This window comes from Bradyrhizobium sp. BTAi1 (assembly GCF_000015165.1).
Lineage (GTDB): Bacteria > Pseudomonadota > Alphaproteobacteria > Rhizobiales > Xanthobacteraceae > Bradyrhizobium > Bradyrhizobium denitrificans.
In genome coordinates this window covers 1,450,480-1,565,822 of record NC_009485.1, presented here as the reverse complement: position 1 = coordinate 1,565,822, position 115,343 = coordinate 1,450,480, and the positions used below count along the sequence as shown (strand labels likewise).

85 protein-coding genes, 1 tRNA gene and 8 pseudogenes (2 of these 94 only partly in view) are annotated in these 115,343 nt (G+C 62.9%); 42 read left to right on the top strand and 52 right to left on the bottom strand.

What is annotated here, in order from left to right; translation table 11 throughout:
• From BBTA_RS06900 to BBTA_RS06860, 9 genes and pseudogenes are all read right to left on the bottom strand, one after another.
• Positions 1–1,454, bottom strand: the 5' portion of a protein-coding gene (locus BBTA_RS06900; protein WP_012041735.1) for a strawberry notch-like NTP hydrolase domain-containing protein. 2,854 nt of this gene lie to the left of the window's left edge; 1,454 of the gene's 4,308 nt are visible here — the first part of the coding sequence; its start codon is at positions 1,452–1,454; its stop codon lies beyond the left edge, outside the window.
• Between the two features lie 193 nt (positions 1,455–1,647).
• The gene (locus BBTA_RS06895) at positions 1,648–3,381 is read right to left on the bottom strand and encodes a hypothetical protein (protein ID WP_012041734.1); all 1,734 of its coding nucleotides are present in this window, start codon (positions 3,379–3,381) and stop codon (positions 1,648–1,650) included.
• A gap of 151 nt (positions 3,382–3,532) precedes the next feature.
• Complete coding sequence (locus tag BBTA_RS06890; protein WP_041751295.1) at positions 3,533–4,183, bottom strand: plasmid pRiA4b ORF-3 family protein; 651 nt, start codon at positions 4,181–4,183, stop codon at positions 3,533–3,535.
• A gap of 87 nt (positions 4,184–4,270) precedes the next feature.
• The gene (locus BBTA_RS06885; protein ID WP_244424522.1) at positions 4,271–4,783 is read right to left on the bottom strand and encodes a hypothetical protein; all 513 of its coding nucleotides are present in this window, start codon (positions 4,781–4,783) and stop codon (positions 4,271–4,273) included.
• Positions 4,743–6,617, bottom strand: coding sequence for an integrase (locus tag BBTA_RS06880; protein ID WP_011931089.1), 1,875 nt, complete (start codon positions 6,615–6,617; stop codon positions 4,743–4,745). The genes BBTA_RS06885 and BBTA_RS06880 overlap by 41 nt, the downstream gene beginning before the upstream one ends.
• A 3-nt stretch (positions 6,618–6,620) precedes the next feature.
• Positions 6,621–8,432, bottom strand: coding sequence for a hypothetical protein (locus tag BBTA_RS06875; RefSeq protein WP_011931088.1), 1,812 nt, complete (start codon positions 8,430–8,432; stop codon positions 6,621–6,623).
• Positions 8,422–9,579 carry a tyrosine-type recombinase/integrase gene (locus BBTA_RS06870; protein ID WP_011931087.1) on the bottom strand — a complete coding sequence of 386 codons (1,158 nt, stop codon included), beginning with the start codon at positions 9,577–9,579 and terminating at the stop codon, positions 8,422–8,424. The genes BBTA_RS06875 and BBTA_RS06870 overlap by 11 nt, the downstream gene beginning before the upstream one ends.
• Positions 9,580–9,954: 375 nt before the next feature.
• A pseudogene (locus BBTA_RS06865) lies at positions 9,955–10,314 on the bottom strand (ParB/Srx family N-terminal domain-containing protein); the annotation flags it as partial.
• 166 nt (positions 10,315–10,480) lie between these two features.
• On the bottom strand, positions 10,481–11,674 hold the full coding sequence (locus BBTA_RS06860; RefSeq protein WP_041750413.1) for a hypothetical protein: 1,194 nt from the start codon (positions 11,672–11,674) through the stop codon (positions 10,481–10,483).
• Between the two features lie 349 nt (positions 11,675–12,023).
• Here BBTA_RS06860 and BBTA_RS06855 point away from each other — a divergent pair, with 349 nt between their 5' ends.
• Positions 12,024–13,634 carry a recombinase family protein gene (locus tag BBTA_RS06855; protein WP_049795318.1) on the top strand — a complete coding sequence of 537 codons (1,611 nt, stop codon included), beginning with the start codon at positions 12,024–12,026 and terminating at the stop codon, positions 13,632–13,634.
• An 897-nt stretch (positions 13,635–14,531) separates the two neighbouring features.
• On the opposite strand, the pseudogene tnpA reads toward BBTA_RS06855, so the two are convergent.
• Positions 14,532–15,000: pseudogene (gene tnpA / locus BBTA_RS06850) on the bottom strand (IS200/IS605 family transposase).
• Positions 15,001–15,617: 617 nt separating this feature from the next.
• Between tnpA and istA the strand changes: the two are divergent.
• Both istA and istB read left to right on the top strand, forming a co-directional pair.
• Positions 15,618–17,150 carry an IS21 family transposase gene (gene istA / locus BBTA_RS06845; RefSeq protein ID WP_083780767.1) on the top strand — a complete coding sequence of 511 codons (1,533 nt, stop codon included), beginning with the start codon at positions 15,618–15,620 and terminating at the stop codon, positions 17,148–17,150.
• A gap of 11 nt (positions 17,151–17,161) precedes the next feature.
• Positions 17,162–17,905, top strand: coding sequence for an IS21-like element helper ATPase IstB (gene istB / locus BBTA_RS06840; RefSeq protein WP_012041725.1), 744 nt, complete (start codon positions 17,162–17,164; stop codon positions 17,903–17,905).
• Between the two features lie 166 nt (positions 17,906–18,071).
• Here the strand turns inward: istB and BBTA_RS06835 are convergent, their stop codons facing one another.
• The 6 genes and pseudogenes from BBTA_RS06835 to BBTA_RS06805 form a co-directional block, all read right to left on the bottom strand.
• Complete coding sequence (locus tag BBTA_RS06835) at positions 18,072–19,952, bottom strand: IS1634 family transposase (protein WP_371260184.1); 1,881 nt, start codon at positions 19,950–19,952, stop codon at positions 18,072–18,074.
• Between the two features lie 214 nt (positions 19,953–20,166).
• Positions 20,167–20,973 (bottom strand): annotated as a pseudogene (locus BBTA_RS06830) (AAA-associated domain-containing protein); the annotation flags it as partial.
• A 61-nt stretch (positions 20,974–21,034) separates the two neighbouring features.
• Positions 21,035–22,164 (bottom strand): IS3 family transposase gene (locus BBTA_RS06825; RefSeq protein WP_085972584.1). Its coding sequence is split into 2 segments (ribosomal slippage): positions 21,035–21,912 and positions 21,912–22,164, totalling 1,131 coding nucleotides; the frame shifts between segments, so codons are not numbered across the junction.
• 84 nt (positions 22,165–22,248) lie between these two features.
• Positions 22,249–22,758 (bottom strand): annotated as a pseudogene (locus BBTA_RS06815) (ABC transporter ATP-binding protein); the annotation flags it as partial.
• A gap of 29 nt (positions 22,759–22,787) precedes the next feature.
• Positions 22,788–24,524, bottom strand: coding sequence for an ABC transporter permease subunit (locus tag BBTA_RS06810; protein ID WP_041750410.1), 1,737 nt, complete (start codon positions 24,522–24,524; stop codon positions 22,788–22,790).
• 24 nt (positions 24,525–24,548) lie between these two features.
• A complete protein-coding gene (locus BBTA_RS06805; RefSeq protein WP_012041717.1) occupies positions 24,549–26,546 on the bottom strand; it encodes a carbohydrate porin in 1,998 nt (665 codons plus the stop codon).
• A 2,088-nt stretch (positions 26,547–28,634) separates the two neighbouring features.
• Here BBTA_RS06805 and BBTA_RS06800 point away from each other — a divergent pair.
• The gene (locus BBTA_RS06800) at positions 28,635–28,901 is read left to right on the top strand and encodes a metal-sensing transcriptional repressor (RefSeq protein WP_041750409.1); all 267 of its coding nucleotides are present in this window, start codon (positions 28,635–28,637) and stop codon (positions 28,899–28,901) included.
• A gap of 486 nt (positions 28,902–29,387) precedes the next feature.
• On the opposite strand, the gene mgtA is transcribed toward BBTA_RS06800, so the two are convergent.
• Positions 29,388–32,018 carry a magnesium-translocating P-type ATPase gene (gene mgtA, locus BBTA_RS06790; protein WP_041750407.1) on the bottom strand — a complete coding sequence of 877 codons (2,631 nt, stop codon included), beginning with the start codon at positions 32,016–32,018 and terminating at the stop codon, positions 29,388–29,390.
• Positions 32,019–32,780: 762 nt separating this feature from the next.
• Between mgtA and BBTA_RS06785 the strand changes: the two genes are divergently transcribed.
• The 3 genes and pseudogenes from BBTA_RS06785 to BBTA_RS06775 form a co-directional block, all read left to right on the top strand.
• Positions 32,781–33,098: a hypothetical protein gene (locus BBTA_RS06785; RefSeq protein ID WP_012041713.1), complete on the top strand. Its 318-nt coding sequence runs from the start codon at positions 32,781–32,783 to the stop codon at positions 33,096–33,098.
• Positions 33,099–33,133: 35 nt separating this feature from the next.
• Entirely contained in the window at positions 33,134–34,798 is a 1,665-nt protein-coding gene (locus tag BBTA_RS06780; protein ID WP_012041712.1) for an NRAMP family divalent metal transporter, read from the top strand.
• Positions 34,799–35,416: 618 nt separating this feature from the next.
• A pseudogene (locus tag BBTA_RS06775) lies at positions 35,417–36,457 on the top strand (IS5 family transposase); the annotation flags it as partial.
• An 899-nt stretch (positions 36,458–37,356) separates the two neighbouring features.
• Here BBTA_RS06775 and BBTA_RS06770 read toward each other — a convergent pair.
• From BBTA_RS06770 to BBTA_RS41620, 3 genes are all read right to left on the bottom strand, one after another.
• Positions 37,357–38,721 (bottom strand): type II toxin-antitoxin system HipA family toxin, encoded by a 1,365-nt coding sequence (locus tag BBTA_RS06770; protein ID WP_012041709.1) that lies wholly within the window; start codon positions 38,719–38,721, stop codon positions 37,357–37,359.
• Positions 38,718–38,996, bottom strand: coding sequence for a helix-turn-helix transcriptional regulator (locus BBTA_RS06765; RefSeq protein WP_063719753.1), 279 nt, complete (start codon positions 38,994–38,996; stop codon positions 38,718–38,720). The genes BBTA_RS06770 and BBTA_RS06765 overlap by 4 nt, the downstream gene beginning before the upstream one ends.
• Positions 38,997–39,571: 575 nt before the next feature.
• A complete protein-coding gene (locus BBTA_RS41620) occupies positions 39,572–39,706 on the bottom strand; it encodes a hypothetical protein (RefSeq protein ID WP_256374692.1) in 135 nt (44 codons plus the stop codon).
• 155 nt (positions 39,707–39,861) lie between these two features.
• On the opposite strand from BBTA_RS41620, the gene BBTA_RS06760 reads away from it, so the two are divergent.
• The 10 genes and pseudogenes from BBTA_RS06760 to BBTA_RS06715 all read left to right on the top strand — a co-directional run bounded on the left by BBTA_RS06760 (position 39,862) and on the right by BBTA_RS06715 (position 48,154).
• The gene (locus BBTA_RS06760) at positions 39,862–40,824 is read left to right on the top strand and encodes a DNA polymerase IV (RefSeq protein ID WP_041750406.1); all 963 of its coding nucleotides are present in this window, start codon (positions 39,862–39,864) and stop codon (positions 40,822–40,824) included.
• 805 nt (positions 40,825–41,629) lie between these two features.
• Entirely contained in the window at positions 41,630–43,060 is a 1,431-nt protein-coding gene (gene atpD / locus BBTA_RS06750; RefSeq protein ID WP_012041706.1) for a F0F1 ATP synthase subunit beta, read from the top strand.
• Positions 43,057–43,509, top strand: a complete 453-nt coding sequence (locus tag BBTA_RS06745; protein WP_012041705.1) for a F0F1 ATP synthase subunit epsilon — start codon at positions 43,057–43,059, stop codon at positions 43,507–43,509. The genes atpD and BBTA_RS06745 overlap by 4 nt, the downstream gene beginning before the upstream one ends.
• A pseudogene (locus tag BBTA_RS41250) lies at positions 43,506–43,715 on the top strand (AtpZ/AtpI family protein); the annotation flags it as partial. The gene BBTA_RS06745 and the pseudogene BBTA_RS41250, both read left to right, overlap by 4 nt.
• Before the next feature lie 46 nt (positions 43,716–43,761).
• On the top strand, positions 43,762–44,091 hold the full coding sequence (locus BBTA_RS06740; protein WP_041750404.1) for an ATP synthase subunit I: 330 nt from the start codon (positions 43,762–43,764) through the stop codon (positions 44,089–44,091).
• Entirely contained in the window at positions 44,069–44,740 is a 672-nt protein-coding gene (locus tag BBTA_RS06735) for a F0F1 ATP synthase subunit A (RefSeq protein WP_041750403.1), read from the top strand. Before BBTA_RS06740 ends, BBTA_RS06735 begins: the two co-directional genes overlap by 23 nt.
• Before the next feature lie 9 nt (positions 44,741–44,749).
• Positions 44,750–44,992, top strand: coding sequence for a F0F1 ATP synthase subunit C (locus BBTA_RS06730; RefSeq protein WP_012041702.1), 243 nt, complete (start codon positions 44,750–44,752; stop codon positions 44,990–44,992).
• 3 nt (positions 44,993–44,995) lie between these two features.
• The gene (locus BBTA_RS06725) at positions 44,996–45,751 is read left to right on the top strand and encodes a hypothetical protein (RefSeq protein ID WP_041750402.1); all 756 of its coding nucleotides are present in this window, start codon (positions 44,996–44,998) and stop codon (positions 45,749–45,751) included.
• Positions 45,735–47,252, top strand: coding sequence for a F0F1 ATP synthase subunit alpha (locus BBTA_RS06720; protein ID WP_041750401.1), 1,518 nt, complete (start codon positions 45,735–45,737; stop codon positions 47,250–47,252). The genes BBTA_RS06725 and BBTA_RS06720 overlap by 17 nt, the downstream gene beginning before the upstream one ends.
• Before the next feature lie 20 nt (positions 47,253–47,272).
• On the top strand, positions 47,273–48,154 hold the full coding sequence (locus BBTA_RS06715; RefSeq protein WP_049795317.1) for a F0F1 ATP synthase subunit gamma: 882 nt from the start codon (positions 47,273–47,275) through the stop codon (positions 48,152–48,154).
• Positions 48,155–49,755: 1,601 nt separating this feature from the next.
• On the opposite strand, the gene BBTA_RS06710 is transcribed toward BBTA_RS06715, so the two are convergent.
• From BBTA_RS06710 to BBTA_RS06685, 6 genes are all read right to left on the bottom strand, one after another.
• Positions 49,756–50,028, bottom strand: a complete 273-nt coding sequence (locus tag BBTA_RS06710; RefSeq protein ID WP_041750400.1) for a DUF3551 domain-containing protein — start codon at positions 50,026–50,028, stop codon at positions 49,756–49,758.
• Between the two features lie 168 nt (positions 50,029–50,196).
• The gene (locus BBTA_RS06705) at positions 50,197–51,120 is read right to left on the bottom strand and encodes a LysR family transcriptional regulator (protein ID WP_012041696.1); all 924 of its coding nucleotides are present in this window, start codon (positions 51,118–51,120) and stop codon (positions 50,197–50,199) included.
• Positions 51,121–51,149: 29 nt separating this feature from the next.
• On the bottom strand, positions 51,150–54,308 hold the full coding sequence (locus tag BBTA_RS06700; protein ID WP_041750399.1) for an efflux RND transporter permease subunit: 3,159 nt from the start codon (positions 54,306–54,308) through the stop codon (positions 51,150–51,152).
• Positions 54,305–55,381 (bottom strand): efflux RND transporter periplasmic adaptor subunit, encoded by a 1,077-nt coding sequence (locus BBTA_RS06695; RefSeq protein WP_012041694.1) that lies wholly within the window; start codon positions 55,379–55,381, stop codon positions 54,305–54,307. Before BBTA_RS06695 ends, BBTA_RS06700 begins: the two co-directional genes overlap by 4 nt.
• Entirely contained in the window at positions 55,378–56,493 is a 1,116-nt protein-coding gene (locus BBTA_RS06690; protein ID WP_012041693.1) for an efflux RND transporter periplasmic adaptor subunit, read from the bottom strand. Before BBTA_RS06690 ends, BBTA_RS06695 begins: the two co-directional genes overlap by 4 nt.
• A complete protein-coding gene (locus BBTA_RS06685) occupies positions 56,490–57,536 on the bottom strand; it encodes a sensor histidine kinase (protein WP_244424375.1) in 1,047 nt (348 codons plus the stop codon). The genes BBTA_RS06690 and BBTA_RS06685 overlap by 4 nt, the downstream gene beginning before the upstream one ends.
• A gap of 23 nt (positions 57,537–57,559) precedes the next feature.
• Here BBTA_RS06685 and BBTA_RS06680 point away from each other — a divergent pair, with 23 nt between their 5' ends.
• Positions 57,560–58,222, top strand: a complete 663-nt coding sequence (locus BBTA_RS06680) for a TetR/AcrR family transcriptional regulator (protein ID WP_041750398.1) — start codon at positions 57,560–57,562, stop codon at positions 58,220–58,222.
• Positions 58,223–58,532: 310 nt separating this feature from the next.
• Here the strand turns inward: BBTA_RS06680 and BBTA_RS06675 are convergent, their stop codons facing one another.
• From BBTA_RS06675 to BBTA_RS06665, 3 genes are all read right to left on the bottom strand, one after another.
• Entirely contained in the window at positions 58,533–58,838 is a 306-nt protein-coding gene (locus tag BBTA_RS06675; RefSeq protein ID WP_012041690.1) for a TetR/AcrR family transcriptional regulator, read from the bottom strand.
• Positions 58,839–58,846: 8 nt separating this feature from the next.
• On the bottom strand, positions 58,847–59,284 hold the full coding sequence (locus BBTA_RS06670; protein ID WP_041750397.1) for a hypothetical protein: 438 nt from the start codon (positions 59,282–59,284) through the stop codon (positions 58,847–58,849).
• Between the two features lie 97 nt (positions 59,285–59,381).
• Entirely contained in the window at positions 59,382–59,636 is a 255-nt protein-coding gene (locus BBTA_RS06665; RefSeq protein WP_041751286.1) for a hypothetical protein, read from the bottom strand.
• Between the two features lie 162 nt (positions 59,637–59,798).
• On the opposite strand from BBTA_RS06665, the gene BBTA_RS06660 reads away from it, so the two are divergent.
• The 7 genes from BBTA_RS06660 to BBTA_RS06630 all read left to right on the top strand — a co-directional run bounded on the left by BBTA_RS06660 (position 59,799) and on the right by BBTA_RS06630 (position 65,271).
• Positions 59,799–60,005: a hypothetical protein gene (locus BBTA_RS06660; RefSeq protein ID WP_041750396.1), complete on the top strand. Its 207-nt coding sequence runs from the start codon at positions 59,799–59,801 to the stop codon at positions 60,003–60,005.
• Positions 60,002–60,160, top strand: a complete 159-nt coding sequence (locus BBTA_RS40660; protein WP_168167874.1) for a hypothetical protein — start codon at positions 60,002–60,004, stop codon at positions 60,158–60,160. The genes BBTA_RS06660 and BBTA_RS40660 overlap by 4 nt, the downstream gene beginning before the upstream one ends.
• Before the next feature lie 220 nt (positions 60,161–60,380).
• The gene (locus BBTA_RS38055; protein WP_049795316.1) at positions 60,381–60,929 is read left to right on the top strand and encodes a hypothetical protein; all 549 of its coding nucleotides are present in this window, start codon (positions 60,381–60,383) and stop codon (positions 60,927–60,929) included.
• A 14-nt stretch (positions 60,930–60,943) separates the two neighbouring features.
• Positions 60,944–61,552: a PepSY domain-containing protein gene (locus BBTA_RS06645; RefSeq protein WP_244424374.1), complete on the top strand. Its 609-nt coding sequence runs from the start codon at positions 60,944–60,946 to the stop codon at positions 61,550–61,552.
• 404 nt (positions 61,553–61,956) lie between these two features.
• On the top strand, positions 61,957–63,129 hold the full coding sequence (locus tag BBTA_RS06640; RefSeq protein WP_012041683.1) for a DUF3734 domain-containing protein: 1,173 nt from the start codon (positions 61,957–61,959) through the stop codon (positions 63,127–63,129).
• 36 nt (positions 63,130–63,165) lie between these two features.
• Positions 63,166–63,957: an acetoacetate decarboxylase gene (locus BBTA_RS06635; protein ID WP_012041682.1), complete on the top strand. Its 792-nt coding sequence runs from the start codon at positions 63,166–63,168 to the stop codon at positions 63,955–63,957.
• A 705-nt stretch (positions 63,958–64,662) separates the two neighbouring features.
• On the top strand, positions 64,663–65,271 hold the full coding sequence (locus BBTA_RS06630) for a hypothetical protein (protein WP_041750394.1): 609 nt from the start codon (positions 64,663–64,665) through the stop codon (positions 65,269–65,271).
• An 846-nt stretch (positions 65,272–66,117) separates the two neighbouring features.
• On the opposite strand, the gene BBTA_RS39925 is transcribed toward BBTA_RS06630, so the two are convergent.
• From BBTA_RS39925 to BBTA_RS06610, 4 genes are all read right to left on the bottom strand, one after another.
• A complete protein-coding gene (locus BBTA_RS39925; protein ID WP_148221407.1) occupies positions 66,118–66,669 on the bottom strand; it encodes a hypothetical protein in 552 nt (183 codons plus the stop codon).
• 30 nt (positions 66,670–66,699) lie between these two features.
• A complete protein-coding gene (locus tag BBTA_RS06620) occupies positions 66,700–67,206 on the bottom strand; it encodes a TlpA disulfide reductase family protein (protein WP_012041678.1) in 507 nt (168 codons plus the stop codon).
• A gap of 23 nt (positions 67,207–67,229) precedes the next feature.
• Positions 67,230–68,294, bottom strand: coding sequence for a hypothetical protein (locus BBTA_RS06615; RefSeq protein ID WP_041750393.1), 1,065 nt, complete (start codon positions 68,292–68,294; stop codon positions 67,230–67,232).
• Positions 68,295–68,917: 623 nt separating this feature from the next.
• Positions 68,918–69,217, bottom strand: coding sequence for a LexA family transcriptional regulator (locus BBTA_RS06610; protein WP_041751282.1), 300 nt, complete (start codon positions 69,215–69,217; stop codon positions 68,918–68,920).
• 37 nt (positions 69,218–69,254) lie between these two features.
• On the opposite strand from BBTA_RS06610, the gene BBTA_RS06605 reads away from it, so the two are divergent.
• The gene (locus tag BBTA_RS06605; RefSeq protein WP_049795475.1) at positions 69,255–70,415 is read left to right on the top strand and encodes an IS630 family transposase; all 1,161 of its coding nucleotides are present in this window, start codon (positions 69,255–69,257) and stop codon (positions 70,413–70,415) included.
• 343 nt (positions 70,416–70,758) lie between these two features.
• Here the strand turns inward: BBTA_RS06605 and BBTA_RS41615 are convergent, their stop codons facing one another.
• Positions 70,759–70,944 carry a DNA-binding transcriptional regulator gene (locus BBTA_RS41615; protein ID WP_012041673.1) on the bottom strand — a complete coding sequence of 62 codons (186 nt, stop codon included), beginning with the start codon at positions 70,942–70,944 and terminating at the stop codon, positions 70,759–70,761.
• A gap of 154 nt (positions 70,945–71,098) precedes the next feature.
• Positions 71,099–71,644 carry a hypothetical protein gene (locus BBTA_RS06595; RefSeq protein WP_244424372.1) on the bottom strand — a complete coding sequence of 182 codons (546 nt, stop codon included), beginning with the start codon at positions 71,642–71,644 and terminating at the stop codon, positions 71,099–71,101.
• 355 nt (positions 71,645–71,999) lie between these two features.
• Here BBTA_RS06595 and BBTA_RS38645 point away from each other — a divergent pair, with 355 nt between their 5' ends.
• Complete coding sequence (locus tag BBTA_RS38645; RefSeq protein WP_012041670.1) at positions 72,000–72,188, top strand: transposase domain-containing protein; 189 nt, start codon at positions 72,000–72,002, stop codon at positions 72,186–72,188.
• On the opposite strand, the pseudogene BBTA_RS06590 reads toward BBTA_RS38645, so the two are convergent.
• Positions 72,124–72,752, bottom strand: a pseudogene (locus BBTA_RS06590) (IS66 family transposase); the annotation flags it as partial. The gene BBTA_RS38645 and the pseudogene BBTA_RS06590 overlap by 65 nt on opposite strands.
• Before the next feature lie 70 nt (positions 72,753–72,822).
• Between BBTA_RS06590 and BBTA_RS41235 the strand changes: the two are divergent.
• Positions 72,823–72,933, top strand: a pseudogene (locus BBTA_RS41235) (transposase); the annotation flags it as partial.
• 806 nt (positions 72,934–73,739) lie between these two features.
• Entirely contained in the window at positions 73,740–74,192 is a 453-nt protein-coding gene (locus BBTA_RS06580) for a hypothetical protein (RefSeq protein ID WP_148221406.1), read from the top strand.
• Positions 74,193–74,269: 77 nt separating this feature from the next.
• Here BBTA_RS06580 and BBTA_RS39920 read toward each other — a convergent pair whose 3' ends face one another.
• From BBTA_RS39920 to cpdR, 3 genes are all read right to left on the bottom strand, one after another.
• The gene (locus BBTA_RS39920; protein ID WP_148221405.1) at positions 74,270–74,530 is read right to left on the bottom strand and encodes a hypothetical protein; all 261 of its coding nucleotides are present in this window, start codon (positions 74,528–74,530) and stop codon (positions 74,270–74,272) included.
• 779 nt (positions 74,531–75,309) lie between these two features.
• A tRNA-Val gene (locus BBTA_RS06570) sits at positions 75,310–75,384 on the bottom strand.
• A gap of 117 nt (positions 75,385–75,501) precedes the next feature.
• Complete coding sequence (gene cpdR, locus BBTA_RS06565) at positions 75,502–75,861, bottom strand: cell cycle two-component system response regulator CpdR (protein WP_006610087.1); 360 nt, start codon at positions 75,859–75,861, stop codon at positions 75,502–75,504.
• Positions 75,862–76,190: 329 nt separating this feature from the next.
• On the opposite strand from cpdR, the gene BBTA_RS06560 reads away from it, so the two are divergent.
• The 3 genes from BBTA_RS06560 (at position 76,191) to BBTA_RS06550 (ending at position 80,506) form a co-directional block, all read left to right on the top strand.
• Positions 76,191–77,075 (top strand): N-formylglutamate amidohydrolase, encoded by an 885-nt coding sequence (locus BBTA_RS06560; RefSeq protein WP_012041665.1) that lies wholly within the window; start codon positions 76,191–76,193, stop codon positions 77,073–77,075.
• Between the two features lie 477 nt (positions 77,076–77,552).
• Positions 77,553–78,338 (top strand): histidinol-phosphatase, encoded by a 786-nt coding sequence (gene hisN, locus BBTA_RS06555; RefSeq protein ID WP_012041664.1) that lies wholly within the window; start codon positions 77,553–77,555, stop codon positions 78,336–78,338.
• Between the two features lie 197 nt (positions 78,339–78,535).
• Entirely contained in the window at positions 78,536–80,506 is a 1,971-nt protein-coding gene (locus BBTA_RS06550; RefSeq protein WP_012041663.1) for a methyl-accepting chemotaxis protein, read from the top strand.
• A 5-nt stretch (positions 80,507–80,511) separates the two neighbouring features.
• Here BBTA_RS06550 and BBTA_RS06545 read toward each other — a convergent pair whose 3' ends face one another.
• A complete protein-coding gene (locus tag BBTA_RS06545) occupies positions 80,512–81,402 on the bottom strand; it encodes a LysR substrate-binding domain-containing protein (RefSeq protein WP_012041662.1) in 891 nt (296 codons plus the stop codon).
• Positions 81,403–81,487: 85 nt separating this feature from the next.
• Here BBTA_RS06545 and BBTA_RS06540 point away from each other — a divergent pair, with 85 nt between their 5' ends.
• Positions 81,488–82,240, top strand: a complete 753-nt coding sequence (locus BBTA_RS06540; protein WP_012041661.1) for a sulfite exporter TauE/SafE family protein — start codon at positions 81,488–81,490, stop codon at positions 82,238–82,240.
• On the opposite strand, the gene BBTA_RS06535 is transcribed toward BBTA_RS06540, so the two are convergent.
• Positions 82,241–82,882, bottom strand: coding sequence for a LysE family translocator (locus BBTA_RS06535; RefSeq protein ID WP_012041660.1), 642 nt, complete (start codon positions 82,880–82,882; stop codon positions 82,241–82,243).
• Positions 82,883–83,032: 150 nt separating this feature from the next.
• Here BBTA_RS06535 and BBTA_RS06530 point away from each other — a divergent pair, with 150 nt between their 5' ends.
• The 3 genes from BBTA_RS06530 to BBTA_RS06520 all read left to right on the top strand — a co-directional run bounded on the left by BBTA_RS06530 (position 83,033) and on the right by BBTA_RS06520 (position 89,675).
• Positions 83,033–84,778, top strand: a complete 1,746-nt coding sequence (locus BBTA_RS06530; protein WP_012041659.1) for an adenylate/guanylate cyclase domain-containing protein — start codon at positions 83,033–83,035, stop codon at positions 84,776–84,778.
• Positions 84,779–84,892: 114 nt separating this feature from the next.
• Positions 84,893–86,704 (top strand): adenylate/guanylate cyclase domain-containing protein, encoded by a 1,812-nt coding sequence (locus tag BBTA_RS06525; RefSeq protein WP_012041658.1) that lies wholly within the window; start codon positions 84,893–84,895, stop codon positions 86,702–86,704.
• 163 nt (positions 86,705–86,867) lie between these two features.
• A complete protein-coding gene (locus BBTA_RS06520; RefSeq protein WP_012041657.1) occupies positions 86,868–89,675 on the top strand; it encodes a di-heme-cytochrome C peroxidase in 2,808 nt (935 codons plus the stop codon).
• Positions 89,676–89,724: 49 nt separating this feature from the next.
• Here BBTA_RS06520 and BBTA_RS06515 read toward each other — a convergent pair whose 3' ends face one another.
• Both BBTA_RS06515 and BBTA_RS06510 read right to left on the bottom strand, forming a co-directional pair.
• Positions 89,725–92,259, bottom strand: a complete 2,535-nt coding sequence (locus tag BBTA_RS06515) for a YbcC family protein (RefSeq protein ID WP_012041656.1) — start codon at positions 92,257–92,259, stop codon at positions 89,725–89,727.
• A 33-nt stretch (positions 92,260–92,292) separates the two neighbouring features.
• Positions 92,293–93,867 (bottom strand): NADH-quinone oxidoreductase subunit L, encoded by a 1,575-nt coding sequence (locus tag BBTA_RS06510; protein WP_012041655.1) that lies wholly within the window; start codon positions 93,865–93,867, stop codon positions 92,293–92,295.
• 116 nt (positions 93,868–93,983) lie between these two features.
• On the opposite strand from BBTA_RS06510, the gene BBTA_RS06505 reads away from it, so the two are divergent.
• Positions 93,984–94,871, top strand: coding sequence for a LysR family transcriptional regulator (locus tag BBTA_RS06505; protein ID WP_012041654.1), 888 nt, complete (start codon positions 93,984–93,986; stop codon positions 94,869–94,871).
• A gap of 761 nt (positions 94,872–95,632) precedes the next feature.
• Here the strand turns inward: BBTA_RS06505 and BBTA_RS40655 are convergent.
• The gene (locus tag BBTA_RS40655; RefSeq protein WP_012041653.1) at positions 95,633–95,782 is read right to left on the bottom strand and encodes a hypothetical protein; all 150 of its coding nucleotides are present in this window, start codon (positions 95,780–95,782) and stop codon (positions 95,633–95,635) included.
• Between the two features lie 887 nt (positions 95,783–96,669).
• Between BBTA_RS40655 and BBTA_RS06495 the strand changes: the two genes are divergently transcribed.
• Both BBTA_RS06495 and BBTA_RS06490 read left to right on the top strand, forming a co-directional pair.
• The gene (locus BBTA_RS06495) at positions 96,670–98,355 is read left to right on the top strand and encodes a sensor histidine kinase (protein WP_012041652.1); all 1,686 of its coding nucleotides are present in this window, start codon (positions 96,670–96,672) and stop codon (positions 98,353–98,355) included.
• Between the two features lie 114 nt (positions 98,356–98,469).
• Positions 98,470–99,180, top strand: a complete 711-nt coding sequence (locus BBTA_RS06490; RefSeq protein WP_012041651.1) for a hypothetical protein — start codon at positions 98,470–98,472, stop codon at positions 99,178–99,180.
• Here BBTA_RS06490 and BBTA_RS06485 read toward each other — a convergent pair.
• Together BBTA_RS06485 and BBTA_RS06480 are read right to left on the bottom strand one after the other, a co-directional pair.
• Positions 99,170–100,018, bottom strand: coding sequence for a tetratricopeptide repeat protein (locus BBTA_RS06485; RefSeq protein ID WP_012041650.1), 849 nt, complete (start codon positions 100,016–100,018; stop codon positions 99,170–99,172). The two genes, BBTA_RS06490 and BBTA_RS06485, sit on opposite strands and share 11 nt — an antisense overlap.
• A gap of 81 nt (positions 100,019–100,099) precedes the next feature.
• Positions 100,100–101,047: an alpha/beta fold hydrolase gene (locus BBTA_RS06480; protein WP_012041649.1), complete on the bottom strand. Its 948-nt coding sequence runs from the start codon at positions 101,045–101,047 to the stop codon at positions 100,100–100,102.
• Positions 101,048–101,237: 190 nt separating this feature from the next.
• Between BBTA_RS06480 and BBTA_RS06475 the strand changes: the two genes are divergently transcribed.
• On the top strand, positions 101,238–101,717 hold the full coding sequence (locus BBTA_RS06475; RefSeq protein ID WP_012041648.1) for an Hsp20 family protein: 480 nt from the start codon (positions 101,238–101,240) through the stop codon (positions 101,715–101,717).
• Between the two features lie 309 nt (positions 101,718–102,026).
• Here the strand turns inward: BBTA_RS06475 and BBTA_RS06470 are convergent, their stop codons facing one another.
• Positions 102,027–103,061, bottom strand: coding sequence for a hypothetical protein (locus BBTA_RS06470; RefSeq protein ID WP_012041647.1), 1,035 nt, complete (start codon positions 103,059–103,061; stop codon positions 102,027–102,029).
• A 575-nt stretch (positions 103,062–103,636) separates the two neighbouring features.
• Here BBTA_RS06470 and gltB point away from each other — a divergent pair.
• Both gltB and BBTA_RS06460 read left to right on the top strand, forming a co-directional pair.
• Complete coding sequence (gene gltB / locus BBTA_RS06465) at positions 103,637–108,373, top strand: glutamate synthase large subunit (RefSeq protein WP_012041646.1); 4,737 nt, start codon at positions 103,637–103,639, stop codon at positions 108,371–108,373.
• 374 nt (positions 108,374–108,747) lie between these two features.
• Positions 108,748–110,196 carry a glutamate synthase subunit beta gene (locus BBTA_RS06460; protein ID WP_012041645.1) on the top strand — a complete coding sequence of 483 codons (1,449 nt, stop codon included), beginning with the start codon at positions 108,748–108,750 and terminating at the stop codon, positions 110,194–110,196.
• Positions 110,197–110,424: 228 nt separating this feature from the next.
• On the opposite strand, the gene BBTA_RS06455 is transcribed toward BBTA_RS06460, so the two are convergent.
• The 5 genes from BBTA_RS06455 to BBTA_RS06435 all read right to left on the bottom strand — a co-directional run.
• On the bottom strand, positions 110,425–111,243 hold the full coding sequence (locus BBTA_RS06455) for an ABC transporter permease (protein WP_012041644.1): 819 nt from the start codon (positions 111,241–111,243) through the stop codon (positions 110,425–110,427).
• On the bottom strand, positions 111,240–112,076 hold the full coding sequence (locus BBTA_RS06450) for an ABC transporter ATP-binding protein (RefSeq protein WP_012041643.1): 837 nt from the start codon (positions 112,074–112,076) through the stop codon (positions 111,240–111,242). The genes BBTA_RS06455 and BBTA_RS06450 overlap by 4 nt, the downstream gene beginning before the upstream one ends.
• Positions 112,077–112,143: 67 nt before the next feature.
• A complete protein-coding gene (locus BBTA_RS06445) occupies positions 112,144–113,250 on the bottom strand; it encodes an ABC transporter substrate-binding protein (RefSeq protein ID WP_012041642.1) in 1,107 nt (368 codons plus the stop codon).
• 54 nt (positions 113,251–113,304) lie between these two features.
• Positions 113,305–114,231, bottom strand: a complete 927-nt coding sequence (locus BBTA_RS06440) for a TauD/TfdA family dioxygenase (protein WP_012041641.1) — start codon at positions 114,229–114,231, stop codon at positions 113,305–113,307.
• Positions 114,232–115,077: 846 nt separating this feature from the next.
• Positions 115,078–115,343, bottom strand: partial view of an arylamine N-acetyltransferase gene (locus tag BBTA_RS06435; RefSeq protein WP_012041640.1) — the final stretch only. 550 nt of this gene lie beyond the right edge of the window; only the last 266 of its 816 coding nucleotides appear in the window; its start codon lies beyond the right edge, outside the window; it ends in the stop codon at positions 115,078–115,080.

The window sequence follows — 115,343 nt, the reverse complement described above, 5'->3', positions numbered from 1 at the left end:
GCGGCCGCCACGACATCAAAGGTGGCATCGACCGTCCAGGAACCGCTAAGAAACTCCGAGTGCGCCTCGCCAGCGTAGATGATGCTTTCGAGTTGAGCATCCGACAGGATCCCGTTCGCGACGACGCTCGCTGGCAGGTGCGGCCGGTAGGATGGTTTCGGCGGGGCGACCGAAGCCATCGCCGCTGACTGCACAAGCTTGGTCGGATGCGCCTGTGCGCCGGGTATGCGGATCGACTGCAGCGCATAGGCCTCATAAAGCGCATCGCTGATCTGGCGGGCATCCGTGGGCGCCCAATCGACTGGCTCGTAGGCGACTTCCGTCGCCACGGGCTCGATTGCCGGCACCGCCGCTGGCTGACGTTGGCCGGCGTAGGCGCGCACGGTTCGAGAGGGGCTGGCAATTGCCGGCACCATCGATGCCGCTTTGCCGACAAGTGGGTGCCGTGCTGGCACGTGCTGTGTGACCCAGGCGAGCAGCGTCGGCAGGTCAGGTGCAACGCCGGGGAATGGCGGTAATGACGCAACATCGTCGGCCGGCACTCTATCGATGACGGTCAGGCGGGTGTCGACGGTGGTGCCGTGCTTGGCGTAGACTGCGCCGTCGATTGCCGCCGAGAACACGACCCGGCCCTGTTCCTGCAGCCGCTTGAAAGACTCAGACCACACTGGGTCGTCAGGTGCCAAGTTGGCGCCTGTGATGGCGACCAGCCGCCCGCCTTCGGGAAGACGTGCAAGTGCCGAGGCGACGTGCCGTAACGCTGCATCCGCCATCTTTCGATCGACATGAACCGCGGCCGAGAATGGCGGGTTCATCAGCACAACACTCGGCACTATGCCGGGGTCGAGATGGTCGTTGATGTACGCAGCATCAAACCGGGTCGTGGCAACGCCGGGGAAGAGCTGGCCGAGAATACCTGCGCGGCCGTCGGCAAACTCGTTGAGAACGAGGGATGCCCCGGCCAGTTCAGCTGGGATGGCAAGAAGGCCCGTGCCAGCCGATGGTTCCAGCACGACGTCCGCCGGAGTGATTGCGGCAGCAACGCTGGTGACGAATGCCAGCCCGATGGGTGTCGAGAACTGCTGAAGCGATTCACTCTCTTCGGACCTGCGCGTGTGGGTCGGAAGGAGCTTCGTGATCCGCGCCAGCATCGGCAGCATCGCGGCGGGCGACCTCGCCTTGGCCAACATGGCGACGCCATACCGGCGCAAGAACAGGACGGTCGCTGCCTCGCAGGCGTCATAGGCGGTCTTCCAATTCCAGGCACCACTCTTATCGGAGGCGCCAAACGCTGCCTCCATGGCGGAGCGTAGAGCGGTGGCGTCGATGCGGCGGCTGCGCTCGAGGTCGGTGCAGAGCTGTCGTGCAGCCCTGACTACCGCGGAAGCGACGACTGCGGTGGCACGCATGGAGGCCGGCGCGGCGCTGGCGCCGCCGAGGAGAGATTCGGTCATGGGAGGATTTCTTTCGGAGAGCGGGAATGGGCTGAACCGCCCGGCGCTCTCTCAAGACCGCGGCGACTCAAACCCTTCCCGGCCCGGCTCTTCCTCTTGGGTCCTCGCCAAAAAAATAGGGACCGGCGCCGTACGCCGATCCCCATGTCACTGTCATCAACGCGGGCGGCTGGAGCCGTCACGCGGCACGATGCTATTCGGCGGCGTCAAGTTGTTCCGGCCGATCTTCGTCGGCTGCGGGCTCGCGCTCCTCGTCATCGGAGAGGAATTCGGGCAACGGTCCTGCTTCCCCCTCCTGCTCGGCCGGCTCCGAGGCGATTTCAACCGGGCGCAGCGGCTCCGGCAGCCAGCCGGAGCCATCGAGAAGACGCTCGGCCTCCTTGGCCATATCGCCCTTCTTCAGATGGTCGATGAGTTGAGCCGACGTCTCGCCCTTCGCCTCCCGAACCGCTTCCAGAATGCGCGGCTTGGTGACACGACCGAGATAGTTGTCGACCGTGGGCTTCCAGCCGGCCCGAACCATGTCGAGCCCGACGGCGCGTGCCAGCACGTCGGCCTGGTCAATACGCGAGCGGACGCCGTGGGCTGAGACCCGTCCCGTGTTGTAGCGGTTCGTGGGCTCATAGACGGCGTTGACGGCAAACGACGCACAGTGGGCGAACAGGGACGCTTGAGCCGTGCCGTCGAGGGCAGTGAGCGCATCCCAGAGGTCCTTCTCGTCCTTGGGCAACCGTGCTTTCCAGGACTCATGCCGCACCTCGACGGCTTTCGCCGATGCGCTTTCCCTTAACCCTGGAGCTTGAGCGGGAAATGTGGGTGTACGAAGTCCGATCTCAAGACAGCTGCCGGAGCTAGCGAACCGATAAAAGGCCGTCAGCACGAAGTTGTGCAACACGGCCTGGAACGCGATCGCGGGATTTTCTGCCAGCGCGTCGCGCAATGCCAGCGTCCGGTGCGCCGTCAGCTCGATGATGAGGCGGTCCGGAAGCGGACGCGCGGCATCCTCGTCATCATCCTCGGTATCAGTGGCACTCCCTGCAACCGAGATCGCGGTCAGTTGCACACAGCGGGGACCATCAGACCCTCGGCTGTCGCTGGACGACGTATCGTCGCCCTGCTCGACGGCCGAATCTTCCTGCCGCGCTTCATCCTCGGGGCGAACATAACCCCGGTCCACCGACAGGCGCCCTTCGGAATCAATGCTGACGAAGACGCCGGCGCGGGAGATGTCGGCGGGATCATAGATGATTGAACGCTCTTCGAACGCTATCAGGGCTGCTTCGATTTCGCCAAGACGCTGATCGACGTCGTCAGGCAGCTCGTCCGCGTCCTGATAGTCGAGCTCCAGCTTGGCCTGCTCAGCATTGAGCGCATGGATGGTCGCCTGCTCCTCGGTCGTGAGATCGGCAGGTTTGCCATCGAGCTCACGTAGGCCCGTGGCGTGGCCGTAGGGAAACTCCACGGCGGCCGAGATCCATTTCCAGCCTTCCCTGGCGATCGTCTCGGCCTCGCTCGTGAGCTTTTCAGTTGCGAGACGATCGAGCAAGGCGACGTCCCGCAGCCAACCGCCATCATCATGCTGAAAGAGGTCACGCTCGATCGCACCGCCCGCCTGCTCGTAGGCATCAACGCCAACGAAGCGGGCACGCCGATCCGAGGCTCGGACAGTATTTTCGGTGAGCATTCGGCGGATTTGATAGGGCTCGTCGTGACCGGAACGGCTCACGTTGTCCCAGACCTGCTCCTGTCTGGCGTGGTCCGCAGTCACGGAAAATGCCATGAGCTGTTCGAGGGCCATTCCGTCTTCGGCATAGACCTCGTGCAGCTTCGGCGACACTGATGCCAACCGCAGCCGTTGCTTGACAATCGCTGGCGTCACGAAGTGACGCGCGGCGATGTCCTCCTCGCTCAGCCCGGCGTCGCTCAAGGCCTTGAATGCTCGGAACTGGTCGAGCGGATGAAGCGCTTAGGTTATGCGTCAAGTGTCCTGTTAGCTGGATGACGTTGATTCTTTAGTCTTCTTGGCTGCGCCTTGCGTTTTGGGTGTCTCTTTGGCACTGAAGCGCAGCCGGTTGGTGTCAATCACGATGGCTTTCTCGACGGAAGCGATAGTCGTCCTTTGATGCGTGTAGTGCTTTGGCGATAGCCTTGTTGATGTCGTCGAGATTGCAGGACTCCGGGTGGAACTTGCGGCCAGCCCATCGTTGCATCGCTTTATGTTCTTCATGGTCGGGGTCGAGCCAGGCCTCGAGGAAGTCGGCATAGCCTGAAGGCCCACCAGCGTCTTCGGGGGGTCCTGAGCGTGCGGCGGCGATACAGCGAGGATATTGGGCACTCTCCTCGCGCGCGACGCGCTCCAAGCGCAGCAGATGACGCCAATTGTCGCCGAAGTCGTATTCGTAGAGGATCGCGAGAGGGTTTTCGCTGGGATCGTCGGGAAAGTGAAGGTCGATCATCCTGACCTCGGTCGCCTCGAAGATCCTGCTGTCGGACAGACCGTCGTCATCGAACTCTGGAGCTCCGTAGATGAGACCGCCAATATTGAACTGATGCAGATGGCTGTCGGTCCAGCCAAAGGCGGCCTGCAGCACCTCGTGGAGTTGGGCTAGGTTGAGAGTGATTGGCAGTTCGAGGATGCGGCTGATCTTGGGCTCGATGCCGAGGATATGAACCTCGGCGCGCACAATGAAGCTGTCTGGATCGAAGGGGTCAAGCATGCCGCAGATCATGCCGCGCATGATTGTCGCAGGCAATAGATGGGGCGACGATTGTCCTTCGGCGACCGCACCGACACAAACCGGCAGTCGTAGACGACGTCAGGATTTTGGCCCGCGAGTGAGCGGCACTGGTTTCACGGCGCGATCGCGTTCGGCGATCAGGCGGGCATTATGACGCTTCTGCCGCTCAACCTCCGTTTCGGCGTCGAGGATGCGCTTCAGCAGGACGGCATTTTCCGTCACCATACGCCGCTCCTCGATCTGCAAGACCTGGATCAGAGCGCGCTGCTGGGCGAGTTTGTCTTCCCAGGCTGCGAGCTTCTCGGGAACGACCTTGCGATCACTGGCGCGGCGTAATTCGTCGATGATCGATCGATGATTGGCGTAGATCGCATTGCGGCCGACGCGCGCTTCGCGTGCGAGCGTCGCGACGGTCAGGCGGTAGGATCGCTTTTGCAGGTCCGGGTGTGTGGGCAGCCCCTTCACCAGCCGCTCCAGAGCATCCCGCAGCTTGCAGTGGGTGTTGCGCAGGCGCTTTTCGGCAGGCGTGAGGGCCGGCATTTTGCTGGTCTTACGCGCCATGGCGAACATCCTTTGCATGGTCGAGTTCACCAAGGATGCGATCGCATTCGGCAATCCGGGTTTCGGCGAGTTGCCGGCTGACCGGGTCCAGGCCGGGATGGCCGAGAAGATCCGTATTGCGATCGCGGCGGGCCTGCCAGACAGGCCTGTGCCTGGCGGTGACGGCGAAGTTGGCGCAGGCGAGACACGTACTTTCGGTCCTCAGAACGGGGTTGGGGCCTTTCTCATCGCCGAAGCAGGCAGCCGTTTCGACGCGGTAGACGCAATAGCCCCAATCGCAGACGCCGAGCCGCAGATCAGTCTCCTCCATCAGGAAGGAGACATAGGCCTGGACATCGCCGTCGCGCGTGCGCCCGCGGAACTGGGAGCGGGCGGCGATCATCCGTCCGCCCTTGCCCGCGAGGGCGGTTGCCGTCAGCACTTCTTCGAGAGCGGCGCGGGTTTCTTCCCGGGCATGCCGGTCGATCAGGTCGTCGAGCGCGAAGTCGGTCCCGACGTAGCCGCGATCAGTCATGGCCCGGGTCACATGACCGAAGTGGGCCTGAAGCGCATACAGGCCGGTCCGGTCGCGTTTGCCGACGAAGCGGGCAAACGTCTTGCGGCCCTGATGCGTGTTCAGATGCCAGGGCTCGCCCTCGTGGTCCGGCAGGCCGATGAACAGCGCAAACAGATCATTCAGCCGCCTTATGATCGTGGAGCCGACGGGGAGGTTGATGCGGGCCGCAGGACCAATAAGGCCGTTGCTAGCCATCGCCAGAAAGAGATCGTCTCGTCCGCTTTGGGCCCGAAGACGGGCGGTCAGCCGCTCCATGACTACGACAGCCCGCTCGACGGGTGCCGGCGCAACCCAGCGATGGGCTTCGCCATCGATGCCACGCGCCGTCTTGTAAATCCGCCCGACGAGATAGGCGAAGCTCTCGCTGCCGTCGTCGGCAGGATGCTGCTCGATGCAGCCGACCTGAAGGCCGAGGATCTCCGAGATCCGGGCGCCGACCAGATAGCTGACCACCACAAAGCAGGCGTCGTAAATGCGATCGGCGAGATTGCGCACCTGCTTGGTGCTGGTGACGGGCGCTTCATGCCAGGCAGTTTCCTCACCAGGCAGTGTCGCGAAGGTGAACGGCGCGATCGCGTCAGTCACGATGAAGCCGGCCTTGGTCTGGCTGATCCCGTTAGCGAGCGCATGGTCATAGACGGACTGCGCCTGGGCCTGCAGAGCGATGACGTCGTCGGCCGGCGTCCCGATCAGCCGCAGCGCCGCCGAGACCAGGGGCACGGCGATCGCGTCCGGCGTATAAGGCAGCCACCCCCGGTCGCGGCGAACGAACGGCGGCGCGATCCCCGGGAATGGATCGGCGATTGCGATCTCCGGGAACTTTGCTCCCTGCAGATAAAGGCGCGTCAGCAGATTGGCATGGTTTCCCAGTGTCGTGCTCTTCAGCGTACTGCCAGGCTTGTGGCCCGGACGCTGCGCCATCACCGTCATGAACCGGTCGCAGGCGTCGCGGTCGAGATCGGCAAAGCACCGATATCCCTGCGCCGCCATCCAGCGGATCAGCATCCGCAACCTATTGAAGACGGAGACGATCGTCGATTCATGAGCGTTGCGGTACCCAGGAGGCGGATCGAGCTTCAGACTCCATAGGAACAGCTTCGCCGCCTCTCGCCAGTCAGCCCATCGCGGATCACTGAACCGGCTGTCGTCAGCAAGAACAAAACCCCAGTCGAGCGAGAAGTCGCTGCGGTTGCTGCCAGGACGATGACCGTCGAGATGCCAGACCTGATCGGACCATACGGACCGCGCCGATATCCGAAGCGCCGGCCTGACGGCGGCGACAAGATTGCGCGCCGTGGAAGCCGTCATCGCTCACTCCAGCGCCGGAAGCCGTGCGAGAGCCAGCATTCGTTGTTCGGCATCACCTCGCAGTGTTTGCGGGAAGTCCGGCAGGATGTCGTCGACCAAGATGCGCAGGCTCGGCGCATACAGGAGCTCGAAGCGGCGCGGATCAATGCGTTCACGCGCGCGCTCCAGTTCGCCGATCGCCTGAAGGATGCGCGCCATGTGCTCCGCATCGATCGGGATGACCAGTCCCGGGCAGCGCAGGCATCCGCCGAAGTGCCGGCAGACCCGACCTGCTATCGAGTCTGGTGCTGTGCCCGCGAGCGGGTTGAGGCAATCATGACTGAACGGAACCGTCGCATTGCTCGCCAGCGCAATCCGGTCGCGCTGCGCCCGATTCTCGCAGTTCGCCTTCGCGCCGACGATCCAGCCGAGCATCAGCTCCTGCAATCGGGCGATTGTCTCGCGCTGGATGCGGCGCGTCTGCGGCCCCTTGATGTAAAGCTCGGTCGTGTCGGCGCGGGCATGGTTGAGCACATCCTGTGTCGCGACGATGTCGCCGCCAGACGCCTTGTAATATTCGGTGGCGACGCTGCCGCGCAGCAGAACGGCGGCAAAGTCCGGCAAGAGCTGACGTGCCCGCTCCGGTGCAGCCTTGTTCCAGATGGCGATCCGGGCATTGGAGCGTTTGATGAACGGCTTCAGGGCGTGCGACAAGGTCGCCTCCGCAATGAGCGTGACCGCGTCCTTCTTCTCGCTCTTGACCAGGAACAGGCGATTGCGGTCCTGCCGGCTGGCCCGGGAGACGAGCGGCGCCGTCATCGCCAGCAACCGGTCGATCAGGTTCGGCGCAGCATGTCGCCGACGGCGATCGAAGGACCGCCGCTGCGCTCGCTTCACCTTGGCACCGGCCCGGGGCTTGGCCCATTCGACGATGATGCGATGCTCGTCGAGCGGATGCGCCACTTGGCAATCGCGCGTTATCAGCCGCAGCGCATCCGGATTGCCCGCCGTTTGGATCGCAATGGCGATGAAGAACGCGACGACCGTTTCGCCGGTCAAGTGAAGATAACCGCCAAGATGACGAAGCCCGCCATGGCGGCTGACCGCCGATATGTTGACCTGGCTGCGGATCGCAAGCGTCCGCGATGGAAGCACCCCGTCATTCACCCGAGCAAGCGCCCGGACCATGTCGCAAAGCTCGGGATCGACGCCATCAGCCGGGCCGCTCGTCGCGAGGATGGTCCGCCCCGTGTCGAAGCGATCCCACGCCTCGTCGAGTTCTTCATAGCACGCGCGTAGGATCGCCTTGAGATCCTCCCCGCCAAGACGCGGTCGGGTGTCGGCAGTCCGGTTCGGCCAGACCCGCCAGGGGAAGTCGATCCGGGACGGCAGCCGCGACGGATGCCGGCGCTTCGTCCAGTCGATCATCTGGCGAAGCTGCATCAGCACATTCGCCCGCGCCCCCTTTGACCAGGGCTTGTTCGTCTGTCCCGCGATCTGTCGATCCAGCCAGGCGATATAGCGCCCGACCATTGCGGTGGTCAGATCCCCGGCAGAAAGAACATGCCCGTCCTCGACCGCAAAACGGGCGAAGACACGCAGTGCCATCCAGCAATGACGGTGCGTTTCGGAGCTCGATGCGGCATGATGATTGCGGAAGGCGTCCGCCAGAAGCATCGTAACGTCTGTCGGCAACCCAAGCTTGCCGAGATCGTAGCGCTTTGCGACCTCGCCCCAACCGTCGCGGAAGACGGCAATGGCATCGGCCGGCTGCTCCAGCACCTTCGCTGACGCAGCCGATAGACGCCGGTCGATACGCTCACGCTTACCGGCCATCGGGGATCAACTCGCCATAGAGATAGTCGATGCTGTCGGCGAGTTCCCGGGCATTGAGCTCGACGCAGCGCAGGTAGATCGCCGTGCTCTGGATCGAACTGTGCCCCAGCAAGACCTGGACGATCTTCAGCGGATTGAGGTCAGGCGTGATCGATGCCTGTCGCTGTAATCGCACCAGCATCGTCATCGCAAAGGTATGGCGCAACCAATGCAATGAACCCGCCACACCGGCAGCCCGGAAGGCTTCCGCAAACACCGCAGTCAATCGCGTCTTGCTGACGGCATTCCCCTGAAGATTGAGGAAGAGCGCCGATGGCGACCGATAATTTGACCGTTGGCGACGCAACGCCCGTACCTGCGGCGTGCGCACTTCGTCGATATAGCGCTGCGTGCGGTCAACCAAGCGGATCGGCGGGTAGATCGTGCGAGGCTTGTCGCCCTTGGTGATCGTCAAGGGCACGCCGACTAGCGGATGATCCTCGTCATCAAGATGTGCTGTCTCCGGGACCTGGAAGACAGCCAAGCCGCAAAGCTCCTTGCGCCGCAATCCCGTCGCCAGCGCCCATTCCGCCATCAGGCGGTAGGGCATCTCCAACAGGGCGAAGACCCGACGCAACTGATCGACCCGCAACGGTCGCGGCAAGCGCTCATGCTCGGCAACAGTCAGGATGTTTGCCGCCACGACACCGGGACGCGCATCGACATGCGCAAGGAACGCTTGTCGCCGACCAGAGCCCACCCGCACGTCGACAAAGTGGAACGGCAAGGCCTCGATCCAGCCGCGTCCCTGCGCCCAGGCATAAAACCGGCAGACCGTGCGAACCCGATCATTCACCGTCGACCGCGCGTATGGCCGCTTCGTATGCGGGCTCGGCTGTGAGAGCATGCGGTTGCGCCAGGCCGCAATCTCCGCCTCGCCGACCCCGCGCCAATTGAGCCCGGATTGCTCCAGGCTGTCGAACCAGTCATGCAGGTGCTCGCCGTAGGTCCGAATCGTTTCAGCCGCATGGCTGCGGCCCGGTATGGTCGCCAACTCCATCAGCCAGGCAAACGCCGGCTCGATGATCGCCATCCGCTCCGACACCAGAATCGGAAAGCCTGCCGGGATTGCGGCATAGCCCATCGCCGCCTTGATGATCCGCGCCATACTGTCCTCTTTGGTCCTCGCCGTCCGAAACGGCAAAAGACGCCGAGCTCGGCGCAACTCCCTGTACAGCAACAAAGAAGACAGCTTCCCGAACCAGCTGTTATTAAGCGGAGCGCCTGCGGCGCACTCTTTTGTTTAGAATGCGAGGGGTTCCCCTCGCGCTCTCCCGTTCGCCACGTGGCAGGGTTGCAGGACTTCGCCTGCAACCATTTGACTAGTTTGTGGTGTCGCCGCCGCGTCAAGCATTGTCCTCGCTACGCTGCGGGAACGCTTGACTCGGACGTCTACGTGCCCTCCTCAAAATGCCCCACGCATATGAACCATAACGATGACAGCCACACGACTCTAACAGGACAGTTCGAGCACAGAACCTAACAGACCTACCCGCTCGTCATTCTCCGCAAGCGAGTCATCCTCTGCGATACCGCCCTCTCGCACCACGCAGGGAACAGCCTGCGTCCTGGACATGCGCTTCTGCTTCACAAGAAGCTCGAGGGCGCGATAACGCCTGCCGCCGGCCGGCACTTCGAACATGCCGGTCTCGTTGCCTTCGTCATCGACAACGGCCCGAACGTTCAGGCTTTGCAGCAGCGTGCGCTGCGCAATGCTTTCGGCGAGCTGCTCGATCGAGACACCAGCCTTTACGCGGCGCACATTGGACTGACTCAGAACCAGCTTGTTGAACGGAATGTCGCGCGAGGGCGACAGCATAATCTTCTGAACGGCCTTTGCCATGTCAGTTTCTCCGAGAACGGGCGGCCGAGACCTTCTCTCGACCTCCGACCCATTCAAGGAGCGAAGCGCCGCCCTCTTGCTCTAAGAGGGCAGCGCCAAGTAGAGACAAACCGGAAGCATAAAGAAAGAAGCCCAGGCACGAAAGATCGTCCTGGCCTGGTCGGGGTCAGGCGGCGCGATCCAACAGCTTCTTCGCCTTTGCCTCCATATCGAGGCGAGCATCCTGATGCAGCTTGTCGCGCGCGACGGCGGTGATGCCCTGCACGAAATCGAAGATGCTTTCAGGCGGGCGGCGCTCCTCCGCCAGCACCGCTTCTATAACCTTGGCTGTCTCGGCTTTGGAGAAGCCGCGGCGACGTAGAAACTCGGTGCGATCCTCATCACTATGTGCCACGATCCGCTCGCGCGCGGCCTTGATGCCGTTGACGAAGGGCATGGGCGACGAATTGGCGAAGTTCAGCAGCGCTGGGGCCGCTTCGTGAGCAAAGCGGGACGCTGCGTATTTGGAATGGCGAATGATGATCTCCTCGAAATCTTCCACGCCCCACAGGTTCCGATTTTGGCAGACTGCGCGGAGATAGAAGCTCGCCATGCCAAGCGTCTTTGCCCCGACCTCCGAATTCCAGCAATAGAAACCGCGGAAATAAAGATCGGGCGAGCCGTCCGGCAGACGGCCGGCTTCGATCGGATTCAGGTCATCGACCAGGAAAAGGAAAACATCTCTGTCCGATGCATAAAGGGTCGTCGTATCTTTGGAAATGTCAACACGGGGATTGTAGGTCCCGGTTGACCAGTCGAGCACCCCGGGCACCTTCCAGCGTGTATCACCTGTGCCATTGCCGGCGATGCGCTGCACGGCCTCGACCAGTTCATGGTCAAAGATCCGACCGTAGTCCAGGCTGGTGACTGCACGAAGCTCAACGCGTCCATCATCAGTCTCGAGCGTCTTGATTTGTTCGGCGCGATTGGCGGTCAGGCCATATTGCAGGTTGATGCCTGCGAGTGCGGCGGGGAGTTGTCGCAAGTAAGCGGCGGGAGCGCCGACTTGGCTTGCAAGCTGGCCGAAGCTCCAGTGGGTCGGCGCGACTGGCGTGTCCGAGCCGGGCAGCATCAGCGTCAAGCGCTCAGGATCCGCACGGCTTGCCTCCACGTGGATGAGCGCGCTTTCAACCACGCGCGTCCAGCTGCGCTCGGCGCGAGCACGCACCGTGCGAGCCAGCTCATCAAGCGACAGATAACGCTCATCCGCCGGACGGGAGAACCATTCCGAGGATACCCGGCCGACCCGCTTGCCGCGCGTCACATCCACCCCGTAGCCGCCGCTTGCATCGCAGCCAGCATCAAGAACCTGTATATTCATGGGAGCAATCTCCATGACGGGCGCCGGAAGACTCTCCTCCGGCCCTCAACCCGTCATGGCCAACACCGCTCCGCTCTTCCTCTCTTGCCGCAGCATCGATCGGTGGCGCCGGCGAATTCGGCCGCAGCAGCAACTTCGTCAGGGATGGAAGTCCGCAGCGTGAAAAGCCGGCCAAGCCGAGGTTTCAGCGCATGCCCATAGCCCGGTCCCGTCAGGGAGACGCCCGCCACCATCGCGTAGGTAAAACTGAGTAATGACTTCTGACTTCTCGGTTGGCTTTGCACGCGTTAGCCACAATGCTCCCGTATCACGAGCCTGGGGTGGCCCAGTCAACTCGCGGGTACTCGCCATGTCGATCGAAGCTCTCGAAGCGGCAGAGCCGCTGCGTGCCGTCGCATACGTTCGGATGTCCACTGACCGGCAGATTTATTCGACCGCAAACCAGATAGACGCGATCGCGGCCTACGCGGCTCGCAAGAACATCGCGATCCTGCGGACCTACAAGGACGACGGCAAAAGCGGGCTTTTGCTGGATCGTCGGCCGGCGCTGAAGTCGCTGCTGGGTGACGTCATGCTCGGCAAGGCCGATTTTGACTGCATCCTTGTCTATGACATAAGCCGCTGGGGCCGTTTCCAGAACAGCGACGAAAGCGCGCATTACGAGTTCATCTGCAAGGAGGCCGGCGTCCGGGTCGAATACTGTGCCGAGGAATTCTCAAACGACGGTAGCCTGCTCTCCAATGTCATGAAGAGCCTCAAACGAGCGATGGCGGCGGAGTACAGCCGCGAGCTGTCGACGAAGGTCTTTGCGGCTCAATGTCGCCTTATCGAGAAAGGCTTCCGTCAAGGAGGCACGGCAAGTTATGGCCTCCGTCGGCTGCTGCTCGATCAGAATGGACAATCAAAGGGCAGGCTCGAGCCTGGTCAACGCAAGTACACGCAATCCGACCGCGTCATTCTTCAGCCCGGCCCCGAGAGCGAACTCGCGGTGGTCCGTGAAATGTTCCACCAGTTTGTCGAAGGAAAATCGGAGTCTCTGATTGCCCGCGAGCTAAACCAGGAGGGCATTCTGAACCGGAGAGGATACCCCTGGACCCATCAGTCAGTCCGCTATGTCCTCAATAACGAGAATTACACGGGAGTGAACGTTTACAATCGGAAGACGTGCCGGCTGGCAAGCAAGTTGCGAAACAACTCCCCCAGCCAGTGGATCAAGGCGCCCTGTGCTTTCGATCCGATAATCGATCCGGAGATTTTCGACAGAGCGCAGCGGCACCGAAAGCAGCGCAGAATATGGCTTTCCAACCGCGAAATGCTCGCGCGCCTGGAATCCCTGTTGCGCGAAAAGGGTCGTCTCAGCGCAACGCTTATCGACGAGTCGGATCACCTGCCGGACAATTCCACCTACGCGCTGCGCTTCGGGAGCCTCGGGAATGCCTACAAACTAATCAACTACCGGCCCCGGACCAATTTCAGATACGTCGATCGTGGCGTGTTTCTCGCAGCCAAAATCAAGGAAGCGGCGACCGACCTGATCAGACTTGTCGAGCGAGGCGGTGGATCTGCGGTCTTCGACGAAGCAGCAGAACTCCTCACCATCAACGGCGCCATTACGGTCTCGATCTATATCGCACGCTGCACGCGCATTCCTGGCGGCGGACTGATGTGGCGAGTCAATCGTCGACGATACCTCGCAGGAGACTGGATTGTTGCGCTTAGGCCGGACCTGCCCTGCCGGAACATCCTCGATTATCTCCTCTTGCCAGCTCCTGGCTTTCCCAAACAGAAAGCCGAGTTTTCAAACAGAAATCCAGCACGCTTAGCGGCCTGCCGTTACGAGAGCATAGCATCCCTGCTGCCGCTCATACTGGCGCCTCCGAGTAATCATTACGTTCCGCTCGCGCCCCATAGCTCGACGAGGTGTGGCAGGGCCAAGGCCCTTCCCAAGCCGGGAAGATGACGGAGCTCGCTGCATGGTTCTAACAGGCGGGATCAAGCACGATTGGCTCGATGCCAACGTGCTATAGCCCTTGTGGGCACGCTTCGTTTGCCGTACCCACTCGCGTCCCTCTCAGGGTAGATCGCTCCGGCCTCGGATAACCGCAAAATGCAGGCGCTCTTCTGCTGCACCTTAAGGGCGGCGGCACTCGCCTCTTTTGTAGCAACCGTCACCCATTCAACCCGCACTCGGTGGAGCCCACCGCGTGAGGAAACGATGCCACCGCTGAACTTTGACGACCGAACAGCTCTGCGCTTCATGGCGCACGCAGCGCTGGAGCCCGGTACGGAAATGGCTCGCGCGATCACTCCCGACAAACTGTCATCGTGATGACTCATATCAGTAATGCGACCTGACGTACTCCGGAGCGGCCGATCAGGCGTGCGCCAACGGCGCATCGCCTCAACGTAAAATGGCACCCGCAGGAGCGTGAGCGTAGCGACGCCGAAGGCGGCACGCGGGACCGAGTGCAGCGACGAGACCGGTTAAGAGGGTACCCGGGAACGGGGCAGTGATAGCGACGCCCGCTTACTTCAAGACGGCGGGCCCCTTTCCCGAGTACCCCCGGCGAGGAGCTCCGCACTCTTCGCGCGAGGGATCGAAGCCGGATGGCGTGCGCCGTTGAGGCGTGGAGAAGAAGGGAGTGTTCGAAAGAATGGAGCCTGCTGGTTATGGCTCTTACTTGCCCGGCTTACCGGTGTCGGAAACGACTGAGACTCCGAAAGGAGAACGGGACCAAAGCATGCCGGGAAACGTCTCGAAGTCGGGCGCCGCAGCCCGGTGGAGAGCACAGAGCCAATAACCTCCAGCAGAGCTGGAGGTTTGGTGGGGAACCGCCAAAGGCGGTTTTAAGGGATGTTAGGACGATCGATTGGATTTTGGGGCAGCTGAGATCTTCAGCTCAAGCTGATCCAGTTGCTGATCGGCCAATTCTTGATTTCTGATATAAGCCCGGATCATTTCTTCATCCCGACCTACCGTCGTGACGAAATATCCGCGAGCCCAGAATTTGTGGCCCAGGAAATTTCGCATCTTGCGCTCGACATTCTGCACGATCCATATTGAACTCTTCCCCTTCAGATATCCGATGATCTGCGCCACCGAATATTTCGGAGGTATCGATATCAGCATGTGAACATGATCGGGCATCAAGTGGCCCTCCTCGATCCGGCACTCCTTCCTTGCGTCGCGCCAGGTCGTGAAACACTTGGCCCAAGTGGCGCTTGATCTTTCCAAACAGCAGCTTCTTGCGGTACTTCGGCGTAAACACGACGTGGTACTTGCACTCCCAAGTCGCGTGATTAAGATGATTGTACTCTGCTTCCATCATGGTCTCCTTGAGGGTTCTTGGCGGTTCCCCAAGGAGACTTCATGACTTCATTCCCGCAGCTGTCGAACTTCCTGTTTTCGCCCCGCCATAGGCGGGGGCTTAGCAGGTTTAGTTACGCGCTTGCGGCTGCTCTAGTCGAGTGGTCAAAATCTGACGCCGCAGCAATTGCAGGCGACCCATACAGCTTCTCGAAGCGCCCTTATGGGCCTTGCTAGCACATCGAGAGTGCCTCCACAGGTGGAGGACTTCCGGCGCATCGCGACCCGCTAGCCCGTCTTCGCGGATTCGCATGTTTTTGAGATGTCGCTCTAAGCTATTTCAATGGCTTAGCTCAAAAGGTCTTCACTACGGCGGCTTGTCTTGTTGATGGCGCTGGCGGCGATCCTCGGTGCGGATTCCGATCGATGTCGCCCAGGATTCCGAGATGATCTCGCCCACCATTCCGATTTGAAGTCGCCCACCCGTTCCGAGATGATGTCGCCCACGATTCCGGGATGATGTCGCCCGGGTATCGCAAGAGCGAACCCGGGGTGACGAGACCTCTTCTGGCTCCCATAGGGTCAACCTTTCGGCTTTGCGAAGGGGGACCCTGGATGCCGACGGAGAGGCTTGCGATGCGCCGTGTGCGCGATGTGATCAGGATGAAGGCGGCTGGGCTGCCGAGCCGCGAGATTGCTCGGCGGATGGGCGCGGCGCCCTCGACAGTGCGGCTGACCATCCGGCGGTTCGAGGCCGCAGGCCTGAGCTGGCCGTTGCCCGACGAACTCACGGACGCGGCCCTGGAGGCCCGCCTGTTCGCCAAGACCGGCAACGGTAACCGGCAGGGTCATCGCCGCATCGCCGAGCCCGATTGGGCGGCGGTGCACCGCGAGCTCAAGCGCAAGCACGTGACGCTGTCGATCCTGTGGGAGGAGTACATCGGCGCCGAGCCCGGCGGATACCGGTACTCGCGCTTCTGCGAGCTTTACCGCGCCTGGGAGGGACGCCTGTCGGTGACGATGCGCCAGGCGCACGCGGCCGGTGACAAGCTGTTCGTCGACTACGCGGGCGACGGCGTGCCGGTGGTGGTCGACCGCCTCACCGGCGAGCGGAGGACGGCGCAGATCTTCGTCGCCGTGCTCGGCGCCTCGAGCTTCACCTACGCGCAGGCGACGTGGACGCAGGGGCTCGCCGACTGGATCAGCGCCCATGTTGGCGCCTTCGCGGCGATCGGCGGCGTCCCGGCGCTCCTGGTGCCTGACAACACCAAAGTCGCAGTCATCAAGGCGAGCCTCTACGACCCGCAGATCAATCGCACCTATGCGGAGATGGCCGCGCATTACGGCACGGCCGTCTTGCCGGCGCGACCTCGCAAGCCGCGCGACAAGGCCAAGGTCGAGCAGGCCGTCCTCATCATCGAGCGCTGGCTGCTCGGTCGCCTGCGCCACCGCGTCTTCTACAGCCTCGCCGAGGTCAACGCAGCGATCGGCGAGTTGCTCACCAGGCTCAACGAGGAGCGGCCGATCCGGCGGCTCGGCGTGACGCGCCGCCGGCTGCTCGAGGAGATCGACCGGCCGGCGCTCAAGCCGTTGCCGGCGAGCCCCTACGTGCTCGCCGAGTGGCGGATCCGCCGCGTCAGCCTCGACTACCACGTCGAGGTGGAGAAGCATTATTACAGCGTTCCGCATCGCTTCGCGCGTGCCGAGGTCGAGGTGCGGTTCACCGCCCGCACCGTCGAGATCTTCCACAAGGGCGAGCGGATTGCCGCGCATCAGCGCATGAGTGGCAATCACAAGCACACCACCGTGCCGGAGCACATGGCCTCCAGCCATCGGCGCTACGCCGGCTGGACTATCGGGCGTATCCGTCAGGACGCCGCCGCGATCGGGCCGGCAACCAGCGCATTGTGCGACCTCATTCTCGACGAGCGCTCGCACCCCGAACAAGGCTTCCGCGCCTGCCTCGGCATCCTCAGGCTCGCCGCCTCCTATGGGCGCGAACGGCTGGACGCGGCGGCTGCGCGGGCGATCGACATCGGCGCGCGCACCTATGGCTCGGTCAAGTCGATCCTCGCCAACAATCTCGATCGGCGTCCCGCTCACCAGCGCTCCGCGGACGATGCGCCGATCCTGCATGCCAACATCCGCGGACCGCGCTACTACAATTAGGAGACCGTCCCTTGCTCACCCATCCGACCCTCGACCGCCTCAACGCCCTCGGCCTCCACGGCATGGCCAAGGCCTTCGCCGACATCGAAGCCGCCGGTGAGGCTGGCAGCCTCGGTCACGCCGAATGGCTTGCTCTGCTGCTCGAACGTGAAGCCTCGCTGCGGCACGACAAACGGCTCGCCACTCGCCTGCGCTACGCCAAGCTGCGCCAGCAGGCATGCGTCGAGGACATCGACTACCGCACCCCGCGCGGTCTCGACCGCCCGCTGTTCGCCAAGCTTGTCGAGGGCCGTTGGATCGACGACCACGTCAATCTCCTGATCTGCGGCCCGGCAGGCGTCGGCAAGAGTTGGCTCGCCTCGGCGCTCGGCCACAAGGCCTGTCGCGACAATCGCTCCGTGCTCTATCAACGCGTCCCGCGCCTGTTCGACGATCTGGCGCTCGCCCGCGGCGACGGTCGTCACCCACGCCTGTTGCGCGGCCTTGGCCGTGTCGATCTGCTGATCCTCGATGATTGGGGGCTCGAGCCGCTCGATGCCGGCGCCCGTCACGACCTCCTGGAAATCCTCGAAGATCGCTACGGTCATCGCTCCACCATCGTCACCAGCCAGCTCCCCGTGGACCAGTGGCATCTGCTCATTGGAGATCCCACCTATGCCGACGCCGTGCTCGATCGCCTCGTCCACAATGCCCATCGGCTCGACCTCACCGGTGAGAGCCTGCGCCGAACTCGGCAATCCGCCCGAAAGACCTGAGCGCCGTGGACATGCCGCTGCGCTTGGACAACGCAATCGCGTTGTCCACATGCCCACAGCAACCGCAGAAGAAGAAAAAAGGTTGAAGTCGCGATTCCAGATTGACCGCGCGGCTTGACCGATGCCAGAGAACCAGCCGGCCAGAACGCCTCGCCGCTGGGCGAGATCAAATCGGAAAGGTGGGCGACATCGTCTCGGAATCCACGGGCGACTTCATATCGGTACGCCTGGGCGACTTCGTCGGAATCCGCATCCTCGGCGGCGGTTGTGGCGGCAGGCTGAGCTTGAGGCGGTCGATCAGAAGCTGCAGTTCGGGCTCGGGATGGGTGTAGCGGGTGAGAACGATCTCGCGTGCGTCGGTCGTGGGCAGATGGACATCGATCATCTGCATGGCGGCAAATTTATCGAGAACGCTGCGTGCCGTGAGCCCCGGCGCCAGGGCGTGGAGACGCCGGGTTAGCGTGACCTGCATGCAGTAAGCCAGGAAGGCGATGAAGATGTGGGCCTCGATCCGCGCCTCGTCCTGGTGGAAGACCGGGCGGATCGCCAGGTCGCCCTTGAGATTACGGAAGGCTTCTTCAACGGCAACGAGCTGAACGTAATATTGCCAGAGCTTCGCTGGATCATTGTCGGCAAGATTGGTGCGCAGCAGATAACGGCCTTCGCGCCGGCGCGTCCTGCGCAGCTTGCTGCGATTGAGCGTGAAGCTGAAGCGCGGGTGTTGCTTGTCGACCTCGATGTCGACCAGCCGCCAGGCCGCCGGCGCATGTGAGCGCGCGGCGCCGAGCTTCATCAGGAGCTCCTCGCGCGTCAGCTCCATGACGGCGATCTGCCGCAGCCGCTTCCACAGCCACTTCAACTGCCGCTGGCGCATGGCGCGCTCCTTGGTCACGCGGTCATGGCTCTGCGCGAACACGTACAGCTCGCCGTCCTCGGCCAGCAGCTTCACCTTGACGCCCTCGCGCGCGTCCTGCCAGGGCCTGTCGACGAGATGCTTCTCCAGACGGTTGAGGCGGCCCTTTGGCGTTCCCACCAGATATTGCACCGGCGGATCGCTGCCCCGCATCTCCGCCAGCACGGCCTCGGTCGGCACGCCGCGATCCATCACCCAGACCCGGCGTGCCTTGCCGTATTGCTGCTCGATCTTGGAAAGGAACATCCGCAACGTCCTGCTGTCGGCAGTGTTGCCGGGCAATACCTCGTAAGCCAGCGGCAGGCCGTCAGGGGTCACCACCAGCGCGATCACGACCTGCGGACAGTCCGGCCGCTTGTCGCGGCTGTAGCCGTGACGGCGTTTGCCGTCCTCCGGCAGGTCCGCGGCATTGACATCGAAGTAGGTACTGGTCAGGTCGTACAGCAGGACGTCGAAGTCGGCATTGAACAGATCACGCCAGCGTCCGACCAGGTGACTGAACAGCGCGTCCTTGTGCGCCAGCAGCAGATCGTGACAGGCGTAGAGCTTGTGCTCCTCCACAAGACCGAAGTCAGCGCCCAGCAGATCCGCCATCGCGCTGTCGCCGAACCATTGCCGATGCAGCCGCCATTCGCTGCCCGGCGCGATCAGGCGGTAGGTGGCGAGCACCTGCAGGATCTGATCCCAGCGCGTCTTCTTCCGGCTCGGCGGCAGCCGCTCGGCCCAGAACTGGTCGAGCTGAAGCTCCTGCCACAGCTGTCCCGCCAACCAGCAGGCGCCCCATTGCCGCGGGCGGTGGAGCCGCATCTGCGACAGACGCAGTTGGATGATCGACGCATCGCCAGCCACGGCTTCGCAGCGATCCTCCGCGAACAGCGACAGCGTCTGCGCGCGGCCGGTGTCCTCGTCGAACACCTCGATCGCCTTGCGCCAGCTCGCCGCCTGTGAGGAGTTGATCTCGCCGAGATACAGCACATGCCGCTGCACCACCCGTCCACCATCGAGACGCTTGTTCTCGACGACGCTCCAGTAGGTGTGCGTCTTGCCATTCTTCTTTCGCTCGGTGCGGCGCAGGAACATGATGGCGAATCCTACGCGCACCGTCATGGCCTTGGGAATCGGGTAGGTCTTCACTACAGCCGATTTCGGCCGAATCCGAACATCCAGCCCTTTGTGGATCAACTACTTAACCCGCCTAAAAAATCGCAAAATCACGATTTGCCAGCGCGAATCCGCGAAGACGGGCTAGGATAGGCCCGCGCCAAACTACCTGGCTTCTCTCTGCCTCGCCGCAGCTTTGGTATGGTCGGTTTAATAAGTCTCAGCCCTGGTAGAGCCAGTGGACTGGCTAGCCCGGGTTTTCCAGGCTGAACGTTTCCGACTGTTCGTCATATGCAAACAATTCGGCATAGCGTCCCCACGACACGATGGCCCTGAGCGTATCGTCGGCATCGTCTTCCGACATGTAATCCTCGAGCTCGTTGCGAAAGCGCGCGGTGGGGGCCGTATGCGAAGGCCGCTCATCGAGCACACGCCTGATCAGGCCCATAACGGGCACATAGGCAAGGAGGTGCTCGGCAAAGAGTTTCTTGCGCGCGTCGGTTTCCAGGTGCGCGAAGCGCTGGCCGGCCTCTGTCAACATCAGGTCGCCCTCGCTCAACTGGGCAAATCGCAGCAATTGCAGGGACTCGCCGAGATGCAGGATCTCGTCGGTTTCCAATTGCAGGTTGCTTGCCAGCACGGGAAGGTCAGCGTGCCCACTATAGGGCGCCGCCGCCAGCGTCTCGATCAGACCGGAGAGCACGTTGGACGAGACGTGGTGGATGACCATCCCTACGCCCGTGCCAGGAATGCCTCCAGACGCTGGAGTCTTTGGCTCGGCGCGTTGCGTCATGCGTGCATAGAGATTGTCGACGAGCTGTCTGAATGTCGGATCGAGGCGATTGCGCGGATGGGCGAGGTCGATCTTGAATTCAGCGGCCACCCGTCCGGGATTTGACGAAAACACCAGGACGCGGTCGCACATCAATACGGCCTCCTCAATATTGTGTGTCACCATCAGGATCGACTTGATCGGCAATCGACCCTCGATCCAGAGATCGATTAGGTCGGTGCGCAGCGTCTCTGCGGTAAGCACGTCAAGCGCCGAGAACGGTGAGGTGGTCCCGGTTGTCTGAACAGATTTTCCGCGTCGATAAGTGGAGCCTCTGCCGGGGTTAGGCCGCCGCGCGGAGCGGAGGAAGATCGAAGTAGGCTTGATCCGGGGTGCGGTCGTCAAGGCTCGAATGCGGCCGTCGCCCGTTGTAGAAGTCGAGATAGCGACCAATCGAGCTTCGCGCCTCGCCGACGGTTTCGTAGGCTCGCAGATAGACCTCCTCGTATTTGATGCTTTTCCACAGCCTCTCAACGAAGACGTTGTCTCGCCAGGCCCCTTTGCCGTCCATGCTGATGGCGATGCCGTTGTCGGCCAATACGCCGGTGAAGGCCGCACCGGTGAACTGCGAGCCCTGGTCGGTGTTGAAGATGTCCGGCTTGCCGTGACGCGCGAGAGCATCCTCCAATGTCTCGACGCAGAAGGCCGCCTCCATCGTGATCGACAGCCGCCAGGACAGAACACGACGGGTCGCCCAGTCCAGCACCGCGGCGAGATAGACGAAGCCATGGGCCATCGGGATATAGGTGATGTCCATGGCCCAGACCTGGTTCGGTCGCGTAATCTCCAGGTCGCGCAGCAGGTACGGGTAGATCTTGTGACCGGGCTCGGGCTTGGTGGTGCGTGGACGGCGATAGAGCGCCTCCATCCCCATCCGCCGCATCAGCGTCTTGACATGACGGCGTCCGACCTTGCACCCCCGCAAAGCCAGCAGGCCGCGCAGCATACGCGAACCTGCGAAGGGGTACTCCAGGTGCAGCCGATCGAGCTGCTGCATGATATCGAGGTCGGCTGGCGACACCGGGCGCGGCACATAATAAACGCTGCCCCGGCTGATCTTCAAAACCTCTGCCTGCTTGGTGATCGACAGGTCGTGGTCACGGTCGATCATCGCTTTGCGCTCAGCAATCCCGCCTTGGTGAGCGCGCCTTCTAAAAAATCGTTCTCCAGCGTCAGCTCCCCGATCTTGGCATGAAGCGACTTCACATCGATCGCGGGGATCGCCGGCGCTCCTCCCGATCCGAAAACTTCGGAGGCACTGCCCTCAAGCTGCGATTTCCACGCCGTGATCTGATTGGGGTGGACGTCGAATTGCTCGGCAAGTTGGACGATCGTCCGATCGCCCTTGATGGCGGCCAGGGCCACCTTCGCTTTGAAGGCCGGTGAGTGGTTCCGACGTGGCCGTCTTTTCATGGTCTCTCCTGTTCGCGGCGACTATCGCCGTTCTCAGGCAGATTTTCCACTTATCGTCCTGTCCAGATTTCCGGGACCAGCTCAAGGTTCATCCATCAGCAGCAGGTCCGGATGCACGACCAGCGCCCGTGCAAAACCCACGCGCTGGCGCATGCCGCCTGACAATTCCTTCGGGTAGGCGGATTCGAAGCCGTCCAGACCGATCAGGTCGATCGCCGCAATCGCGCGCTTGCGCCGCTCGGCCGCGTCAATGCCGAGAGCTTCGAGGCCGAGCTCCACATTCTGCAAAACGGTCAACCAGGGAAACAGCGCAAAGGACTGGAACACCATGGCGACCCCATTGGGTGGTCCTTGGATCGCATCGCCGCGGCAGGTCGCGGCTCCCGACGAGGGGGCAATCAGGCCAGCAATGATGCGGAGCAACGTCGACTTGCCCGAGCCGGAGCGACCGAGGAGACCAACGATCTCGCCGGAACGGATGGTCAGATCGACCTTGTCCAGCACCAGGAGATCATCGCCGGATCCTTTCGGGAAGGAGCGACTGACGCTGCGGATATCGATCAGGGTGGCTGGCGACTTGTTTTGATCAAGCATGGGTTTGTCTTCCATCAGCCTTGAAATCATTAGCCGAGGCGGAGCCGGCGTTCGCCGAACGCATAGAGGGGGCGCCAGAACAGCCGATTGAACAGAGTGACCATGATGCACATGATGGCGATGCCGAGCACGACGCGCGGGAAATCGCCGTCCTCGGTTGCTTTCGCGATATAGGCCCCAAGGCCCGTCGCTGACAGGTGAGTGTCGCCCCAGCTTGCGACCTCTGCGACGATGGACGCATTCCAGGAGCCGCCGGAAGCGGTGATGGCACCGGTGACGTAATAGGGAAATATGCCGGGCAGGATCACCTTAATCCACCAGCGCCAACCGGTGAGGTGAAGGCTCGCAGCAGCTTCGCGCAGATCGCTCGGGAAGGCGCTGGCGCCAGCAATCACATTGAACAGGATGTACCATTGCGTCCCCAGGATCATCAGCGGGCTCAGCCAGATGTTGGAGTTGAGGCCGTAGTGCACGATCCAAAGGACAAAGACCGGGAATGCAAGGTTAGCGGGAAATGCAGCGAGGAATTGCGCCAGCGGCTGCACCCGCTCGGCAATCCTCGGACGAAGCCCGATCCAGACTCCGATCGGCACCCAGATCAACGTGGCAAGCGCAATCAACGTGATCACACGAAGCAAGGTGGCGAACCCGCCCAAAACCGCCTCATACACGTCCGACAGCTGCAGATTGGCCGACAGATAATAATAGGCCTTGTAGGCCGCGTAGCCTGTGGCAATGCCGATAATAGCGAACCACAGCGCGTCGATGAGGCGCGATGGTGGGGCACCGGGCTTCGATGAGGGGCGCAGCGCCCGGGGCCACTCGGCGCTCAGATTGGAAAAAGCGCGGTTGAGCGCCGCAAACGGCAGCGTCAGCGCCCGCAATGCGCGGGTGCGGCGGAACAGGTCGAGCATCCAGGAGGTCGGCGCATCACCAGAGGCGGTCTGCTCGAAGCGGAACTTGTCCGCCCAGGCGACGATGGGACGGAACAAGAGCTGGTCATAGACAATGATGACCAGCAGCATGGTGAAAATGGCGTAGCCGATCGCGGCGAGGTCGCGCTTTTCGATCGCCAGCGCTACGTAGGAGCCGACGCCAGGCAAGGTGACGGTGGTGTTGCCGACCGTGATTGCTTCCGAGGCAACGACGAAGAACCAGCCGCCGGACATCGACATCATGGCGTTCCAGATCAGGCCGGGCATGGCAAAGGGCACGTCGAGCCGCCAGAAGCGTTGCCAGCCGCTCAAATGGAAGCTCTTGGAGGCCTCGTCGAGATCCTTCGGTACGTTCCGGAGCGACTGGTACATGCTGAAAGTCATGTTCCAGGCCTGGCTCGTGAAGATGGCGAACACGCAGGCGAGCTCGGCACCCAGCACCCGTCCAGGAAAGAGGTTGAGGAAAAAGACGACAGTAAAGGTGAGGAAGCCGAGGATCGGCACCGACTGGAGGATATCGAGCAGCGGGATCAGAACCATTTCGGCCCGCCGGCTCTTCGCCGCGACCGCCGCATAGATGAAGGTGAAGACGGTCGAACAGGCAATCGCGAGCAGCATCCGAAGCGTGGTGCGCAGCGCATAGAACGGCAGGTTAGCCGGGTCGAGCGAGACCGGCGAGACGTCGAGCGCCGATAGCGGCAACGTGGTCTGCTTACCGCCGTAGACAATCAGCACCATGGCGCCGATCACCAAGATCAAGGCGATCAAGTCCCAGACATTGGGGCGCGGCGCGCGCGTCAGCACTGCGAGACGAAGATCCTGTAGCCTCATCAAACTGCTCCCTCTCGGCAAAGCCTAGTATTGCGTATGCAGGCGTACACCAAGTAGCGAAGCCGGCCCTCGGTCCCGATTGTAGGCGGGATTGACGATCAGCTGATAATCAAGCGTGATCCGCGAGGCAAACCAAGGAAAGCTGTAATAGGTCTCCAAGATTCTTTCGTCGCCCGCATGCGGAAGCTGGCCGTCGCCGACCAGAATACCGAGACCTCCGGCGTTGAGAAACGCCTGATGAACGTTGGTGATGCCGTTGTCGACCCCGGCAATTCCCCAGACATCGTCGTTGCGTCCCCACACCCTTCCTGAGATCGAGAATCCCGCTGCGACGCTGCGGTCGATATCGGTGAACTCGTAGGCCTCCTTGTGGCCGTCCGCCCATCCCGCACGGGCGAAGAAGCCGACATTCTCGTTGATCTGCTGCTCCAGGTTCATGCTGATGCCGCCGCGGCTTTGGTAGTGGCGGACCGCGGTGATGTCAGCAGGTGCTCCCGTCACTGCCGCGAGCTGGATCGCATCGTTAAAGCTCCCCATCCCGCCGCGCGTCAGGAAGCCGGTGACGGCGATTTTGCCGGGCTGCCCTAGAATTGAATAGCGACGCTCGATTTCGCCGATCCATTGGAATTGCCCGAAGCGGGAATCCAGCGAGGTCGTGTTCGGCGCGATCGACAGATCGAAGATGCCGCCGCGGAAGGTCCACGGGCCTGTGTACCACTCGATGGTGCCGCCGAGCGCGTAGCCCCAGGCGTCGGCCGCATAGTCGAACGTGCCGGTATCGACGATCGACCAGTTCATGAAATCGCTGCGCGGATCGTGGGCATACTTGTTGGTGTCGAAGATGTCGGGGATGCCGATCTTGCCGAGCGTGATCACCAGGCGATCGGACGTGGTCGATCCGGCGAATTGGTTGAAGCCGGAATCGATTTTCTGAACGTCGCCGCCGAGGTCGATGGTCTGGCGGAGGAAAGCGCGATGGAGACGCACGTAAGGATAGTTCGCGCCGACCTTGTAAGCCTCCCCGCTTGGGAATCCGGCTGCGCCTACCGAACTGCTCAAGCCAAAGCCCTGATCCATCTCCGGATTGACCCAGGCTTCTGCGCCGTCCCAGAGCTTCATGCCGGCATAAAGCGTCGCGTCAAAGGTCTCACGACCCTGATTCGGATTGAGGCTGTTGGTGCCGACATAGGGCGAACGAAACGGCGGGGTGTACTGCTCGAGGAGGGTCGATTGGGCATGGAAAGCGAAACGATCCGTCTCCAGCGCCTCCGGGGTTTTGGTAATCAGGGCTGATATCGGATTGGTATCGCCGATCTTATAGTTCAACCCGACTCGCACGCTTTGCGTGGCGAAATCAGATCGAAACGCATCGATCGAGGCCGCGAAGAACGCTCCCCTGCGACCAAATCCGGTTTCCAGAAACTCCGCCTTGGCCGACCAGTTTCCGGTGATCGGAATCTCCACACCGATCCCGGCGACCCATCCGAGCCGCCACAACAGTTTGGTCTCCAGCGTGCCTGCCGGTACGAAGCTGCCGGTGACGGGAGAGGCGTCTTGGCTGCGTGTCAGCTGATCATAGGTCCAGGCAAAGCCGCCTGTGCCGTACAGGAGGAAGTGATCGAAGGCATAGCCGACGCGACCCCGGACACTGCCGTAGTGAATAACCGCCTCGCTGTAGGTGACTTGACCGATCGCAGGCGAAATGACGGTCTGGCCGCCCCTGACCGAGTAAGGCACCACGACGTCCGAGTTCGGGACACTGACGTCACCCTCGATGCCCAGCATCACGCGCGATGGCAGAACGTAATTGTACCCGCCTTGCAGGCCGAGCACGTAGGTACCGGTTCCGGCCATGAAATCGAAGTTGAGAGGAAGGCCGAACGATCCGCTCACAGGCGGCCCGCCAGGTCCGAGGGGCGTCGCTGTCCAACTCGAAGAGCCGCGCAACGCCCCCGCATGCGCACCGATGTACCAGCCAGTCCAGTCGTAGACCGTCGACGTGTAGGGCGACTGTGCCCTCACTGCGAGGTCCGCTGCGTGAACTGGGCCTCCGAAGCTGAACACGGCAGTAAGACCGATGCCGACGACGAGCTGCGTACGACGCCAAACGCTGGTGGCGCGCTTATCCGGCCCTGCTGTGGTCTCGCTTGTCATAATTCTTGGCAGCACCGACAGTTTGGAGAGGCGGACGCGCGGCTCCACCGCGAGCCGCCGGAGACGACGCGATTCACCCTCACCCGTTCCGGCATTGCAAGAAGCCTCCCCCGCACCACAGTGAGATGGCATCGGCAAGTGACGTCGGTGCAACACAGCTACGAGGTCGATCGAGCGTGGCGTCCGCTTTTGGATTGGGCGTTGCGTTGAGTCTTCCGTTGAGACGTGGCCTGTCCGTCGGATGGCCAGCGAGCCGTAAGGTGGCCGCGCGTGCCTGCCGAGGTTCGGATACGACAATTCAAAGAAGATTTTGTGAAATGCGGTGCCGGGCAGCTGGCGCCCGGGCACAATCAACCGAGACTTTGTGAGGTTCGGGATCATCGCTCACCTTCCCGTCGCCGGACGGCCGGGTGAGCGAACGCGGTCATCTACAGGCCGCCAACGCCTCCACGGCTGCCGCGGTCGCGGCTGATTTCAACATGTGGTGGCAACTGCGATCCAATCGCGTAGCGTGGAGCGGTGTTGCCAGCGGCGGTACTGCCCATAGCTCTTTCATCAGGGGTTGGGACGCGCTTCGCTACCGCACGACGTTGCGGCGGGAAACGCGCTCGTCCCCTAGGCTCGCTCTGAAACGAAGTCAAGCAAAAGCAGCCGATCCTCCCCGGAGGATGCTCGAATGGTGGTTTAGCTCGCGCCTCGGCTTCTGGCAGATCGCGCATCCCGTTGGGCACGTGCGGCGATCGGATTGGCGCTGCCGAGCGCCGGTTAGCGACGACTCGGGCCGGATCATCGGCCAGGAGCGTTCCTCGCCTGTTGCGAGACGCTGTCAACTCGAACCGATGGTGGATCCTGTACTTCCGCCGCATTCAGGATTAAGATTTTGTCGAGTCCGCCTGCAGGAATTGCAACTCTATGCGTCGCATCAGCTACTTGCTGTCGATCGTGGCTGTCACGGCAGCGACCGGATCGCAAGGCGAGGCTGCGGGATCGTTTCAGACCAAGCCAGCTTTCCAAAGCGCTGCGACGACCGGTGCGGCGTCTTCGGCATCAAGCATGCCCGGGTCCACTGGATCCACGAGCGAGCTCGGTTGCGGTAGGGGCCGCGTTCGCGATCCCCAAACGCGCGCTTGCCGCGGCCCGGCCGATATTAGATAGTTCCACGGACCCAGGTTCGCACCATTGTTCAATTGTGCCAAGCCCGCCAGTCACTGACGCTATTGGTGCTTGAATCCCATGCCAGCTCCCAATCCGGGTCTCGGTGCAGAGGGGCGGATGAAGGCTTGATCAATTGGTGTGGTTACTTCGAAGACCTCGCTCTGCTCGCTTCCGCCGATGCCCGAGAGCCAACCAAGCTCCAAGCCGCTCCAGCACGCGTGTTCCCGATAAGATAGCCAGCAGACCGCCGTGTGAAATCCGGTGAGTTCGATGAAGCATCATTGCGCAGCGGAGTATTCGGCTGGCCAAGCGAAGCATACCGATCGCTCCCCAGCGTCGCGCCTCCAAAATGGCTGCGTTGATCATCTTCGGGCCTCACAGCTTAGGCCAACGGCCAGGCCGGATCGAGGGAGCGTGACCTAGGCGGTAAGCTCCGCGCGCCGGCGCTGGGAACCAACCGGCTTGTATCGTGCAACCGTCTTGAAGGTCACTCATCTCCCCTCCGCTTCCTGCGGCAGGACCGTGAGCTAAAGGCCCGCTTTTCTACGGCGCGCCGATTCTCACGTCTATGGCCGTCGCAATAGCGACAAGCTACCACGCAGGCCGGGCCGGATAGATCAGGGACGCGCTACCATTGCGAAGACTGCCACGGACCACTGTATGCAATGATGGCGGCCGCAATGGAACGTTCCTTATCGCCCGATCGCCCATATGCGCGCCCCTCATCGCGAGTCAAGTGCCCTCCTATCCCCGCGGGAGGATGAATGTTATACCCTTACAACGATAGGAGCGAAAAAAACAATGCGTGACCATTCTCATCTTGCAATTGCCAGGCGACTGAAACGCGCCAATGGTCATCTCGAGAGCATCATCGAAATGGTCGAAAACAATCGACCTTGTGCTGAGATTGCCCAGCAGCTGCAGGCGGTCGAGAGCGCGATCGAAAGCGCCAAGAAGACGATGATCCATGACCACATCAGCCACAGTCTCGAACGGTCCTTCAAGACGCACGGCCAGAAGGGACAGGCTGCGTTGAGAGATTTCAAGCTGATTTCGAAATATTTGTAAGGCAGGCCGCAGCTCGCCGCTTTGATGTCCGTTGACAGCAGGCTCATTCGGCCGCGATGGGCATGGGTCACATCGTTTTTGGCGATCGCACTCTAAGGCGAATGTTGCCGCGTCCGCATGAGCCTCCGATGGCGGCCTTCCGGCCATGGCGCTATCCCAGGGTGGCGTAAGAACGTCCGACTGGGAGACCTAGCGGCCAAACCAAATCAGCAGCGTACCTCCGAGAGCAAGGAGAAAAGCGCCCTCGTGCCAACGGGTAAGACCAGAACCGGCAAACTTCTCTCTCTCGATGTAGGCGATCCACAGCACGACAACTCCAAGCAAACAGCTGAGCAGGCTCGCCGCTCGCGCAGGTGCGTCTCCAGACCAGAGCATGGACAGGGCAAGTATGACCGCCAACCGAAAGGCCAGTCGCCCCAACGTGGCAGTAGAACCCTGAGTGTTAAGCATTTTGCGTCACGCATCGACTCGAACAGTAGGGGTATGTCAGAGGCCCCACCTTCGTGTGAACCAGACTTTGACGAAGTGCGTAAGGACTGCATACATCAGCAGCATGGCGGTCACCAGCGGCCAGTAGGTCCACGGCAAGGGCACGAAACCCAGGGCAGCTCCAGCCCAAGTGAAGGGCAACGTCATGCCGATCGTACAAATGATGATCGTCGTCGTAATGAGCGCGGGACTTGCGCGACTCTCGATGAAAGGAATCTTGGCCGTCCTGATAATGTGAATGATCAGCGTCTGCGTCAGCAGCGATTCGACAAACCAGCCGGTTTGAAACAACGGCGCGTTATTCCAGGCATCGAACACAAAAAGCATCATGCCGTAGGTTGCGTAATCGAATATCGAGCTGATCGGTCCGATGAAGATCATGAACTTGAATATGTTGCCGATGTCCCATTTTCGCGGTGAAGCCACATACTCATCGTCGACATTATCGGTCGGTATCGTCGTCTGTGAAAAATCGTAAAGCAGATTGTTCGTCAGGACCTGGATCGGCGCCATCGGCAGGAACGGCAGGAAGATGCTTGCCCCGAGCACGCTGAACATGTTCCCGAAGTTCGAGCTCGCGCCCATCTTGATGTATTTCGTGATGTTCGCGAACACCTTACGACCTTCCGTTACGCCTTCCTGAAGGACGAGAAGGCTCTTTTCGAGCAGGATGATGTCTGCTGACTCTTTGGCGATGTCGACCGCGGTATCCACCGAGATGCCGACGTCAGCAACTTTCAGGGCTGGACTGTCGTTGATGCCATCGCCGAGGAATCCAACCACGTGTCCCTTGACGTGAAGGGCTCGTACTACCCTTTCCTTCTGCTCGGGGTTCAGTTTGGCGAAAACGGTCGTGCGGTCGGCGACCTCGGCCAGTTCGGCATCGGTCATCTGGCCGATCCGGCTGCCCAGCACAATTTCACCTGCCTCCAGTTGAACCTCGTGGCAGATCTTGCGCGTTATGACCTCGTTATCGCCCGTGAGTACCTTGACCTGCACGCCTTTCCGCGCGAGCGCCGCGATCGCCTCCATTGCGCTCTCTTTCGGAGGATCCAGAAAGGCAATGTATCCAAGAAGCGTCAGGTCCGCCTCGTCCTCGACCGAATACACCGTCTTCGACGGCTCCATTTCCTTGTAGGCTACCGCGACGACGCGAAATCCGTCGGAATTGAGGCTGCTCGTCTGTTCTTTGGCTGCCACGAAATGAGTTCCGTCGAGCCGGCCCACCTCGCCGTTCAGGCAGTATTTTGAGCAAACGGCGAAAATCTCTTCGACGGCGCCCTTGCAAATGAGCAGATGCTTCGTGCCGTCGCGCCTGACGACCACGGAGAGGCGCCGGCGTGTGAAGTCAAAGGGGATTTCGTCGACTTTCGAATAGCCGCCGTCAACCCGCAATCGTTCATCGAATTCAGCGTGTGCAAGCACTGCCTTGTCGAGCAGGTTCTTCAACCCGGATTGGAAATGGCTGTTCAAGAACGCGTACAGGAGCACTTCGTCTGAGTCATTTCCCTCGATATCGATGTGCCGTTTGAGGATAATTCGATCCTGGGTGAGCGTGCCCGTCTTGTCGGTGCACAAGACGTCCATCGCCCCGAAATTCTGAATGGCATTCAGCCGTTTGACGATCACTTTCTTGCGCGACATTGCGATCGCGCCCTTGGCGAGATTAACCGTCACGATCATCGGCAACATTTCGGGCGTGAGGCCGACGGCCACCGCCACCGCGAAAAGCAACGCCTCCAGCCAATCGTGCTTGGTCAGGCCGTTGATCAGGAAAACGGCAGGAACCATCACAAGAATGAAGCGGATCATCAGCCAGGTGAACCTGTTGATGCCCTGGTCGAAGGCGGTCGGAACGCGGCGTCCAGCAATCTCGTGGGCGAGCTGGCCGAAGAAGGTGTTCCGACCGGTCTGCAAGATCACGCCGGTGCCGTACCCGGAAACAACGTTCGCGCCCATGAAGCAGACGTTCAGGAGGTCGAAGGGGTCCTCGCACGCGGACGTGCTGGATTGGCCGTGTTTTTCCGCAGGCATGGATTCGCCGGTCAGGACGGCCTGATTGACGAACAGATCCCTGGCCTCGAGCAAGCGCAGATCCGCCGGGATCATATCCCCGGCTGAGAGCCGCACCACATCCCCCGGCACGAGTTGATCCATTGGAATCTCTGTGAAGGGGTCATCCGCTCGGACAGGTCCGCGCCTGACACTTGCGGTCGTGTGAACCATGGCGCGCAGCCGGGCTGCGGCCTCGTTCGACCGGTGCTCCTGGATAAAGGCGGTCGTGATCGCCAGCACGACCATCGCAGCGATCACGACGGCAGCGCGAACGTCTCCCAAGAGAAAAGAGACCACCGCGAGCGTCAAGAGCAAGGCGTTCAAAGGGTTGCGCGCGCGGTTCCAAATCTCCTCGGGAATGGTCGGTTTGCGTTCCCGGGCGACCAGGTTAGGTCCAAGCTTCTTCAGCCGCGTCGCAGCTTCAGTAGCCGAGAGTCCTTCCGGCGTCGAACCCACCTTCGTGCAGGCTTCGCTCGGCTCAAGGCGGCTTATTGCCGCGAGCCAGCCGTCGTTTGCCGCCACACCAGCACCATGGCGATCAATCGTCTTCGTCGGCTTCGATAGCAAGTGCATGGGTGTATCCACCAGCCGGGACAGCGGGAGCCATACAATCATGATGGGGTCTGGCTCTCTTGCGGGAGATCAAACAGATGGAGGCTTCAGCTATCCCGCGGCTTAGCGGCATGTGGCCGGTGGCGGAGGCGTTCCCGCATGGAAAGTGAGCGCGGGGCGCGGCGGGCCTTGTCGTCCAGATTTGAGAGGATGTCGCGGTGAACGGATGGTCTCGACGTGAGGCATGAAGGTTTGGTGCTCTTCTGATCTGCCCTTTGGCGGTTCGCCGCGAGCTGAGTTGGACCTGCCTGCGCGGGTGCAAAAGCCAGATCGGCCCAATGTGAACCGTATCGCTTCGTCCGGCCGCCGACTGCCTGTCCGCTCGTCGCAGTCGTATCGACAATTGTTCGCAGATGAGCAGCGGTCCAGACGGTCCAGTCGCCTCGCAAACGATCCTCCATGGCGGATGCGGCCTATCCTCCAGGGGGGATAGCCAAATTGCTTGACAGGGTCCGACAACAGGCGTACGGGCCGATCTGTGGTTGGAACCAGATCGTTCTGGACCGCATTGAGGACCAAAGGCAATCCGAGCGGAGTCGAGAGACTCCTGAAAGAACCATGGGCAGTAGCATCTCTGGCATGACCCGCCCCGTTACGGGGCCCGTGATGCCGCAGAAATTCAGAATCGATCGTGTCGGCTGCGGCCGCGTGAGGATTGCCGGTCGCGCCTAGCGACCCGCCATGCTCACCATCCCGTCGCCGAGCGCGGGGTGGAGGTGAGCGATGTTCGAGAAATTCGCAAAAATCCGGCGTGGCGTGCAACGGCCGAACGGCCTGCGGAGCGCAGCGGTTGGTTTTTCCCCAATCTATACCAACGACAACCGGCTTGGTTTTGGTCGCCCGCAGGCCCAGCGTCCGCGCGAGGCGCTGGTCTGCCGTTGGTCGCTTACCTCTGATGGAGGGCGCCTGGAGTGCCGGTGGGAGTTCGCGGCCATTGCGGACGAGCCACCCGGCAATCAAGGCGAGCTGCCGTATTTAAGCGCTCCGCGCCTCGTTCCGGGCGGCGGGCAAGTGGCTGCGCTCGAGCAGATCGCCGTTTAGTCGAACATCGATCCCGCCAGTTCAGGGGATGCACAATGAACATCATGAATCCTGCTCACAAGGAGGTCAGCCGGGCCGCCGTGCTCGACGAGGCCCATATCGGCGATATCCATGGCGCACTCGGCACCATCCGGCACCATGATCATGGGCCGCGGAGGGGATTCTGGGCGCGATGGAGAACGCTGATCGCGATCCTAGGACCGGGCCTCATCGTCATGGTGGGCGACAACGATGCCGGCGCATTCGGCACCTACACGCAGGCCGGGCAGAATTACGGAACGACCCTGCTATGGACGCTGATGCTGCTGATCCCGGTGCTCTATGTGAACCAGGAGATGGTGGTGCGCCTTGGCGCGGTGACCGGGGTCGGTCATGCACGGCTGATCTTTGAGCGCTTCGGCAAGTTCTGGGGTGCGTTCAGCGTGATAGACTTGTTCCTGTTGAACGCACTGACGCTCGTCACCGAATTCATCGGGATCAGTCTGGCCTTGCGGTATCTCGGCCTGTCGCAGTTCTGGGGCGTGCTGGCATCTGCCCTGATCGTAATGCTCGCTGTCAGCACTGGAAACTTCCGCCGTTTCGAGCGGTTCGCAATCGTCCTGGTCTTCGGCAGCCTGCTGCTGGTGCCAGTCGTCTTGATGGTACATCCGCCGGTGGAGCAGATCGCGGCTGACTTCCTGGTTCCGAAAATGCCAAAGGACGGCAATCTCAGCGAGGTCATGCTGCTGATCATCGCCGTCGTCGGCACTACGGTTGCGCCCTGGCAGCTGTTCTTCCAGCAAAGCTATCTCATCGACAAACGGATCACGCCGCGCTTCATCCAATACGAGCGCTGGGATCTTTGCCTGGGCATCGCGCTCGTTATCCTGGGCGCGGTGGCGATGATCAGCTTCTCGGCGGCGATTTTCACGGGACGACCTGAGTTCGGCAATTATACCGATGCGTTGGGTACGGCGGTCGGCTTGGAGAAATATGCCGGTCGTCTACCAGCAGTGCTATTTGCGCTCGCCCTACTGGACGCCAGTATTGTTGGCGCTGCCGCGGTCTCGTTGTCCACTGCTTACGCAATCGGCGACGTATTTTCCTTGAAGCATTCACTGCATCGCAGGCCGTCGGACGCGAAGGGTTTTTATGGCGTCTATTTCGCACTGATCATCGTGGCCGCTGTCCTCGTGCTGACGCCGGGAACGCCGCTCGGGCTGTTGACGAACGCAGTCCAGACTCTGGCTGGCGTGTTGCTGCCGAGCGCGACGGTGTTCCTGCTGCTGCTATGCAACGATACGGCGGTCCTAGGCCCCTGGGCGAATTCGCGGATGCTGAACCTCTTCACCGGGGCCATTATCGCGGTGCTGGTGCTGCTGTCGACCATTCTTACGGCTTCCGTGCTTTTTCCGGACATGGGCGAGCAATGGATCGTGGGCATCCTGGTTGGCGGAAGCATTCTTGGCGGCCTACTGACCATCGGCGCAAAAATATTCGAGCTTTCGCGTCGCCCGTCTGCCGCGCGCGCCTGGCCAAAGCGAGCCAAACGAAAGGTTGACGTGTACGACAATTGGCGAATGCCGCCGCTTAGTGAGCTGCCTCCGGCCCAACTCAGCGTGCTCAGTCGGGTGTGGATGATCGTCCTGCGCGGCTATCTCCTCGTCGCCGGCGGTTTGGTGCTTGTGCGGATATTCCAGCTCGCCACCGCGGGGGCTTAGCGATTGCAAGAGGTGAGGTGCAGAGCGGATTCCGCGCCTCGGTTCTGGCGTGCTCGCCCTTGCAAAGATCGAACGGCTACCTCGAAAAGCCGTTGCCGTTCCATAACAGCCTGGAGGCGCAGAAATCGCCACAATTCACGTTGACGGCAGCCCGTCCCGCCTTGTCATCCATATCGATTTCGTGCGTTTGGGCCTGCCACACCTCACGGGTCTGCCCCCTTTCATCGGTCAAGAAGATACGATGCATGCACCCCGCAGAACTGCACAGTGCAGAAGGTTGCGCACAATGGAATTGATCGAAGTGGAGCGACACAAATTGCTGCCCAATCTCTGCTCGGAGATATCGTAGAAATCCGGTTCGAGCCCTGGGTTCGTCATCTCCGCAAGCCTTCTGAGCTGCGCGGATGGCAGAGCCGATTGGTGCGGGTAAATGCTGAAGCTTGTCAGCGGACAATGTCGACCAGTCGTTTCGCGTGCTGACTGAGCCTCGGGCCGAAGCCGGGGGGGTCATCGCGAGGACAATGAGTGTTATGATAAGCGCCAAATTTTTCATGGCTGGGTTCTCCTGGACTCGTGCCCCCGACGTCGTCAGCGCTGCTTAAAATAATCATATCACTTTCGGACCTGAGCCATTGGCGCAAGCGCCTGGGTGACAAGCTTGAGCTCCTGCTCGCGGAGAGTCTGCGTGTGGCGCATGACACAGGCGCATTGCGTCCGCGCGACCTCAAGCGCGTCACGGTGGACACCACGGTGCAGCCCAAGGCCATCACGTTTCCGACCGATGCCAAGCTGCTGCATGCGGCTATCGAAGGGCTCAACCGGCTGGTCCGCAAACACGGCGTGCAGTTGCGGCAGTCGTACCGACGTATCGCCGAGCGAGCTGCGATGATGGCTGCGCGCTATGCCCATGCCAAGCAGTTCAAGCGCCATCAGCGGCAATTACGCCTGCTGAAGAGCCGGCTCGGCCGCATCATCCGTGACATCCGCCGCAAGATCGAAGGTCGCCCCGAGCTCGAAGCGGTGTTCGAGGCCCCGCTGGCCCGCGCGAGCCAGATCAGATCGCAGCAGCAGCGCCAGCGGGGCTGGAAGCTCTATTCCTTCCACGCTCCCGAGGTCGAATGCATCGGCAAGGGCAAGGCGTCCGCGCCTTACGAGTTCGGCGTCAAGGCGTCGATCGTCACCACCAACGGCCGCGCCCCGGGCGGCCAGTTCGTGCTCCACGCTCGATCTCTCCCCGGCAATCCCTACGATGGCCATACGCTCGGCAGTATCATCGAGGCGACCGAGAAGCTGACCGGATGCGCCATCGAGCGCGCCTATGTCGACAAGGGATATCGCGGCCACACGACGGAGCGCCCGCGTCGCGTCTTCATCTCCGGGCAGAAGCGCGGTGTCTTCGGCGCGATCGAACGTGAACTCCGCCGCCGCTCCGCCATCGAGCCGATCATCGGTCACATGAAGAGCGACGGCCATCTCGGCCGCTGCCATCTCAAGGGCCGTGACGGCGACGCCATCAACGTCATTCTCACTGCCGTTGGCCACAACCTCCGCCGCGTCCTCGCATGGCTGAGGGATCTGCTGGCCTCAATTCTGATCGCCCTTTGGCGCTCCGCAGCTGGCCACCCGGCCCGTCAAACAGGCTTCTTAACGGACGACTAGATTAGCCTCCTGGGAGGATCGGCAGCGGCCCCCAGGGGTCTGGCCCGCTGCTCATCTGCGAATAATTTTCGATACGAACAGCCAGACAGCGTGGGCGGCCGGGACGATACGATACGGTTCAACATTGCGGCCGCCGATCCGGCTCGGCACCCGCGAAGGCAGGTCCGGCTGAGCCCCCGCGGCGAACCGCAGCAGAGCGATCAGGCACTGCGCCTTCATGGCCCACGTTATTCGTTCAACGGCTGCGTCCTCTCAAATCTTGACGATAAGACCCGCTACGTCCCGCCCTCACTTTCCATGCGGGAACGCTTCACCGAGCGGCGACATGCGTCACGCCGCGGGATAACTGAAGCCTTCCATCCTTTTGATCTCCCGCAAGATTGCCCGACACGATCATTATTGTATGACGTGCCTCCACTGTCCGAGTTGATGTGTGACGCAAAATGCTTAACGCCCAAGGTTCTACGGCCACGTTGGGACGACGGGCCATTCGCTTCCTTTCGCTTAATGGTCATCCTTGCCCTGTCCATGCTCAGGTCTGGAGACACACCTGCGCGGGCGGCCAGTCTTCTTAGCTGCCTGCTTGGAATGGTCGTGCTACGGACCACCTACACAATGGGAGAAAGGTTTGCCGGCTCTGGTCTCACTCGTTGGCACGAGGGCGCTTTTCTCCTTGTTCTCGGAGGTGTGCTGCTGATTTGGTTTGGCCGATAAAATGAGATTTCTTGTCAATGGGCGCAAAAAGCGGCAAGCTGCGGCCTGCCCTACACCAGAACCAAAGGTAACCCACTGACTTTCAGGCAGCGGCGGCACCCCAGCTGTCGCGCGTTCGATCCCGGAGTCGGCCGGAAACTTCATACCAGCCGAATATGCTCTCCGGAGCAGTTCGGCAGAAATGCTCAAGAGAACCCGGGCGGACGTATGGCGCCCTCGGGATCCGAGTCCTCTTCGGGCTCCTCCCGAGGATCGCTTTTCAGATTCCGCAGCATGTCACGGCAATACCCGGCGACGTAATCCGAGATTTGCTGGTAGACCGGCGACTTCTTCAACGTGTTCAACTCTTCGACGACGGACGGCAGCGCATCGAGGACGGCCTGAGACAATTCGGCGACCCGGCGCCTTACCTGCGCGCCGGAAAGCTGGTTTTCCCGGGCCATCCGATCCCAATGTCGGACGTAGATGTAGTGACCGCGGTTCTGGCCGGCGATCTTCATCGCCAGATTTCGCGTCACGTCCGGATAGATGTCGCCATTCATGACGTCATAGAGCGGCGCCATGGAGATGGCGCCGCTTGGCTGCAGCAGCAGCGAATAGTTCTTCGAATGCGCGTCGACGTTTCCACAGAGAACATTGAAGACAAGAAAATCGACGAAGCGGGCGACGTTGAAGGCGCCTGCCTGCGTGTTCCGCAGGACATCAAAGCAATCTTTCAGGGTCGGCCCACGCAGCTTGTTCGTCGAATTGGATTCGTATTTGGTCGACGGGATGTGCCCAGCGGCCTGACAGAAATCCTCCTGATGGATTCTGCGGAGGCTGCGCCCGTGGGGCTCACGATCGTAGCGCTTCACCAGCAGGTAATCGAGATCCTCCGCCTTTCCGATCGTACATTCGGCGACGGGCAGCTTCGTCTTGGCCGCCAGGCGAAGGCAGAAGGCCTCGTTCTCGACGGCGTTGCTGAAGTGCTTGTTGGCCGGCTTGAGGATATGTGTCGTCGGCGCACCGTCGAGCGCGAGGCCGATGCCGCCGTCCGGATACAGGACTACAGGAAGCTTGTCCTGCGCGCCGGCCAAAGACATGTGGATGCCCTCCTCGCCAACGAGAAGCGGCCTCTCCGGAAGGCGCCGGATGGCGGCGGCGAGCTCCGCTTCGGTGAGCCGCTTGTAGCGCGGCGTCCGGTTCGGTCGCTGGTCGGCGGACCGGCGGACTTCGAGCGCACCCGGAAGGTCCTCTCCCAACTCCTCAAGGAGCGCGAACACGTTCGCCTCCGGAATCTTGAGGATGGTGCCCACGGTCCTCAGCGTCCGGCCTTCTGGCAGTAGGTTCAAAAACCATCGGTACACGACGTCCGGCTCGTGAACGCGCTGGGCGAGTGGCATGCGAGTCGAGACGGCGAACGCCCGAGGATCCTTCACCCACGCTTCGTCGTAGACGAATTCGATGTCCTGAATTTCGTCCGAGCGCCGGCGCAGCAGCCCAACGAGCTTGTCGCCGTACCGGACCTCCAGGGTCTCGCCGGCGCTGCCGGCCTTGGGCTTGCTCGTCATGACGGCGTGAAGTAATCAGGGTCGAAGGTTTCAGATTCCTCGCTCGCCAACCGAGCCGCCGGCGCTGGGCTCATTTCCGCCGTCAGCCGGATGCCTAGCGCTTGCAGCAGGCGGAGGACCAGACCGACTTGGCTTGTCTCCTTGCCATTCTCGACGTCGACGATGAACCGGACGCCGACGTTCGCTGCCAAGGCAAGGTCCCGCTGCCGGAGACCTAGGGAGGTCCGCCGGTTTCGGATCGTCTCGCCGAGCTCTGAGGTGGTCGTGATGGTCATGTCAATTTCCCGAGCGGGAATATTAATGCCCCAAGAGCGTCTTAGCAAGACTAGATTTCCCGAGCGGGAAAATAATAGATCAAAATGTCTCCTGAGAGTAAAATTTCCCGAACGGGAACTTCCCTACTCAGAAACTACCACGACACACAAAAATTCCCGATCGGTAAATCAAATCCAGGCACCGACTCGATAACCGCCGCGATCATCGGAGTGATCACGTTTCTCGTATGCTGATCTTAATCGGTGGCGCAGCGCAGGAGTGTCGGTCCTCTGGACGATCGCGGATCGGCTCGATATCGTATAAAGAGTACGCTTTCGACGACAGCGCACTCGCAGTTGCTGGCAAATGCCCGTCTGCCAGACAGCGCACCGGCCCGTCGTAAGCGCGGCGAGTTCGAGAAGGCTGGCGTATCGTTCGCTCCAGCGCTTCGACAGGCCGCTCCGGCAGGGTCGGTACCCGCGTCCCTTGCGGCAGATGCCGCAGGAACTCCGCCCTCCATCGGCGGGACCGACGGGCCAAAACGCTCGATCTGATCCGGTCGGCGGAGACGCCATGCGCGAAGTCCGATTTAGCCTCAACAGTAGGAGGCCGGCCAGCACAGGTAGAAGACGCCATCGAGAAGCATGCCGGCGCTGAGCAGGACCAACGACGCGTCCTCGGCGCCGAGCACGAAGGCCCCCTCGCCGCGCCGGCCTCGATAGTGCCCCATCGCCCGAGAATGTTCGCCGCCAGGGATCTTGCCGGAAGCAGCGGCCCTTGCGGTCGCGGACGTGCTCGCGTCATCGTTGACACCTGCCCCGAATACCCGGCGACTGACTGGGCCTGACCAGCGACTTGCCTGACAAGTTTCTGTACAATCCAGGCATGCCCGAGTCCGATCCGAAGCATGGCGCATCGGGAGCGCCCCGTCGCAAGATCATCCACATCGACATGGATGCCTTCTACGCGTCCGTCGAACAGCGCGATAATCCGGGGTTGCGCGGCAAGCCTGTCGCCGTTGGTGGATCGAAGGAACGCGGCGTCGTGGCCGCGGCGAGCTATGAAGCTCGAGCATTCGGCGTCCGCTCAGCAATGCGATCGGTGACCGCAAAGCGGAACATGCAGGACATTCCCGTCGCCACCGATATCGCCACCGCGATCAGGGCGAAGATCCTGCGCGAGACCGGCCTGACCGCCTCCGCCGGCATCTCCTATAATAAGTTCCTGGCGAAGCTCGCCTCGGATCACCGGAAGCCAAACGGCCAATTCGTGATCACCCCTAAGATGGGACCAGCCTTCGTCGAACAACTCCCGGTTGGGAAATTCCACGGCATCGGTCCGGCGACCAATGCGAAGATGAACAGGCTCGGTATCTTTACCGGCATGGACATGCGCAATCAGACCCGTGGGTTCATGAACGCCCATTTTGGAAAGGCCGGCGCCTACTACTACTGGGTCTCTCGCGGCGTTGACGAACGGCCGGTTCGCGCTAACCGCATCCGAAAGTCTGTCGGTGCCGAAAACACCTTCTCCGGCGACCTCACCGGGTTTGCGGCCTTGGTCGCCGAGCTTGAGCCTTTGATCGACAAGGTCTGGGGTCACTGCGAAAGCACCGGCAATTTCGGCCGCACCGTGACGTTGAAGGTGAAGTTTTCCGACTTCCAGATCATCACCCGTAGCCGGTCCGTCGCATCCCCCATCTCCAGCCGCCAAGACCTGAATCGCTTGACCCTTGGTCTGCTCGAATGCGAGATGCCGATTCCGAAGTCGGTCAGATTGTTGGGCGTATCGCTCTCATCGCTGCAGGCCGAGGCGGAGGGCGAACCTCAATTGGACCTGCCGATCTGAGACGCGCTGCTTGTTTTCGGCTCAGATCCCCGCTGCGGATCGGCATCTCCAACGATCGCGAGCTTCTTGCCGTTCTGCCAGGCCGAGCACCTCTTCGGAGTCGATCCCTTGCCGTCTGAGAACGCCACTGCTTGCTTCCAGTTCCTTGCGTACGGGACCGTCCGGTACGCCGAGGCCCGCGAGGCGATCCGGCCGAAGATGACGACGGACCGGTCTTTCGAAGGAAAGACGAAGCTATCGGTGTCGGGCCGGCTCACTGGAAAGCAGTTGATGGCGAATTCGCCGTTGTGCGGTAATGCCGTTTCCCGATCAGCGCGCTCCCGACCCGAGCTTGCGATCACCGATCCATTTGATAACGTGCCGATGTTAAGATAACATATTCTCGAACAGGAATCCCATGAAAGCTGGATGCTAAACCAAGTAACAGCTCGCTTGCGCAAATTCCTCGGACAAGCCAGGGAGGGTCATGACCTACACGCTCCGTTTCGCGTCACGACTCGCCACGGCCATACCATGCAGTCGTTTCAGTCCCTCGAAGCGGCGCTCGAAGCCGCTGAAACCTTGGGTTCAGATCATTACGTAATCGACCGGCACGGCTTGCAGATCTGGAGCCCGCAAAGAAAATTACTTCGCAATGAGGAATAGCCTTCCCGGCGTTAGTGGCTCGCGCTTCATGAAAAGACGATTGCCCACTGTCAGTACGTCGCGGCTCGCCATCGACCCTCCGAAGCCAAACACTTGACTTACGTCAACGACGCCAAGCGTGAGAAGCTTAGGATTTTGAGCGAGCAAGCGAAAACGGGCAATGGCGGACGCATCGCATGACACGCAGGTCTCAGGGCACCTGACCGCGATCCATGGCTCGGTCGTCGATGTCCGGTTTCCCCAAGGGGTTTTACCGGCCCTCAATGAGGGCATCGTGATCGATCGTGATGAGCCCACGCCCGTCCTGGCGGAGGTCCAGCAGCATCTTGATCCCGTGACAATCCGGGCCGTCGCGCTGGGCAATACGGCCGGGCTTAGCCGCGGCGTGTCCGCGCGCGCCCTGGGCACACCAATCCAGACACCGGTTGGCGATGCAGTGCTCGGGCGTCTGCTGAACGCCGTCGGTAAGCCCGCAGACCGCGGACCCGAGCTGCCCCCAAGCACAGTTTTTCGTCCCATTCATGCATCCGCTCCTGCACTGAACCGGCTCGGCGCCTCTCAGGAAATCTTCCACACCGGGATCAAGGTCATCGATCTGCTCGCCCCGCTCGTCAAGGGCGGCAAGGCAGCGATGTTCGGCGGCGCTGGTGTCGGCAAGACCGTGCTGATCATGGAATTGATCCGTACGACGGTCGAACGTTACTCTGGAATCTCAGTGTTTGCCGGCATCGGCGAGCGTTCGCGCGAAGGGCACGAGCTGCTGCTCGAATTGAAGCAGTCAGGTGTGCTTCCGCGAACCGCGCTCGTTTTTGGTCAGATGAACGAACCGCCCGGCGCGCGCTGGCGCGCGGGTCTCACGGCGTTGACCATCGCAGAGCACTTTCGCGACGTGCAACACGAAAATGTGCTTCTGCTGATCGATAACGTGTACCGCCTGGTGCAGGCCGGTGGCGAAGTATCGGGCCTCCTCGGGCGTCTGCCCTCGCGCGTTGGGTATCAGCCGACGCTCGCCAGCGAGATCGCCGAACTGCAGGAACGCATCGCCTCGGTTGCCGGCGCAGCGATCACCTCAATTCAGGCTGTCTATGTTCCGGCCGATGATTTTACCGACCCTGCCGTCGCCGAAATCTTCAGCCATCTCGATTCATCCATCGTGCTGTCGCGCCAGATGGCCAGCGAGGCCATGTATCCCGCCGTCGATCCGCTCGCCTCGAGCTCGACGCTCCTCGATGCCCGCCTCGTGGGCGAAGGGCATTACCGGACCGCCCAGGAAGTGCGCAAAACCATCGCCCACTATCGTGATCTTCAAGAGATCATTGCGCTCCTTGGGATCGAAGAGCTGAGCGCCATTGATCGTCAGGCCGTCAAGCGCGCGCGGCGCCTCATGCGATTTTTGACGCAGCCCTTCATGGTCACAGTTGCCTTTACCGGGAAGGAAGGGCGAACGGTCGAGGTTGCCGACACACTGGCCGGATGCCGCGCCATTCTCGATGGTGAAGCCGACAACTGGGCTGAGAGCTCGCTTTATATGATCGGCGTGCTCGAGGAAGCACGAGAGCGCGAGCGTGCCAGCGCCAAGGCGATGTCATGAATCTCACGGTCACCACACCGCTGGCGATCATCGCAAAGGCCGACCACGTCGTGTATGTGCGCGCCGAGGACGACACCGGCGCCTTCGGCATTCTGCGCGGGCATGCTGATTTTCTCACGGCATTGGCAATCTCGGTCCTGAGCTGGCGCGATGAGGGCGGCGGCGAGCATCACATCGCGGTGCGCGGCGGCATGCTTGCGGTGCACGACGGGAACGCAATCACCATTGCGACGCGCGAAGCCGTGGCTGATGATGATCTGCACCGTCTCGAAACCGAAGTGCTCGCAAGCTTTCGGCGGCGCAGCGAAGATGAGGTTACGGCGCGCACTGATGCGCAGCGCCTCTATCTCGCAGCGATCCGGCAGATCTACCGCTTCCTGCGGCCCGACCGTCCCGTCCCCGTGCCGCGGCTGGCCGGCCCGATGTCACAAGAGGGGCTGGAGTCATGACGCAGCCCGAAAATCACGAGCGGCTGGGACAGGCGGTCAGAAGACGGCAGGAACGCCGCGAGCGCTGGCAGCGCGAGGGCGAACGGTCGCTGGGCCAGAACTTCGCCATGATCGGAGCACTGGGCTGGACCATCGTGGTTCCGACACTGCTCGGCATCTTCGCCGGTCGCTGGCTCGACCGGACCTTCCATAGCGGGATCTTCTGGACCTGGGCCTGCTCGTGGCAGGTCTGGCAGCGGGCTGCACATTTGCATGGAAGAGGATGCACAGCGCATGATCCGCACGAGTTTGATCACTCATCCCGAACTCACGCTGTTGACGGCATTTGCGGGTCTGATGTTTGGGCTGGCGTATTTTGCGGCTCTCAAGCGCAGCGTGACGCTGCTTGTCCGCAGCGATAGCTGGCTTGGTCCAGTGGCCTTGACGCTGGGACGTGCTGGCGCTGCGGTCGGCTTTCTGCTCATCGCGGCGAAACTCGGAGCAGCGCCGTTGCTCAGCGGCTTTGCCGGGTTCCTGGTGGCGCGCGCGTTGGCGCTGCGCGCGAAAAGGAGGGCGGCTGATGCAATCCTCGCCCCTCACTAGCACGCTGCTTTTTCATATTGGTCCGGTGGCGATCACGCGTCCGGTGGTGACGACGTGGGTCATCATGGCTGCGCTGGCTCTAGTCTGCCGGTTCGTCACGCGCCGCCTGGCAATCCTGCCCGACGGGCGGCAGGCGCTGCTTGAGGGCATCGTCACCAGCGTTGCCGGCCAGATCGAGGATGTCATTCGCAAGGATGCGCGGCCGTTCCTGCCCTTGCTGGGCACGTTAATAATCTTTCTGGTGGTCGCCAACCTCTCCGGTGTACTCCCCGGCGTCGAGGCGCCAACCAGCAAGATCGAGACGCCGGCGGCCCTGGCGCTGATTGTCTTTTTCTCGGTGCATTACTTCGGGGTGCGCGAACGCGGTTTGCGCGGCTATCTCGCCAGCTTCGCCGAGCCTAAACTGATCATGCTGCCCCTCAATATTCTCTCGGAAATCACGCGCACCTTTTCGCTGATGGTGCGACTGTTCGGCAACATTATGAGCGGCGAGTTCATCATCGGTCTCGTGGTGGCGCTCGCCGGCCTCTTTGTCCCGATCCCGCTCATGGCGCTCGAGATTCTAGTGGGCCTCGTACAGGCCTACATCTTCACCGTACTCGCAACCGTCTTTATCGGCGCCGCGGTCGGCAGCGTCGCGAAGGGCTAAGGAGGCTCAATGGATCCCAAGCTCATTTCGATCATCGGCGCTGTCATTGCGGTCTCGATCGGATCAATCGGCCCGGCGCTGGCGGAAGGCCGCTCTGTTGCTGCAGCCATGGACGCCATCGCGCGCCAGCCGGAAGCGGCCGGAACGATATCGCGCACGCTCTTTGTCGGCCTCGCGATGATCGAGACCATGGCGATTTACTGCCTTGTCGTCGCGCTGCTGCTGCTGTTCGCCAATCCATACGCCTGGTGAGTGATGCACCTCGACTGGTGGACCATAGGTCTCCAGACCATCAACTTCGGCATCCTGGTCTGGCTGCTGTACCGGTTTCTGTACAAGCCGGTGCTGACCATGATCGATGCGCGGAAAGCGGAGGTCCGCCGCCAGTTCGACACCGTCAGGGATTTCGAAGCGAAAGCGAACGCGGAGCTGGCGGCGGTCGAAGCCGAGCGCGCTGGCATCGCGGCCGAACGAGAGGCAGCTCTTAAGGCGGCAGCGGCCCAAGCGCAGGAGATGGCCGAAGCGCGGCGCGCACAGGCAGAACGCGACGCACAGGCCCTGATGGATTCAACGCGCAAGACGCTCGCCTCCGAGCGCGAAAGCGCGCTCGATGAGGCGCGCCGGCTGGCCCTCGATCTCGGCGCCGACCTCGCCCAGAGGCTGCTCGCGGAGGTACCCATGCAATATCGCGCGGAAGCCTGGATCGAGCGGATCGAGCAGCATCTGAAGGCAATGCCGCAAGCCGAACGCGATGCTTTGGTGCGTCAGCTCGCCGACGGCAAACCGCTGACGATCGTCACCGCCTGCGCCCTGCCCCCAGCGACGGCCGATCAGTGGAACGCGCGGTTGCGCCAGTCCCTTGGCGTCGCGGGCGCCATGACGTTCGCGGTCGATCCCGCCCTGATCGCGGGCGCAGAACTGCATTTTCCGACCGCGATTTTGCGCTTCTCCTGGCAGAGCGCGCTTGCGGCGACGCGGACCGAGGTAGGCTCCCATGGCGGCCCTCGTTGAGGAGTTGAAAAGCTGGGCACAGGAGAGCAGGCAAAGGCTCGCAGCATTGCCTTTGGTCCCGCATCTCGAACATATCGGGCGTGTTCTTCAGATCGGCGACGGCGTCGCGATGGTCGGAGGGCTCCCGCAAGCGCGACTGGACGAATTGCTCATCTTCGAAGGCGGCGTACGCGGCCTTGCCGTCGATCTTGGGGATGATGCCATCGGCTGCATCCTCCTTGGAGACACCGCCGGCATTGCGGCCGGCAGTGTTGTCCGTGGCACTGGAGAGGTGGCCCGCGTTCAGGTGGGCCAAATGCTGCTCGGTCGCATCGTTGATGCGCTTGGGACACCACTTGACGGAAAGGGTACGATTGAAGGCGCGCAACTCGCGCCCGTGGAACAGGCGGCGCCCGTCATCGTTGATCGCGCGCTGGTAACTAAGCCTCTTGCGACCGGGCTGCTCGTCGTGGATGCGATGATTCCGCTTGGCCGTGGACAGCGCGAGCTCATTATCGGCGACCGCGAGACGGGCAAGACCGCTATCGCGGTCGATACGATCATCAACCAGAAATCCAGCGATGTGATCTGCGTCTATGCGGCCATTGGACAGAAGGCATCGTCTGTCGCCCGCGTTATCAACGCCGTGCGCCAGTATGGGGCGCCGGAGCGATGCATCTTCGTCATCGGCGAAGCCGATGCCCCGCCCGGACTGCAATGGCTCACGCCCTATTCGGCCTTTTCCATGGCGGAATATTTCATGATGCGGAGGCGCGACGTGCTGGTCATTCTCGACGATCTGACCAAACACGCCGCCTGTTACCGACAGGTCTCGCTGCTCTTGCGCCGACCACCGGGCCGCGAAGCCTATCCGGGTGATATTTTCTACATCCATTCGCGGCTATTGGAGCGGGCGGCGAAGCTGGGGCCGGAGCTCGGCGGCGGTTCGCTGACTGCGCTGCCTATCGCCGAGACGCAAGCCGGCAATATCAGCGCATACATCCCCACCAACCTGATCTCGATCACCGACGGGCAGATCTATCTCGATCCGCGCCTGTTTTACGAAGATCAAAAGCCGGCGGTCGATATCGCCAAGAGCGTCTCCCGTGTCGGCGGCAAGACGCAGGCGCCCGTCTTGAAAGCCCTCTCCGAGAGTCTGCGCCTCAAGTATGCGCAGTTTCTGGAGCTCGAAGTGTTCACCCGCTTCGGCACCATGGTGGACGAGCGCACCCGCAAGGTCATCGAGCACGGACGGCGCATTCGCGCCGTTCTCGGCCAGCGGCAGTTCGCGCCGCAGTCGCTGGGCGAACAGGTGGCGCTGCTGTGCGCCGTTGCCGACGGCGCGCTGGATATCCTGCCACTGGATCGCATCGACGCGCTTCGTGCCGGCCTGGCCCCCTGGCTCGCGGAACACTGCCCCGAGATTCGGGCGCTCGACGACGAAGCCGAGCCGCTTCCCGATGCCGTTCGCGCACGGCTCAAGGAGAGCTTGATCGCCCTGGCCCAATCGGTCGGCGAATAGATTTCGCAGGAGGGAGCCCAATGACGCGTCTCTCGGAAATCCAAAACCATATCGCGAGCATGGACGAATTGCTCGAGATCGTGGGCGCAATGCGTTCGCTCGCCGGGATACGAGTGCAGGAAGCGCAGCATGCACTGCCCGGTATTCGTAGCTACGCCGACTCGATGGCCGCCGGGATTGGTAGCGCGCTTCTGCTCATGCCGCAGCCCGTCCCAGAGACGCATCAGGAGCTGAGTCGCCGCGCCCTCATTTTGTGCGCTGCCGAGCATGGCTTCGTTGGCGGCTTCAATGAGAGGATGCTTGAGACGGCCGAGGCGATTCTCGAACCCGCTGATCTGCTCTTTGTGCTGGGGAGCCGCGGGGCGGCGCTCGCTTTCGAGCGTGGCCGCAAGGTGGCCTGGACAAGGCCCATGGCGACTCGTCCGTCGGGAGCGCCCGATGCGGTCAATCATCTAACGAGCGAGATTTACGGGCGCATCGCGCGCGGTGAGATAGTACGAGTGGACGTCATGTTCGGCCGTTACCGTCAGGGCGCCGCATCGACGATCGAGCGTCGTCTGCTACTTCCACTTGACACGGCGACGCTGGTTGCAAAGCCAGCACGTCAGGTCCCCCTCCACAATCTGCCGCCGCGTCCCCTGCTCGAGAAGCTGATGGCCGAATACGTCTTTGCGCTGCTGACCGAGGCTGCGGTCGAGTCCATCGCGAGCGAGAACGCCGCGCGCTTCGCTGCCATGGAGTCGGCACACGACAATGTCAGCAAGAAGCTCGCGGGATTGCAAGAAAACGCGCGTCAGGCGCGTCAGACCGAGATCACCTCGGAGCTGCTCGATTTGATTACCGGCGCAGAAGCTATGCACGTTGACTCGAGACGCGTCATTCGCTCGTCGAAAGCGCCCTAACGATTGGCCCGCTATATGGAGCACCCCTGCAGAACCGCGCGACTTAGCAGGAAGTCGTAGGTTGCCGTTGGAAACGCAGCGCGGGGGTCCGCTACATCGCTAAACCCACTATTATCAAAAAAGACCGTCAGCCTCGATGGTAAAGCTCGACTGGATGACAAAGTCCACCATCGGCTACGGCCTTGCGGCTCAGGCTCGAGCCTCGATGAATGTCTGTATGCGGTCCGCCACGATCCGCCCTGCGTGGCTTGTGAATCGGCGCGGCTTTTGCCCCCCAACCGGCGCCCAACATCGGAGCCGCGACACATTTGGCTGGCCTGTTTCAGCGATGGTTGGACTTCAGCCCTAGCTAGGCCCGTGAAGCCAAGGTCGCGCAGCGCGCCCGCGGAGCGCTCTGTCTTTCGATTCATTCTTAGAACGAGCCGAGCGCTCCGGCATCCGTGAACACGAGGGCGTAGCCATCGACAATCGCCCGCGCCCGGTGAACAAGGCTGTCGAATTATCCGACTCGTCGCACCGCGTACGACGTACGACCACTAAAAGCGTCGCACGAGACCTGGTTTGTTCTGCCGATGAATTTAAAAAAGCCCTTGTGGGCCAATCTCTTAAAGGTGGTGGGCGCACCAGCGCTCGAACCTGCGACCCGCTGATTAAGAGGCAGATGATCTCCTCGATAAATCGAGGGCCCCTCCGACAGACGCCTCTTCAAACATGCATTGAACCTGCAACGGATTTTCCCCTTGTCGGAATGGACCGCTGGCAGCCCTCTCGAACGAACCGCCAGAATGTCGGGGTCGAGTCGCTGGTTGGCAGGCCCCACGGAAAGAGAGCTACGCTGAAGGGCTTCAATCGCGCGTGGCCCTCGTACAGGGTTGGATGGTAAGACGGTAGACGATCAGCTTGCTACCGTCGAAGACCTCCAACGAGCTGTTGCAGACCGGACAGCGATACTCGCCTCTTTCCCCAGTCTGGGAGCATAATTCGATACGACGAAATCCAGCACCGCACTCGGAACAGATCACATCGCTCTTTTTCATACCTGCGACCTCTCGCTGTGAGCTGTCGCAATTCTTTAGCATGGGGTTTAGTTGCAGCGCCACGAAAGAGTTTCCAATGCCAGATATCTTGACCCGTTGCCCTTTTACAGCCGTGTCTACTGGTCTGAGCAGACGCTCCATTGGAAGCCCAAGGATGCTTGGATGACAAAATTCACCGATCCGACGCGGCGCTGAGCCCCTTCGGGCAAAAACGACCGAAACGTTGCTTCATCCGTTTGGTTGACGGTTCGAGTCCTGCCGAGCCCGCCAGTCAGCGGCTGTAGATCCCAAGCAGGACTAAGCAGGAAGCTGCCTCGGCCGCCGTTTCGCAATCGCTCCCTTGACGTCATCTCGGACCGACGCGGCGCCTGAAGCTCGCGATCAGACCTACACGCTCGACATGCCCCTGCATCGAGCAAGTTCTGACAAAAAGGGCGTCACACTCGGCGGCCGTGGGAGGCGTCGCGGCTCGCTTCTACCAGGTCGCAGAAGCCACGGGATCGCCCATGACGCAGACGCCTCTGGTTCTGGCGGGCGCGCCAGAACCAGAAGCCCTCGATGCTCTCAGTGGTGAGAGCGCATATGCGCCTTCGAGGCGTAGGCATAGGATGCGGTCGGCTCGTTGCCGACGGGGTTGCGGACACAGGTTCCGCCACGACCCGAGATCATGGCGACGCACTGCTCCATCGTATCGAAGGCGCAGTTCCGCATGCCCGATCCCCAGTCCTGTCGGCAAAATTCGTATTCCTTTGCTGCGGCCGGCTGGGTCGGCATCACAAGCGCTGCGGCTGCCAATGCAGCGGCGACGATCATGCCGCTGGCGAAGACCTTGTTCATACTTCTCTCCGTGGTCCGGTTTCGGTGCTGAAACCAAGGGAGAGCTAACGCAACGCCCGTTTCGGAAAAAGCAGACGGGATGCAAAACACCGTCGCGCAATTCGTGCCAATCGGATCAGACGCTCCGCGTGCTCCGAGTCGCGGACACGCGAGGCAGATAAAGGAAGATCAGAGGATGCTCTCATCGGAGGTGGCCGCGAGCGCGCCACGCATTTGACGGACCTGCTCGATGATGAATTCCATTACCACTCGCGTACGAGGCGCCAAATGACGCCGTGATGAGTAGGTGAGGCTTAACGGCAGCCCAGGCGACGGACGGTCGCCCAACACGCGAACCAGGGCGCCGCTGCGGAGATCGTCGACCACTTGCACAAGCGGTAGAAACGCGATGCCGTAGCCCGCACGCGCCGCCAAATGAACGACGGCACCATCATTGGCGCGAATACTGCCGGACACCCGGACCTCCTCGGCGCCGTGCGACCCGCCAAAAGTCCACATATCCGAATCCGGCCCGACGTCGTGAACGATGCAAGTGTGGCGTCCAAGCTCCACGGGCGTGCTGGGGTGCCCGCGGGCTTCAATATAACGTGGTGCTGCGACGACCACGCGCGCTGCAATCCCGATCCGCCGCGCAACGACCGACACGTCGGTGATTTCGCCTGCCCGCATCGCGAGATCGAGTCGGTCTTCGATCATGTCGCCAAAGCGGTCGTTCACGATCAATTCGACCTGTAGCCCCGGATTGCTTGCGAGCAGCGTCGGCAGACGCGGCGCGAGAAAATGGCTCGCCGCGACCATGATCCCGACCCGCACCAGACCGACAGGCGAGGTGCTCTGCCGTCCGAGCGTGGCCTCCATCGTCTCGACACCCTCGAGCACCGGCCTTGCCAGATCGAGCAGCGTCCGACCGTCCTCGGTGAGGCTGAGCTTGCGCGTCGTCCGATGCAGAAGACGCACGCCGAAATGCTCCTCAAGGAACGCGATCTGGCGCGTGACGGCAGCCTTGCTGACGTCGCGCTCACGCGCGACGGCCGAGAACGAACCTGTTTCGGTAACCCGCACCAAGGCGGCAAGCGAACTGACGATATCCATCGTTGCGCCCTCAAGACCGCGTCGGCATGTCAGGCCTGCGGCTCGAGGACCGGCTCTGGCAGGTCATGCGTGGATAGGCATTGCGCTGCAGACGGGTCGTGCGCGGCAGCCTTGGTCCCCGTCTCCGGCCGAACGTGATCATCGCCGTGATCAGGGTGAATTTTGAACCACGCCACATAGAGCGCTGGCAGGAACAGCAGCGTCAGCAGCGTTCCGACGATGATGCCGCCCATCATGGCGTACGCCATGGGACCCCAGAAGATCTCGCGCGCGATCGGAATGAGCGCGAGACTCGCAGCGGCCGCGGTCAGCAGAATCGGCCGCATCCGGTGCTCGGTCGCTTCCACCACGGCCTCCCAGGCCGGCCGCCCCTCCTTCTTCAGATCCTCGATCTGCACGATCAGGATCACGGAGTTGCGGACCAGGATGCCGATGAGAGCGAGCACACCGAGGATTGCAACGAAGCCAAGCGGCGCCCCGCTCGGCAGCATGGCCATGACCACGCCGATGACCGCGAGCGGCGCGACCGCAAACACGAGGAACAGGCGGGCGAAGCTCTGCAGCTGTACCATCAGCACCGTGGCCATGACGAACAGCATGAGCGGAACGACGGCGATGATCGGCGCCTGGCTTTTGGCGCTCTCCTCCACGGAGCCGCCGATCCTCACCGAATACCCGGCCGGCAGCCCTTTGGTGAACTCGGCCACTTTGGGCGCAAGCTGGTCCACGACGGTCTTCGGCTGAACATTGCCGACGACGGCCGCCTTGAGAGTGATCGTCGGAATCCGCGCGCGCCGCCAGATCGTCGGCTGTTCGAGCTCATAGCGCAAATTGGCGATCGCCCCCAGCGGGACCGATTGACCGCCGAGCCCGACCAGCTGCAGATCGCGCAGCGTATCAATCGAGGCGCGCTCCGGCGCGGTCGCGCGTCCCATGACATTGACGAGATAGATGCTGTCGCGCACCTGGGTGATCGGCGAGCCTTCGAACACCGAGTTCAGCGTGGTTGCGATATCTTCGGAGGTTACGCCGAGTTGGCGCGCCTTGTCCTGCAGGACATCGACCTTGACGACGCGGGCAGGCTCCATCCAGTCGAACACCACATTGCCGAGATCGGGACTGCTCCGAACGATGCCGGCAAGCTTCTGCGAAAGATCCCGGACCTTGGCGATATCCGGCCCGCTGAGACGGTATTGCACGGGGCGTCCCACCGGCGGCCCAACCTCAAGCAACTTCACGTAGGTGTCGGTGCCGGGGAACGTCGTCCTCAAATAGTTCTCGAACTGAGACTTGAGACGATCGCGCGCCGCGATGCCGCCCTTGGTCACGATGACCTGCTGACCGAACCAGGTGTTGGTGGTCTGCAGATCGAACGAGAGCACGAACCGCGGCGCGCCGGTGCCGACATAGGTCGACCAGTGATCGACGGAGTCGTTGGCCTGCAGCTGTTCGCGCTCGAAGCGCGCCATCTGCGCGTTGGTGTCGGTGATCGAGGCGTTCTGCGGCAGGTTCCAGTCAATCACGAGCTCAGCGCGATCCGATGAAGGGAAGAACTGCTGCTGCACGAATTGGAGACCGACGACTGCAAGCAGGAAGGCGGCGACCGTTACACCGATCGTGCTCCAGCGGTGGTGCATGCAGAAGAGCAGCAGGCGCGAGAACATCCGCGCCAAGCGTCCCTTGTCCTCGTGATGGCCCTTCATCTGAGATGGCAGGATAGTGACGCCGAGCAGCGGGGTGAACAGCACAGCGACGATCCACGACACGATCAGCGAAACCGCGATCACCACGAAGAGCGTGAAGGTGAACTCGCCGGCGTTGCTGCTGTTCAGGCCGATCGGAATGAAGCCGGCCACGGTGACGAGGGTGCCCGTCAGCATCGGGAACGCGGTCGACGTATAGACGTGGGTCGCCGCCTTTTCCAAGGGGTCGCCGATCTCGAGCCGGGCCACCATCATTTCAACGGCAATCATCGCGTCGTCGACCAGGAGGCCGAGCGCAATGATCAGGGCGCCGAGCGAAATGCGCTGCAACGAGATGCCGGAATAGGCCATGACCACGAACGTGATCGCAAGCACCAGGGGGATGGCGATGGCAACCACGAGCCCGGCGCGCAAGCCAAGGCTGAGAAAGCTGATGCCGAGCACGATGATCACGGCTTCGAACAGCGCCTCCGTGAAGCCCGACACGGCATGCTCGACCACAACGGGCTGGTCGGCAACCAAATGTACACCGATGCCGATCGGCAGGTCGGCGATGACCTTGTTCACCTGTTCTTTCAGCGCCTTGCCGAACTGCAGCAGGTTTGCGCCGGACTTCATGCCGATCGCGAGCGCGATCGCGGGCTGACCGTTGTACCTGAACAACGTCCTGGCCGGATCGAGGTAGCCCCGCGTGATGGTTGCGACATCGGTCAGCGGGAAGAAGCGGTCATTGATGCGAAGATTGACCGCCTTCAGGCTGGCCTCGGAGGTGAACTGGCCGTTGACGCGGACGCTGATCCGCTCGGGCCCTTCCTGGAACAACCCTGAGGGGGCGACTGCGTTCTGGCCTTGGAGCGAATTCATGATCGCGTGCACGTCGAGGCCGAGGGCGGCGATCTTGCGTGTCGAGAACTCAAGATAGATCACCTCGTCCTGCGCCCCGAGAATGTCGACCTTGCCGACAGCGGGCACGGTCAGCACCTTGGCGCGGATGTCCTCGACCTGATCGCGGAGCTGCCGCTGGCTCAGCCCATCGCTCGTGAAGGCATAAACGTTCCCGAACACGTCGCCGAAGCGATCGTTGAAGCCTGGGCCGATCACCCCTTGCGGGAAATCGCCCTTGATGTCGGCAATCATGTTGCGGATCCGCACCCAGGTCGGCTTCACGTCGATCGCCTTGGTGGAGTCGCGCAGATAGACGAACACGGTGGTCTGGCCCGCGACGGTGACGCTCTTCGTGTAGTCGAGCGACTCCAGTTCTTCGAGCTTCTTCTCGATCCGGTCAGTGACCTGGCGCGTCATCTCCTCGGGCGAGGCGCCTGGCCACTGCGCCTGGATCACCATGGTCTTGATGGTGAAGTCCGGGTCCTCCTGACGTCCGAGCTGAAGATAGGCAAACAGGCCGGCCACCATGAAGGCGATCATGAAATACCAGACGAGCGAGCGGTGCCCGAGCGCCCAGTCGGAAAGATTGAAAGACTTCATGGCTCTTGATCCTGTGCGATACGGATTTGCTGTCCTGCCTTGAGGCTGTGAACTCCGGCGGTCACGACGCGTGCGCCGGGAGCGATTCCGGCGGTGACGCGGAATCCGCTCTGGTCGGGAATGACATCGATCTTGTGCAGCGACACAGTTTCGGCGGGCTGATCGACCAGCCAAACGAAGCTCGCGCCATCCTTGGCAAGCACCGCAGATGCGGGCAGACGCAGCACCGGGCTCTGGTCCTTGCCGAGCTTTGCCGTGACGGTCGCGCCCAGGCGGAAGCTCTCAGGCGGATTGTCGAGCGCGATTCGAATTCGTCGCAGGCGCGTCACGGGATCGGCTTGCGGTGCGACCTCGCGTATTCTGCCCCCGATTTGGACATCCGGAAGGAGTTGCAGGCCGACGGTGAAAGGCAAGCCGACTTCGAGCGGCACAGGAAAATCCTCTCCAATATCGACGACGGCCTCGCGAATCTCAGGCCTCGCGACCGTGACCACGCTTTGACCGGGCGAGACCACCTGGCCGACCTCCGCGCCGACTGCGATGACCACTCCGCCGAAGTCCGCCTTGATCTGGGCATAGCCGAGCTGCTCGATCGCCTTCGTGAGGTTTGCCTGTTCCTGCGCAACCGTGCCTTCCGCGCCGGCACGCGCCTGCTCGGCGTTGTCCAGCGTCTGCTTCGTTGTCGCATCGCTGTTGATGAGCGTGCGCTGCCGATTCTCCGTCGCTTGGGCAGTGGCAAGCTGGGCCTGGGCTTTTGCAAGCTGCGCTCGTGCTGAACGGACGGCGAGGTCAAGAGCCGTCGGATCGATCGCCCCGACAATCTGTCCTTCGCTGACAAGGTCGCCGACATAGACGGGGCGCGACGTCAACCGTCCTAGCACGCGGAAACCGATATCGGTCTTGTAGCGAGGCTCGATAACGCCAACGGCCACCGCGCGATCTCCCCGATCTGGCTCGAGCCGCATCGACAGGACGGGACGCACAGGCTCCGGCGCCTTCGTCTCCTGCTGACAGCCGGCGAGCAGCAATGTCGACGCCACCGCGCCGGCGATCATCGTGACCTGCATTTTCATGACCGGTCTCCCTCATAAGTCACCAGCTGGCCTACGCTCAGAAGCTTGCCGCCATCGATCACGACGCGCTCGCCGGGCTCGAGCCCCGCTTTGATCAACACTTCACCCGCCTCGTAGCCGCCAACAGTCACCTGTTTCAGCGACGCCGTGCGCGTGGCCGGATCGACGGTCCAGACCGCCGACTTTTCACCGGCCGCCATCAATGCGCTCCACGGCAACGCAATCTCGGTCTGCGCCGTCGCCTTGACCGTTCCGGCGACAGCGCTGCCGAGCGTCATCGCGGCCGATGGATTCTCGATCGATACCTTGACGCGGATCGTTGAGCTCTTCGCGTCAATGACCGGCGAGACTTCCCTGACATGTCCCAGCGCCGTCACCGCGGGGTCGGAGACCAGCGACAGCGCGACGCCGCGACTGTCGGTCTGGCCAAGGAAGACGGATTCGTAGACGTCGAACACCGCATCCCGCTCTCCGTCTCGTGCCAGCGAAAATACGGGCTGCGCGGCCGGCACGACCTGGCCTGCTTCCAGGTTGCGTGCGGTGATGACGCCGTCGGCTTCGGCGCGCAGGGCCGTGTAGCCGAGCGCTTCCTTCGAGGTGCCGAGTTGCGCTCGTGCGGCCTCCAGCGTGCTTTCCGCCAAGCGCAAGCCCTCCTGCGCCTGATCGTAGGCCGGGCGGGTCGTGAAGCCGCTTGCAATCAGCGACCTCTGCCGCTCAAAGGTAGCCATCGCCACCCGCAGCTGAGCTTCCGCGGATGTCACCGCCGCGGTCGCGGCATCGACGTCGGCCTGTTGCTCGGCGGGATCAAGAACCGCCAGCACCTCTCCGGCCCTGACGTGGGAGCCGACATCGGCATAGCGCGCCAGCACGCGGCCGCTGATTCGGAACGACAAATCAGCTCGGAAGCGCGCCTGGACCTCCCCGGTCAGCGTGATGTCAGCCCGGCGGTCGCGCGGCTGCACGAGCGCGGTCCGGACGATCGCCGCGCGCGTGACTGTCGATGCGCTGTGGTCATTGCAGCCGCTGAGCGTGGCCGCGACCAGCGCGACGGCCGCGACGAATAACTTCGGCGCACGACCGGTTTGAGGCGGATTGAACGAGTGGGATGTCATGGCGCGTCCATATGATGGCTGGGTGACGACAGCTCGCCGAGCACATTCACGGAGCGGCAGGACACAGCCAATTGGCCCTGGCGCCGGCGAGGCGGTTTCTGATCCGGTTCGTTTGCGACAGCACGGCCGCGACTGACCGCCGCTCTCGCGGCGAGCGTCGTATCATTGGAAACGATCGCTGCCGTGCAACGACGCGGCTTCATCTGGCGCGCTGCAATCGTCCAGTTCACTGCCCGCTCCCGCTCAGTCAGCGGGAACGACAGGATCATCGACGTGAAGTCCTTGCCGAAGGCCCGCTCGATGCTGCCGCCGAGAGCTCGGACGAGATTCTTTGTGGTTCGAAACTCGCGATCCGAAACGTTGCGCACCGAACGCCAGCCGTTATCCGCGATGACGCAGTTCGCCATCGCGCCGTTGCGGGTCAGCCTGACCTCTATCTGGCCGGCCCGCGCTTCGAAGCAGGCGTGCTCTGCCGCGATCATCACGAGCTCATGGACGATCAGGCCGAGCTGCCAGCAGCGCTCGGGCTGGAGCACCAGAGAACGGGTCGCGAATGTCAGCTGAATGTTCATTCGGTCCAGCAGCGCACGGCGCATGCCGTAGCCCAATTCGTGGATATAGGACTCGGCGTGAATCAGCATCTCGGCGCGCGGCATCTCCAGCGTCCGATGGACGTCCGCATAGCCATGCAGCAGTTCGACGACCTCGCTTAGAGCATGCTTGGCCTCTGCCCCCTCGGCGCCGATGGCCGCAGCCGAGACCAGGTTGATGGCGGAGGCGAGCCCGCCAGCGACCCTCTGATGCAGCTCGCGCAGCAGGACGCTGCCCTGCAAAGCGGGCGGGTCACAGGTAAACACAGTCACGACAATCTCCTCAGCGGTCGGGTAGTCAGGTACAGAACGCCCATGTTGCAAACCGTCATCCGGAAGCAGCCGCTGAGTTCGCCACGAAAGCGGCACCAGCGGCGTTAATAAACTAAACCGTATATTTTCTTTTTCTTGCCTTTTCCGACCGCTCGTGTCAAGTGGGAAGGAGACGCGCACAGACTCGTGATGGGAGATCGAAAATGAAGAAGCCCACCGGCCCCAAAAGGGGCAGACCGTCCAAGGATCTTGCCGGCGACGTCCAGGCCCGGATCCTCGATGCGGCGCAGCAGTTGTTCCTGGAAAAGGGTTACCGAAGCGCGAGCATCGACGACATTTCCGAGATGGCTCCCGCAAGCAAACCGACGATCTATGCTCACTTCCCCGGGAAGGAGGCACTATTCGCGGCGGTGGTTGCCCGTACCATCAGCGGACTCACGGATTTCGAGGGCTTCACACCCGAGGGTCGCACGATCGAAGACAAGCTGATGAGCCTCGGGACAGTCATCATCGAGCGAGTCTTCGAAGAGTCGCTGGGCATGGTGCGCGCCACGATCGCCGAGGCGCCGCGCTTCCCCGAGTTGAGCCGCAACGTCCACGACGCTGCGCGGGATCGCTCGTTGACCGCCGTATCCCAGCTCCTGAACGACGCGACACAGAAACTCGCGCGGGCTCCGAAGGGCCCTTTCAGCGCAAAACGAAGCCGCACCACGGCACAGATCTTTCTGGATCTTATTCTTCTCCCGATGCTGTTCCGGTCCCTTCTCGGGGAGACGCCGAAAGATCTGAAGAAGGAGCTTTCTGTCTTCCTGCGCGAGCGCGTAGGCTTTTTTCTCGCCGCGTGTGAGACGGATTGGTCTCACTAGAGCGACGAAACAGAAGTTCTGATCGGTCCATCCATGCGCGCCTTGTCGGGGTCTAAGCCGAGCACCAAGCGCCGGCTCTTCCCGATCGCATAGCCAGCGAAGGCCGTCTATCTTTCTCCGACGGCTCTGAGGCGCGCTTCATTTGCTCCGCCGGCTGCCGGCGCTCGACGCAGAGCATCCCCGCAGAAATGCATCATTTCCTCGAAGCTCGGGCGAATCCCGGTCTGATCGGCAGACAACGATGGCCGAGTTCTGAAGGACTACCGAGACCAACAGGTCGTGGAGCTTCGGGTTCCTCGCCCGACGCTCTTCATTGAGCTGAACGGCGGCTTTGAGGGTCGCGGCCAGGACGCGACAGAGCCGAGCCGCCGTTGCGCGCTGTTTCTGTCGCTGCGTTGGCCGTCTCCTCGAGCAATTGCTTCACGACGAAATCCTCAACCGCTTGCCTCGCCTCAAGGAAGCGATAGATGTTCGCTGAGGACATCGACGAAATTCTTGCGATGTCGGCGACGGTGGTCTTCTTGTGACCGATCTCGCGATATAGATGAAGCGCTGCCTGCACGATCCTGCGGACGGTGCGCGCTGATTTGGCGTGGTCCCCGGTGAGCTCTTGCATGGTCCTACTCAACGCGGCGGGAGATTCAACAACTCGCACCGGCAGGCTTCGCCGAATGCGTGCAGCGGATCCATTTCATCTATGAACTCAGGTAGATCGACGAAGGTCCGGTTCGGCGACAGGTAGGTTTCGATGATCAGGCGGCCGGTCCTTTCCGCGGCGTGAACGACCTCGTCGCTCGACAAGATCCGCATTCGCCCGACCAGTGTGTAGAGACCGACCAGTTGCGGGATTTCCGCCCTTTCGCTAACAAGTGCGTCGGCATACAGCCGCGACGCTTCCTCGATAAAGCTCCGATACAGCCGTTCGCGCTTGCTGAACGAGCGAGCGTGATATCGCTCGCGCAGCCTGCGGCGTCGGCTGAACCATCCACTCACGATGGTCGAGACCGCTCCGAAAGCCGACCCCCCGAACGCGGCCAGAGCGGGAATGTACACTGTGCTCATCTGAGCGCTCCTGTTTGCTGCTGCGGTGTGGTTGTGAATCGGGGCCCCGAGGACGGACTGCCGATCGGAGCCCCGTCGCACCACCGCGACGCTGGCCCTATCTGTTCCTGCCCGATCCGGTCGTTCCGTGGTCGAACACCGCTTTGCACCCTTCGCTCAGATTCGATTTTCTGAGCCGAAGGCAGGCCTCGACTGCCGAAGCATCGGGAATGTAGGAGCTACACAGGCGGAAGGCGTCGGGAGTGCACGCGGCTCTCTCCTCCGCCGTGCCGCGGTCTTCCTGGGCGAAGCTTGCTGTGCTGACGAGCGATGCGACCATCACGATGAAGAGTGCCGGCCTGTACTTGATCATGACGAATACCTTCTCCGGTTGAGACATCCTGTTCGACGGGAGACGACACTGTGCCGCCGCCCGACATCCCGAACACGCGCTTGTGAGGCCCTCGCCTTGACAACGACCCGTGCCTCGTGATGTATATGAAATATACGGTGTAGTTTATTAAGGAGACCGAGAATGTCAACCCTGCTGGTGTCGCTCCTGCGAGAAAATCCCTTGCCGGGGCTCGCGCTGGCGTCGCTCAACCTGATCGTGGCGCTCTCACTCGTGGCACTGAGCCTGGTGCTCGGGATCGTGATTTCGCTTGCTGCGTGGGCGGACGCGCTTGCCGTCCGCGGGACGACACCGGCATCGAGCTATGCGGAGCGGAGGAAGCTCGCATGACGACGGTGCTGCTGCTATCCCGCGACTACATCATCTGCTGGGTCAATGTCTGGCTGGCGCCCGTCGAATGCGTGTTCGACATGATCGAGTCGGAGCTCGAGCGCAGAGGAATAGCGCCCAAGTCGACCGTCGATCCCGCATTGCGGACGACCTGACCATGGCCGAACGCGCTCTTGATACGCCGGATTCCATCGGGGCCTTCGAGGCCATGGGGTCGATCCGGCAATCGCACGCACGGCTTGGCACGGGCTCGCTGGGACGCGAAGGGCGCTCGCACGCGTGGGCTTCCGATCGCTTGATGAGCCTCAGTTTCGTTGTCAGAGGGAAGCCGTCGTGAGTAGACGATCCGTTCTATCGATGCGCGCGAGCGGGTCAATGGACTCGGTCCTCCCCGTGCGGGGCTACTTTCTCTCGGTCAGTGGCGCGTTGCTCTTGCTGCTGTTGGCCGCCGATTGGGTGCTGCCCGCGCCGCTGCCGGACCGATTTGCGCTTTCGAATACGGCGCTCCCGCCCATCCGCATCCACTCCGATGTCAAGGGACCGGAGCCGGTGGTGATCGATACCAATCATCCTCTGCCAGCTATCGCAGACCAAGACAGGATCGCGGCAGGCTCGCAGCCAGGCCGCCTCGATGCGCCCGATGCTGCTCAAGATACAGGCTCGCCGGCGCCCGTCGATGATAGCGAAGGCGTCACCGTCGCGCCACTGAGTCCTCAGGTGCGCGACAGCATGGCGCGGTCCGACGCTGATCAAGCGGCTCACCGGCCGATGTACGGCAAGGCCGAGTCGAAGCTGAGGAACACGTCGTCCCACGCGCGACGGGCGAGACAGCGACCGTCTGTCGAGCATTCGAGGCGCTGGTGCGACGCAGACAATGGCCGTTGCAGCGCCGCCTTCCTCTTCGCCCGCCCCTCCTACGATTAGCCAATGAGAACGGAATGTTCCTGATGTCGAAGAAGCATCTATTTGCCCTCATCATTTGGTCCGCCACGCTCGTCGCTACGGGGGCAGTCGCCGACGTGCCTCAAACGGTCGACGCCAGCACCCCAGGCGCAGAGACGCAAGGCGATACGGACGAGGCTGTGGTCCGTCGTGTCATCGCGCAATTCCACACCACGCACGTTCCGCTCAGCCGGGCCATGGCGATCGCCGAACGCCTGCATGAAGGGTCGAGGACCACCGACATCAATTTCGACATATCCGGACCGCCCGTCTATCGCGTGCGGACGGTCAGGAATGAGCGGGTGTGGGAGAACGTCGTGGATGCAAACACCGGAGGCATTGCGGAGAAGGAGACCGTCGCCTCCTTGAAGGAGCTAGACCGCGAGGACCTCGCCAACATCGTGGCTCTGAAATGGATCAAGCAGGAGCTTTCCGAGGCGGTCCAAGTCGCCGAGAAGGCCACTGCCGGCAATGCCCTTGCCGGAGGGCTTACCAGGCAGGACGGGAAGCTCACTTTCGTCGTCGTCGTCGCCAGCGGCGACGATCTCAAGGAGGTCATGCTCGAGCCGCCCAAGGTCGAAAAGCTGAGCTCAAATCGCCACTAGCCGCCGTGTGAATCTCAGATGCGTAGTCTCGGTACAACCGGCAGTCCCTACGGGCTGCGGCCGAAGCCATGGATCGCACGTCTCAGTCTGGTCCTTGTCGTCACTCTTGCATGCGCAAGCGGACTTGCAGGTTCGACGCATGGCCGCGTCGTCTCGGGCTCCTCCGCCGCCGAGCGCGCGAATGGGCGCAAATCGGCCTGCCCAGTCCTGGGTCGACGCTCGCCGAACAGGAGGAGAGAGCGCCTCGCGTCCAAAGACACGAAACCACACGACAGACGCGCCCCCAGCTCCACGGCTCTACCCTCTCAGCGCCATGTCTTTCGAACCTGTCCTGATCCACACCTGCTTGCGCAGGCCCTCAGCAAACCGTCGGCCTCGCCGCTGACCCCATAGGCACATCCGCTATGAACTTTCAGCCACGATCGCAGCTCTCAATTGCGCAGCGTCAATTGCCCTTCGATTGCATCGCCCTGCTGTTGCAAGGCGGCGGCGCACTCGGCGCCTACCAGGCCGGCGTCTACGAAGCCCTTGCCGAGGCCAATATTCATCCCGACTGGGTCGCCGGCATCTCGATCGGAGCCATCAACGCCGCCATCATCGCCGGCAATCCGCCGGAGACCCGTGTTGACCGACTGCGCGAGTTCTGGACCCAGGTCACCTCGACGGCGCCTTGGGATTGGTCCGGCCACCCCTTGCTCGATTGGACCCGGAGTGACGCTACGCGCAATCTTGTCAACCAGATGAGCGCCGGCCTTGCAGCCGCCTGCGGTGCAGCCGGATTTTTCTCGGCGCGACCCGTGCTGCCCTGGCTGCAGGCTGGCGGCACCAGTGACGCCACCAGTTTCTACGACACGGCCGCACTCAAGACCACGCTGGAGCGCCTGGTTGATTTCGATCGCTTGAACGCCGGAATGACCCGCTTCAGCGCCGGCGCGGTCAACGTCAGGACCGGCAATTTCGTCTATTTCGACAACACGACCCACACCATCCGACCCGAGCACATCATGGCGAGCGGCGCGCTGCCGCCGGGCTTTCCGGCCGTGGAGATCGAGGGCGAGCACTATTGGGACGGCGGCCTGGTTTCCAACACGCCGCTGCAGTGGGTGATCGAGTGGGGCGCCCCGCAGGACACGCTTGCGTTCCAGGTCGATCTCTGGAGCGCGCGCGGTCAAATTCCGAGCAACATGGCCGAAGTCGTGACGCGCCACAAGGAGATCCAGTATTCGAGCCGCACGCGCGCCAGCACCGATCAGTTCAAACGCGTGCAACGCCTGCGTCGTGCGCTTACCGATCTGCTCGGGCGGCTGCCTGACGATCTCAGCAAGCATGAGGATGTGCAGCTCCTGAGCACGGCCGTGTCCCGAAACGTCTATAACATTGTGCACCTGATCTATCGGACGCGAACCCACGAAGGTCACTCCAAGGATTACGAATTCTCCCGCTTGTCGATGCAGGACCATTGGCGCGCCGGCTACCACGATGCGCTGCGGACGCTGCGCCATCCCGAGGTCCTCGCCCGCCCCTCCAGCCCGGACGGCGTCTTCACCTTTGATCTCGAACAGGACGGCCGTGAGTAGCTAGGCCGACCAATCGAACCTTGTGGAGAAACTCGAATGCGTGAGATCGACGTGAAACAACGTGCCTTTGCGATGCCGCTCACCAATCCCGCCTATCCGCCGGGACCGTACCGGTTCGTGGACCGCGAATATCTGATCATCACCTACCGCACCGATCCGGCCAAGCTGAGAGCGGTGGTTCCTGAGCCGCTGGAGTTCGATGAGCGCAACGCGCTCGTCAAATATGAGTTCATCCGCATGCCAGATTCGAACGGTTTCGGCGACTACACCGAAAGCGGCCAGGTCATTCCGGTCGCATTCCGCGGGCGCAAAGGCGGCTACACGCATTGCATGTTTCTCAACGACGAAGGCCCCATCGTAGGCGGACGCGAACTCTGGGGTTTTCCCAAGAAGCTGGCGCAGCCGACCTTGCGAACCGAGATCGATACCCTGATCGGCACGCTGGACTACGGTCCCCTGCGCGTGGCGACCGGGACGATGGGTTACAAGCATCGCCCCGCGGATCTGGCGCGCGTCAAGGCTGGTCTTCACGAGCCAAACTTCCTGCTCAAGATCATCCCTCACGTCGACGGCAGCCCGCGCATCTGCGAGCTCGTCGAATACCACCTTGAGGACATCGTGCTGAAGGGAGCCTGGACCGGGCCGGCGGCTCTTGCGTTGACGGCTCACGCGCTGGCGCCTGTCGCCGAGTTGCCGGTTCTGGAGATCGTCTCCGCTGTTCACATCCGCGCAGATCTCACACTTGGTCTCGGGAAGGTGGTTCACGACTATCTGCAACAGCCGGTCGGACACTCGCTTCGGGCCAATGAGAGAGCTTTGGTCTTCTAAGACCGAAACTGGCCCGGAACGCAGTTCCGCTACGTCTGGACCCCGCTCGTGGAGAAGCAAATTCCGAACACAATGAAGGCCCCCCGGATGAGCAGAGACGACGTCGTCAACAACATCCTGCTCGCAGCGCAGCCCACCAATGGTCGTGACGATCGAGCAGCTTGCTTCTCTCCCCTGCTCCCGTGCGTGACTCCGTGGCCCGGATCACCGGCGCCAATCTCTGCATGGATGGAGGCTTGACCGCCGCGTAGATCGTCACAGGTCGAACGCGATCAAAGCGCGACGGCACATATTCTCGCAACACGGATTTCCTCATCATGTCCTCTGTCAAAGCCAGCAACGAGTTCAAGGACTCCAGCCGCAGTTCCCCGCTCGACCTTACCGCAGATAAGAGCCTTGTCAGGGCTCTGTACGGGCGCGAGGATACCTTCAATGATGACGTTCTGCCCGGCGATGCGCCGCTGATAGCTCCGAGAGAGTTCTACGCAGCGGTCGTTGGGACCTCCGTCGCACGATCGGAAACCAGCGCGACCGCAACGCAATCGCCGCGGCAAAGCGACAACGTTTCTTCCCTATATCGCCGGGCTAGGCGGGGCTCTGTTGGCCCACTCCGGCATGCCAAGGCGAGGACGGTTGACACAAGTCAATACGAGCAAGGTCGAGCTCGGAAATCATTCGATCTCGGCTAGTCAGCGGAGATGGGTCATGTCACAGCAGAGCAGCATGCATTTCTACCTCAATTGGGCGAAGGAGCGCATCGACGAGATGGACGCCGCGCTTGCCTCGTTCGAAATCAAGGCCGGCGAGGCCAAGGCCGAGTCAAAGATTAAGGCCGACCAGATCATCGCTGATCTGAAGAAACGCCGCGACGAATTCCAGGCGCAGCTCAAGACGCAGGCGGAAGTCGGCGAAGCAGCATGGGCACGCAGCAAGGCAGAGCTCGAGAAGCAGTGGAACGCATTCGAGGCGCAGATGACGACCTACTTCGAGAGCGCGGGCAAGCAGTTCGAGCAACAGCAGACCACGTTCAAAGACATCGCGGCGGCGCAAGCCAAGTCCTGGCGCGAGGCGGCCGAGAAGTTTCGCGAAGCGGCAGGCAAAGTTGCCGCGGCTCACACCGGCGACTTTGACGCTGCGCTCAAGCAGATGAAATCCGACGCATCCGATGCAGAGGCTCGTCTGCAGAAGCTGAGGCAAGCGGGCGGCGAGTCGTGGTCGGTGCTCAGCGCAGCGCTCGCGGAATCCCGCAAGGCATTCGATCAGGCCAACCAGGCGGCTTGGGAGGCGTTGAAGGGCTCAGGCTCGAAGAGCTGAAGCAACAGCTAGACGTTTTCCAGTTGGCAGCCAGTAGGGGAGATGCTTGACAACTCTCCTGGCGGCCCGCCTGCAGTATGGGATCTGTCAGCCAGGCAGGAGGGCGGGGATATTCGGCTCGAAGACCTGAAAGCCGAACGTCCCAGCCTCAACCGCACCAGTTTCGGAGCAGAAACAACCTGATTGGTGCGCAACAAACGCGATCGAAAGCAAAAGGAAAGCCAGAACATCAACGAAGCCGGTCGATATTCCACGATTGCATTCGCCATCACCTAGATCGGCCTAGCGGGATCGAGCGGATGCGCGAACTTGCGCACGAAAGAGAAGTGCCCGTATCTGGTGCGGCGATCCAGCTCGGCCCAAAAAAGATAAGCAAGGTGGTTGATTTCGTTGGTGAGCCCGGCAGGACTCGAACCTGCAACTAGACCGGAGCCGCTGATTAAGAGGCATATGATCTCCTCGGAAAGTCAACGGCCATTCCGACAAACGCCTCCTCAAACCTGTATTGAACCCGCACGAGGTTCTCCTTTTGTCGGAAAGGCTCGCTCAGCAGGTCAATCTCGGCCCGATATTCCGTTCCAATTCGGCGATGGCGCGGCTGAAGCAAGCATGACAGCCAGTGACCGCCCGATTCGTCGTCCCGGAGGGGGATGATGAGATGAACGCGGGCTAAGTCACCTCAGCGACACACTTTGACGTATACGCAGATCTTCTTGAAATTCTCCCAGCGGCACTGCTGCTCCATCCGGCAAACCTTCGCTCTTTCTCCCGGCTGCGTCGCATGCGCAGGGAGTGCACCAACAATCAAAGCCGACATCACCATGAGTGTAAATGCAGTAGCCAGCCTCATGAAGTACTCCTCTTGACTTGACCATTCCGCTTCTGGCCACAGGCCGACGACGGCACGGCAAAAGTAACCTTACGGCCGTTATGATTCAGGCAGCCGTCAATCCAGAATCCCTTTAACACGCCCTGCAGCGTGATGAGCGTACCCTCCCCGTATGGTTTGCCCTTGCGGAACTGCCCCTCATAACGGGCCGCCTGCAAAGTCATGATACCATAGCCATCCGGCTCGCCGCTCACGAGGTCGCCCTCGTAGCGTCCCGTTTTCCAGTCCTGGGTACCCCGTCCCTCTTGACGCCCCTGTTTCCAACCCCCGTCGTCCATCTCGAAGATCCTCCCGCTGCGGAGCCACCGCAGCGTGCCGACACCTTCTGCCAGGCCATTGACGCAGCTGCCTGACCAACTCGCAGCTTCGTCGGCAAGCGGATGAGGATTCCAAACCTTGCAGCCAGTACCAGGGTCAGCAACGAAAGCCCCTGGCAGATTTGACTGTGCTTCGGCCACTGACCAGCCGAGCGATATCCCAATCAGCATTCCAAGGGCTGCTCGCGCCACTCGCCTACTCCCAGCTTTCGTTCGCGCCGCTCAATGCGGAAGTAGTGGCAGCACCACGTCACGCAACAACTGTTCGCGGACATCAATGAACTTATCTCTCACGACGCCATCGCGATCGATCACAAAGGTCAGCGGAAAACCTTCCGGCGGTCCAAACCCGTCTTGTGAAATACGCTCCAGCGTGGACGTCGGATATGCCAATGTCCCGCTGATCTTGCGCATTTTGCCGAAGTCCTCCGGACGGTCCGCGCTGATACCTATCAGCTCCAGTCCTCGTTCGTGATAGCGGCGATAAAATGCGTTGAGAACTGGCAATTCCCTCCGGCAGGGAGCGCACCATGTTGCCCAGTAGTTGACCAGCACGACCTTCCCGCGCATTTTGCCGAGATCGAGGGTCTCGCCACCGAGCGCGGACACAATGAGAGGCGGGGCTGCCTCATCGATCGCGGGGGCGGCGGAGGCAGCGCCCCACATCGCCACCGCGATGATGCCGGCAACAAGAGGCACCGTGCGCCTGCTGCGCGCTCTAATCGGCATTCCCTTCTCCAGTCGATCCGAGGCTAGAAATTGTAGCTCGCCACGGTCTTGAACATGTAGGGCGCAATGAGCTGCCCCTGGCTGCCCTTGTCGTTGATCGCAGCGTTGGTCCGATAATAGATCGGAATCTCGACATCGACATAGAACTTGAAGACCCGCTTGTGCTCTTCATCGAGAACCTTCGTGAACTCGATGCCGGGAGAGATCATGAGGCGGTCGAATCCGGTATTGAGCGGGTCGGAGGCTGGGCCGCTATCGCGTTGCCGATGGGAGGCGATGAGTTGCACCAGCGGGGCAATCTTATCAAAGCCAAGCACATTATAAAAATTGTTATAGACGATGCCGCCGGCAGCATCAATCTGGTAGCCAGGCTTGTAAAGCTCGTTCAGCCCCGAATCTGGATTATACGCTGACTGATACAGAAATGGCTGCTGCCACCTGATCTGAGAAAAATATTGCCAAGCGTTGTCGCCCGTGATCATTCCACGATGGAAGGCGCCGAGGATGAGGTCGGTGCTCCCGGAGCCGATCTGGGTATCGCGATCCAACCCGGTAGCGGTAAACGTCCCGGTCGGCAGCTTCAATCCAAAGATGATCCCGGTCGATAGATCTTTCGAGAAGCCGGTGTACATTCCCATGACTTCGACATCGCCGAACGAGCGTGATTTGAAAGTCTGCGGGGTGGCTGGGTCGTTCGGGAAGTTGGTATCCGTGGTGAAGGACCGATTGACGTAGGGAACGCGGACAGTGACGCCCCAGTCACGATTGAACATGTATTGAAGCCCGACCGTGAACCAGTCAGTCCGAACTTGCTTATCGGAATTGGCGCCTGCCGGCCCCTTCGATCCGCCAATCCAGTTCTTGTTCTGATCAGAATGCCACCATTCTGTGAATATCCTGCCGCCATGGTCGTCTTCCTGAGGCAGCAAGCCGCCGCCAACGTCAAAAACACTGCAGCCGCAAGCACAGGCATTCGCCGGCGCTGGCGCCAGCACCACGATGAAGCCGAAGGCCAAGACGAGAGGCATAACGAGACTCAGCGCCTGTCGGACAAGCTGGGAGCTGTGGTTGTGAGGATTGATGAACATATCTTCTCCAGTCAGGTCTGGGGGAGCATGCATGGTCAAAACCAGGCGCACGCTGCTGTTACGAGATTTCGGGAAGAGTCTGGCCAGACTGCTGGGTTGCGGCCTCGGCTCCCTCTGTTCAGGTCATGGTCGTGCTAAGAACTGTCATAGGATCGTTAGTTCACGACTAACCTCAGGAGCGGAACGTCGAAATCCGCCGGGCCGTCAATGAAGAAACGGATAGCTCAGGACCAGGATGGCTCAGGTGGTCTGAGGGGGTGCTCGCGCCTGCCTGCTCGTGTCGAGAAGCGAGGCTATCCCGCCGGGCATTTGCCCGGACCAGTCGACGCTCGTGCAGACGGCTTGCGGCGCCGAGATCGCGGTCAACTGCGGTACATTGAGCCACCCATCCCCTTGGGCAGCTACACAGCAGAGAGGGCAGCCATCGTCGCATCCGTGGCCGCTATCATCGCCGTTTGGAGACGAGGCATCGGATCCGTGGTGGCATATTTTATCCGACCACGCCCAATCAGATACGGCTCCGGCAATCGCAAACGTAGCGACGATTGGCGCCAGAACCTGAATGGCCAGCGCCACTAAGAGAACCGGAAGAAAATTTCGCAGCCGTTGGCGCATCTGCCCACCTAGTACCTCTGCACAGAGGTTTTGACGGATTGATCTGTAGCTTGCAGAACGGGGAGGTCTTCGGGTGGCACGACGATCTCGATGCTGCGTGAGGCGCCTGGCGTTCTGCGAATGAAGCCGTTGCGCTCGAGGGTGAGGATCATCTGGTGCACGGTCGGCGGCGTGACGCCGAAAAACCGTTGAATGTCGCGTTCGGCCGGCGGCAGCCGATTGACACGGATATAGGCATCGATGAACGCCAGATATTGGCCCTGCTTGGCGGTGAAGCGGGGCGCAGCTTTGCCAGACATTTGATTCATCAGCAGATTCACCTCGGCCTCCACGATGGAGGCCACGATGAATGTACGATATCACGTCAAGCTGACCAGGGACGAGCGGGCGGAACTCAGATTGCTGCTGCAGGGCGGCCCGCTGGCGGCGCGCAAGTTCAAGCGCGCGCAGATCCTGCTGGCAGCGGATGCAGGGATGAGCGACGACGACATCGCCACCAGCGTGGGTATCGGCGCCTCGACGGTCTATCGGACCCGACGACGCTTTATCGAAGGGAATCTGACCGCGGCCTTGAGCGAAGAGCCTCGTCGCGGGGCGGAACGCAAGCTCACGGAGAAAGAGGAGGCGCTGCTGGTGGCCACCGCCTGTGCAAGCCCTCCGACAGGCCGTGCGCGCTGGACGCTGGAGCTTCTGGCCGACGAGATGGTCAGATTGACGTCTCACGAGGGACTGTCGCGAGAAACGGTGCGGCGGCGCCTGGCCGAAAACCACATCAAGCCATGGCGCAAAAGCATGTGGTGCATCCCAAAGGTCGATGCGGAGTATGTCGCGCAGATGGAGGATGTGCTCGATCTCTATGCCGAAGCGGCCGATCCGCAGCGGCCTGTGGTCTGCTTCGACGAGAGCCCGGTCCAACTCATCGGCGAGACCCGTCAACCGATTCCCGCCAAGCCGGGCCGGATCGAGCGTTACGATTACGAGTACCGACGCAACGGCACGGCCAACCTGTTCGTGCTCATTGACGTGAACCGGCCCTGGCGCAAGGTGAAGGTGACGGAACGACGCACCGCGAAGGACTTTGCCGAATGCATGCGCGAGCTTGTCGACGTGCACTATCCCAAAGCCGAACGCATTCGCGTTGTGCTCGACAATCTGTCGACCCACAAGGCCGGCGCACTCTATCAGGCATTCCCGCCCGACGAAGCTCGCCGCCTGCTCCGCCGTCTCGAATTCCATCACACGCCAAAGCACGCCAGCTGGCTCAACATGGTCGAGATCGAAATCGGCGTCCTCTCGCAGCAGTGCCTCGACCGACGGATCGACAGCCATGCTCGTCTCGTCAGAGAGACCGCAGCCTGGGAAAAACGCCGCAACGCCGAGCGCGCCAGAATCAACTGGATGTTTACGACCGAGAAGGCCAGGGCCAAACTCGGCCGCGCCTATCCAAAAGTCCCGGCTAAACCGACGAAAAAACAAAGAGTCAAAACCTCTGTGCAGAGGTACTAGTTGGGAACCAGCAGAACACCGGTCTTGGCAAGTGTCGAGGTGCTTGCCAAAAGATATTCATTTTTCGTCGTAACCGATGCAAAAAAGCCGCATACATGGCGGGATTGCACGTACTAGAGACGCCTCTATTTTACTGCCTTTGATTGCATTGCTCCGTTGCACGTAGACCCGCCCTACGATGAGGCGCCGGCGCTTACGGGCGACATGCGGCAGGTTCTGCCGCGATGGACGCACGGACGGGCGCACCATCGCGGCCCTCCAGCATCCTGTTCAAGACGAAGGCCAAGCACATTGGAGCGATATCTCTTTACAGCCATCAGCTTTGTCGTAGATGTCGAACGCATCACACGGCCTGCAAAGCCTTCTGCACTGCCTTCGGGGCGCGCTCGATCGCGAGAAGATAAGCGCGTGTCGGCCCTTCCGGCTGTCGCGAGCCTTGTTCCCAATGGCACAGCGTATTGACGCTGAATCCGCAGCGACCTGCGAACTCTTCCTGCGTCATGTCCAGGTCCACCCGGATCGCCCTCACGTCGATCTTGTTCTTCGGCCTTTTGTGGAGCCGAGATGTGGCACGATGGTCGTAGGTCGGAGATATCCGTTCCCACCGCATTCGTCTGGCGGTGTCTTAGCGGTTCGACCAGGACTTCGTTTCCACATCCCGCTCGTAGGAAGGCGCGCAATCGTTATCGAGGATCAACACCACGATGCGGAATAGCGAGACCAACGGCCGCACAAATCGCGCGTTCAGTCGAGAGCAGCAGCAGCCGGTAGCCATCGTCCTCGTAAAGGGCGTACTGGCCAACTTCGTAACACTCGCGCACGTACTTTAACACAGCGGACGCTCCTTTGAGGCTTCCCGGCACGATGCCGGCGAGTTGACGCGAGGCCTTCATCTCAGCCCGACCGAGTGCGCCTTCAGCCTCGCAGAGGCCACTTAACTTGGCCTCCAGCTCGGCCCGCCTGCCGCACGGCGCACGGCGCAGCTCGCGCTCGGCAGCATCCTGCTCGGCGAGCAGGCGCCCCAGTTCCTCAAAGACTCGGCGGTGGCCCTCGATGGCATCAAGGACCGGGTCGGGCGCGGTCGAAACGCCAACACTTTCAGCCCGTGAGGGAGTGATGACCCCGGCCAGGATGGCGGCGCTGCCGGTGACGAACTGCCGGCGCCGAACGGCCGGGCCGGCAGGAAAGATTAAACGACTCGTGGTATAGGCAGAATCAGCCTGAGACATGGCTATCTCCATGTTGAGGGTTAGGCTCGCGCAGGTGTTGCTGCATCTGTGCGGGCCGCTTGCCTGGCCTGTAGCGGCCAGTGCCGCGAATCGAATCACGGCCGATTCATTACGTCAATGGATATCCGGTTTTCACCCACGGCCAGCCTTGCCGTTGGCGAGATCGACGATACAGCCATTGGCTAGACGCACGCCGATAATCACGTCGTCCAATCGGTAGTTATTGTTGTTGCCTCTAAGGCGATAGCCTGTGTCCTCTACGACACGTACATCGAACCATTGAGTAAGTATCCCCAGGCAAAGCCGGGGGCTTTAGAACTAGGCGATACTCGCTTCGCTTCTTAACACAGCGAAATTGAATGGCCTCGACCCCGAGGCGTATCTCGTCGACGTTCTCGATCGCATGGTGAGCGGCGCCACGAAGACCGACCAGCTTCACGAACTTCTGGCCTGGAACTGGAAGGCCGCACGCGAAGCCGAATCGCAAATCCGCGCAAGGCTCGTTCCGCAGCGTTGTTGGTCAGGCAGATCCGGCCATCGTTGATGAACTGTGCGAACCGATCCCATCGCTTGAGCATGTAGTCGATCGGCTCGGCGACCGAGGCCGAGCGCGACAAGCGGCCACGTTGTTCGCGCAACCAGGCTTCCAGAACCTCCTGGAGCGGCGCGCTCTGCTCTTGACGGATGCACAGCCGCTCATGGCGGCAAGGCCGTTGATGCCGCGTTCGATCTCGAACAGGGCGTCAATGCGCCTGACTGCTTCCAGCGCGATCGGCGAGATTGCTCCAGCATTCTTGCCTCGCCTTGCATTGGCGGCGATGTCCGCAAGTTCGAAGAACTGCCTCCTGGCATGGGCCCAACACAGCGCCGATGTGATCGGTCCCACCGCGCGCGAGGGATCGTACAACGCGTTGTAGCCATCCGCCTGCAGGATGCCGCTGAACGCCTTGAGGTGCCGCACGGGATGTTCGTGCCGCCGGTCGCGCGAGGCATAATACAACGCCGCTGGCCGCGCCCGGCCGCCAAACGGCCGGTCGTCGTGGACATAGGTCCAGATGTGTCCCTGGATTGTCTTGCCCTTCGCCAGGATCGGCACTTTTGTGTCGTTGACCTGCCCCTAGGAAATTCCTCCAGACCGAGTTAGAGTCGGCCCTGACGAAGGGCGGACAGATGCACAGATGCAGCGAAAGCGGTTCGCGGAAGAGCAGATCATAGCGGTCCTGAAGGAGCATGAAGCCTGTGCGAAGACGGCGGACTTGGCTCACAAGCACGGGATCTCGGAGACGACAGAGACTGGCCTTTGTGAGAACCGGCGCACGGTATCGCGTAAGGCGGTTGAAGCCCTGGTCTTGAAGGGGATCGAAGAACAGCTGGCGACGCCCGAGCTGATTGCCGAGTACGTCCGCGAATATCAGCGGATGTCCCGTGAGCTGAACAGCTCGACAGCCCACCGGCGACGCCGACCTGGAGGAGCGACTAGGCCACGTCAACGGCGCCATCTCAAAGGCGGTCGATGCCCTGTTGGGCGATAGTCCCAGCCGCGCCCCGCGCCTGCGGCTGGCGGCCGTGGAGGCCGAGCGCGACCAGATCGGGGCTGACATCGCCGAGGTCGTTCCGCCCGCGGTGGAACTGCACCCGAATGCGGCGAACGCCTACCGCGACAAGATAAGAGATCTGAAAAATGCTCTGCCGATGCAGACGAGGACAGCCGCTTGTCAGCGAACGAGGCCATTCGGGAGGTCGTCGAGAAGATCGCTATTCATCCACAGGGTCGGTACAAGCCCGTGAAGATCGAGATTTACGGCCAACTCGCCGCCCTACTCCAGACTTCTGAGAGGGCTGCCGCCCCCTAGAGTCTAGGGAAGCGTTGGTTGCGGGGATAGGATTTGAACCTATGACCTTCAGGTTATGAGTCTGTTGGCGGCAATTGCAGGCGGTGTCGAGCCCAACTGCACTCAGGTCAGCGCACCTATTTGCGCGACAAAGCCGCCGATTCGACGACCGGAGCAATAGCTTGTTCTCCTCGGGTCAGCCCTCTGCGACCATGATGATTCGCCCGGGCTTATTGCTTGATTGGCCGAGAGAGAGATTTTCGATGAGTGTCATTGATCCGGCGAATTTCTTGTCCGAAGATGAGGTGCTCAGCCGCTGGCCCATGCTCACAAAGGCCGAGCTGCGACGCGCCCGTCGAGCGAACCCGCCCGGGATCGAGTTCTACGGTTTCCGAAAGAAGGGCGGCGGGCCTCGCTACACGCCGGAGCAGGTGCAGAACTATATCGACCGTACATATCTTAGGAAGTCGGAATGCCAGCAGATAAACAGCGGGGCGCCTCACCATCAGACACTCAGCAGCAGTGGAGATTCGAGCTTGGCGGCTACTATCTCGAGCGTCCCCATCCAGAGCATCTCGGCTTCTGGTATGCTTGCCGATATGACCCCGGAACTCGCCAAGTCCGCCGCCGAAGTCTTAAGACAACAGATTTCGAAGAGGCTAAAGTCAAGCTCGCGGCGCTCGTCGCGTCCGCTCCCAGCAGCGCACACCGGGTAGGACCACCCGGCCCCGACCGGGTCCTCAGTGTGGCCGCGTTGAAGGCATATCTCGACGAGCGCGGCCCACACATTGCATCAGAGGATGCGGCCGAGCGAGCAGTGGAGCTGTTCACGGACTATCTCGCCAGCAAAAGCAAGATCGATGCCCCCGTCGCATTCTGGACGCCTGCCCAACAGCTTGAGCTGGCCAAATGGTGCGTCGAAAAACACCAGCATTCCGCGGGCTACATCGAACGGTTGCTCAATGTGATGAGATCCGCATTCAACGATGCCTGCGTAACCAAAATCAGATTGGATGCCGTCGGCAACAAGGTCGAGACGGCGCTGATGAGCCACGCACCGAAAATTGTGTGGAAACGTGAGGCAATCGCCGCTGAACTCAAAATCCCGGCACGTCGGCCGCGACCGGCGACACTATCGATCGAGCAGATGGCCGCCGTGCTGGATTCGCTCAAGACACCCCATCTGTTCCGTTTCGCGATAATGAGTCTGTGCACGTGGGCGCGACCGCAAGCCATCATCGATTTCGATCCGGCAAGTCAGGTTGATTGGAACGGGGGCGTCATTGATCTCGCTCCGATCGGTTGGGTACCTACGAAGAAGCGCCGGCCCCGCCAGCCGCTCACCGGGTGCCTCGCCGGCTGGCTACCAGTCTGGAACAAAGAAGATGAGGCTCGGCGAGCGGCCGCCCTTGCGGAGAATCGGACCCCTCCCGAGCTTGGACTGATCGTGTACAAGGGCAAGCGCGTCGCAACCGTGAAGCGCGCCTTTCGGCGTATCGGCACAGAGATCGGACTGATGGGATTTTCGCAGTACAGCCTGCGCCATTTCATGGCCGACCAAATAAAGAAGCTGTTCCGGAATGTGCCGCGCGAGCAGCGCTCGTTGTGGATGGGGCACGTTGTGCGCGACGGCTCGCGCACAACGGCGAATTACGAGTCAGACGATCCAGAAATGCTCGCCGATGTCGCCCTGGCCACCGATTGCGTGATTGCACTGATCCAGCAACACTGCAACAGGCCGCTATTTGCTGTTGACGTACTGTTGACGAGGAAGGATTTGCAAGCGATCGGGGCGAGGGTGATCCCAGAAACGCTGAGAAAACAGAGAGTTGGTGGTGGGCACGACAGGGATCGAACCTGTGACCCCTACCATGTCAAGGTAGTGCTCTCCCGCTGAGCTACGTGCCCTAAACCCAAGAGGTCTCGTCGGGTGGGGGCTCCTATATCGGCTCCCACGCAGGCAGGCAAGGACGCAAACAGGCAAAAATGGGAATAATCCGCAAGCCTGCGACCGCCGCCGGCGGCTCAGGCCGCCAGCATCTTGTTGACCTCGCTGACCAGCTCGCGCAGGTGGACCGGCTTGGACAGCACCTTGGCGTTCTTGGGGGCCTCCGAATCGGAGTTCAGGGCCACCGCGGCGAAGCCGGTGATGAACATGATCTTGATGTCCGGGTCGAGCTCGGAGGCGCGGCGCGCCAGCTCAATGCCGTCCATCTCCGGCATCACGATGTCGGTCAACAGCATCTCGAACGGCTCCTCGCGCAGCCGCTGATAGGCCGACATGCCATTGTCGTGGGGCGAGACCTGGAACCCGGCATTTTCCAATGCCTTGACCAGGAAGCGGCGCATGTCGTTGTCGTCTTCGGCGAGCAGGATTTTGTGCATGGCGGGGAGTCGTCTGGTCCGGGTGAGAGCGGAGCGTTGCCGCCACTAAGCCTGACGGGCGGTAAATTTCGGGTGAAAGATTGTGCTTTCTGATCGGACATCGACAAGGCAATTTGAGGGCCGACCGGGTTTCTTCTGCCAGAGATCGTCGCCAGCTCAGAGTTGTTCCAAACCCAAGATGAACTTTTTCCTTGTTTGCCACTTGGCAGATCGGCCCGGATTATCGAAGATGCCGTTTGGCAGAGAGCAGTGGCTCGCGTTCTCCAGCGCTTTTCGGCCGGAGCATACCGGCGCATCAACGGACGTGACCAAGGGGACGGCGCCCAGCGATGACGGAGTTTGATGGCGAATTGCCGCCGTTCGAGATCATGGAGCCTGCCACTTGGCGCGCGCCCATCATCTTCAATTCGCCCCATTCCGGTTCGGTCTATCCCGACGAGTTCCTCAGGGCGTCCCGAATCGATCTTCCGACCCTGCGGCGGTCCGAAGATTCGTTCATGGACGAGCTGATCGCAGACCTCTTGGCGCGCGGCTTTCCGACCGTCCGGGTGCATTTTCCGCGCTGCTATGTCGACGTCAACCGCGAGCCCTATGAGCTCGATCCGCGCATGTTCACCGGCCGGCTGCCGAGCTTCGCCAACACCCGCTCCATGCGCGTGGCCGGCGGCCTCGGCACCATCCCCCGGGTGGTCGGCGACGGCCAGGAGATCTATCGCGATCGCCTCAACGTCGACGAGGCGCTGCACCGCATCGAGACGCTTTACAAACCGTATCACCGCGCTCTGCGCCGGCTGATCAACCGGGTGCACCAGCAATTCGGCACCGTCATCCTGGTCGATTGTCACTCGATGCCCTCGGTCGGCGTGTCGCGCGACGAGCCGCGGCGGCCGGACATGGTGATCGGCGATCGCTACGGCACGAGCTGCGCGGCGCTGCTGCCGAACCTGTTCGAGGATGTGCTCGGCCGCCTCGGCTATTCGGTGGGCCGCAACAAGCCCTACGCCGGCGGCTTCATTACCGAGCATTATGGAAATCCGGCGAGCGGCCTGCACGCGATCCAGATCGAACTCAACCGCGCGATCTACATGGACGAGCGACGGCGTGAGCGCGGACCCCGTTTCGCGCAGGTCGCGTCGGATCTCACCGTTCTCGCCGAGGTGCTCGCGACCGTGCCGCTCGACGATCTCGGCCCGTTCCAGGCTGCGGCCGAATAAGCGGCGGAGACAGCGTCAGATCGCGCCTGAGCTGCGTGCAAAAAAAAGGGCCGCTTGAATGACAAGCGGCCCAAGTCTAGGGAGGAAACGCCCAAGGAGGGCAGCGATAACGCGAAGCGCTACCGCACCGCAACAATATGCGGCCGCGCTGCACAAAACGCAAGGGTTTTTCTCTCGATTCCCATGCAAAAAAACATAGGCGGGGTTGCGCTCAACGCGACCCAAGCCGGATTTTCATTTGAGATGTCAATAGGTTCATCAAAAAGTCTGATCAATCGAAAATTCCCCAGCGTGTTTCGATTTCGGTTTCGATTGGCCCCCCTCGACCGCAAACCCGCTGGCTTGCGAAACCGCTGCTCACCAAACGATATCCAAGATGCCAGGTCGCCGTTCCATCTCCGGATGCGCGGCCGGCGGCTTTGAGATAGGCATAACCGGCTCATCGTCTTCCGATTCCCTGCACCTGAAGGACGCGTTGTGACGGTCATCGACTTCTCAGCCTTTATCGGTCGCCTGGCGACCGCCTCGGGCGAAACCATCCTGCCGTTCTTCCGGACCTCGCTCTCGGTCGACAACAAGAGCAGCCGGCACGATTTCGATCCCGTCACCGAGGCCGACCGCGCCGCGGAGGCGGTGATGCGCCGCCTGATCAAGGCGAACTTCCCGCAGCACGGCATCGTCGGTGAGGAATTCGGCAATGAGCGCGAGGATGCCGACTATGTCTGGGTGCTCGATCCGATCGACGGCACCAAATCCTTCATTGCCGGCTTTCCGATCTGGGGCACGCTGATCGCGCTGCTGCACAAGGGCATCCCGGTGTTCGGCATGATGCATCAACCGTTCATCGGCGAGCGCTTTGCCGGCGACAATGGTTCGGCCAATTACAGGAATGCTGCCGGAGAGCGCCGGCTGTCGGTGCGCCGCTGCGAGCGGCTGCAGGACGCCGTCTGCTACACGACCAGCCCATTGCTGATGAACGACGCCGATCGGGCCGCCTTCGCGCGCGCCGAATCCGAGGTCCGGCTGTCGCGCTATGGCGGCGACTGCTACTCTTATTGCATGCTGGCCGCCGGCCATCTCGATCTCGTTATCGAGACCGAGCTCAAGCCCTACGACATCGCCGCCCTGATCCCGATCATCAATGGCGCCGGCGGAATCGTCACCGACTGGGACGGCGGCCCGGCGCAGAATGGCGGGCGTATCATCGCCGCCGGCGACAAGCGCGTGCACGAGGCGGCATTGAAGCGTTTGGCTGCGGGATGACGAGATCGACTGCAATCGAGCGATTGCAGACCGAGTCGGGAGATTGAGCTTCGGCTCGTCGCGTAGAATTACGGAGAACGCACGTTACGATACATTGTTAACTGCGCATTGACCGCGTGTCCCTAAATTTTTTTTCAAATTTGACGAGTACCCGCGGCATTGCGCGGATGAACATTGATTCCAGGAAGGCATTTTCGATGGCCCGCATCAACTTCCGGCTGACGCACAAGATCATGGCCATCGCGCTGATCGGGGTGGCTGCCGTCGCCGTTTTTGGCGCAATCTACCTGATCGGCGCGACGTCGCAGGAGGCCTCGCGGCAGCTGGCCGAAAAGGCCCGCGCCGCCGCCGATCTCAACCAGAAGCTCCTCAACGATCTGCTCGAAGCGCGCCGCGCCGAAAAGGACTTCCTGCTCCGCCGTGACCAGAAATACACCGCGCGGCATACCGAGCTGAGTGCCGGCATCACACGCGAACTCGATGCGCTTCGGACCACCAGCCGCGCGCTCGGCGACACAGCCCTCGGCGCCAGGATCGACACGGTCAGCCAGGGATTTTCGACATACAGCACTGAATTCGGTGCCACCGAGCAGGCCGAGATTCGTCTCGGCCTCAACGAGACCCTCGGCCTGTCGGGCTCGCTGCGCTCGGCCGTGCATGACATCGAAGCCAAGCTGAAAGAGGTCAACGACCCCAGGCTCACAAGCGGCATGCTGATGCTGCGCCGGCATGAGAAGGATTTCATGCTGCGTCGCGACCCGAAATATGTCGCGGAGCTCAAGATGACGGCAGCCGAATTCGCCAAGGCCATCGCCAGCGCCGATATCGCAGCCGCGACCAAGGCGGACATCAACCAGAAGCTGGACAAATATCAGAAGGATTTCCTGTCCTGGGCGGACGGGTCGCAGGAGGCGGCGCGCCACAGTGCCGCGATGTCCAAGGCTTTCGCCGAGATCGAGCCCGTCATCGCCGAGATCGGCAACACCGTCGCGCAACATTATACGTCGGCGCAGGCCGCAGAGGCCGAGACCGGACATAAGGTCAAGCGTGGCATGCTGATCACGCTCGGCCTGTCGCTGATCCTGGTCGGTTGCGTATCCTTCCTGATCGGCCGCGGCATCTCCACCGCGATCCGCAACATGGTGCAGGCCATGACGCGGCTTGCCGGGGGCGACGCTTCGATCCGGATTCCCGGCGTCGGCCGCCGTGACGAAATCGGCGAGATGGCCAGCGCCGTCGAGGTGTTCAAGACCAACATGATCGAGACCGAGCGGTTGCGCGCCGAGCAGGCCGAGGTCGAAAAGCGGCTCGCGCAGCAGCGCAAGGCGGACATGGCGGCGCTTGCCCAGAGCTTCGAGACGGCGGTCGGCGAGATCATCGAGACGGTGTCCTCCGCCTCGACCGAGCTCGAAGCTTCGGCGACGACCCTGACCCGGAACGCCCAGCACGGCCAATCGCTGGCGACGGCCGTCGCGTCGGCCTCCGAGGAAGCCGCGGCCGGCGTGCAGTCGGTCGCGTCAGCCACCGAGGAGCTGTCGGTCTCCGTCACCGAGATCAGCCGTCAGGTGCAGGAATCGGCTCGCATCGCCGGCGAGGCGGTCGGCCAGGCCCGCCGCACCAATGAGCGGGTCGGCGAGTTGTCGAGAGCGGCAACACGCATCGGCGACGTCGTCGAGCTCATCAACACCATCGCCGGCCAAACCAACCTGCTCGCGCTCAATGCCACGATCGAGGCGGCACGTGCCGGCGAAGCCGGCCGCGGCTTCGCCGTGGTCGCCGCCGAGGTCAAGGCGCTGGCCGAACAGACCGCAAAGGCCACCGGAGAAATCGGCCAGCAGATCGCGAGCATTCAATCGGCCACTGCGGAGTCCGTCGATGTCATCCGCGAAGTCTCCAGCACGATCGAGCGGCTGTCGCAGATTTCAGCGACCATTGCGGCCGCCATCGAGCAGCAGGGCGCGGCGACCCAGGAGATCTCGCGCAATGTGCAGCACACGGCGCAGGGGACGCAGCGCGTCTCCGACAACATCGTCGAGGTCGAGCACGGCGCCACCGAGACCGGCTCCGCGTCGGCCCAGGTGCTGTCGGCGGCGCAATCGCTCTCGGAGGAGAGCAACCGCCTCAAGCTCGAGGTCGGCCGTTTCCTCGAGACGGTCCGCGCGGCATAGACCGATCAGATGGCCGTCTTGCGCAGATGATCGACGAGCAGCTTGGCTGGGCGCGGCAGCGCCTTGAAGCTGCGGGCACAGATCACCAGCCTGCGATTGGACCAGGCATCTCGTAGCATGATGAGGCTGATCGGCATCGATCGCGCGCAGCGGCGTGCGGCCGCCTCGGGCACGACGGCGATGCCGACACCGGCCGCCACCATCTGGCAGATGGCATCGAAATCGCGCAGGCGCGCCCGGACATGCTGACGGATGCCGAGCCGCGCCGCATGCCTGCCGATATGGGCGTTGAGCGCTGTTCCCTGGGTCAGGCCGATGAAGTCCTGCCCGGCGGTCTCGCTGAAATCGATCTGACGGCGGCCGGCGAACGGGCTCCGGCGGCCGGCCACCAGGATCAGCCGGTCCTCGCCGAAGGCGAAGCGCTCGATGGTGTCGGGGAGCGCATGCTCTGCCGCGACGCCGAGGTCGGCTCTGCCGGATACGATCGCTTCCGCAATGTCCGTGCTTTCGCGCTCCTCTACATCGACATTAATGTCCGGATGCTCGCGCAGGAACGCCGCCAGTGCGCGCGGCAGATGCTCGGCGAGACCAACCGTGTTGGCGAGCAGTTGCACATTGGCCCGCAGCCCCGACGCAAAGCCCATCAGATCGCCCTGCATGGCCTCGACATTGGCGATGATGAGGCGAGCATGATCGAGCAGGCTTTCACCGGCTGCCGTCAGAGCGACACCGCGGCGCCCACGCTTGAACAGCGCGATGCCGAACGCCTCTTCAAGCCCCTTGATGCGGGCGCTGGCCGACGCGAGCGCCAGATGGGCGCGATCGGCCCCGCCAGTGATGCTGCGGGCCTCGGCGACCGCGATGAACAGCTTCAGGTCAACCAGATCAAAGCGCATATCCGATCCAGCCTCAGTCATTTCCGAAGGCAGGCTCCGTAAGCTCCACATTGTGCTGCAGGGACGGGTTGGTCAATGTCGCCCCATGACCGATCCGCTTCTTATCTTCATCGCGTTCGCGCTGACGCTCGCCGGCTTCGTCAAAGGGGCCCTCGGCCTCGGCCTGCCGACCATTTCGGTCGGCTTGCTCGCCATCGCCATGCCGCCTGGCCGGGCACTGGCGATCGTCATCGTTCCCGCGGTCATCACCAACATCTGGCAGACCTTCGCCGGTCCCTATCTTCGCGATATCGCCAAGCGGCTTTGGCCGCTGATGGCAGGCACCGCGATCGGGATCTGCCTCAATGCCGGAGCTCTCAGCCACGGCTCGACCCGCTATGGCAACGTCGCACTCGGCGTGCTGCTGACGGTCTATGCCACGCTCGGTCTCACTCGGCTCGCCTTCAAGGTCGCGCGCCCGCACGAGAAGTGGGTGGGCGGGATCGTTGGCCTCCTGACCGGGCTGATCTCGGCCGCCACCGGCGTGCAGGTGGTGCCCTCGGTGCCCTACATGCAGGCGATCGGGCTCGAAAAGGACGAGTTGGTCCAGGCGCTCGGGGTCTTCTTCACGATCGCCACCCTCACACTCGCGTTCAACCTGACGAATTCCGGCCTGCTCAGCACGGCGATCGCCTTGCCCGGTACGGTCGCCATGATCAGCGCGTTCCTCGGCATGGCCATGGGCCAGGCAGCGCGCGCGCGATTGCCTGCCGAAGCCTTTCGCCGTGTTTTCCTGATCGCGATGGTTTTGCTCGGTCTCTATCTCGCCGGGAGCGCCCTTATCGAGCTCACATGGTGATCAGCGCGCTTCCAACAGGGCGATGCGGACACCGAGATAGACGAACAGGCCGCCGATCGCCCGATTGATCCAGACCAGCGCCGATGATCGCCGGACCCGGCGCGCGGTTCGCGCCGCCACGGCGGCAACGCCGAGGCACCACAGCGTCGAGTTGACGATGAAGATCGTGCCGAGCAGCAGAAAGGCGACGGGCTTGTGGGCCGCATCGGCGACGACGAATTGCGGGATGAAGGCCAGGAAGAACATCGCGACCTTCGGATTGAGAACGTTGGTGAGCGCGCCCTGCCAGAACACCTGGCGTAACGATGCGTCGGCAGCAACGGCCGGGGCGTCCGCCTCGGCAGCAGCGGCCGGCGGGCGCGCGAACAATTGTGTGAAGCCGAGATAGACGAGATAGGCCGCTCCTGCCCACTTCACGGCCGCAAAGGCGGTAGCCGATGCCATCAGCAGCGCCGACAGGCCGATCGCGCTTGCAAAGACGTGGACCAGGCAGCCCGTGCTGATGCCGAGGGCGGCCGCAGCGCCTCCGCGCCATCCCATCTGAACGCTACGACCGACGATATAGGCCGTGTCCGGACCAGGGGTCATGTTCAGCACCAGACCGGATAGCAGGAACAGCAGCGGATCGTGAATTCCCAGCATGGTTGAACATTTCCTAACAGTTTGTCTCACCGAGACTGAATGATCATTGCTGTTTTCGAGGTGATCGTTCAAGCTGGCGTCATTGCCCCCGGAAAAGAAATGGATTTGGCCGCACCTGGCGTGGTATGCGCGAGGCGGGAGCACGACGTGATGGATAGACGCCTGGCCGCCATCGTTTGCGCTGACGTCGCCGGCTACTCGCGGATGATGGGAATTGACGAGGCCGGCACCCATGCCGCCTTCAAGGCCCACCGCGCCGCCATCCACCCCCTGATCCTCAACCACGCCGGACGCATCGTCAAACACACCGGCGACGGCTTCCTGCTCGAATTCGCAAGCGTCGTCGATGCCGTTCAATTCGGCCTCGACATGCAGTCCCTGATGGCCGACCGCAACGCCGACCTGCCGGCGGAACGCAACATGCGCTTCCGCGTCGGCATCCACATTGGCGAGGTGATCATCGACGAGGAGGAGGTGTTCGGAGAAGGCGTCAACATTGCTGTCCGCCTGGAGGCCGTCGCGCCGCCCGGCGGCGTCGCGGTTTCTGCCAGGGCCCATGATGAGGCCAGCAAGCATCTCTCTGTCAGCCTCACTGATTCCGGCGTCGTCCGCCTCAAAACCATTGAAGAACCGATGCAGGTGTGGACCTGGACGGCGGGGGGCGAGACGGGCAAGCAGGATGGCTCCCGAGGCAGTTCCGGCTCACTGAACTATCGGACAGCCATTGTCGGCGTTCTGCCCTTCGTGAACCTCGCCGACGCCGCCGACGAATATCTCGCCGATGGGCTGGCCGACGACCTCATTCACGCGCTGTCGCTGCAATCCTTCTTTCGCGTCCTCAGCCGCACCTCGACCTTCGCGTTCCGCGACCGCGGGCTCAGCCCTCGCCTGATCGCCCGCGAGATCGACGCCACCTATCTGATCCAAGGCACAGTCCGTCGCTCCGATGCCAAGATCCGCGTGACGGCGAAACTGATCGCGCCAGAGACGGGCGAGCAGCTGTGGACCGGCCGTTACGACCGCGACATGGGCGACCTGTTCACGCTGCAAGACGAGATCACCACCAGCCTGTGCGCCGCGCTGATGCCTGAGATTTATCGCGCGGAGGCGTCCGTGCCGACCCGGTCGCAGACGACGGATGCGACGGCATGGGATCGCTTCCTGAGAGGCCTGTCGCACTATTATCGTCCTACCAAGACCGATTATGAGAGATCGATCGCGCTGTTTCGCGAAGCCATTGCGCTCGATCCGACGCTGGGCATCGCGCATGCCTATCTTGCGACCATCCTGATGCAGGGAATCAGCTTTGGCTGGATCAAGGGATCGCGCGAGCTCTGGAACGAGGCCCTGGCTCTGGCGCTGTCCGGCGTGCGGCTCGACCCGCGCTCGTCCTTTTCCTACGCCATTCTGGCTTTCATTCATGCGATGGAGGGCGCCCATGACGAGGGCCTGAAGGCCGCCCGCAAGGCCACCGAGCTGAACGCCTATGACAGCGGCGCTCGAGGGGTTCTCGGCCTCTGCCACATGGTCATCGGCGAGCATCAAAAGGCGATCGAGCTGTTCTCCGTCGCCGCCCAACGCGGCAACAGCGATCCCCGCTATCAATGGCCGGCGCTGAACGCTTACAGCCATTACCTGCTCGACCGCTACGAGGCGGCGCTGTCCTGGGCCCGCGAGGAGCTGTTCCTCTACCCGAATCATCTCCAGGCGCTGACAATTCGGGCTGCGACCTTGGCACAGCTGGGCGAGACCGACCAGGCGCGTCAGGCCATCGGCGTCCTGGGCGAGCGCTACCCCTGGCTGACGCTGGACCGCCACATGAAGAATATTCGCTGGAAAAACCAGCGCGATATCGCCCATTATCGCGACGGGCTGATGAAGGCAGGCTTGAAATAGGTCTAATTGCGAGCCGCGCGGCTGCGCGGCCATATGTCCTGCGGATTTTTGACCCAAAATCATGGATTTCAGTAGGAATGTCGTGGTATCGCCCAAGGTGAGAGCGAGGAAGCAATGGAGAGACGACTGGCCGCCATTGTCTGTGCCGATGTGGCCGGTTATGCGCGGATGATGGGCGCCGACGAGGCCGGAACCCACGCCGCCTTCAAAGCCCATCGCAGCGCCATTCATCCGATTGTTCTCAATCATGGCGGCCGTGTGGTTAAAAGCACGGGCGACGGATTTCTGGTGGAATTTCCGAGCGTCGTCGGCGCCATCGAAGCTGCGGTCGAAATGCAGCAGCTGATGGCCGAGCGAAACTCTCACCTGCCGGCCGACCGGGTCATGCAGTTCCGGATCGGCGTGAACATGGGCGACATCATCGTCGACGAAGGCGAAGTGTTCGGCGACGGGGTCAACACAGCCGTGCGCCTGGAGGCGGCGGCCCAGCCGGGAGGAATTGCGGTTTCCGAGAAAGCCTATCTGGAAGCCAGCAAGCACCTCAAGGTCGTGTTCGTCGACGGCGGCCCGTTCCGCTTCAAGAATATCGAGGAAACGATCCACGTCTGGACCTGGGCCCCGGGGGCAGACAAGGGGCGGGAACCTCGCTCGACCTCCGGGCTGCCGCCACAATATCGAACGGCCATTGTCGGCGTGCTCCCCTTCGTCAATCTGAGCGACGAGAGCGACGATTACTTCTCCGACGGCCTGGCCGAAGACCTGATCCACGCGCTGTCACTGCAATCCTTCTTCCGGGTGCTCAGCCGGAACTCCACCTTCGTGTTCAAGAAGGCGGGGCTGAGCGCCCGCCTGATCGCCAGGGAGATCGACGCGACCTACCTGATCCAGGGGTCCGTCCGGCGTGCCGGCAGCAAGGTCAGGGTCAACGCGGAGTTAATCACGCCGGAAAGCGGGGAGCAGCTGTGGGTCGGGCGCTATGACCGCAACATCGGCGATCTGTTCGCGGTGCAGGACGACATCACCGCCAACCTGTGCACCGCGCTGATTCCGGAGATCTACCGCGCCGAGGCCTCGGTGCCGGTTCGCCTCCTCAACACCGATCTCACCGCCTGGGACCGGTTCCTGCGTGGGCTTTCGCATTATTATCGGCCCACAAAATCGGATTACGAGCGCTCGATCGCCCTGTTTCGCGAAGCCATTGCCCTCGACCCGGGGCTCGCGATCGCCCATGCTTATCTGGGAACGATCCTGCTGCAGGGCATCCACTTCGGCTGGATCAGGAACACGCGCGAATTGTGGGACGAGGCCATGGCGCTGGCCGAAGCCAGCGTTCGTCTTGATCCGCGGGCGTCCTTCTCCTACTCGTTGCTGGCTTACGTCCATGCCATGCAGGGTCATGTGGAGGCCGGCACCGAGGCTGCCGAAAAGGCGTTGCGGCTGAACTCCTATGACATGGGTGCCCGTGGCGTGCTCGGCGTCTGTCACTTCGTGAAAGGCAATCATCGCGAAGCCATCGACCTGTTCTCGGTCGCCGCCCAGCGCGGCAACAGTGATCCGCGTTATCAATGGTCGGTGTTGAGCGCCTTCAGCCATTATCTGCTCGGACAATACGACGCGGCGCTGTCCTGGGCACGCGAGTCGCACTACCAGAATCCCAACCACCTGCAGTGCCTTTCGATCCAGGCCGCCGCCCTGGCTCAGCTCGACCGGACGGCGGAGGCCGCTGACGCAGTCACAGGCTTCCTGCGCGCTTATCCCTGGATGACCGTCGAACGGCTGATAAGCAATCTGCGCTGGCGCAATCCGGCCGACATCGCGCATTACCGCGACGGGCTCGTGAAGGCTGGCATCCCCCTGACGAAGCTGACCTTGATAGAGACCAAGGCGAAATTCGGCACGGGCAGCGCGCAGTCGACGCACGGCTGACGACCTGTAGTTGACACGACTGCAAGTTACGCCATCATTCATGATTGCATTGTAGCGTTGAGAATGCGTCGCTTGGTCCGCGCTTCCGCGCCGGTCTTCAAGCGACATTTCCGTTTCCGTCGTTTCGTTTTCATGACTCGCTGCATTCCAAGGATGTCATTCGATGCAAAAAGATCGCGCCCGCGTCCGTGACGCCCTGCCGGGACAGATTCCGGTGTCGCCCGACAATCCCTGTCCTTTTCTCCGGGCCCTCGTGGCTGGCGGCTTTGTGGATGGCCACACCGTGCCGCTCAAGACGATCTCCGCCCGGATCGAGGCGGCGAGCGGCGAGACGGGATTCAAGAAGCGTATCGTCGGGATCGAGACGTTCGGAGTCGCGCTGATCGCCAATGGTCTGTCGCCGCTGCGCCTGCTGAAAAGCCTGTTCTCCGGCGCCGATCTCGACGAGTTGCGCAACGGGCCACTCGACAAGCATGGCGGCGGCTCGCGCATCCTCGATGCAAAGGCAGATGTTCACCCCGCGGAGATCGACCGGTTTGCGAGTTTCGGCAGCGACTATCCCGATCCCAATGGCGGCACCGAGCGCGGCCTGAACGCGGCGCAGATCCAGACCTTCATGAAGGCCAATCTGAAGCGCGACGGCGACAAAGCGCGCTGGTACTATCCCCTGTTGATGCAGGGCGAATGGCCGGTGCTGCTGCGCGTGATCGGCAAGGGCGACGGCGACAACCGCTATCTGTCGGTTGCCGAGGTCCGCACCCTGTTCGTCGAGCGTCGCCTTCCGCAGCGCATCGTGGCACGTCTGACCGCTAAGCCGCAGCCCGCCAACATCATCATGCGGATCGGCAAGGCACTGCTCGGCGGAGCCATCGCCGCAGCCGTCGTGCTGTTCCTGGCGTGGGTCGCCGCTCCCGACGCGGTCAGCGACAGGCTGAGCGCGGTGCTGCCGGCGAAGGCTGCCGCCCTGATCCCACCGGCCCTGCCCCAGACCCAGCCGACCCAGGCGGCCTACTGGCTCGACCAGGGCTGGACCACCAAGGACCGGCATTGGTTCCATCACGTGACCCAGGGCACCGCGACCTTCCCGATCCCCTACAATTGGTTCATGGCGATGGAGCAGCCTTATCTGTCGCTGTTCGGTACGCCTGGCCTGATCTCCGATACCGCCTATCTCGAACGCTTCGGCTTCATCCCGAGCCCGAAAAGCGTCGACGGCGAGCCCAGCGCGCTGCAGCCGTTCGGCTACGGCCCCAACGCGACCGCCAAGACCGACATCGCCCCCGCGCTTCCGGCCGGGCTGAAGCCGACCCCAGCCGGCAATGAAGGCGGTTTGCCGGTCGGCTTTGCGCGGCTCAGCGGCGTCACCAATCCGGCGAACGGCGCGCCCGAGCCCGACAAGATCGGCCTGACCTGCGCGGCCTGTCACACCGGCAGCATCCACTACAAGGGCGTGAGCGTCCGCTTCGACGGCGGCCCCGGCATGGTCGACCTGCGCAAGCTCGAAGAGGCGATGGGCTTTGCGATGCTCTTCACGCAATATGTGCCCGGTCGCTTCTCGCGCTTCGCCGACCGGGTGCTCGGGCCCAACGCGACCGACGCCGAACGCGAGACCTTGAAGAAGGGGCTGAAGGCTGCCACCGACTTCGCCCTCACGATGCAGGCCAAGAACTACCAGACTGCCATCGCGGCCAAGGGACAGACCGAGACCATGGAGGGCTTCGGCCGGCTCGATGCACTGAACCGCATCGGCAACCAGGTCTTCTATCTCGACATGGCGATCAGCGGACTGCCGAACATGCTCGGCAATCAAGAGGCCATTGACGCGCCGGTCTCCTATCCGCCGATCTGGACCGTGCCCTGGTTTTCCTGGGCTCAGTATGACGGCTCGATCGCGCAGCCTTTGATCCGCAATGCCGGCGAGGCGCTGGGCGTGTCTGCGGAAATCAACTTTTCGCCCGAGCCGGCGAGCAACCGACTCTGGCGCTCGTCGATGGCGGTCGAAAACCTGCTGCACATCGAGGACATGCTGCGCGGCCCCGACCCGTTCGCCACCACGACGCCTGCATTCGGCGGTCTGACGTCGCCGAAATGGCCGGAGAAGCTGTTCCCCGACGACGAGGCCTGGAAGATCAAGACAGCGCGCGTCGAGAACGGCCGCAAGCTCTATGCGACGATCTGCGTCGAGTGCCATCTCGGTCCGGTGGCCGACCCCGTCTTCGACAAGACCTATCCGGACAAGAGCTTCTGGAAGATCAAGCCGCGGGACGATTGGGAGAGCAAGGGCTGGAACGCGAAGGGACCGATCCTCGACCTGGTCCAGAAGCCGGTCGAGGTGATGCAGACCGATCCCGGCCAGGCCAGTATCCTCGCCAATCGCAAGGTCAAGGTGCCCGGCTTCCTCGACGTCGACCCGGCCAAGGACCTGAAGGGCTGCGGCCTGCCCCAGGGCTCGACCACCGAGATGTCCTATGCGCTGGCGCTGATGGCTGTCGTGCAGAAGGCGAGCGACAAATGGATGGAGGACCGCAAGCTCTCCGCGGCCGAGCAGGCGGCGCTGTGGGGCGATCGCAAGAACTGCCCCAATCCGGCTGGCAACACCTATCGGGCCCGGCCGCTCAACGGCGTCTGGGCGACCGCGCCCTATCTGCATAACGGCTCGGTGCCGTCGCTGTACTGGCTGTTGACGCCGGCCGCCGAGCGACCGACCTCGTTCTGCCAGGGCGCCCGGGACTACGACCCGAAACAGGTCGGCTTCGCGGTCCCGGCGGGCGGCGAGACGTCGTGCAAGGTTGGCCAGACGCTGTTCGCAACCAAAGACGCCAGCGGCAAGCCGATCAAGGGCAACAGCACCCTCGGTCATTCCTTCGAGGGTCCCGCGCGGCCCAACAAGGACTATCCCAACGGCATCATCGGCGGCGCCTTCTCCGAGGAGGAGCGCTGGGACCTCATCGAGTATCTCAAGACGCTCTGAGGCCACACCGCAGGCGCGTCCGGCTTCATCGCCAGACGCGCCGGCGGTCTCACGCAGCGATCCACACGCCGGGGCTGACGCAGCGGCGGATGGTCGTGCCGTGATCGCCGAGGGAATGCAGCATCACCCAGCCATTGACGACGAGGTCGCGCACGCCTGGCTGACGCTGCATGATCTCGTCCATCGCACTCTCGGGCGCGGCGATGAAGACGTTCAACCGAACCGGCTCGTGGACGAGGCGCGTGCCGTCATGCACCGATTGCCAGGGCAAACCGACCCTGAGGTCGCCGGCATTGCCTTCGAGCACGCCGAGCTGACCGACGATGTTGTGCAGCACCTTGTTGCCGCTGCCGAAGGCCGCATTGTTCACCGTCGAGCCGAAATATTGCAGATTGATCCAGTTCGCGACCACCATCGGCGCCGTCATGATCAGCTCCAGCGTGCGATGGCCGTCGTCGCGCTCGGCCTCATAGGAGTGCAGGAACGCGCGACCGCCGAGGTCGAGCCCGCGGGTGAAGCTGCGCGGCGCGGCGATGAAGGCGCAATTGCCGGCGAGCCCCCATTCCGGCCGCACCTGCGACCAGTCGCGGCTGCGCGCGATCACGGCGGCATCGACCGCGGATTTGTCTGGAATGCCGAGCAGCGCGCTGCGCTCGAGCCGCGCCAGCCGCGCGGCATCGGCGAGTCGGGCCTTCAACCGCGCCAAGTCCTGCGCGAGAGCGGCGGGAACGTCGTCCTCGTCGAACACGGTCACGGCATCGGTGGTCGTGTCATGCAGCGCGCCGAGGAACCAGCAATCCGCGGGGATGTCGATTCCCTTGGCGCGCAAGCCGTCACGGACGCGCGGATCGTTGAGGACGGCGGCCGCGACGCGCGCATTGGCCTCGCCGGTGTGGCCGCCGCAGGCGCCACAGTCGAGCCCCGAGGCGTGCGGGTTGTTGACCGTGGTGCTGCCATGGCCAGCCAGCAGCACCAGCCGCGCGAACGGCCCGGTCAGCGACATCGCCTTCAGCGCCGCCTCCGCCATCGCCACGCGCTGCACGTCATTGAAGCCGGTGACGCGCCCGCCGAGTTCGCCCGGGGCCAGCCGCGGCATCACCCGCGCGGCGATCTCCGGGTCGAGACCGTCGACGACGGGCGACGGCACCGGGCGGGTCACGCCGGCGCTGTCGGTCGCGATCTTGGCGGCGAAGCCGAGGCCGGCGGTCTCGACGAAGGAGAACGACGACACCGCCGAGACCTTGAACGACTTCCACGCCTTGGCCGCCCGCCGCCGCAGCAGTCGCAGGCCGAGCACCTCGGCCTGCTCGACATCATCGGCGTCTTTGACGGCCTCGCAGACGATGAAGGCGGGCTTGAGCAGCACCGGGCATTGCGCGCCGCCTCTGGTGTGGCCGATCGGGACATATTCAATCGGGAAGCCGAAGAATCCGGCGAAGCCGATCGTCTCGGCCTCCGGATAGGCCGTCTCCAGCGCCCGCCGGAAGATCTCCGACCGCACGTCGATGCAGAACGCGGCCTGCACCGGAGGACGCGCGGGCAGCCGCGCCACCGCCGCACCCGTGCCGTGGCCGGCGAGCCTGGCGATCAGCTGGTTGCGAATGGCGATTTCATAGGCCTCGTGCAGGACGAGATCGACGGCGAGCTCCGGCGTATCGTCGAGCCGTTGATCATCCGGCAGCTTCGCCGCCTCCTCCATCGCCTGCGCCCAGGCGATCTTGAACGCGGCGTCGGTGCGGGCCTGGAACAGCGCATAGCCCCAGGCAAGCCGGATCGCCAGCAGCTCGACGAGCGTGTCGTCGCGCTGGCCATCGCGTTCGGCGCTCCAGCCGATGTAGCGCGCATAGGCCGACCAGCCGCCGATGTCGAACAGCGCCCGCACCAGATAGTCCTCAACCGCCCGCTCGGGAATGCCGAGCCGGGTGATGATGAGGCCGATCGCCTGCACCGGATCGGCGGGCAGCTCGGCGATGGCGTTCCGGAATCCCGTGAGGCCCATGACCTCGGGATTGCGATCGTAGGCGGCCAGCCTACGCCAGGCGGCGTAGGGCTTCAGACTGCGCACCGGGCTTGGCCAGCTCGCCTGGCCCTCGTCGAAATAGCCGGCGCAGAACGCCGAGATCTCGTCGATCATGAACGCGACCAGCGAGACATAGCGATCGCCTTCGGCGAGCCGGTCAAGCACCTCGGCGACGGTCGCGACGACTGCCGGGGGCGACGACGGAGCTGCCGTGGCCCGCGCCTGCTGCTTGAGCTGCTCGACGCCGAGCCCGACCGAGGGGTGAATGTCGAGCGCGCGCGCCAGCGCGGCGTCGTCGATCCGGCCGTCGTCCAGCGCCTGGCGATAGAACGCGCGCGGCATCAAGATCCGCGTCCGCACCACCCGCTCGAAGGTGGCGGCCGTCGCGGCGAAGCTCTGGCCGGTGAAGCCGAGGAAGGGATTGACCGCAACGAAGTGCTTGAGCGGCCATAGCGGCGCGACGCGCTGGCAGGCGCTGTCGATGCACTCTTTCAGTCGTGCATCCGTGGCGGTGTCGACCGGATCGGTTGCGGTGATGGACATTGCGAGGGCGGCCTGGGTCATCGGACTCTCAAAGGATTGGAGGGGGGTTGACTGTCACCGCGAGGTCGCGCTGCGCGGCCACAGCGTCAGCACCAGGCGGTTGGCGAGCGTATTGAGGTAGAGCCCGTTGCGGAGGTGAACATAGGCCGCGATCCAGAATGGCGCGTCGGCCCGGCGCATCATCTGGTTCTGGAACACGGTCACGGCCGCGAACGAGACCACGACGGCGGCTGCGATCAGCATCGGCACGACGCCATCGACCGGGCGCGACGCCGGGATGCTGCCGCCGACCAGCCACGCCATCGCGGTCTGCAGCGCGAAATAGGCGATGGCGACACCGGCCGCCGTCACGGCGGCGCGGACGATGACGAAGGCATTGGGCCGCTCGTCGATGGCATTGGCCATCAGATGCACCAGCCCCATCAGCAGCACCGAGCCCAGCGCGATCTGCGCCGGATTGCTGCGCAGGGTCATGCCGAAGGCGAGTCCGGTCAGCAGCGCCAGCGCGATGACGCCGGCAAGCGCCAGGATCAGCCGCGCCGCATGCGGCTGGCCGCCGGGGCTCGGCGTCCAGGAGGCGCGGGCGAGGTCGATGATGCTCCCCGACGACAGGAAGGCATGCGCCTTGTAGAGCGAGTGCGCCACGATGTGCAGCAGCGCCGCCGAGAAGGCGCCGAGCCCGCATTGCAGCAGCATGAAGCCCATCTGCGCCACCGTCGAATAGGCCAGCTGCACCTTCACCGAGGTCTGCGTCAGCATCACCAGCGAGCCGAACAGCGCGGTGGCGCCGCCGACGACGGCCAGCACGTCCAGCGCCGGCGTCGCCAGCAGCAGCACGTCGCTAAGCCTGAGCACCAGGAAGCCGCCGGCATTGATGATACCGGCATGCAGCAGCGCCGACACCGGCGTCGGCGTCTCCATCACCTCGATCAGCCAGCCATGCAGCGGCAGCTGGGCGGATTTGAGCATCGCCGTCGCGACGATCAGCAGCGCTGCGACGGTCACGAGCGCCGATCCCGTGCCTGCTCCGCTGCGGGCCTGCGCAGCGAGGCTGCCGATCTCCAGCGTGCCGAACTGGACGTAGAGCAGCAGCGCCGCGACCGCGAGGAAAGCGTCGCCGAGCCGGCTCGCCACGAACTTCTTGCGTGAGGCGCGGATCGCAGCCGGCCGTGTGTCGTAGAACAGCAGCAGCTTGCCGAGCGCCAGGCTGGTGGCGACCCAGGCAGCGAACAGCAGCACCAGATTGCCGGAGATCGGCAGCATCAGCACCGCGGCCAGGGTGAGCAGCAGCCAGCGCGTGAACCGGACCTGCCCCGGATCGCCGTCGAGATAGTTGCGGCTGTAGCGGACGACGACGAAGCCGATGAAGCTCACCAGCGTGATGAGGATCGCGCCGAGCGCATCGAGCTGCAGCGACAGGCCGAGCCCATTGCCGCCGAGCAGTGGCGTGCGCCCTGCCCCGACAACAGCGGCGCCGAGGCTTGCGACCGCGGCGAGGGCGAAGGCGAGCGCGGCGGCCGCGATCGCGTTGCGTGCGACGGTTCTGGCGCTGCCGCCGGTCCCGGCGAGCGCGGCGACCGCGAGCGTGAACGGCGCAAGCGCCGCAAGACAGGGAAGGAACTGGTTCATGGCGGCCCGGTCGGTTGATCACAGGGGGACGATCTCACCTCTCCTTTACCGGCTGCGGTTCCTTCTTAAAATTTCAATCATTGAACATGATTGTTATAAAATATAGAACGATCGCCATGCCGCATCTGAACTACCACCACCTGCGCTATTTCTGGATCATCGCCAGCGAAGGCAGCATGAGCCGCGCTGCGCAGCGCCTCAACGTCTCCCCCTCCTCGCTGTCGGTGCAGGTCAAGGCGCTGGAGGAGCAACTCGGGCAGAAGCTGTTCGAGCGCACCGGCCGTACCCTGCAACTGACCGAAGCGGGGCGCATCGCGCTCGACTATGCCGGCAGCGTGTTCAAGTCGGGCCACGAGCTGATCGAGACCCTCTCGGGCCTGCGTCCCGGACGGCAGCTGCTGCGGGTCGGCGCCGCGGCAAACCTGTCGCGCAACTTCCAGATTGCGTTTCTGAAGCCGCTGATCGGACGGAGCGATGTCGAGCTGATCATCCGCACCGGCCAGTTCAACGACCTGTTGGAGCAGCTCGACGGCCATAAGCTCGACCTTGTCCTCGCCAATCATCCGGCGGCGCCGGACACGCGCAGCAGTTTCGAGAACACGCTGATCGACGAGCAGCGCGTCAGCCTGGTCAGCCGCAAGCCGGCCAAGGCCGCCCGCTTCCGCTTTCCGCAGGATCTCGCCACGATGCCGGTGATCCTGCCCGGCCGCGGCAGCGCGCTGCGCTCGGCCTTCGATGCGCTGGTCGGCGGCAGCGGCATCCGTCCGGTCATCGCCGCCGAGGTCGATGACATGGCGATGCTGCGCCTGATGGCCCGCGAGAGCGGTACCGTTACTTTGGTGCCGTCGATCGTGGTAATCGACGAGCTCCGTACTGGCGCGCTGGTCGAGCGCGCGCGGCTGAATGCGCTGAAGGAGCAGTTCTTCGCCGTGAGCCAGCAGCGCCGCTATCCGAACCCGCTGGTAGCGGAGCTGATCGGCTCGCGCAGCAAGAAGGCGGGTTGAGCTGTCGCGAACGCGCCCTCGCCACGAGACGCGGTCACTCCTACACAGATGTCAAACAGCAATGAGGACATGGGATCGCGCTCTCGCGGCCTGATCCGCCCGAGCTTTGCGCAGCATAGCCCTCGTGAATGACGGGAGGGCGCAGGGAAGGCCGGACCTCGACTAAGGCCCGTGGCCCCCGTGCGACAAAGAATGCACGGGGTAGGAACCACAGGTCCAGCCGGACGACCCGGCCTTCCCTGCGCGATGGCGTTACGATTTATACGCGATCTCCCCGGTGTCCGGCTTGATAGCCACCGTCGCCCGCGCGCTTCGTCAAGACAGCGCAGAGGGCTTGGCGCCAGCATCGGGGCGCCAGGACCACGCGATTTCACCGTGCGCGGCGTGTCGTTCGTCGGCATGATTGATCACGCTGCGACCCGCCGCACCCACCGCATCCAGCTCCCCACGCTCGTGACGACCGCGATACGCCCCTCCTCGCGGAAGCCGGACGCCGCAAAGACTATACGAATTCCGAAATTCGTAAATCGAAATATTTTTCGTCGCAGGTCTGGACAGCGGTTGGCGCCCGCGGGCGTCGGGCAAATCAACGCAACCTGCTGCCCCGCGCCACCTCGAACGGAAACGTCAGAGCTGCGTCACGCCTGAGAGTCAGATGCGGCCAGGCCGCGCGAGCGAGGCGAGTCGCTCACGCGGGAGATGGTATCGGGAGCAGACCTCAGTTGCTTGGACGGCGCAGGGCGCTGTGTCCAAGGAATGCATCAGAGCATCTCAGCCGGGCTGATATTGACGCCCTGTTGGACCAGCACGAGAGAAGCGACGACGCCCGTCAACGCGAACATCGCCACCAGACCAAATCCGGAGTTGAGCGCATGGGGGGCAACCAGGTATTTCGCGACCTTCACTAACATGAATTCCTCCTGAATATTACTAATAGGCATCACTAGAGCGAGGGCGCGTTACTAGGGCGTTTCCAGAACAGTCCACCTCGGCGCGTGGTGGGCGCGTGGTGAATACATCCTTGAATACGCATCGTGTCTGGTATGAACGGGGACTTAATCCGATGACGAGTCCGGCCCCTTTTTCAACTTGCCGGACGCCGGAGGCACACAAATAAGTTGAGCGCCACGTTACCTATCGTCTGACGACGTGTTCATGAGCGGCGCATGCAACCGTCTCTCTCGCCGGAGACAGCAACGATCATACGCGACCGCCAGGCTGATCGACCCCGCTTCGCGCGAGCCGTGCAACGACGAGACAGCGTGCCCCGTCAGCGCCGAACTATATCGGACCGAGATCATCAAACTCACTCCGCCTCCCCGCGGCCACCACTGATCACGCGGACTAAGGCATATGAGGATCTGAGTTCCTCGTGAGTCTTTCAACATCGGAATGCCCGGCTGCATCCCGAAGAAGGACGCGACAACAAATCGCGCTGCGGTGCGCGCATGGTGATCGCGGGAATGCGTGGACGATCGCCATGGCACAGTCGAGCAACGGAGCAGGCTCGTCCGGCACAGTCCGGAGGCCGGACACCTCCCAAACTCACGCTTGGCTTGCCGGCGCCGCGTTTCATGCCTCAGGCATCCACGTTGACCGCGCGCGGTCGTAGTTGACAGACATGCGTAACAACGCAATGTGTCAACAGCGACTGAAAGACGTCAGACGGGCTTGAACAAAAGTTCCGTGAGCAGTTCGGTTCCGGGCCGGCCGCGGTTGTCCTTGCAGGGCTGACTAACAACGCACGCGACACGCGTGATGCGTAGTGCGTAGTGCGAGAGCTGGGAGGAGATCGGGGGTGTTTGGTGGCGAATGGCGGTTGGCCGCGAGGTTTAGAAGCTGGCCGATCTCGGCCTACCTTCTTGTTCTCGCCCTCGCGACCTCCATTCCGATCACAGCCTGCGCGGGGTTCCTCGCCTATCACTTCGTCGCCGAGTCCTCGCAGTCCAGGAAGGTCGAGTACGAGGACCGGCTGCGGCTGATGCGCAATGCGACCGAGCTGCGGGTCGCCAATATCATCGAGGATCTGCAGATCCTGGCGCTGTCGCCGTTGCTGGCGGCCGGTCGATTCGACGAGTTCAGGAGCCACGCGGTCGACACGGTCAAACTGATCGGGGGCTTGGCGATTGCATTGTATGAACCTGACGGGCAGCAGCTCGTGAACACCCGGCTGGATCCGGGGACGCCGCTGCCGAAGCGCACAGCCTTCGATGCGGAGCGCCGGGCGATCGAGACCGGGCGTCCGCAGGTGTCCGGCCTGCAGCAGGCGGTGGTGGACGGCCAGCCGATCGTCACCATCGCGGTGCCGGTGCGGATCGCCGGGCAGATCCGCTACGCGCTCAATGTCGGGCTCTCGCCTCGCTATTTGTCGACCCTGATGGATGACTACGTCTCGGGAGGGCTGGTCGGCAGCATCATCGATCAGCAGGGAATATTGCTGGCGCGGCGACCGCTGCTGGACGGCGACGACCTGATCGGACAGCCGACCATTCCCGCAGTGCGGTCCCACGTCGGACAGGTCTCGGCCTGGTGGATCAAGGCCATCTCACGCTCCGGCGTCGCCACCTACACGTCCTTGTTGCGCTCGGACCAGAGCGGCTGGACGGTCAACCTCGCGCTGCCGCGCGAGGCCATTGACGGCCCGCTGCATCGGACCATCGAATGGATCGTCGCGTTGACGCTCTTCACCTTTGTCCTCGGCTTGGCACTGGCGCGGCTGCTCGCGCATCGCTTTCTCGCCGAGTTCTCCGACCTCGAGCGCTACGTGTCCGGCTTGCAGAACGGCGTCGTCTCGCCGACGATCGGGCGGATCGCCGAGGTCAACCGCATGAAGCAGGTGCTCCATCTCGTTGGCGGCGAGCTGGCCAGCGCCTTGCGCCAGCAGCGCGACCTGCTCGACGAGATCAATCATCGCGTCAAGAACACGCTCGGCACCGTTCAGTCGATCGCGCGCCTGTCGCGTTCGAGCGCAAGCGACGTCGACCACTATGTCGCAGCCTTCGAAGGCCGCATTCTCGCGCTGTCCGAAGCCTATAATCTCTTGACGGAGAATAATTGGGTCGGCGCCGACGTGAGGGCGATCGTCGAGCGGACGCTCGCCCCCTATGCCGGTCCCGACCGCCTGACCATCAGCGGCCCCAGCCTGCTGCTGCCGCCAAAGCTGACCCTGGCGCTGTCGGCGACGATCCAGGAGCTGAGCACCAACGCCGCCAAATACGGTGCGTTCTCCACACCCTCAGGCAAGCTTGAGATTGCCTGGACTGGTCAGGAAAGCGGCATTGTCCGCCTGATCTGGATCGAACGCGATGGGCCGCTGGTGCGCAAGCCGACACGCCGCGGCTTCGGCACCAAGATGATCACGCGCATGTTTGGCGCCGAGACCGGATGGTCGGTCGACCTCGACTTCGATCCCGACGGCCTGCGCTGCACGATGCAGTTCGGTGTCGAGGCCGATGACGAGAAGGATGTGAGGCTGACCGGTTGAGCCTGCGCACCGCCCCGGGCCGAACGGCCCCGAGCATCGGAGATACGGCTTGCCAATGCCCGATCGGCACGCTTCGGTAGATGTTCAAGCCGATCACCGAGGAGCCGCGCCGCGATGTCCGAGACCGATCCCCTCACCCTGAAATTCCGCTGTCCGACGGAGCTGGAGGGCCTGATTCCGGCGCCGGTGCCGGCGCCGATGGGCGTGCCGGATTGGGTGAAGACGATGCCGGCGACCGCGTTCAGCGCGCTCAACCAGGCGGAGGAGCAGACGGTCAAACGCTGCCCCCCCTTCATCGACGCGATGACCACGGGCTTTCTCATCCCCCTGATCTGCGATCTCAGGGTCGAGGACGGCGGCATCAGCTGGGACAACGAACTGCCGCCGGGCGGCGCGATCGACTTTCCGCGTTCGCCGGTCAGCTTCCACGACGTCGCGCAGGTCACGGGATCGCCGTTGTTCGAGGCCGACCGTTTCCTGCTCAAATTTCACAATCTGTGGACCATCGAGGCGCCGGAGGGCTGGGCGCTACTGTTCACCCATCCTATCAACCGTTTCGACCTGCCGTTCACCACCGTCACCGGACTGGTTGACAGCGATCGCTTTCACGACAGCTTCGTGCATTTCCCCGCGCATTGGCACGAAACGGCCTTCCGCGGCGTGCTGCCGAAAGGCACGCCGGTGGCGCAGTGCATCCCGGTCAAGCGGCAGGCATGGGCGATGCAGACCTCGGCTTTCACCGAGGAGGAGATCGCCGAGATCCATGAGGTGCGCGACGCCTTGAAGCGCGAGACCGGCGTCTATCGCAAGCGGTTCAGGACTTGAGCGCGGCTGCGCCCTCGACCTGCAGGAACTTCGCCGCATCGCTCGGCCGGAAGAAGAAGCGGCCATGCGAGCTGACGACCATCGTGTAGGCCGCGCGGCTCAACAGATGCGGCCGGCCGCGCACCACCGTGCGCAGCGCCGCCTCGGCCCCGGCGCGGTCGCCCATTTCCATCAGGCACATTGCGAGGTTGGCGCGGGTCTGCGTGTCCTCGGGACGCAGGCCCAGCGCGTGCTTGTAGGTGCCCGCGGCCTCCGCATAGTCACCATCCAGAAACTGCACCCAGGCGAGCTCGACCAGGATGTCAGGACGACCCGGCGCGGCCTCGCGCGCCGCGACTAGGTTGGCGCGGGCGCGGGCACGATCATTGGCCTGGAGACAGAGGCGGCCGAGATCGAGCTTGAGGTCGACGCTGTCGGGCGCGAGCGCCAGCGCGTCCTCGATGACCTTGATCGCCTCGGTGAGCTCGGCAGATTTGGCGAGCCGTCCGGCCAGTTCCTGGAATGCGGGCAGAAACGGCGGACGGCGCGCCGCCGTCTTGCGCAGTTGCGCGATGCCGTCGGCCCCACGCCGGGATTCGCATAAGGCGGCGCCGAGCAGCGTCTCGAGCTCCGGATCACTGCCACGCAGGATCGCCTTCTCGAGCGGCGCAACCGCCTCGCTGGCGCGCTGCTGCCCGAGCAGCGCATGGGCGTGAACGAGCAGCGCGGCGCGATCCGTCTTGGCAGTGCGCAGGATCGAAGCCGCGATCTGCTCTGCGCGGGCGAACTGCCTGCCGCGCAACGCCTGGATCGCCTCCTGCAGCGCCTGGGCCTGCAACCTGTTCTGCGCCTTGCTCACGACCTGCCGTTACAACGCGAGGGGGGACGGCCGATAGCTCTAGCCCGCAGGCAGAAGGGTGTCCAGCAACGGCGTCGCAGCTCACCCAAACATTGGCGTGCCCGGAACGAAGGCGTCGAAGGCGGCCCAGAACTGGGCGCGATAGCGGTCCTGCTCCTGCAGGATCTCATGCTTGGCCCCGGCGATGACGAGATGCGAGCCGGCCCGCAGATGATAGGCGAACTCCTCGATTGCCGCGGTCGACACCACGGTATCGCTGGAGGCCGCCAGCATCAGGATCGGCTGGCGGATCTGCGAAGGATAGGTCATGCCGCGAAAGGTCATCATCGCCGAAAAGGCGGCGTCGGCCCAGGCCACCGTCGGCGAGGCGATCCCGAGCGTCGGATCCTCCTCGATGATCGCGGCGTTGCGCGCATAGCGGACCGGATCCGACGTCAGCGGATTGTTGACGAAGGGCGCGAGCCCGCTGATCTCGTCCGAGCCGCCCGGCACGGTGCGGCCGCCCTGCCCGGCGATGCGCATCACGCGCAGCAGCAGCCGCGCCGGCAGCGCGGTGCGGTTGCCCGGCAGGTCGATCATCGGCGCCGACAGCACCACGCGGTCGAACCAGCGCTTGCCGGCATGCGCGAGCCTGAGCAACACGGTGCCGCCCATCGAATGCGCCAGCGCGAAGTAGGGCGGCGGACAATCCGGCAGCACGACCTGGGTGACGAAGGTCTCAACGTCGAGCTCGTAGTCGGAGAAGGAGCGCACATAGCCCTTGCGGGAATCGCGCAGCCGCCGCGACGAATGGCCCTGGCCGCGCCAGTCGATGATGGCGACCGCAAAGCCGCGGTCGCGCAGATCGCGCACGGTCTCGAAATACTTCTCGATCATCTCGCTGCGGCCGGTGAACACGCAGACCGTGCCCTTGCGTCCGGACGGCGGCGCCCAGCGCGCAAAGCGCAGCTCGGCGCCATCGGGAGTCTTGATGGTGCCGGCGGTGGCGTTTTCGGGGACAGGATTGGCGGGAATCGAGACAAGCGTCATGAGGCGTCCATCGAATAGGTGAAAGGCGCCGGGAATCAAGGGGCGGAACGGCAAAAAGAGCCGGTTTTGGGCGGCTTGAAAGCTCAAACGATCGCCCCATATCGAATTCGTGCAGGCCGTCAGGCTGCACGACAGCCCGGCCCGATGGCGGGCGGGTTAGCCAAACAGTCGCTCAATGGAGGACTTGACCATGCGTACCTACGATCTCACCCCGTTCTATCGTTCCACCGTCGGTTTCGACCGTCTGTTCTCGCTGCTCGACCAGGCGACCGCCGAGCCCAGCCCCGGCTATCCGCCCTACAATATCGAGCGCACCGGTGAGAACGCCTACCGCATCACCGTCGCCGTTTCCGGCTTTGGCAAGGATGAGCTCTCCCTCGTCGCGAAGGAAAACACGCTGACGATCAAGGGCGAGAAGGCCGCCAACGAGAACGGCAAGAAGGCTGAGGTGCTGTATCGCGGCATCGCCGCCCGGGCCTTCGAGCGGAGCTTCCAGCTCGCCGACCATGTGGTGGTAAAGAACGCCAGCCTCGAAAACGGCCTGCTCCATGTCGACCTCGTGCGCGAGATCCCCGAGGCCAAGAAGCCGCGGTCGATTCCGATCTCGACGAACGCGCAAGGCTCCGAGCAGCCGGCCATCGAGGGCTCGGCCGCGAAGGCCGCCGCGTAACCGGCCCACCAGCTCGTCTGGAATATCAACGCCCCGGGAAACCGGGGCGTTTTTTATAGCGAAGCGCCCTTTGCCCTCACCAGCGTGGCGCGGCCGGCGTCCTGAAACAATGGTGACGTTTTCGGCGCCCTCGCTCTGCAGCCAGCCGTCCTGCCCGCGAAGGCGGGCATCCGGTATGCCGAGACCGTCATGAGCAAGGTGAGGCCCCAGTGTTGACTGGATCGCCCGGTCAAGCCGGGCGACGACAATTGGGGCTGGGGCAACAGCGGGGGCCGACAGCCTCCCGGCGACGTCTCATCCAGCCGACGTCTAATCCAGCCCCTGGGCCGGCGGCATCTTTGCCGTCGGCAGGATCTGCGGGGCCGGCCTGGCGGGGGCCGCGGTGATGGAACCGGTCGTCTGCGGGGCAGCCGCTGCCGACTGGAGGGGCTTCGCATCTGAAGGCTTGGTCTCTGATGCCTTGGTCTCCGTTGCCTTCGTCTCCGGTGCCTTTGTCTCCGGTGCCTTGGCCTCAACCGGCATGTTCTCGCTCGCTTTGGGCTGCTCGATTTTGGCCTCGACCGGCCTCGTCTCGGCCGGCTTCACGTCCGCGGGCTTGGCGTCCGCCGGCTTGATGTCGGCCGGCCGGGGCGCAGCCGGCCTGGAAGCCTCGGCCGGCTTCGGCGCGAGCGCGGCGGTCTGCGGCGAGGGCGCCGCGGGACGGACAGCCGGCGCGGCGCCCCGCGGCGCTTGCTGCGGGGCTGCGGCGGTCGCGATGCGCGGTGCGGCCGGAATGGGCGGCGCCAGCCGCGGATCGGCGCGGATCACCGTCGGCGGCGGCAGCCGGTCGAGGCCGCCGCGCGGCGCCGGCTCGTAGCGCATCCGCTCATACTGCTCGCCCCACTGGAAGGCGGGAACGAAGCGGATGATGCGCCCCGAGCGGGCGTCGACCACCAGCTTGCCGTCCTCGCCGTCGCGATCGAGCACCGCCACGACATAGACATTGCCGCGCTGCCGCGGCGCGCCCAACGGCGAGAAGCCGTTGTCGCGCAGGATGGCATAGACCTCGTGCACCGGCAGGAATGCCGGCGCATAGCCATAATCCGGCTGGTAGCCGTCCTGGCGGTAGACCGGCGCTGGCGGCGTGTAGCGCTGATCGCGATAGCCATAATCGGCGCCGGGGCCATAGCCGTAGCGCGGTGGCGCGGGGACCGCGGCCGGCGGGGGCGGCAGGTCCTGATAGGGCTCATCGATATCGGAGACCGCCGTATAGGGCGCCCTCGCTCCGGCCGGGCCAAACGGCTCGGCCTGCGCGGCAAAGGCCGCAAGCAACGAGGCTGACACGGCTCCAACTAGCAACTTCATGGCTCAAAGCTCCTGCATGCCCCCGCACGTGAAGCTGTTCGCTTCTCTCAAGTGGCGCGACGTTCGGCCGTGATTCCGGCGGTCCTGGGTCGGAGAGAAGGCGGGATCGCGGCGCCGGGTGTCGAAATCGCGCGCGGCGCGTGATCGGCCGCAGTCCGCAGGGGCGTTCCGCGCACGGCAGATTGTCTGGGATTTCTGTGCTGCCGCAAAGGGCGGCCGGGGGACTCGGCCGCCCTTGTGTGCTAGCATGAACTTTGGCATTGAGCGGGTTAGGACAGAATTGCTGTCTAAAATTTCGTTGCAAAGGTGAGTGAGACTTTGCAATGATGTTACTGCGCCCTTGGGACACCCGCTGGGGACACCTGCTGGGGACACCTGGGCGCTGCGACATGAACAGGCCGTGGCTGTCTGGCGGGGACTTTGTCACCCGGACCCTGGCTTGAACTCTGCAAATGCGGCTCGCTGAGAAGGACGAGCGTTGGCCCCGGAGAGAGGGGTCCGCGCAGCGCCCCGGGTGCGCCGGACGATACCGGAACTGTGGTGAAGGCCCTGACCATTAATTTATGGGGACGGATATGAGCGGATCGAAGGTCGAGCACGGAAAGTTGGGCGGCGCGGTGCTGGCTGCGGATTCGCACGAAAAACCGGCCGAGATCACCCGCGAATTGCATACGTGGCGCCCCGACGCCGAGGGTCTCTATGACCCCTCGCAGGAGAAGGATTCCTGCGGCGTCGGCTTCATCGCCAACATCAAGGGCCAGAAGTCGCACCAGATCGTTGCGGATGCGCTGAGCATCCTGTGCAATCTCGAGCATCGCGGCGCCGTCGGCGCCGATCCGCGGTTCGGCGACGGCGCCGGCATCCTGGTGCAGATCCCGCACGCCTTCTTCGCCCGCAAGGCCAAGGAGCTCGGCTTCACCCTGCCTGCTCCGGGCGAATACGCCATCGGCGCGCTGTTCATGCCGCGCGACGAGGCCTGGCGGAACGTCATCAAGAGCATCATCGCCGACCAGATCGAGGAGGAAGGCCTGGTGTTGCTCGGCTGGCGCGACGTGCCGACCGACAACTCCTCGCTCGGCGTGACGGTCAAGCCGACCGAGCCGCGCAGCATGCAGGTGTTCATCGGCCGCAACGGCGCCGCCAAGACCGAGGACGAATTCGAGCGCAAGCTCTACATCCTGCGCAAGTCGATCTCGCAGGCGATCTATCAGCGCCGCGACCGCGGCATGTCGGGCTATTACCCGTGCTCGATGTCGTGCCGGACCGTGATCTACAAGGGCATGTTCCTGGCCGACCAGCTCGGCAAGTACTACGCCGACCTGCACGAGCCCGACTTCGAGAGCGCGCTGGCGCTGGTGCATCAGCGCTTCTCGACCAACACCTTCCCGACCTGGTCGCTGGCGCATCCCTACCGGATGATCGCGCACAACGGCGAGATCAACACCCTGCGCGGCAACGTCAACTGGATGGCGGCGCGGCAGGCGTCGGTGTCGTCGGAGCTGTTCGGCAAGGACATCAGCCGGCTCTGGCCGATCTCCTATGAAGGCCAGTCCGACACCGCCTGCTTCGACAACGCGCTCGAATTCCTGGTGCAGGGCGGCTACTCGCTGCCGCACGCCGTCATGATGATGATCCCGGAGGCCTGGGCCGGCAATCCGCTCATGAGCGAGGAGCGCCGGTCGTTCTACGAATATCACGCCGCGCTGATGGAGCCGTGGGACGGCCCCGCCGCGATCGCCTTCACCGACGGCCGCCAGATCGGCGCCACGCTCGACCGCAACGGCCTGCGGCCGGCGCGCTATCTCGTCACCAAGGACGACCGCATCGTGATGGCGTCCGAAATGGGCGTGCTGAAGATCCCGGAGGACCAGATCGTCACCAAGTGGCGGCTGCAGCCGGGCAAGATGCTGCTGGTCGACCTTGAACAGGGCCGCCTGATCCCGGATGACGAGATCAAGGCGCAGCTCGCCGCCAGCCATCCCTACACCGAGTGGCTCGCCCGCACGCAGATCCAGGTCGAGAAGCTGCCGGACGCGCCGACCACGGGCGCGCGCACCAACCTGCCGCTCCTGGATCGGCAGCAGGCGTTCGGCTACACGGCCGAGGACATCAACATCCTGATGACGCCGATGGCCGCCACCGGCGAGGAGGCGACGGGCTCGATGGGCAACGACGCGCCGATCTCGGCGCTGTCGGACAAGCCGAAGCTGCTGTTCACCTACTTCAAGCAGAACTTCGCCCAGGTCACCAACCCGCCGATCGACCCGATCCGCGAGGAACTGGTGATGAGCCTGGTCTCGATCATCGGTCCCAGGCCGAACCTGTTCGACCTCGAAGGCGTCGCCTCGACCAAGCGGCTCGAAGTGCACCAGCCGATCCTGACCGACGCGGATCTGGAGAAGATCCGCTCGATCTCGGAGGTGTCGGACAGCCACTTCGTCTCGCGCACGCTCGACACCACGTTCGATGCGAGCCTGGGCGCGGCCGGCTTCGAGCAGGTGCTCGACGATCTCTGCGGCCGCGCCGAGGCCGCGGTGCGCGAGGGCGTCAACATCATCATCCTGTCCGACCGCATGGTGTCGGCGCAGCGGATTCCGATTCCGTCGCTGCTGGCCTGCGCCGCCGTGCATCACCATCTGATCCGCACCGGCCTGCGCACCTCGGTCGGTCTCGTCGTTGAATCCGGTGAGCCGCGCGAGGTGCATCACTTCGCCTGTCTGGCCGGCTATGGCGCCGAGGCGATCAATCCGTATCTCGCCTTCGAGACCATCATCGCGCTCAAGGACAAGCTGCCGGGCGCGCTGAGCGACTACGAGGTCGTCAAGCGCTACATCAAGTCGATCGGCAAGGGCCTGCTCAAGGTCATGTCGAAGATGGGCATCTCGACCTACCAATCCTATTGCGGTGCGCAGATCTTCGACGCGGTCGGCCTCAAGGCCGAGTTCGTGCAGAAGTTCTTCTACGGCACCCACACCCGCATCGAAGGCGTCGGCCTGGCCGAGATCGCCGAGGAGACCACGCGCCGTCACCGCGACGCGTTCGGCGACGCGCTGGTCTACAAGACCGCGCTCGACGTCGGCGGCGAATATGCCTACCGCACCCGCGGCGAGGACCACGCCTGGACCGCTGAGTCCGTCGCGACGCTCCAGCATGCCGTGCGCGGCAATTCGAAGGACCGCTACCAGGCATTTGCAAAACTGCTCAACGAGCAGTCCGAGCGGCTGCTGACGCTGCGCGGCCTGTTCCGGATCAAGTCGGCCGAGGACGACAAGCGCAAGCCGGTGCCGCTCGACGAGGTCGAGCCGGCCAAGGAGATCGTCAAGCGCTTCGCTACGGGCGCGATGAGCTTCGGCTCGATCTCGCGCGAGGCGCACACCACGCTCGCGATCGCCATGAACCGGATCGGCGGCAAGTCGAACACCGGCGAAGGCGGCGAGGAGGCTGATCGCTTCAAGCCGCTGCCCAACGGCGATTCCATGCGCTCGGCGATCAAGCAGGTCGCCTCGGGCCGGTTCGGCGTGACGACGGAATATCTCGTCAACTCCGACATGATGCAGATCAAGATGGCGCAGGGCGCCAAGCCCGGCGAAGGCGGCCAGCTGCCTGGCCATAAGGTCGACGCCACCATCGCCAAGGTGCGCCACTCGACTCCGGGCGTCGGCCTGATCTCGCCGCCGCCGCATCACGACATCTATTCGATCGAGGATCTCGCGCAGCTCATCTACGACCTGAAGAACGTCAATCCCGACGGTCAGGTCTCGGTGAAGCTCGTCTCCGAGGTCGGCGTCGGCACGGTTGCTGCAGGCGTCGCCAAGGCGCGGGCCGACCATGTTACGATCGCGGGCTTCGAGGGCGGCACCGGTGCCTCTCCCCTCACCTCGATCAAGCATGCGGGATCGCCGTGGGAGATCGGCCTGGCCGAGACGCATCAGACCCTGGTGCGCGAGCGGCTGCGTAGCCGCATCGTCGTCCAGGTCGACGGCGGCTTCCGCACCGGCCGTGACGTCGTGATCGGCGCCCTGCTCGGCGCTGACGAGTTCGGCTTCGCCACCGCGCCGCTGATCGCGGCCGGCTGCATCATGATGCGCAAGTGCCACCTCAACACCTGCCCGGTCGGCGTCGCCACCCAGGACCCGGTGCTGCGCAAGCGCTTCACCGGCCAGCCCGAGCACGTCATCAACTACTTCTTCTTCGTCGCCGAGGAAGTCCGCGAGATCATGGCCGCGCTCGGCTATCGCAGCTTCAACGAGATGGTCGGCCAGACGCAGATGCTCGACCAGTCCCGGCTGGTGGCACATTGGAAGGCCAAGGGCCTCGACTTCTCCAAGCTGTTCGTGAAGCAGAAGGCGGAGCCGGGCCAGAAGATCCATCACGCCGAGAAGCAGGACCACCATCTCGAAGCCGTGCTCGACCGCAGGCTGATCGAGCAGGCGCGTCCCGCGCTCGACCGCGGCGCGCCGGTCAAGATCGAGGCCGAGATCAATAACACCGACCGTTCGGCGGGCGCGATGCTCTCCGGCGCGGTGGCCAAGATCTACGGCCATGCCGGCCTGCCGCAGGACACGATCCATGTCAGCCTGAAGGGCACCGCCGGCCAGGCGTTCGGCGCCTGGCTCGCGAACGGCGTCACCTTCGAGCTCGAAGGCGAAGGCAACGACTATGTCGGCAAGGGCCTGTCGGGCGGCCGCATCATCGTCAAGCCGCCGCGCAATTCCGGCATCGTGCCGGAGGAGTCGATTATCGTCGGCAACACCGTGATGTACGGCGCCATCTCCGGCGAGTGCTTCTTCCGCGGCATTGCCGGCGAGCGCTTCGCGGTCCGTAACTCGGGCGCGGTCGCCGTCGTCGAGGGCGCGGGCGACCATTGCTGCGAATACATGACCGGCGGCATCGTCGTCGTGCTCGGCAAGACCGGGCGCAACTTCGCCGCGGGCATGTCGGGCGGCGTCGCCTATGTGCTCGACGAGGCCGGTGACTTCGACAAGCATTGCAACATGGCGATGGTCGAGCTCGAGCCTGTGCTGTCGGAGGAGATGATCGCCGAGGACACCTATCACCAGATGGGCGACCTCGAGGCGCATGGCCGGGTCGACGTGTTCAAGAACCTGCTGGCGTCCGACGTCGAGCGCCTGCACGTCCTGATCTCGCGCCACGCCAAGGCCACCGGTTCCAAGCGCGCCGCCGACATCCTGGCGAACTGGAAGGACTACGCACCGAAGTTCCGCAAGGTGATGCCGGTCGAGTACCGCCGCGCGCTTCGCGAGCTCGCGGCCAAGGCCGACGCCGAGCCGAAGATCGCGATCGGGGCTTGAGGCACGGCAGTAACCAAGGACGTCATTGCGAGCGCAGCGCAGCAATCCAGGGCCAAACAGAATGTCTGAATTGCTTCGTCGCTCCGCTCCTCGCAATGACGACTGAGAAGCAGACGGGCCTCGCCCTTCGAGACGCGGCGCAAGCGCCGCTCCTCAGGGTGAGGAGAAGCGGGAAGCAAACTCCTCATGGTGAGGAGGCGCCAAAGCGCCGTCTCGAACCATGAGGCCGAGGTCGAGGCCTCACCCTTCGAGACGCGGCGAAGGCGCCGCTCCTCAGGGTGAGGGGAAGCACAGAGGAAATCCCTCAAGGTGAGGCGGTGCGAAAGCAACCGATCCGAACCATGAGGCCCGAGCAGTCAGGGACGTCGTAGATCATGGGCAAGGTCACAGGTTTTCTCGAAATCGAGCGGCACGATCGCAAGTATGCGCCGGTTGCCGAGCGGCTGAAGAACTTCAACGAGTTCGTGGTGCCGCTCTCCGAGAAGGAGCTGCGCGACCAGGCGGCGCGCTGCATGAATTGCGGCATCCCCTATTGCCACGGCACCGGCTCGGCCGCGCCGGGCACCACCGGCTGCCCGGTCAACAACCAGATCCCGGACTGGAACGACCTCGTCTACAACGGCAACTGGGAAGAGGCCGCGCGCAACCTGCACTCGACCAACAACTTCCCGGAGTTCACCGGCCGCATCTGCCCTGCCCCCTGCGAGGCATCGTGCACGTTGAACATCGACGACAATCCGGTGACTATCAAGACGATCGAATGCGCGATCGTCGACAAGGCCTGGGAGAACGGCTGGCTCAAGCCGGAGCCGGCCGCGGTCAAGACCGGCAAGAAGGTCGCCATCGTCGGCGCCGGCCCCGCCGGCCTCGCTGCCGCGCAGCAGCTGGCGCGCGCCGGTCACGATGTCCACGTCTTTGAGAAGAACGCCAAGGCCGGCGGCCTGCTGCGCTACGGCATTCCCGACTTCAAGATGGAGAAGGGCATCATCGACCGCCGCATCGCGCAGATGGAAGGCGAAGGCGTGACCTTCCATTACGGCGTCAATGTCGGCGGCAAGGATGGCCTCGATGCCAAGACCCTGCTGAAGGATTACGACGCCGTGGCGCTGACCGGCGGCGCCGAGGCGCCGCGCGACCTGCCGATCCCCGGCCGCGATCTCGCCGGCATCCACTACGCGATGGACTTCCTGCCGCAGCAGAACCGCCGCGTCGGCAACGAGCCGGTCAACACCACCGAGATTCTCGCCGGCGGCAAGCATGTCGTCGTGATCGGCGGCGGCGACACCGGCTCTGACTGCATCGGCACCTCGCTGCGCCAGGGCGCGCTGTCGGTCACCCAGCTCGAGATCATGCCGGCGCCGCCGGAGCGCGAGAACAAGGCGCTGACCTGGCCGAACTGGCCCTTGAAGATGCGGACCTCGTCGAGCCAGGCCGAAGGCGCGGTGCGCGAATTCGCGGTGCTGACGCAGAAGTTCGAAGGCGAGAACGGCGTCGTCAAGAAGCTGCATTGCGTCCGCGTCGACGCACAGTTCAAGCCGATCCCGGGCACCGAGTTCGTGCTGGCAGCCGATCTCGTCCTGCTGGCGATGGGCTTCGTCCATCCGGTGCATGAGGGCCTGCTCAAGAGCCTCGGCGTCGACCTCGACCCGCGCGGCAACGTCAAGGCCAACCTGACCGACTACCAGACCTCGCTGCCGAAGGTGTTCTCCGCCGGCGACATGCGCCGCGGCCAGTCGCTGGTCGTCTGGGCGATCCGCGAGGGCCGGCTATGCGCCCAGGCGGTCGACAAGTTCCTGATGGGCAAGACCGACCTGCCGCGCTGAGCGTCGACGGTTTGTTGGCGACCACGCCACGACGGAGATGGTCTCCCCGCCTAAGGCAGGTTGATCCCATTTGCTGGCCGCCGTTTTGCGCTCGTCTCTCTCCATGTCGCCATGGCCGGGTTTGTCCCGGCCAACCACGTTCTTCCGCATGCTGGGAACGACGTGGATGCCCGGGAAAGGCCCGGGCATGACGGAGTAACTGATGTCGCTGCACACGTGCAGAGGCGGCTACGCGTCGCCCTTCCAGGCGGTGAGCCGCCGTTCCGCGAGCACCAGCACCTCGTTCAGGACCAGCCCGAGCAGCGAAAGCGTGACGATGCCCGCGTACATCTTAGGGATTTCGAACGTGAACTGCGCATAGTTGACGAGATAGCCGAGCCCGGCCTTCGCCCCGACCATTTCGGCTGCGATCAGCACCAGGATCGAATAGGCGCCGGCGATGCGGATGCCGGTGAAGATCGACGGCAGCGAGGCCGGCACCACCACGCGCGTGAACAGCCGGGTCTGCGATAACGCCATCGAGCGTGCGGAGCGGATCAGCAGCGGATCGACCTCGCGCGCGCCAGACACGGTGTTGAGCAGGATCGGCCAGAGACAGGCGTAGAACACCATCGCCACCTTCGATACCTCGCCCATGCCGAGCATGAGGACGAACACCGGGAGCAGCGCCAGCGGCGCGGTGTTGCGGAACAGTTCGAGCAGCGGATTGAGAATCTCCGCCACCGAACGGTACCAGCCGATGACGAGCCCGAGCGGCACGCCGACGGCAACGGCGAGGATCAGGCCAGAGAAGGCGCGGCCGGCGCTGGCTGCGAGATGCTCCACAAGCTCACCGCTGCGCGCCATCTCGACGAAGGCGGACAGCGCCGTCGAGAACGGCGGGAGGAAGGTGGTATCGACGAGCCCGAGGCGCGGCAGGATTTCCCATGCGGCCAGGAAGGCGAAGATCGCCACTGTCCCGCGCAGCAGCCGCGCCGCGCGGCGCGCGAAATGGCCCGGCCCCGACGACCCAGAGGCTTCGACCAGCCGGTCGACCGAGGTGCTCATGACGCGCGGCTCTCCTCGCTTGCGGTGGACTGCCGGACGCCATCGCGCACCACGCGCGCGGCGGCCGTCGCCTCCGGATGGAACAGCTGCCAGATGCGATGACGGAGCGCGACGAATTCGGGCGTCGCGCGCAGATCGTCGGCGCCGCGGTCGATATCGATCGCGATGTCGGCGACGATGCGCCCCGGGCCGGCGGCCATCACCAGCACGCGCTGGCCGAGATAGACCGCCTCGTCGATCGAGTGCGTAATGAAGACGATGGTCTTGCCGGTCTGCCGCCAGATGCGAAGGGTTTCGTCCTGCAGTCGCTCACGTGTCTGCGCGTCGAGTGCGGCGAACGGCTCGTCCATCAGCAGCACCTCCGGGTCATAGGACAGCGCCCGAGCGATGGCGATGCGCTGCTTCATTCCGCCAGACAGCTGATGCGGATAGCGATCGCCGAAATCGGCGAGGTCGACGAGATCGAGAAAATGCGCCGCACGCGCGGCGCGCTCCGCCTTCGGCACGCCGCGCGCTTCCAGGCCGAACTCGATGTTGCCCTTCGCGGTCTTCCAGGGAAACAGCGCGTATTGCTGGAACACGATGCCGCGATCGAGCCCCGGCCCCTTGACCGGAACGCAGTCGATGAGAATCGAGCCCCCGTCGGCCAAGCTCAGCCCGTCGATCAGATCGAGCAGCGTGGTCTTGCCGCAGCCACTCGGGCCGACCAGCACCAGGAATTCGCCGGGCCGGACCTCGAACGACACATTGCCGAGCGCGACGAAGCGGCCGCCTTGGTTGAGGCTGTAGCTCTTGCTCACATTGCGCACACTGATCGCCGCGCCCATCCACATGCTCCTTCAGGTCGCGGACCTGATCTTCATCTCGCTCGCGCCGCTCGCCGGCTGCGCGCGCGTCTCGTCAGTCCGCGAACGGATTGAACCGGTTGGTATAGACGTCGGCCGCGCGGATCTGGCCCGGCTTCAGCTGACCATTGGCCTCGAACCACGCCTGGTAGCTCTCGAACTCCTCGGGGCGGATGACGCCGCCCTTGCCGCCGACGCTGGCGGATTTCCAATAGCGCACCGCCGTCCTGTCCTCGTTCCTGTTGCGCTCCTGCAGGATCTTCTCCAGCCGCGCGATCACCTCCTCGCGCGGCGTCGACTGTGCCCAGGCAATCGCGCGCGCGGTGGCTTCGACGAACTTCCGCGACGTCCCCGGATATTGCGCGATGAACCGATCGGTGAGGATGTAGGCTGCATAGCCGAACGAGCCGAGCAGGCCGTAGTCGGTGACCAGGAGGCGCGCATCACCCTCTGCGAGCACCTTCTCCTTCAGGATGTCTTCGAGAAAGATGGCGTCGAGCTGCTTGGCCCGCAGCAGCTGCGCGAGGTTGACCGGCGGCGCCGGCACGAAGATCACCTTCTTGATGTCCTCGGCCGATACGCCCGACTTCTGCAGATAAACGGTGATGAGATATTCCTGATAGGCGCCCGGCGTGTTGACGCCGATCTTGCGGCCGACGAGGTCCGTGGCGTTCTGGATCGGGCTCGAATTGAGGGTGAGAAGGCCGCCGCTGGTCTGGGCATCGGTGCCGATATAGGCGATCACCGCCTTAATCGGGGCATGCGCTGCAGCGAGCTTCAGGATCGAGCCATTGAAGGCACCGCCGAAATCGATATCGCCGGTCACCGCCGCCTGGATGTCCTGCGGACCCGAAATCGTGTTGCCGATCCATTTCAGCTTGACGGGGGCAAGGTAGCCGAGGTCCTCGGCGAGCTCCGGATAGAGCACCCTGCCCGACCAGCCCTGGTAGCGCAGCTCCAGCTTTTCTGGAGCAGGCCACTGCGATTTGGAGCTCTCCTCGGCGCGAACCGGCTCGGAGGCAACGAAAGCCGTTGCCAGCAACAGCACGAAAGCAGCAAGGCTCTGCGCAAGTCTCAACAGCGCAAGCCTCAACAGCAGGGCGTCTTTGCGCCCGCGGCTCAGATCGATGATGTTCATCAGCGGCGATACTCGGTTCAACATTGGAGGCCGGCTCCTGGCGGAGCCGACCGGCTCACGAACGACGAGGCGCCGACGTCAGAACGCGCCGTCGTACTCCAGCGTGACTCGATGGATGCGCCGCGGCGCCTTCCCATAGTCGCGCACCGCGTAATGCTGGACCTGGCGGTTGTCCCAGATCGCGACGTCGCCCTCCTGCCACGCGAAGCGCGCCTGCACCTCGGGCGTCTTGACCAGGTCATACAGGTAGTTCAGCAGGCTCTGGCTCGCGGTCTTCGACACGCCGAGCAGATGGCTGGTGTGCGCCTCATTGACGAAGATCAGCTTGCGGCCGGTCTCCGGATGGGTCTTGACGACCGGGACCTCGATCGGCGGAAACTTCACTGTCGCATCCTGCACCCGCGCGAGCCCCTCTTCCGCAGTCTCCTCGCGGCCTTCCGCGTAGCCGGTGAGCAGGTCCGAGAGCGCTTCCTTCTTCGGCGAGGCGAAGAACGTGTTGACCGCGGTCAGCTTCTCGAAATAGCGGGCGAGGTCGGGATCGAGCAGATCGTATACCGCCGTGGACGAGGCCCAGATCGTGTCGCCGCCACCGTCGGGCGGCAATTGCTTGATATGCAGCACCGTCGCTTTCGGCGGCTGCCGCTGCCAGGAAACGTCGACGTGCCAATTGTCGGTGCCGCCGGTCTTGGTGTTCTCGTCATGGGCGATGACTTCGATCTCGGGAAATCCCTCGACCGACGGCAGATAGATGTTCTTGCGGATCGGATTGCCGAAGATGCGCGCGAGGTCGACATGCTGCGCGAAGCTCAGCGCCTGCTTACGGAAGAAGATGACGCCGTGCTGGACCAAAGCGCGATTGAGGTCCTGCTTGTTCTGATCACTGAGCGGCCTGGTGAGATCGATATTTTCGATCACGGCGCCAATCAGCGGCTTATAGGGACGAATCGAAATATCCTGGTGGCCATGCTTCGACTGAGCAGAATTTCTTTCCAGCGCGACACTCATCTCTTGTTCCCCGGAGCGTTGAGATAACAAAAGGTTAGGTTTGAGTGGAAAGACCGTCAAGTTAGTCTATCAAATAAGTATACAATCATCGCAAAGCCGCAGCGACGCGGAGGATCCGCATCGCATAGAGAGCTGACGAAGGCAGGGTTTGCCTCAAAGCCCGAGCCGATCGACTGCCAAGCCCGGTCGTTGCGAGCGGTCGACCGTGCTCTGCGACAATTCGCGATCGTGTGGGGAACGATGACGAACTTTGCGACGGAACCTTCACGGCGGCATCAGCCGCGGCCGTGCACTTTGGCTGTTAAGCAGATCGCGGCAAGCAGTGCAGATCGATGAGACGCCGCTTTCGCACCGGAGAAAAAAGGGTGGGGACTTCCTCGACATGAGTCTCCGTTCGGCCTGAAGTGGCAGGTCAGGCCGTCGTTTCATCATCGATCGGATGAACGTCGAAGCGTCAGGATCGACGTTTCACCGTGAAGCCCCCACCCGTCCTGGCCATCGGCCAGCTCGGATAAGCCGCGCCGCGCGCGGCTCTGATCTCAGAACGGGTGCAGCCGTGTCGCACGGCCGCATTGCCCAGTGCTTGATGAACCCCGCAGGATTTCGCGTTCCGCGCGCATCGCGATGGTCGTCATGTCGGACAATCCCCACGTCTCGCCGGCAGACGCCGCGGTCCCCTCTGGTTCACGCAACCTAAAAGTGCATCTCCTAAGATTGACCAAATGGCATCGCCAGCATTCCCATCAAATGCGGCGCGGGTCTCGACGATGTGCGCCCGCTCGTCGTTCACGAGAGCAACATAGGTTCGATAAACGAACGTTTCGTTACCGCATCAGAATACCGCCGTCAACTCGCGGTCCGCTCCCACAGGTCCTCGATCGGGACAGGGGGCGTCACCCGAAAGATGTCATCGATCACGTGGCCGAGCTCGGCGGCGCTCGCGAGGGCGCGCTCCTCGATCACCTCGGCATCGCCGTCCTGCCGCGTGTAGCGGCGGCTGACCAGCTTGTGCCGCACGCCGCGCGCGACGCGCTCCATCATCAGCGTGTGCGTGGCTGGCACGGCCGGGCTGGTCGAGGTGTACCAGCTACCGAGCACGTAGTCGGCATGGA

What these genes read in the sequence shown, in the direction of transcription:
- BBTA_RS06445 (WP_012041642.1), bottom strand. Translation starts at nt 113,250, where the DNA reads ATGTTGAACCGAGTATCGCCGCTGATGAACATCATCGATCTGAGCCGC.
- BBTA_RS06740 (WP_041750404.1), top strand. Translation starts at nt 43,762, where the DNA reads ATGGAAGAGGATGCACAGCGCATGATCCGCACGAGTTTGATCACTCAT.
- BBTA_RS06710 (WP_041750400.1), bottom strand. Translation starts at nt 50,028, where the DNA reads ATGAACAAGGTCTTCGCCAGCGGCATGATCGTCGCCGCTGCATTGGCA.
- BBTA_RS40660 (WP_168167874.1), top strand. Translation starts at nt 60,002, where the DNA reads ATGACGACGGTGCTGCTGCTATCCCGCGACTACATCATCTGCTGGGTC.
- BBTA_RS06675 (WP_012041690.1), bottom strand. Translation starts at nt 58,838, where the DNA reads ATGCAAGAGCTCACCGGGGACCACGCCAAATCAGCGCGCACCGTCCGC.
- BBTA_RS06475 (WP_012041648.1), top strand. Translation starts at nt 101,238, where the DNA reads ATGCGTACCTACGATCTCACCCCGTTCTATCGTTCCACCGTCGGTTTC.
- BBTA_RS06665 (WP_041751286.1), bottom strand. Translation starts at nt 59,636, where the DNA reads ATGATCAAGTACAGGCCGGCACTCTTCATCGTGATGGTCGCATCGCTC.
- BBTA_RS06870 (WP_011931087.1), bottom strand. Translation starts at nt 9,579, where the DNA reads ATGGCGCGGATCATCAAGGCGGCGATGGGCTATGCCGCAATCCCGGCA.
- BBTA_RS06720 (WP_041750401.1), top strand. Translation starts at nt 45,735, where the DNA reads ATGGCGGCCCTCGTTGAGGAGTTGAAAAGCTGGGCACAGGAGAGCAGG.
- BBTA_RS06630 (WP_041750394.1), top strand. Translation starts at nt 64,663, where the DNA reads ATGTCACAGCAGAGCAGCATGCATTTCTACCTCAATTGGGCGAAGGAG.
- BBTA_RS41620 (WP_256374692.1), bottom strand. Translation starts at nt 39,706, where the DNA reads ATGGGGCACTATCGAGGCCGGCGCGGCGAGGGGGCCTTCGTGCTCGGC.
- BBTA_RS06770 (WP_012041709.1), bottom strand. Translation starts at nt 38,721, where the DNA reads ATGACGAGCAAGCCCAAGGCCGGCAGCGCCGGCGAGACCCTGGAGGTC.
- BBTA_RS06680 (WP_041750398.1), top strand. Translation starts at nt 57,560, where the DNA reads ATGAAGAAGCCCACCGGCCCCAAAAGGGGCAGACCGTCCAAGGATCTT.
- BBTA_RS06640 (WP_012041683.1), top strand. Translation starts at nt 61,957, where the DNA reads ATGAACTTTCAGCCACGATCGCAGCTCTCAATTGCGCAGCGTCAATTG.
- BBTA_RS06535 (WP_012041660.1), bottom strand. Translation starts at nt 82,882, where the DNA reads ATGCTGGGAATTCACGATCCGCTGCTGTTCCTGCTATCCGGTCTGGTG.
- BBTA_RS06700 (WP_041750399.1), bottom strand. Translation starts at nt 54,308, where the DNA reads ATGAAGTCTTTCAATCTTTCCGACTGGGCGCTCGGGCACCGCTCGCTC.
- BBTA_RS06860 (WP_041750413.1), bottom strand. Translation starts at nt 11,674, where the DNA reads ATGAATATACAGGTTCTTGATGCTGGCTGCGATGCAAGCGGCGGCTAC.
- BBTA_RS06480 (WP_012041649.1), bottom strand. Translation starts at nt 101,047, where the DNA reads ATGACGCTTGTCTCGATTCCCGCCAATCCTGTCCCCGAAAACGCCACC.
- BBTA_RS06540 (WP_012041661.1), top strand. Translation starts at nt 81,488, where the DNA reads ATGACCGATCCGCTTCTTATCTTCATCGCGTTCGCGCTGACGCTCGCC.
- BBTA_RS06670 (WP_041750397.1), bottom strand. Translation starts at nt 59,284, where the DNA reads ATGAGCACAGTGTACATTCCCGCTCTGGCCGCGTTCGGGGGGTCGGCT.
- BBTA_RS06705 (WP_012041696.1), bottom strand. Translation starts at nt 51,120, where the DNA reads ATGGATATCGTCAGTTCGCTTGCCGCCTTGGTGCGGGTTACCGAAACA.
- BBTA_RS06550 (WP_012041663.1), top strand. Translation starts at nt 78,536, where the DNA reads ATGGCCCGCATCAACTTCCGGCTGACGCACAAGATCATGGCCATCGCG.
- BBTA_RS06605 (WP_049795475.1), top strand. Translation starts at nt 69,255, where the DNA reads ATGAATGTACGATATCACGTCAAGCTGACCAGGGACGAGCGGGCGGAA.
- BBTA_RS06460 (WP_012041645.1), top strand. Translation starts at nt 108,748, where the DNA reads ATGGGCAAGGTCACAGGTTTTCTCGAAATCGAGCGGCACGATCGCAAG.
- BBTA_RS06450 (WP_012041643.1), bottom strand. Translation starts at nt 112,076, where the DNA reads ATGTGGATGGGCGCGGCGATCAGTGTGCGCAATGTGAGCAAGAGCTAC.
- atpD (WP_012041706.1), top strand. Translation starts at nt 41,630, where the DNA reads ATGGCGGACGCATCGCATGACACGCAGGTCTCAGGGCACCTGACCGCG.
- BBTA_RS06785 (WP_012041713.1), top strand. Translation starts at nt 32,781, where the DNA reads ATGTTCGAGAAATTCGCAAAAATCCGGCGTGGCGTGCAACGGCCGAAC.
- BBTA_RS06810 (WP_041750410.1), bottom strand. Translation starts at nt 24,524, where the DNA reads ATGAGGCTACAGGATCTTCGTCTCGCAGTGCTGACGCGCGCGCCGCGC.
- BBTA_RS06615 (WP_041750393.1), bottom strand. Translation starts at nt 68,294, where the DNA reads ATGTTCATCAATCCTCACAACCACAGCTCCCAGCTTGTCCGACAGGCG.
- cpdR (WP_006610087.1), bottom strand. Translation starts at nt 75,861, where the DNA reads ATGCACAAAATCCTGCTCGCCGAAGACGACAACGACATGCGCCGCTTC.
- BBTA_RS06610 (WP_041751282.1), bottom strand. Translation starts at nt 69,217, where the DNA reads ATGAATCAAATGTCTGGCAAAGCTGCGCCCCGCTTCACCGCCAAGCAG.
- BBTA_RS06520 (WP_012041657.1), top strand. Translation starts at nt 86,868, where the DNA reads ATGCAAAAAGATCGCGCCCGCGTCCGTGACGCCCTGCCGGGACAGATT.
- BBTA_RS06620 (WP_012041678.1), bottom strand. Translation starts at nt 67,206, where the DNA reads ATGCCGATTAGAGCGCGCAGCAGGCGCACGGTGCCTCTTGTTGCCGGC.
- BBTA_RS06505 (WP_012041654.1), top strand. Translation starts at nt 93,984, where the DNA reads ATGCCGCATCTGAACTACCACCACCTGCGCTATTTCTGGATCATCGCC.
- BBTA_RS06780 (WP_012041712.1), top strand. Translation starts at nt 33,134, where the DNA reads ATGAACATCATGAATCCTGCTCACAAGGAGGTCAGCCGGGCCGCCGTG.
- BBTA_RS06440 (WP_012041641.1), bottom strand. Translation starts at nt 114,231, where the DNA reads ATGAGTGTCGCGCTGGAAAGAAATTCTGCTCAGTCGAAGCATGGCCAC.
- BBTA_RS06760 (WP_041750406.1), top strand. Translation starts at nt 39,862, where the DNA reads ATGCCCGAGTCCGATCCGAAGCATGGCGCATCGGGAGCGCCCCGTCGC.
- BBTA_RS06525 (WP_012041658.1), top strand. Translation starts at nt 84,893, where the DNA reads ATGGAGAGACGACTGGCCGCCATTGTCTGTGCCGATGTGGCCGGTTAT.
- BBTA_RS06890 (WP_041751295.1), bottom strand. Translation starts at nt 4,183, where the DNA reads ATGATCTGCGGCATGCTTGACCCCTTCGATCCAGACAGCTTCATTGTG.
- BBTA_RS06695 (WP_012041694.1), bottom strand. Translation starts at nt 55,381, where the DNA reads ATGAAAATGCAGGTCACGATGATCGCCGGCGCGGTGGCGTCGACATTG.
- BBTA_RS06725 (WP_041750402.1), top strand. Translation starts at nt 44,996, where the DNA reads ATGCACCTCGACTGGTGGACCATAGGTCTCCAGACCATCAACTTCGGC.
- BBTA_RS06515 (WP_012041656.1), bottom strand. Translation starts at nt 92,259, where the DNA reads ATGACCCAGGCCGCCCTCGCAATGTCCATCACCGCAACCGATCCGGTC.
- BBTA_RS06735 (WP_041750403.1), top strand. Translation starts at nt 44,069, where the DNA reads ATGCAATCCTCGCCCCTCACTAGCACGCTGCTTTTTCATATTGGTCCG.
- BBTA_RS06580 (WP_148221406.1), top strand. Translation starts at nt 73,740, where the DNA reads ATGAGTGTCATTGATCCGGCGAATTTCTTGTCCGAAGATGAGGTGCTC.
- BBTA_RS06880 (WP_011931089.1), bottom strand. Translation starts at nt 6,617, where the DNA reads ATGACGGCTTCCACGGCGCGCAATCTTGTCGCCGCCGTCAGGCCGGCG.
- gltB (WP_012041646.1), top strand. Translation starts at nt 103,637, where the DNA reads ATGAGCGGATCGAAGGTCGAGCACGGAAAGTTGGGCGGCGCGGTGCTG.
- BBTA_RS06765 (WP_063719753.1), bottom strand. Translation starts at nt 38,996, where the DNA reads ATGACCATCACGACCACCTCAGAGCTCGGCGAGACGATCCGAAACCGG.
- BBTA_RS06510 (WP_012041655.1), bottom strand. Translation starts at nt 93,867, where the DNA reads ATGAACCAGTTCCTTCCCTGTCTTGCGGCGCTTGCGCCGTTCACGCTC.
- BBTA_RS06470 (WP_012041647.1), bottom strand. Translation starts at nt 103,061, where the DNA reads ATGAAGTTGCTAGTTGGAGCCGTGTCAGCCTCGTTGCTTGCGGCCTTT.
- BBTA_RS06635 (WP_012041682.1), top strand. Translation starts at nt 63,166, where the DNA reads ATGCGTGAGATCGACGTGAAACAACGTGCCTTTGCGATGCCGCTCACC.
- BBTA_RS06490 (WP_012041651.1), top strand. Translation starts at nt 98,470, where the DNA reads ATGTCCGAGACCGATCCCCTCACCCTGAAATTCCGCTGTCCGACGGAG.
- BBTA_RS06855 (WP_049795318.1), top strand. Translation starts at nt 12,024, where the DNA reads ATGTCGATCGAAGCTCTCGAAGCGGCAGAGCCGCTGCGTGCCGTCGCA.
- BBTA_RS06530 (WP_012041659.1), top strand. Translation starts at nt 83,033, where the DNA reads ATGGATAGACGCCTGGCCGCCATCGTTTGCGCTGACGTCGCCGGCTAC.
- BBTA_RS06545 (WP_012041662.1), bottom strand. Translation starts at nt 81,402, where the DNA reads ATGCGCTTTGATCTGGTTGACCTGAAGCTGTTCATCGCGGTCGCCGAG.
- mgtA (WP_041750407.1), bottom strand. Translation starts at nt 32,018, where the DNA reads ATGCACTTGCTATCGAAGCCGACGAAGACGATTGATCGCCATGGTGCT.
- BBTA_RS06455 (WP_012041644.1), bottom strand. Translation starts at nt 111,243, where the DNA reads ATGAGCACCTCGGTCGACCGGCTGGTCGAAGCCTCTGGGTCGTCGGGG.
- BBTA_RS06560 (WP_012041665.1), top strand. Translation starts at nt 76,191, where the DNA reads ATGACGGAGTTTGATGGCGAATTGCCGCCGTTCGAGATCATGGAGCCT.
- BBTA_RS06730 (WP_012041702.1), top strand. Translation starts at nt 44,750, where the DNA reads ATGGATCCCAAGCTCATTTCGATCATCGGCGCTGTCATTGCGGTCTCG.
- BBTA_RS06715 (WP_049795317.1), top strand. Translation starts at nt 47,273, where the DNA reads ATGACGCGTCTCTCGGAAATCCAAAACCATATCGCGAGCATGGACGAA.
- BBTA_RS06800 (WP_041750409.1), top strand. Translation starts at nt 28,635, where the DNA reads ATGCGTGACCATTCTCATCTTGCAATTGCCAGGCGACTGAAACGCGCC.
- BBTA_RS06745 (WP_012041705.1), top strand. Translation starts at nt 43,057, where the DNA reads ATGAATCTCACGGTCACCACACCGCTGGCGATCATCGCAAAGGCCGAC.
- BBTA_RS40655 (WP_012041653.1), bottom strand. Translation starts at nt 95,782, where the DNA reads ATGTTAGTGAAGGTCGCGAAATACCTGGTTGCCCCCCATGCGCTCAAC.
- BBTA_RS38055 (WP_049795316.1), top strand. Translation starts at nt 60,381, where the DNA reads ATGGACTCGGTCCTCCCCGTGCGGGGCTACTTTCTCTCGGTCAGTGGC.
- BBTA_RS06645 (WP_244424374.1), top strand. Translation starts at nt 60,944, where the DNA reads ATGTTCCTGATGTCGAAGAAGCATCTATTTGCCCTCATCATTTGGTCC.
- BBTA_RS06875 (WP_011931088.1), bottom strand. Translation starts at nt 8,432, where the DNA reads ATGGCCGGTAAGCGTGAGCGTATCGACCGGCGTCTATCGGCTGCGTCA.
- BBTA_RS06690 (WP_012041693.1), bottom strand. Translation starts at nt 56,493, where the DNA reads ATGACATCCCACTCGTTCAATCCGCCTCAAACCGGTCGTGCGCCGAAG.
- BBTA_RS06595 (WP_244424372.1), bottom strand. Translation starts at nt 71,644, where the DNA reads ATGTCTCAGGCTGATTCTGCCTATACCACGAGTCGTTTAATCTTTCCT.
- istA (WP_083780767.1), top strand. Translation starts at nt 15,618, where the DNA reads ATGCGCCGTGTGCGCGATGTGATCAGGATGAAGGCGGCTGGGCTGCCG.
- BBTA_RS06660 (WP_041750396.1), top strand. Translation starts at nt 59,799, where the DNA reads ATGTCAACCCTGCTGGTGTCGCTCCTGCGAGAAAATCCCTTGCCGGGG.